At 71.5% G+C, this 114,969-nt stretch carries 95 protein-coding genes, 1 tRNA gene and 2 pseudogenes (2 of these 98 cut by a window edge); 36 read left to right on the top strand and 62 right to left on the bottom strand.

From position 1 onward, the window contains the following. Window positions 1-49: transfer RNA gene (locus NDW01_RS02930), tRNA-Leu, on the top strand (it extends 34 nt beyond the left edge of the window). Window positions 50-114: 65 nt separating this feature from the next. Then, window positions 115-876 (top strand): helix-turn-helix domain-containing protein, encoded by a 762-nt coding sequence (locus tag NDW01_RS02925; protein WP_252816297.1) that lies wholly within the window; start codon window positions 115-117, stop codon window positions 874-876. 95 nt (window positions 877-971) lie between these two features. Here NDW01_RS02925 and pyk read toward each other — a convergent pair whose 3' ends face one another. After that, window positions 972-2,408: a pyruvate kinase gene (gene pyk, locus NDW01_RS02920; RefSeq protein ID WP_252816295.1), complete on the bottom strand. Its 1,437-nt coding sequence runs from the start codon at window positions 2,406-2,408 to the stop codon at window positions 972-974. Window positions 2,409-2,726: 318 nt separating this feature from the next. Beyond that, a complete protein-coding gene (locus NDW01_RS02915; RefSeq protein WP_252816292.1) occupies window positions 2,727-3,281 on the bottom strand; it encodes a type 1 glutamine amidotransferase domain-containing protein in 555 nt (184 codons plus the stop codon). Window positions 3,282-3,645: 364 nt separating this feature from the next. On the opposite strand from NDW01_RS02915, the gene NDW01_RS02910 reads away from it, so the two are divergent. Then, window positions 3,646-5,076, top strand: a complete 1,431-nt coding sequence (locus NDW01_RS02910; protein WP_252816290.1) for an alkaline phosphatase family protein — start codon at window positions 3,646-3,648, stop codon at window positions 5,074-5,076. Next, window positions 4,973-5,920: pseudogene (locus NDW01_RS43680) on the top strand (hypothetical protein); the annotation flags it as partial. The gene NDW01_RS02910 and the pseudogene NDW01_RS43680, both read left to right, overlap by 104 nt. A 648-nt stretch (window positions 5,921-6,568) precedes the next feature. Here NDW01_RS43680 and NDW01_RS02905 read toward each other — a convergent pair. Next, window positions 6,569-8,722 carry a pyridoxamine 5'-phosphate oxidase family protein gene (locus NDW01_RS02905; protein WP_252816285.1) on the bottom strand — a complete coding sequence of 718 codons (2,154 nt, stop codon included), beginning with the start codon at window positions 8,720-8,722 and terminating at the stop codon, window positions 6,569-6,571. Between the two features lie 195 nt (window positions 8,723-8,917). On the opposite strand from NDW01_RS02905, the gene NDW01_RS02900 reads away from it, so the two are divergent. Then, window positions 8,918-9,535 carry a TetR/AcrR family transcriptional regulator gene (locus NDW01_RS02900; RefSeq protein ID WP_252816283.1) on the top strand — a complete coding sequence of 206 codons (618 nt, stop codon included), beginning with the start codon at window positions 8,918-8,920 and terminating at the stop codon, window positions 9,533-9,535. A gap of 55 nt (window positions 9,536-9,590) precedes the next feature. Further along, window positions 9,591-9,878 (top strand): YiaA/YiaB family inner membrane protein, encoded by a 288-nt coding sequence (locus NDW01_RS02895; RefSeq protein ID WP_252816280.1) that lies wholly within the window; start codon window positions 9,591-9,593, stop codon window positions 9,876-9,878. 18 nt (window positions 9,879-9,896) lie between these two features. Here the strand turns inward: NDW01_RS02895 and NDW01_RS02890 are convergent, their stop codons facing one another. Further along, the gene (locus tag NDW01_RS02890) at window positions 9,897-12,020 is read right to left on the bottom strand and encodes a prolyl oligopeptidase family serine peptidase (RefSeq protein WP_252817353.1); all 2,124 of its coding nucleotides are present in this window, start codon (window positions 12,018-12,020) and stop codon (window positions 9,897-9,899) included. Between the two features lie 389 nt (window positions 12,021-12,409). Here NDW01_RS02890 and NDW01_RS02885 point away from each other — a divergent pair, with 389 nt between their 5' ends. Further along, on the top strand, window positions 12,410-12,778 hold the full coding sequence (locus NDW01_RS02885) for a DUF427 domain-containing protein (protein WP_252816278.1): 369 nt from the start codon (window positions 12,410-12,412) through the stop codon (window positions 12,776-12,778). Window positions 12,779-12,893: 115 nt separating this feature from the next. Beyond that, window positions 12,894-13,718, top strand: a complete 825-nt coding sequence (locus NDW01_RS02880) for an alpha/beta fold hydrolase (RefSeq protein WP_252816276.1) — start codon at window positions 12,894-12,896, stop codon at window positions 13,716-13,718. Between the two features lie 148 nt (window positions 13,719-13,866). Here NDW01_RS02880 and NDW01_RS02875 read toward each other — a convergent pair whose 3' ends face one another. Both NDW01_RS02875 and NDW01_RS02870 read right to left on the bottom strand, forming a co-directional pair. Next, window positions 13,867-14,442, bottom strand: coding sequence for a YceI family protein (locus NDW01_RS02875; protein WP_252816274.1), 576 nt, complete (start codon window positions 14,440-14,442; stop codon window positions 13,867-13,869). A 74-nt stretch (window positions 14,443-14,516) separates the two neighbouring features. Beyond that, a complete protein-coding gene (locus tag NDW01_RS02870; protein WP_252816272.1) occupies window positions 14,517-15,965 on the bottom strand; it encodes an MFS transporter in 1,449 nt (482 codons plus the stop codon). A gap of 125 nt (window positions 15,966-16,090) precedes the next feature. Here NDW01_RS02870 and NDW01_RS02865 point away from each other — a divergent pair, with 125 nt between their 5' ends. Together NDW01_RS02865 and NDW01_RS02860 are read left to right on the top strand one after the other, a co-directional pair. Beyond that, window positions 16,091-17,002, top strand: coding sequence for a LysR family transcriptional regulator (locus tag NDW01_RS02865; protein ID WP_252816270.1), 912 nt, complete (start codon window positions 16,091-16,093; stop codon window positions 17,000-17,002). 61 nt (window positions 17,003-17,063) lie between these two features. Further along, entirely contained in the window at window positions 17,064-17,723 is a 660-nt protein-coding gene (locus NDW01_RS02860; protein ID WP_252816269.1) for a hypothetical protein, read from the top strand. Here the strand turns inward: NDW01_RS02860 and NDW01_RS02855 are convergent. Both NDW01_RS02855 and NDW01_RS02850 read right to left on the bottom strand, forming a co-directional pair. Then, window positions 17,694-17,888, bottom strand: a complete 195-nt coding sequence (locus NDW01_RS02855) for a DUF397 domain-containing protein (protein WP_252816267.1) — start codon at window positions 17,886-17,888, stop codon at window positions 17,694-17,696. The genes NDW01_RS02860 and NDW01_RS02855 overlap by 30 nt on opposite strands. Continuing rightward, on the bottom strand, window positions 17,888-18,724 hold the full coding sequence (locus NDW01_RS02850; RefSeq protein ID WP_252816263.1) for a helix-turn-helix domain-containing protein: 837 nt from the start codon (window positions 18,722-18,724) through the stop codon (window positions 17,888-17,890). The genes NDW01_RS02855 and NDW01_RS02850 overlap by 1 nt, the downstream gene beginning before the upstream one ends. Window positions 18,725-18,842: 118 nt before the next feature. On the opposite strand from NDW01_RS02850, the gene NDW01_RS02845 reads away from it, so the two are divergent. Continuing rightward, entirely contained in the window at window positions 18,843-19,127 is a 285-nt protein-coding gene (locus NDW01_RS02845; RefSeq protein ID WP_252816260.1) for a hypothetical protein, read from the top strand. A 23-nt stretch (window positions 19,128-19,150) separates the two neighbouring features. Here NDW01_RS02845 and NDW01_RS02840 read toward each other — a convergent pair whose 3' ends face one another. Both NDW01_RS02840 and NDW01_RS02835 read right to left on the bottom strand, forming a co-directional pair. Beyond that, on the bottom strand, window positions 19,151-19,849 hold the full coding sequence (locus NDW01_RS02840) for an SDR family NAD(P)-dependent oxidoreductase (protein WP_252816258.1): 699 nt from the start codon (window positions 19,847-19,849) through the stop codon (window positions 19,151-19,153). 58 nt (window positions 19,850-19,907) lie between these two features. Continuing rightward, a complete protein-coding gene (locus NDW01_RS02835; protein WP_252816249.1) occupies window positions 19,908-20,699 on the bottom strand; it encodes an SDR family NAD(P)-dependent oxidoreductase in 792 nt (263 codons plus the stop codon). 147 nt (window positions 20,700-20,846) lie between these two features. Between NDW01_RS02835 and NDW01_RS02830 the strand changes: the two genes are divergently transcribed. After that, a complete protein-coding gene (locus NDW01_RS02830) occupies window positions 20,847-21,758 on the top strand; it encodes a helix-turn-helix transcriptional regulator (protein WP_252816247.1) in 912 nt (303 codons plus the stop codon). A gap of 180 nt (window positions 21,759-21,938) precedes the next feature. Here NDW01_RS02830 and NDW01_RS02825 read toward each other — a convergent pair whose 3' ends face one another. Together NDW01_RS02825 and NDW01_RS02820 are read right to left on the bottom strand one after the other, a co-directional pair. After that, window positions 21,939-23,183, bottom strand: a complete 1,245-nt coding sequence (locus NDW01_RS02825) for an RNA polymerase sigma factor (protein WP_252816245.1) — start codon at window positions 23,181-23,183, stop codon at window positions 21,939-21,941. Then, entirely contained in the window at window positions 23,180-23,551 is a 372-nt protein-coding gene (locus NDW01_RS02820; RefSeq protein ID WP_252816243.1) for a YciI family protein, read from the bottom strand. Before NDW01_RS02820 ends, NDW01_RS02825 begins: the two co-directional genes overlap by 4 nt. 183 nt (window positions 23,552-23,734) lie before the next feature. On the opposite strand from NDW01_RS02820, the gene NDW01_RS02815 reads away from it, so the two are divergent. Then, window positions 23,735-25,273, top strand: a complete 1,539-nt coding sequence (locus tag NDW01_RS02815) for an MFS transporter (RefSeq protein WP_252816242.1) — start codon at window positions 23,735-23,737, stop codon at window positions 25,271-25,273. Between the two features lie 123 nt (window positions 25,274-25,396). Here NDW01_RS02815 and NDW01_RS02810 read toward each other — a convergent pair whose 3' ends face one another. Beyond that, the gene (locus tag NDW01_RS02810) at window positions 25,397-25,648 is read right to left on the bottom strand and encodes a hypothetical protein (RefSeq protein ID WP_252816240.1); all 252 of its coding nucleotides are present in this window, start codon (window positions 25,646-25,648) and stop codon (window positions 25,397-25,399) included. A 274-nt stretch (window positions 25,649-25,922) separates the two neighbouring features. Here NDW01_RS02810 and NDW01_RS02805 point away from each other — a divergent pair, with 274 nt between their 5' ends. Next, the gene (locus NDW01_RS02805; RefSeq protein WP_252816238.1) at window positions 25,923-30,071 is read left to right on the top strand and encodes a hypothetical protein; all 4,149 of its coding nucleotides are present in this window, start codon (window positions 25,923-25,925) and stop codon (window positions 30,069-30,071) included. 175 nt (window positions 30,072-30,246) lie between these two features. Here NDW01_RS02805 and NDW01_RS02800 read toward each other — a convergent pair whose 3' ends face one another. The 3 genes from NDW01_RS02800 to NDW01_RS02790 form a co-directional block, all read right to left on the bottom strand. Then, a complete protein-coding gene (locus tag NDW01_RS02800; RefSeq protein WP_252816236.1) occupies window positions 30,247-31,710 on the bottom strand; it encodes a glutamate synthase subunit beta in 1,464 nt (487 codons plus the stop codon). A gap of 10 nt (window positions 31,711-31,720) precedes the next feature. Beyond that, window positions 31,721-36,289 carry a glutamate synthase large subunit gene (gene gltB, locus NDW01_RS02795; RefSeq protein ID WP_252816234.1) on the bottom strand — a complete coding sequence of 1,523 codons (4,569 nt, stop codon included), beginning with the start codon at window positions 36,287-36,289 and terminating at the stop codon, window positions 31,721-31,723. 250 nt (window positions 36,290-36,539) lie between these two features. Further along, on the bottom strand, window positions 36,540-37,625 hold the full coding sequence (locus NDW01_RS02790) for a hypothetical protein (protein ID WP_252816232.1): 1,086 nt from the start codon (window positions 37,623-37,625) through the stop codon (window positions 36,540-36,542). Window positions 37,626-37,725: 100 nt separating this feature from the next. Here NDW01_RS02790 and NDW01_RS02785 point away from each other — a divergent pair, with 100 nt between their 5' ends. Continuing rightward, a complete protein-coding gene (locus NDW01_RS02785) occupies window positions 37,726-39,249 on the top strand; it encodes a bis-aminopropyl spermidine synthase family protein (RefSeq protein WP_252816231.1) in 1,524 nt (507 codons plus the stop codon). Between the two features lie 55 nt (window positions 39,250-39,304). On the opposite strand, the gene NDW01_RS02780 is transcribed toward NDW01_RS02785, so the two are convergent. The 13 genes from NDW01_RS02780 to NDW01_RS02720 form a co-directional block, all read right to left on the bottom strand. Continuing rightward, window positions 39,305-40,444 (bottom strand): hypothetical protein, encoded by a 1,140-nt coding sequence (locus NDW01_RS02780; protein WP_252816229.1) that lies wholly within the window; start codon window positions 40,442-40,444, stop codon window positions 39,305-39,307. Then, window positions 40,437-41,222 carry a hypothetical protein gene (locus tag NDW01_RS02775; protein WP_252816227.1) on the bottom strand — a complete coding sequence of 262 codons (786 nt, stop codon included), beginning with the start codon at window positions 41,220-41,222 and terminating at the stop codon, window positions 40,437-40,439. Before NDW01_RS02775 ends, NDW01_RS02780 begins: the two co-directional genes overlap by 8 nt. A gap of 150 nt (window positions 41,223-41,372) precedes the next feature. Then, window positions 41,373-42,674: a prolipoprotein diacylglyceryl transferase gene (gene lgt / locus NDW01_RS02770; protein ID WP_252816225.1), complete on the bottom strand. Its 1,302-nt coding sequence runs from the start codon at window positions 42,672-42,674 to the stop codon at window positions 41,373-41,375. Between the two features lie 271 nt (window positions 42,675-42,945). After that, entirely contained in the window at window positions 42,946-43,794 is an 849-nt protein-coding gene (locus tag NDW01_RS02765; protein ID WP_252816223.1) for a DsbA family protein, read from the bottom strand. Window positions 43,795-43,841: 47 nt separating this feature from the next. After that, window positions 43,842-44,525: a MauE/DoxX family redox-associated membrane protein gene (locus NDW01_RS02760; protein WP_252816219.1), complete on the bottom strand. Its 684-nt coding sequence runs from the start codon at window positions 44,523-44,525 to the stop codon at window positions 43,842-43,844. A gap of 116 nt (window positions 44,526-44,641) precedes the next feature. After that, complete coding sequence (trpA, locus tag NDW01_RS02755) at window positions 44,642-45,472, bottom strand: tryptophan synthase subunit alpha (RefSeq protein ID WP_252817351.1); 831 nt, start codon at window positions 45,470-45,472, stop codon at window positions 44,642-44,644. Between the two features lie 23 nt (window positions 45,473-45,495). After that, window positions 45,496-46,725: a tryptophan synthase subunit beta gene (trpB, locus tag NDW01_RS02750; RefSeq protein ID WP_252816217.1), complete on the bottom strand. Its 1,230-nt coding sequence runs from the start codon at window positions 46,723-46,725 to the stop codon at window positions 45,496-45,498. A gap of 111 nt (window positions 46,726-46,836) precedes the next feature. Then, window positions 46,837-47,643 (bottom strand): indole-3-glycerol phosphate synthase TrpC, encoded by an 807-nt coding sequence (gene trpC / locus NDW01_RS02745; protein ID WP_252816215.1) that lies wholly within the window; start codon window positions 47,641-47,643, stop codon window positions 46,837-46,839. Between the two features lie 223 nt (window positions 47,644-47,866). Then, entirely contained in the window at window positions 47,867-48,310 is a 444-nt protein-coding gene (locus NDW01_RS02740) for a DUF2752 domain-containing protein (RefSeq protein ID WP_252816213.1), read from the bottom strand. Between the two features lie 193 nt (window positions 48,311-48,503). After that, window positions 48,504-49,112 carry a response regulator transcription factor gene (locus tag NDW01_RS43675; protein WP_252816211.1) on the bottom strand — a complete coding sequence of 203 codons (609 nt, stop codon included), beginning with the start codon at window positions 49,110-49,112 and terminating at the stop codon, window positions 48,504-48,506. Between the two features lie 141 nt (window positions 49,113-49,253). Continuing rightward, window positions 49,254-49,841: a Trp biosynthesis-associated membrane protein gene (locus NDW01_RS02730; RefSeq protein ID WP_252816209.1), complete on the bottom strand. Its 588-nt coding sequence runs from the start codon at window positions 49,839-49,841 to the stop codon at window positions 49,254-49,256. Further along, window positions 49,838-50,206 (bottom strand): phosphoribosyl-AMP cyclohydrolase, encoded by a 369-nt coding sequence (gene hisI, locus NDW01_RS02725; protein ID WP_252816207.1) that lies wholly within the window; start codon window positions 50,204-50,206, stop codon window positions 49,838-49,840. The genes NDW01_RS02730 and hisI overlap by 4 nt, the downstream gene beginning before the upstream one ends. A gap of 9 nt (window positions 50,207-50,215) precedes the next feature. Further along, window positions 50,216-51,682, bottom strand: coding sequence for an MDR family MFS transporter (locus NDW01_RS02720; RefSeq protein ID WP_252816205.1), 1,467 nt, complete (start codon window positions 51,680-51,682; stop codon window positions 50,216-50,218). A gap of 120 nt (window positions 51,683-51,802) precedes the next feature. Between NDW01_RS02720 and NDW01_RS02715 the strand changes: the two genes are divergently transcribed. Next, window positions 51,803-52,354, top strand: a complete 552-nt coding sequence (locus NDW01_RS02715) for a PadR family transcriptional regulator (RefSeq protein ID WP_252816203.1) — start codon at window positions 51,803-51,805, stop codon at window positions 52,352-52,354. Between the two features lie 16 nt (window positions 52,355-52,370). Here NDW01_RS02715 and NDW01_RS02710 read toward each other — a convergent pair whose 3' ends face one another. The 3 genes from NDW01_RS02710 to NDW01_RS02700 all read right to left on the bottom strand — a co-directional run bounded on the left by NDW01_RS02710 (window position 52,371) and on the right by NDW01_RS02700 (window position 56,433). After that, window positions 52,371-52,574 (bottom strand): cold-shock protein, encoded by a 204-nt coding sequence (locus NDW01_RS02710; RefSeq protein WP_252786422.1) that lies wholly within the window; start codon window positions 52,572-52,574, stop codon window positions 52,371-52,373. Between the two features lie 287 nt (window positions 52,575-52,861). Next, a complete protein-coding gene (locus NDW01_RS02705) occupies window positions 52,862-54,637 on the bottom strand; it encodes an ABC transporter ATP-binding protein (RefSeq protein ID WP_252816201.1) in 1,776 nt (591 codons plus the stop codon). Next, window positions 54,634-56,433 (bottom strand): ABC transporter ATP-binding protein, encoded by a 1,800-nt coding sequence (locus NDW01_RS02700; protein ID WP_252816199.1) that lies wholly within the window; start codon window positions 56,431-56,433, stop codon window positions 54,634-54,636. The genes NDW01_RS02705 and NDW01_RS02700 overlap by 4 nt, the downstream gene beginning before the upstream one ends. Window positions 56,434-56,547: 114 nt before the next feature. Between NDW01_RS02700 and NDW01_RS02695 the strand changes: the two genes are divergently transcribed. Further along, window positions 56,548-57,186: a TIGR03085 family metal-binding protein gene (locus tag NDW01_RS02695; RefSeq protein WP_252816197.1), complete on the top strand. Its 639-nt coding sequence runs from the start codon at window positions 56,548-56,550 to the stop codon at window positions 57,184-57,186. Window positions 57,187-57,393: 207 nt separating this feature from the next. On the opposite strand, the gene NDW01_RS02690 is transcribed toward NDW01_RS02695, so the two are convergent. Next, window positions 57,394-58,866 carry an MFS transporter gene (locus tag NDW01_RS02690; protein ID WP_252816195.1) on the bottom strand — a complete coding sequence of 491 codons (1,473 nt, stop codon included), beginning with the start codon at window positions 58,864-58,866 and terminating at the stop codon, window positions 57,394-57,396. A 111-nt stretch (window positions 58,867-58,977) separates the two neighbouring features. Between NDW01_RS02690 and NDW01_RS02685 the strand changes: the two genes are divergently transcribed. Then, entirely contained in the window at window positions 58,978-59,949 is a 972-nt protein-coding gene (locus NDW01_RS02685; RefSeq protein WP_252816193.1) for an Lrp/AsnC family transcriptional regulator, read from the top strand. Between the two features lie 41 nt (window positions 59,950-59,990). Then, window positions 59,991-61,220, top strand: coding sequence for a hypothetical protein (locus NDW01_RS02680; protein ID WP_252816191.1), 1,230 nt, complete (start codon window positions 59,991-59,993; stop codon window positions 61,218-61,220). Between the two features lie 171 nt (window positions 61,221-61,391). On the opposite strand, the gene NDW01_RS02675 is transcribed toward NDW01_RS02680, so the two are convergent. Further along, on the bottom strand, window positions 61,392-62,528 hold the full coding sequence (locus tag NDW01_RS02675; RefSeq protein WP_252816189.1) for an FAD-dependent oxidoreductase: 1,137 nt from the start codon (window positions 62,526-62,528) through the stop codon (window positions 61,392-61,394). A 102-nt stretch (window positions 62,529-62,630) separates the two neighbouring features. Between NDW01_RS02675 and NDW01_RS02670 the strand changes: the two genes are divergently transcribed. Both NDW01_RS02670 and NDW01_RS02665 read left to right on the top strand, forming a co-directional pair. Then, window positions 62,631-63,191, top strand: coding sequence for a TetR/AcrR family transcriptional regulator (locus tag NDW01_RS02670; protein WP_252816187.1), 561 nt, complete (start codon window positions 62,631-62,633; stop codon window positions 63,189-63,191). 183 nt (window positions 63,192-63,374) lie between these two features. After that, window positions 63,375-64,748: a glutamine synthetase family protein gene (locus tag NDW01_RS02665; protein WP_252816185.1), complete on the top strand. Its 1,374-nt coding sequence runs from the start codon at window positions 63,375-63,377 to the stop codon at window positions 64,746-64,748. Window positions 64,749-64,821: 73 nt separating this feature from the next. Here NDW01_RS02665 and NDW01_RS02660 read toward each other — a convergent pair whose 3' ends face one another. From NDW01_RS02660 to NDW01_RS02600, 13 genes are all read right to left on the bottom strand, one after another. After that, window positions 64,822-65,802 carry an aldo/keto reductase gene (locus NDW01_RS02660; RefSeq protein ID WP_252816183.1) on the bottom strand — a complete coding sequence of 327 codons (981 nt, stop codon included), beginning with the start codon at window positions 65,800-65,802 and terminating at the stop codon, window positions 64,822-64,824. Between the two features lie 32 nt (window positions 65,803-65,834). Continuing rightward, entirely contained in the window at window positions 65,835-67,250 is a 1,416-nt protein-coding gene (locus tag NDW01_RS02655) for a sugar porter family MFS transporter (RefSeq protein WP_252816181.1), read from the bottom strand. Between the two features lie 6 nt (window positions 67,251-67,256). Beyond that, window positions 67,257-68,303, bottom strand: a complete 1,047-nt coding sequence (locus NDW01_RS02650) for a glucose 1-dehydrogenase (protein ID WP_252816179.1) — start codon at window positions 68,301-68,303, stop codon at window positions 67,257-67,259. 350 nt (window positions 68,304-68,653) lie between these two features. Then, complete coding sequence (gene hisF / locus NDW01_RS02645; RefSeq protein ID WP_252816177.1) at window positions 68,654-69,418, bottom strand: imidazole glycerol phosphate synthase subunit HisF; 765 nt, start codon at window positions 69,416-69,418, stop codon at window positions 68,654-68,656. Beyond that, window positions 69,415-69,819, bottom strand: a complete 405-nt coding sequence (locus tag NDW01_RS02640) for a RidA family protein (RefSeq protein ID WP_252816175.1) — start codon at window positions 69,817-69,819, stop codon at window positions 69,415-69,417. Before NDW01_RS02640 ends, hisF begins: the two co-directional genes overlap by 4 nt. Further along, a complete protein-coding gene (priA, locus tag NDW01_RS02635) occupies window positions 69,816-70,544 on the bottom strand; it encodes a bifunctional 1-(5-phosphoribosyl)-5-((5-phosphoribosylamino)methylideneamino)imidazole-4-carboxamide isomerase/phosphoribosylanthranilate isomerase PriA (protein ID WP_406567677.1) in 729 nt (242 codons plus the stop codon). The genes NDW01_RS02640 and priA overlap by 4 nt, the downstream gene beginning before the upstream one ends. 2 nt (window positions 70,545-70,546) lie before the next feature. Next, the gene (locus tag NDW01_RS02630) at window positions 70,547-70,879 is read right to left on the bottom strand and encodes a hypothetical protein (RefSeq protein ID WP_252816173.1); all 333 of its coding nucleotides are present in this window, start codon (window positions 70,877-70,879) and stop codon (window positions 70,547-70,549) included. After that, the gene (gene hisH / locus NDW01_RS02625) at window positions 70,879-71,505 is read right to left on the bottom strand and encodes an imidazole glycerol phosphate synthase subunit HisH (RefSeq protein ID WP_252816171.1); all 627 of its coding nucleotides are present in this window, start codon (window positions 71,503-71,505) and stop codon (window positions 70,879-70,881) included. Before hisH ends, NDW01_RS02630 begins: the two co-directional genes overlap by 1 nt. Then, complete coding sequence (hisB, locus tag NDW01_RS02620; protein ID WP_252817347.1) at window positions 71,502-72,092, bottom strand: imidazoleglycerol-phosphate dehydratase HisB; 591 nt, start codon at window positions 72,090-72,092, stop codon at window positions 71,502-71,504. Before hisB ends, hisH begins: the two co-directional genes overlap by 4 nt. 20 nt (window positions 72,093-72,112) lie before the next feature. Beyond that, on the bottom strand, window positions 72,113-73,186 hold the full coding sequence (locus NDW01_RS02615; protein WP_252816163.1) for a histidinol-phosphate transaminase: 1,074 nt from the start codon (window positions 73,184-73,186) through the stop codon (window positions 72,113-72,115). Further along, the gene (gene hisD, locus NDW01_RS02610; RefSeq protein ID WP_252816161.1) at window positions 73,183-74,490 is read right to left on the bottom strand and encodes a histidinol dehydrogenase; all 1,308 of its coding nucleotides are present in this window, start codon (window positions 74,488-74,490) and stop codon (window positions 73,183-73,185) included. Before hisD ends, NDW01_RS02615 begins: the two co-directional genes overlap by 4 nt. An 84-nt stretch (window positions 74,491-74,574) precedes the next feature. Further along, a complete protein-coding gene (locus tag NDW01_RS02605) occupies window positions 74,575-75,369 on the bottom strand; it encodes a PhzF family phenazine biosynthesis protein (protein WP_252816159.1) in 795 nt (264 codons plus the stop codon). Between the two features lie 22 nt (window positions 75,370-75,391). Continuing rightward, window positions 75,392-75,553 carry a hypothetical protein gene (locus NDW01_RS02600; protein WP_252786400.1) on the bottom strand — a complete coding sequence of 54 codons (162 nt, stop codon included), beginning with the start codon at window positions 75,551-75,553 and terminating at the stop codon, window positions 75,392-75,394. 269 nt (window positions 75,554-75,822) lie between these two features. Here NDW01_RS02600 and NDW01_RS02595 point away from each other — a divergent pair, with 269 nt between their 5' ends. Both NDW01_RS02595 and ybaK read left to right on the top strand, forming a co-directional pair. After that, window positions 75,823-76,485 carry an LON peptidase substrate-binding domain-containing protein gene (locus NDW01_RS02595; RefSeq protein ID WP_252816157.1) on the top strand — a complete coding sequence of 221 codons (663 nt, stop codon included), beginning with the start codon at window positions 75,823-75,825 and terminating at the stop codon, window positions 76,483-76,485. A gap of 20 nt (window positions 76,486-76,505) precedes the next feature. Then, window positions 76,506-77,003: a Cys-tRNA(Pro) deacylase gene (gene ybaK / locus NDW01_RS02590; RefSeq protein WP_252816154.1), complete on the top strand. Its 498-nt coding sequence runs from the start codon at window positions 76,506-76,508 to the stop codon at window positions 77,001-77,003. Here ybaK and NDW01_RS02585 read toward each other — a convergent pair. Continuing rightward, entirely contained in the window at window positions 76,887-77,498 is a 612-nt protein-coding gene (locus NDW01_RS02585) for a hypothetical protein (RefSeq protein ID WP_252816152.1), read from the bottom strand. The two genes, ybaK and NDW01_RS02585, sit on opposite strands and share 117 nt — an antisense overlap. 102 nt (window positions 77,499-77,600) lie before the next feature. Between NDW01_RS02585 and NDW01_RS02580 the strand changes: the two genes are divergently transcribed. Beyond that, window positions 77,601-78,287: a DUF6882 domain-containing protein gene (locus NDW01_RS02580; protein ID WP_252816149.1), complete on the top strand. Its 687-nt coding sequence runs from the start codon at window positions 77,601-77,603 to the stop codon at window positions 78,285-78,287. Between the two features lie 176 nt (window positions 78,288-78,463). Here NDW01_RS02580 and NDW01_RS02575 read toward each other — a convergent pair whose 3' ends face one another. The 3 genes from NDW01_RS02575 to NDW01_RS02565 all read right to left on the bottom strand — a co-directional run bounded on the left by NDW01_RS02575 (window position 78,464) and on the right by NDW01_RS02565 (window position 81,240). Beyond that, on the bottom strand, window positions 78,464-79,099 hold the full coding sequence (locus NDW01_RS02575; RefSeq protein ID WP_252816147.1) for a GOLPH3/VPS74 family protein: 636 nt from the start codon (window positions 79,097-79,099) through the stop codon (window positions 78,464-78,466). A gap of 66 nt (window positions 79,100-79,165) precedes the next feature. Next, window positions 79,166-79,855 carry a response regulator gene (locus NDW01_RS02570; RefSeq protein WP_252816145.1) on the bottom strand — a complete coding sequence of 230 codons (690 nt, stop codon included), beginning with the start codon at window positions 79,853-79,855 and terminating at the stop codon, window positions 79,166-79,168. Continuing rightward, a complete protein-coding gene (locus NDW01_RS02565; RefSeq protein ID WP_252816143.1) occupies window positions 79,852-81,240 on the bottom strand; it encodes a sensor histidine kinase in 1,389 nt (462 codons plus the stop codon). The genes NDW01_RS02570 and NDW01_RS02565 overlap by 4 nt, the downstream gene beginning before the upstream one ends. 220 nt (window positions 81,241-81,460) lie before the next feature. On the opposite strand from NDW01_RS02565, the gene NDW01_RS02560 reads away from it, so the two are divergent. Continuing rightward, complete coding sequence (locus tag NDW01_RS02560) at window positions 81,461-82,855, top strand: FAD-binding oxidoreductase (RefSeq protein ID WP_252816141.1); 1,395 nt, start codon at window positions 81,461-81,463, stop codon at window positions 82,853-82,855. A gap of 30 nt (window positions 82,856-82,885) precedes the next feature. Here the strand turns inward: NDW01_RS02560 and NDW01_RS02555 are convergent, their stop codons facing one another. Further along, a complete protein-coding gene (locus NDW01_RS02555) occupies window positions 82,886-83,821 on the bottom strand; it encodes an RNA polymerase sigma-70 factor (RefSeq protein WP_406567676.1) in 936 nt (311 codons plus the stop codon). 170 nt (window positions 83,822-83,991) lie between these two features. On the opposite strand from NDW01_RS02555, the gene NDW01_RS02550 reads away from it, so the two are divergent. After that, the gene (locus tag NDW01_RS02550; RefSeq protein WP_252816139.1) at window positions 83,992-84,468 is read left to right on the top strand and encodes a carboxymuconolactone decarboxylase family protein; all 477 of its coding nucleotides are present in this window, start codon (window positions 83,992-83,994) and stop codon (window positions 84,466-84,468) included. A 147-nt stretch (window positions 84,469-84,615) separates the two neighbouring features. On the opposite strand, the gene dnaE is transcribed toward NDW01_RS02550, so the two are convergent. Further along, the gene (dnaE, locus tag NDW01_RS02545; RefSeq protein ID WP_252816137.1) at window positions 84,616-88,140 is read right to left on the bottom strand and encodes a DNA polymerase III subunit alpha; all 3,525 of its coding nucleotides are present in this window, start codon (window positions 88,138-88,140) and stop codon (window positions 84,616-84,618) included. A 388-nt stretch (window positions 88,141-88,528) separates the two neighbouring features. Here dnaE and NDW01_RS02540 point away from each other — a divergent pair, with 388 nt between their 5' ends. Beyond that, a complete protein-coding gene (locus NDW01_RS02540; protein ID WP_252816135.1) occupies window positions 88,529-89,929 on the top strand; it encodes an amino acid permease in 1,401 nt (466 codons plus the stop codon). A gap of 190 nt (window positions 89,930-90,119) precedes the next feature. Here the strand turns inward: NDW01_RS02540 and NDW01_RS02535 are convergent, their stop codons facing one another. Next, a complete protein-coding gene (locus NDW01_RS02535) occupies window positions 90,120-90,449 on the bottom strand; it encodes a chorismate mutase (protein WP_252786377.1) in 330 nt (109 codons plus the stop codon). Between the two features lie 374 nt (window positions 90,450-90,823). Between NDW01_RS02535 and NDW01_RS02530 the strand changes: the two genes are divergently transcribed. From NDW01_RS02530 to NDW01_RS02510, 5 genes are all read left to right on the top strand, one after another. Beyond that, window positions 90,824-91,903, top strand: coding sequence for a sigma-70 family RNA polymerase sigma factor (locus tag NDW01_RS02530; RefSeq protein WP_406567675.1), 1,080 nt, complete (start codon window positions 90,824-90,826; stop codon window positions 91,901-91,903). Then, window positions 91,900-92,718: an AraC family transcriptional regulator gene (locus NDW01_RS02525; RefSeq protein WP_252816131.1), complete on the top strand. Its 819-nt coding sequence runs from the start codon at window positions 91,900-91,902 to the stop codon at window positions 92,716-92,718. Before NDW01_RS02530 ends, NDW01_RS02525 begins: the two co-directional genes overlap by 4 nt. 64 nt (window positions 92,719-92,782) lie before the next feature. After that, the gene (locus NDW01_RS02520) at window positions 92,783-93,487 is read left to right on the top strand and encodes an AzlC family ABC transporter permease (protein ID WP_252816129.1); all 705 of its coding nucleotides are present in this window, start codon (window positions 92,783-92,785) and stop codon (window positions 93,485-93,487) included. A 38-nt stretch (window positions 93,488-93,525) separates the two neighbouring features. Continuing rightward, the gene (locus tag NDW01_RS02515; RefSeq protein ID WP_252816127.1) at window positions 93,526-93,837 is read left to right on the top strand and encodes an AzlD domain-containing protein; all 312 of its coding nucleotides are present in this window, start codon (window positions 93,526-93,528) and stop codon (window positions 93,835-93,837) included. A gap of 289 nt (window positions 93,838-94,126) precedes the next feature. Then, window positions 94,127-97,627 carry a bifunctional glycosyltransferase/CDP-glycerol:glycerophosphate glycerophosphotransferase gene (locus NDW01_RS02510; protein ID WP_252816125.1) on the top strand — a complete coding sequence of 1,167 codons (3,501 nt, stop codon included), beginning with the start codon at window positions 94,127-94,129 and terminating at the stop codon, window positions 97,625-97,627. A gap of 234 nt (window positions 97,628-97,861) precedes the next feature. Here the strand turns inward: NDW01_RS02510 and NDW01_RS02505 are convergent, their stop codons facing one another. Genes NDW01_RS02505 through NDW01_RS02495 form a run of 3 tightly spaced genes read right to left on the bottom strand, consistent with a single transcriptional unit; the run spans window position 97,862 to window position 100,079 of the window. Further along, window positions 97,862-98,791 carry an RluA family pseudouridine synthase gene (locus tag NDW01_RS02505; RefSeq protein WP_252816123.1) on the bottom strand — a complete coding sequence of 310 codons (930 nt, stop codon included), beginning with the start codon at window positions 98,789-98,791 and terminating at the stop codon, window positions 97,862-97,864. Then, window positions 98,791-99,660: a signal peptidase II gene (gene lspA / locus NDW01_RS02500; protein WP_252816121.1), complete on the bottom strand. Its 870-nt coding sequence runs from the start codon at window positions 99,658-99,660 to the stop codon at window positions 98,791-98,793. Before lspA ends, NDW01_RS02505 begins: the two co-directional genes overlap by 1 nt. A gap of 8 nt (window positions 99,661-99,668) precedes the next feature. Then, complete coding sequence (locus tag NDW01_RS02495; protein ID WP_252817343.1) at window positions 99,669-100,079, bottom strand: TraR/DksA family transcriptional regulator; 411 nt, start codon at window positions 100,077-100,079, stop codon at window positions 99,669-99,671. A gap of 612 nt (window positions 100,080-100,691) precedes the next feature. On the opposite strand from NDW01_RS02495, the gene ileS reads away from it, so the two are divergent. Further along, window positions 100,692-103,907, top strand: coding sequence for an isoleucine--tRNA ligase (ileS, locus tag NDW01_RS02490; protein ID WP_252816119.1), 3,216 nt, complete (start codon window positions 100,692-100,694; stop codon window positions 103,905-103,907). A gap of 349 nt (window positions 103,908-104,256) precedes the next feature. Next, complete coding sequence (locus tag NDW01_RS02485) at window positions 104,257-105,012, top strand: DUF1707 SHOCT-like domain-containing protein (protein WP_308211620.1); 756 nt, start codon at window positions 104,257-104,259, stop codon at window positions 105,010-105,012. 919 nt (window positions 105,013-105,931) lie between these two features. On the opposite strand, the gene NDW01_RS02480 is transcribed toward NDW01_RS02485, so the two are convergent. After that, window positions 105,932-108,343: an ATP-binding protein gene (locus tag NDW01_RS02480; RefSeq protein WP_252816117.1), complete on the bottom strand. Its 2,412-nt coding sequence runs from the start codon at window positions 108,341-108,343 to the stop codon at window positions 105,932-105,934. A 681-nt stretch (window positions 108,344-109,024) separates the two neighbouring features. Here NDW01_RS02480 and NDW01_RS02475 point away from each other — a divergent pair. Both NDW01_RS02475 and NDW01_RS02470 read left to right on the top strand, forming a co-directional pair. Beyond that, window positions 109,025-109,288: pseudogene (locus tag NDW01_RS02475) on the top strand (nuclear transport factor 2 family protein); the annotation flags it as partial. 483 nt (window positions 109,289-109,771) lie between these two features. Continuing rightward, window positions 109,772-110,452: a hypothetical protein gene (locus tag NDW01_RS02470; RefSeq protein WP_252816115.1), complete on the top strand. Its 681-nt coding sequence runs from the start codon at window positions 109,772-109,774 to the stop codon at window positions 110,450-110,452. Between the two features lie 65 nt (window positions 110,453-110,517). Here NDW01_RS02470 and NDW01_RS02465 read toward each other — a convergent pair whose 3' ends face one another. The 4 genes from NDW01_RS02465 to NDW01_RS02450 all read right to left on the bottom strand — a co-directional run. Continuing rightward, window positions 110,518-111,495, bottom strand: a complete 978-nt coding sequence (locus tag NDW01_RS02465; RefSeq protein WP_308211646.1) for an IS3 family transposase — start codon at window positions 111,493-111,495, stop codon at window positions 110,518-110,520. A gap of 298 nt (window positions 111,496-111,793) precedes the next feature. Next, window positions 111,794-113,641 carry a midas domain-containing protein gene (locus tag NDW01_RS02460; protein ID WP_252816112.1) on the bottom strand — a complete coding sequence of 616 codons (1,848 nt, stop codon included), beginning with the start codon at window positions 113,639-113,641 and terminating at the stop codon, window positions 111,794-111,796. A 146-nt stretch (window positions 113,642-113,787) separates the two neighbouring features. Further along, window positions 113,788-114,726, bottom strand: coding sequence for a DivIVA domain-containing protein (locus NDW01_RS02455; protein ID WP_252816110.1), 939 nt, complete (start codon window positions 114,724-114,726; stop codon window positions 113,788-113,790). A gap of 50 nt (window positions 114,727-114,776) precedes the next feature. After that, on the bottom strand, window positions 114,777-114,969 hold the 3' portion of the coding sequence (locus NDW01_RS02450) for a YggT family protein (RefSeq protein WP_252783080.1). Its footprint extends 89 nt past the window's final position; 193 of the gene's 282 nt are visible here — the last part of the coding sequence; the start codon falls outside the window, past its right edge — the gene reads right to left on this strand; it ends in the stop codon at window positions 114,777-114,779.

Raw genomic sequence — 114,969 nt, 5'->3', positions numbered from 1 at the left:
AAAAGCGTCTGTCCGAAAGGACGTGCGGGTTCGAGTCCCGCTCCCGGTACCCATTCGTGACCGGCCACTTACTAACGGCAACATTCTGTCGTACCGCAGCGCAACACTATGCGTATGTACGACAGACGCATCCTGGAGCGGGCTTTAACCCTGTCCCGCCGGGGATTCACAGACCGTGAGGTCGCTCGGATGTGCGGCGTCTCCATCGGCGCTGTCCGGCACTGGAAGTACGGCACTCGGCGCAGCAAGCAGGCAGCTCCTCGAAAGTTCGACTGCCCTCGGTGCCACGAGCGGTCCCTCGATGAGCAGTCTTACGCCTACCTGCTCGGCCTCTATCTCGGAGACGGGCATATCGTGCATTGCCCCAAAGACGTCTTCCGCCTCGAGATCGCCTGCTGTGACGCCTGGCCCGGACTCATCCACGCAGCCGCGGAGGCGATTAAGGCCGTCATGCCATCTAATGCGGTCGGCTACCGCCAGAGGCAGGGCTGCACGATGGTCGGAGTCCTCTCGAAGCATCTCCCCTGCCTGTTCCCCCAGCACGGACCAGGGATGAAGCACACGAGGAAGATCGCGCTAGCCGTATGGCAGGAGGACATAGTCACGAAATTCGCCGAAGAGTTCGTCCGGGGGCTCATCCATTCGGATGGTTGCCGTTCCATGAACCGTGTACGGCGCCCGCTGAAGGGCGGCGATCGTTGGTACGAGTACCCGCGCTACACGTTCGTCAACGAGTCGGCGGACATCCGCCGACTGTTCACGGATGCACTGGATCGGCTCGGGATCGCATGGAAGCAGATGAACCGGAAGACGATCTCAATCGCGCGGAGGGAGGCGGTGGCGCGGCTGGATGAGTTCGTGGGGCCGAAGTACTGAGCGGCCGCCGTGCGGAGCCCACACGGCTCCGAGTGCGGGGTCAGCGCCCGGGGTGGTGGGCGGTGGCCCCGCACTGGGTCCGGAGCGTCCTGGGGTCAGGACGCCGGGTGGGTGGCGATGGCGTCACCGATGCGGTGGACGCGCAGCGCGTTGGTGGAGCCGGGGGTGCCGGGGGGCGAGCCGGCGACGATGACGACGCGGTCGCCCTTCTGGAGGCGGCCGATGTCGAGGAGCGCGGCCTCGACCTGGCGGACCATCTCGTCGGTGTGGAAGACCTCGGGGACGATGAAGGTCTCGACGCCCCAGACGAGGGCCAGCTGGCTGCGGGTCTCGGGGCGGGCGGTGAAGGCCAGGAGGGGGATCGGCGAGCGGTAGCGCGACATGCGGCGCGCGGTCTCACCGGTCATGGTGAAGGCGACGAGGGCCTTGGCGCCCACGGTCGCGCCGATCTCGGCGGCGGCGCGGGCGATGGCGCCGCCGACCGTCTCGGGGACGCGGTCGAGGGAGTGGGTGGCGCGGAGGGTGTGCTCCTCGGCGGCGCAGACGATGCGGCCCATGGTCTGGACGGACTCGATGGGGTAGTCGCCGACGCTGGTCTCGCCGGAGAGCATGACGGCGTCGGCGCCTTCGAAGACGGCGTTGGCGACGTCGGAGGTCTCGGCGCGGGTGGGGCGCGGCGCGCTGATCATGGACTCGAGCATCTGGGTCGCGACGATGACCGGGCGGGCCTTCTCGCGGGTGAGCTCGATGGCGCGTTTCTGGACGATGGGGACCTGCTCGAGCGGGAGCTCGACGCCGAGGTCGCCGCGGGCGACCATGATGCCGTCGAAGGCTTCGACGATCTCTTCGAGGCGCTCGACGGCCTGCGGCTTCTCGATCTTGGCGAGGAGGGGGACGGTGCGTCCTTCCTCCTCCATGATGCGGCGGGCGGTGGTGGCGTCGTCGGGGCTGCGCACGAAGGACAGGGCGACCATGTCGACGCCGAGGTGGAGGGCGAAGCGGAGGTCTTCTTCGTCCTTCTCGGTGAGGGCGGGGACGCTGACGGCGACGCCGGGGAGGTTGAGGCCCTTGTGGTCGGAGACCATGCCACCGACGAGGACGCGGGTGCGGACGCGGGGGCCGTCGACGGCGGTGACGCTGAGGACGACGCGGCCGTCGTCGATGAGGACGGTGTCACCGGCGTTGACGTCGCCGGGGAGCCCGCCGTAGGTGGTGGAGACCATGGCGCGGTCGCCGGGGACGTCCTCGGTGGTGACGGTGAACTCGTCGCCCAGGGTCAGGCGGACCGGGCCGTCGGCGAACCGGCCGAGCCTGATCTTCGGTCCCTGGAGGTCGGCGAGGATGCCGACGCCGCGGCCGGTGGCGTTGGAGGCGTCGCGGAGATATCGATAAACCTCCGCGTGCTGCTGCTGCGTGCCGTGGCTCATGTTGAGCCGGGCGACGTCGATCCCGGCCTCCACGAGGGCGTGGATGTTCTCCTGGCTGGAACAGGCGGGACCTATCGTGCTGACGATCTTTGCTCGGCGACTCACGCTACAACCCTAGGTAGTTACTGGGCGGTACGCGTATTCATGCAGGTCGGCGTCGCCCAGTGTTCACGTATTGGTCTAGACCGAAGGGGCCGACAAGGGTCCCTTGGCCTAGATGTGAGGGTATGCCCGGATGCGGGAAACGGCAGCCGGATCGGCGAGTCCGGCTCCTGCGGAGTGCGGAGCGGGCGGCCGGGTGCGCGAACCGTACGGGCGCCCGCGCGGAGTCCGGGCCGCGTCTCGTGCCGCAGGTCCCGGCTGTACGGAGGGCGGCGCGGGCGGCCGGGACGCCGTGCGTCCGGCCGGCCGCGCGCCGGTGGTTCAGGCCGCGAACGTCTCGACGATCTCCTGGCAGAAGGCCTTGAGGTCGTCGGGCTTGCGGCTGGTGATGAGGGTGTTGGGGCCGGCGGTGCAGCGCGCGACCTCCTGGTCGACCCAGGTGCCGCCGGCGTTGCGGATGTCGGTCTTCAGGCTGGGCCAGGACGTCAGGGTGCGGCCGCGTACGACGTCGGCCTCGACGAGGGTCCAGGGGGCGTGGCAGATCGCCGCGACCGGCTTGGCGCTGTCGAAGAATCCCTTGGCGAAGGCGACGGCCTTGGGCTCGGTGCGCAGGAAGTCGGGGTTGGCGACGCCGCCGGGCAGGACGAGCGCGTCGAAGTCGTCGGCCGAGACCTCGTCGACGGTGGTGTCCACGGGGAACGTGTCGGCCTTCTCGAGGTGGTCGCGGGCCTGCACCCGGCCGCTGCTGGTGGAGACGAGGCGCGGCGTGCCGCCGGCCTGTTCGATCGCCTTCCAGGGCTCGGTCAGTTCGACCTGCTCGATCCCGTCGGGGGCGACGAGGAAGGCGATCGTCCTGCCGTGGAGGTTGGTGCTCATGGGTCTACCTTCCCGAGTGGTGCTTTCGGCCGTGCTTCATGAGCCCTGCCCGGCATCGGGGCTGATATTCGCCCTCGGGTGTGACGTTCGGAACAGAGTGTTGCCGTCGATGCGGGGGGCGGCCGGTCGTGGCCGCGTCCGCCGGTGTTCCGCCGCCCGCTGGACGTGGCCGGTCTCCGCCCTCCGGGTCACCGACATCTGCCGTTAGATATCGCAATAAAGCGAATTCCGTTGATTGCCCGAATCAACGTTTCCGTCGCCCGATCATCGAACGTCGTTCATGCGTTCGCGTTGCACACGGCCGTTGAATGGGCCATTTTCTATCTGGTGTTGCGTGGTCCTCGGTCCGACGGGAGCGTGTCATATGCCGGAACTCACCCGCCGTCGCCTGTTCAGTGCGGCGGGGGCGATGGCCGCTGCGGCGTCCGCCGCGGAGTTCCTGCCTCCGAATCTGCGGCGGGCGATGGCCGCCGCTCCGTCGCCGGGAAGGCCCCGGCTCGGCGATATCAAGCACGTCGTCGTCCTGATGCAGGAGAATCGCTCATTCGATCATTATTTCGGGACTCTTCCCGGGGTGCGCGGTTTCTCCGACCCGGCGGCGATCACGCTGAGCACCGGCCGGTCGGTCTTCCACCAGCCGGATCCGCAGAATCCAGCGGGCTACCTCCTGCCGTTCCACCTGGACACGCGGACGACGAACGCGCAGTCGATCCCGTCGACCAACCACGCGTGGACGGTGCAGCACCAGGCGTGGAACAGCGGCAGGATGGACAACTGGGTGCCGGCGCACCGGGCGGCCGACGGGGAGAACGCGCCGTACGTCATGGGCCATTACACCCGGGCGGACATTCCGTTCCAATTCGCCCTGGCGGAGTCGTTCACGATCTGCGACAACTATTTCTGCTCGGTGCTGGGGCCCACGTGGCCGAACCGGCTCTACCTGATGAGCGGCACCATCGACCCGGGCGGCGATCAGGGCGGCCCCGTCATCGGCAACCGGGATCCCATTCCGTACAGCTGGAAGACCTATCCGGAGGCGCTGACCGCGGCCGGCGTGGACTGGCGGGTCTACCAGGAGGTCGACAATTACGGATGCAATGTGCTCGAACGGTTCGACGCGTTCCAGGACGCCTCGGCCGACTCGCCGTTGTACCGCAACGGGCTCCGCACGTACGCCGCGGGTCAGTTCGAGTTCGACGCGGCCCACGACCGGTTGCCGACGGTCTCGTGGATCATCCCGACGAGTTATCAGTCCGAACATCCGGATTACACCCCGGCCGCCGGCGCCGACTACGTGGCGAGCAAGATCGACGCGATCGCGTCCAACCCCGCCGTGTGGGCCAAGACGCTGTTCGTCCTCAACTACGACGAGAACGACGGGCTGTTCGACCACGTCCCTCCCCCGGTCCCTCCGGCGGGGACGCCGGACGAGTTCGTCGGGGGCCTGCCGATCGGCGGCGGCTTCCGCGTGCCGTGCATCCTCGTCTCCCCCTGGACGCAGGGCGGCTGGGTGGCGCGCGAGGCGTTCGACCACACCTCCACGCTGCGGCTGCTGGAGCGGGTGACGGGGGTTCGCGTGCCGAACCTCAGCGCCTGGCGGCGGCGGACGTTCGGGGACCTGACGTCCGCGCTGGGGATGGCGGTGCGCGGCCGGCCGCCGCAGTTGCCCCGGACGAAGCCGGAGCTGGCGCGTGCGGCCGACGCCGTCGACCGGCTGCCGGCCCCGGAGTTCCCCGGGGCGGCGCAGACCCCGCCCCATCAGGAGAAGGGACCACGGCCTCGGCCCAGGGGCTGAGCCGCCGCGGGCCGGAAGGGATCGACACGTGCCGAAGAGCATCTCACGGCGGCGGCTTCTCCTGGCCGGGGGCGGCGTCGCGGGACTGGTCGTCCTGGCCGTCCCCGCGGGTTCGGCGGCGCAGGGGCCCCGGCCGCGGCCCACCCCGCGCAACACGGTCCCCGGCGATCCGAGGTGGGACCCGCCGGGCGAGCACCCGCAGGCCAGGCGGGCGGCCGGCTCGTACGTCGCGTACGTCGCGCTGGCCGGCGGGTACTCCGTGGCCGCCATCGACGTCGCGACGCACCGGATCGTGGCGAACGACCTTCTCGCCGACGCCCCGCAGGGCGTCGCGGCGACCCCGGACGGCGCGAAGCTGTACGTCGCCGAGACCGGCCAGTTCGACGTGCTGGCGGTCGATCCGGCGACCGGGTCGACGCGCCCGCTGCGCGTCGGGCCGTTCCCCCGGAGCGTCGCGGTCTCCCCGGACGGGACGAAGGCGTACGCCGCGGTCACCGGCGGGGACACCGGGAAGGGCGGTTCGGACGTCGTCGCGGTCATCGACACCCGGTCCGACACGGTGGAGCGGTCCGTACGGGTCGGGACGGCGCCGCGGCAGGTGGTGTTCGCGGCGGACGGGGCGCGCGCGTACGTCACGTACGACTCCGGGGTCGCGGTGCTGGACGCCCGGAGGGACCGGGTGATCCGCAGGGTCCGCGACGCGTCCGGTCCGCAGGGCGTCGCGGTGGACGCGGCCGGCCGGACGCTGTACGTGACGGAGCCCCGGGCGGGCACGGTCGCGGTGATCGACACGGCGAGCGGCCGGGTGCGCGGCCGGATCGCGGTCGGTGACGAGCCGTGGGGCGTCGCGGTCACCCCGGACGGCGCGAAGGCCTACGTCAGCCGGATGAACGCCGATACGGTCGCGGTGCTCGACCCGGCGGCGCGGAGGATCCGGCGTACGGTCACGGTCGGCAGGCTCCCGGCCCCCGTGGTGATCACACCGGACGGCGCGGAGGTCTGGGTGGGCAACGCCATGTCCGGCACCGTCTCGGCGATCAGCACGGCGTCGGACGCCGTCATCGCGACGGTCTCCAGCGCCTCCGGGGTGAAGCAGCTGCGCACGGCCCCGCTCGGCATCGCCTTCGCCAGGAACCCCGGTGAACCGCCTCCGGCGGCCCCTCGCCCCGGCCACCCCGGCCCCGGTCAGACGGGCCCTGGGCAGTCCGGCCCCGGCCAGACCGACCCCAGGGCGGCCCGCCAGGGCCCACCGGCCGGGCCGGCGGGCGGCCCGCCCGGATCCGCTGGTCATGGCGGCGAGCCGCCGTCCGCGCCCGGCGACGGCGACCTGGCGGTGCCACCGATCCTCATCGATCCCGCGGACGACGCGTCCCCCGGGAACCCTCCCGGATACGACGGGAACACCGACCTCTTGCCGCCGGCGATCGGCGTTCCGCCGCCCGGTGGGGAGGGGGTCGAACCCGGATATGAGAGGCCGGCCAATGCCGGTGATCTACTCCTCGGTGATGTCGATGTGGACGTCGGAGGTGGGGTGGCTGACGCAGGGCAGGATGTGACCTTCGGCTTGTTGCTGCCGGGTGAGGCAGTTGGGCTCGCTCATCACGGTCTGTCCGGTCAGGAGTTCGGCCATGCATTCGCCGCAGTTGCCGATGGTGCAGGAGTAGGGCATCGGTAGGCCTGCGTCGAGGCCGCCGTTGAGCAGGGTCTGGCCCGGTTCGATGAGCACGGTGCCGATCAGGTGGCCGTCTCGGTGGACGCTCATCTGGTGGGGACCGGTCGCGGGGGCGGCCGAGTCGGTGGTGGCACTGTTGTAGCTCTCGGTATGGATCTGGTCGTCGGGTACGGCGAGGTCGCGGAGGGCGGCGCGGGCGATGTGGGTGACGGGGGCGGGGCCGCAGAGCAGGTAGCGGGCGTTGGCGTCGGGCGTGAGTTGATCGAGCCAGTGGCGGATCGCGTGGGCGTCGAGGCGTCCGCGGGCGCCGGTCCATTCCGGCGTCGGGCGGGTGAGCCGGTGGGTGACGGTGAGCCTGCCGGGGTGTTGTCGCTGGAGCCGGTCGAGTTCTTCGGCGAAGATGATCTCGTTCTGCGTGCGGTTGCCGTACAGCAGCGCCAGCCGGGCGGGGGCCTGGCCGGCCAGGGCGGTGCGGATGACGCTCATCATCGGGGTGATGCCGCTGCCTATGGCGATCATGATGAGTTCTTCGTCGGTTGCTTCGGTGTCGATGCCGAACGATCCCGAGGGGCCGAGGATCTCCAGGGTGTCTCCGGCCCGCAGGTTCTCGTGGACATGGCCGGAGAACAGGCCGTCGGTGACGCGCTTGATGGTGACCTGGAGGCGAGGTGAGCCGGGCGCTGAGGATGCCGAGTAGGCCCGGCGTACGGTCCGCCCTCCGATGTCGGTGATGAGGGTGAAGTACTGTCCGGGCCGGAATGAGATGGGGCTGCTGGGGTCCTCTGCGTCCTCCATGGTGATCGTGAGGGCGCTTGCTGTCTCGCGGTGCAGGGAGGTGATCCGCATCCGCCGCGTCGCCCGGTTCATGCCGCGTGCTGGGGCTTCGGCCGTGGTGCCGTGCCGCAGCAGAGGTGCGAGGAGCCGTCGCAGGCGGCGGAGCGGTCCGCTGTGCGAGGTCTGGTCGTCGTAGCCTTCCTTGCTCAGGGCGGTGCGGTAGCCCAGGTTCATCGCCCATCGGGTGAAGCGAGGGAAGACCGCCAGCGGTTTCATCAGCAGAGCGGGCGGGGTGCCGGCGACGTTGGTCGGGTTGGCTATGGCGTGCTGCGTGGCCAGGGCGATCAGGTCCGGCACCGCACCGTGGTCGACATCTGCTTCCGGGTCCCACAGCCGTGCCTGTTCGACCGCCTGGCTGCCGGTCACGGCGGCGTCGTGGACGTCGATGATCAGAGCCGCCTGCGGGGGCCTTCCCCGCAGCGCCATCGTTTCCAGCAACCGGGGGTCGGTGGTGATCTGGGCGGTTCCATGCAAGTGCAGCACTTCGTCGCGTCCGGGGACCAGGGCGGCGAGCGCGATCCGCTGATCCTGGAGCAGATTGTGGAAGGTGTCGGCTCGCTGGTTGCCCTTGCGGTCCGGGATGACGAGGGTGCGCCCGTCCAGGGCGCGGGCGAATCCGGGCCGGTCTCCGCGCGGGCTGGTGTCACCGGCCCCGGCGGCGTCGCCGGTCGACAGGACCAGGAACGGTGAAAGGCTCAAGAACCGGGCGACGTCCAGCTGGTGCAACGGCCCCTCGCCGCCCGGTGGCGCGGCCGGCGGCTGCGGCGACGACAAGGCAGGCTGCCAGAGCCGTGAGCGCAGGATGCTGCGCGCGCAGTGCACATAGGCCTCGTGTACCTGGACCGTCAGGCCGGTGTCCTCTCGCGCGGTGAGGGCGCCGTTGAGCCGGAGCGTCTCACCCACGCCTGGCAGTAGGAAGACCAAGGAGATCCCCCACCCGTCGGCCGGCTGCTCCTCGGGCGTGTCGGCACGGAAGGGGACCCACAGCCGGGCCGGCGACTCGACGCGGACGAAGCCCGCCGCGCCGCCGATGAAGGTCGCCTGGCGTCGGCCGGCGACATCCACGTATCCGAACCCGGCGATCGGGGAGTGAGCGATCACGGTGGAGCAGCCGTCGTCGAGCCGGTCGAGCTGCTTCATGAGGACCGTAGGCGCCGGCCGTCCGACGGCCGCTTCGATCTCCTCGACCGTCGTCATCCTGCCCGGACCCGCTGCGGAGGGCACGGAGCAGTACGACCCCGGCCCGGGATCTAGAAACCCACAGTTCATAGGCATATTGTGAGTGATTACTCGCGTTCTTGCCTACTCGCTTTTCGTGTCCTCGAAGGAGGCCCCATGTCTGCCGGCAACCGACGCATTGACCCGCGGCGTAAGCCCCGTCAGGTCCGGTCCGAGCTCACACGCGACCGCATCCTTGAGGCCGCTGCTCACGTTTTCGCGGAGTACGGATACGCCGCAGGAACGACCAACCGCATCGCCGAGCGGGCCCGGCTGTCCATCGGCTCGCTCTACCAGTACTTCCCCAACAAGGACTCCATCCTCGCCGAGCTGCTCCTGCGGCATATCGGGGGCAACTTCGCCGACGCTCCTGCGCGCGACGGCCTGACCGGAATGAGTCTTCAGGAGACATTGCGGCGGTTCGTCCGCACGACCATCGACAACCATCGTGCCGACCCTCGGCTCCTGCGCATCATGATCGAAGACGCCCCGGCCTCGCCCGATGTCCTGAAGAAGCTCGCGCGGTACGAAGAGGAACGCACGGCCCAGTTCCGCGAGCTCCTGGAGCAGCATTCAAAGGTTCACGTGGGCGACGTCGCGACGGCCGCGGCGCTGGTCGTGTCCACGGTCGAACTCGTCACGCACAAGCTGATGGCAGGCCCGGAACCGGTCGACTCCCAGCACCTCGAGGACGAACTCGTCACCATGCTGAGCCGCTATCTCACCCGGCCCTGACCAGTTGAGTACTCCTGCTCATGCGTTCGGGCTCGGGCGGGCCGACGATTCGGGTATGAACACAACGGTCAGATCGAGCACCACCAGCGCGTTCCTGGTTCAGGCGGCCATCTCGTTCGGGATCTCGCTGGCGGCCTGCGTCATCGGCATCGCCTACCTACCGGTCGGCGGGTGGATCAGGGCGTTCCTCGGGCTCGCGTTCCTGTACGCGGTGACCTCGACGTTCACGCTCGCCAAGTGCGTACGGGACCGGCAGGAGACCGCGACCCTCACCGGTCGCGTGGACCAGGCCCGGCTGGACAAGCTGCTGGCCGAACACGACCCGTTCAAGGTCGAGCCCTGATCCGCCGCGCCGGAGCCCTCAGCCCGCCTCCTCGTCGCTCTCGTACGGCCGCGTGGTCGGTCTCTTCGGTGACAGGCCGGTGTACTCCCCCGCGAACGCCAGCAGGTCCGCGGTGAGGGCGCGTTCCTTGCTCGCGGGTGAGGCGGCGTGGGCGGTGTCGGGTTCCCGGCGCATCAGGATCGGCCGGTCGCCGCCGGTGGCGTGCTGGAGGGCCGCGCACATCTTGGTGACGTGCGCCTCTCCGGTCTGCAGGTCGGTCACCGCCCCCGCGAGGAGGAACGCCGGGTAGGGCGTGCCGGGAGTGACGTTGTGATAGGGCGAGTAGCCGAGCAGCCAGCGCAGTTGCTCGGGCCGGGAGGCGGTGCCGAACTCCTCGGTCCACGTGTGCCCGAGGCCGAAGCGCTCGTACCGCACCATGTCGCACAGCGGCCCCGCGGCGATGACCGCGGCGTACAGGTCCGGTCGCTGGACGGCGGCGGCGGTGACCAGCAGCCCGCCGCCGGACTGGCCGTAGCTCACCAGCCGGCCGGGACTGGTGCGGCCGGTGTCGATGAGCCAGGCCGCGGCGTCGTTGAAGTCGCTGATCGCGCGCTGTTTGTACGGTCCGCGGCCGGCCTCGTGCCAGTGCTGTCCCGCTTCGCCGCCGCCGCGTACGCAGGCGACCGCGTACGCGCCGCCGGCGCCGACCCAGGCGGCCGCCAGGGGGAAGAACCAGGGGCGCATCGGCATCCCGAAACTGCCGTAGCCGTACAGCAGGGTGGGCCGGGGGCCGTCGTCCCGTCCGTCCGGCGTGAACAGGAAGAGCGTGATCTCGGTGCCGTCACGGGCGGGGTAGCGAACGCTGCGGCTGTGGATTCCCGGGGCGGGTCCGGCGGTCGTTGCCCCGGTCTCCCGTTCCGTCGTCCCGCGCACGGGGTCGTAGCGGTAGATCGTCGGGGGTGTGGTCGGGTCGCAGTACCCGAACCAGGCGTAGCGGCCGTGCGGGAGGTTCGCGCGCAGGGAGGACACGACGCCGGCGCCGGGAAGGGGCAGGCGGGTGAGCGGCCGGCCGGTCGCGAGGTCGTGCACGGTGACGGCGGAGATGCCCTCGCGGGCGCGTGCCAGCAGCAGGAGGGGACGCGGAAGCGCGGGGTCGTCCAGGACCAGGCACTCGTCGAGCGGGGCCGTGGGGTCCTCGGCCACCAGCGTCCGCCAGGAGGCGGGGTCGGTGTCCTGCCGGCGCGCGCGGCAGACGCGGCCGCACGGGGCCTCGTGGTCGGTCACCAGCAGCAGGTCGCCGTCCGTGAGGAAGCGCGGGAGCACGCGGGCGCGCACGGTGTGCCGGTCGACGATCCTGGTGAAGGACGGGGCCTCCGGATCGGTGAGCGCGGCGACGTGCACGTCATTGGGCGAGGCGGGCCCCGACATCGCGGTGACCGCCAGGTGACGGCCGTCGGCGCTGACGGTCAGCCCGTAATAGTCGTCCGGGGCGTCCTCGCCGCCGAACACCACGGGGTCGGCCCGCCACGGCGTACCGATCCGGTGGAGTCTCACCCGCCGCTGCAGCCGCGTGTCACCGGGTGCCAGGTCCTCGTCGGGGACCCGGCTGACGTAGTAGAACGCGTCGCCGCCCGGTAGCCAGGCGAGCGAGGTGTTGCGGGTCCGGGGCAGTGGTCCGTCGACCGTGTCGCCGGTGCGGGCGTCGAGCACCGTGATGTCGCTGCCGGGTCGTTCGGCGACCTCGAGCTGGACGGCCACGCGTTCCCCCTCGCGCGACGGCCACCAGGCGTACGGCCCGGTACGCCCGGACGGGTCGATCGCGGCCGGGTCGAGCAGCACGCGACGGTTCCCCTCCGCGTCGATCACGAGCAGGCGCCTCTGCTCGTCCTCCGGCCGTTGCTCGGCGAGGAACATGACCTGACCCCGCACCATCGGGGAGTCCGACACGCCGAAGGACGACGTCTCATCGACCGATGACGCCCACGTCTCCCGCTCGCTCCATCCGGCCCGGCACGCCTGAAAGAGCCGGTCCTGGGCCGCCGCCCAGTCCCGTACGTCCGGATCACGGCCGTCTTCCAGCCACCGATAGGGGTCGGCGACCGGGAATCCGAACAGATCCTCCACCACGTCGCCGCGCCGGGCGGCGGGGTAGCAGAACCGCATCACGAACGCCCCCTCCGCCGTGCCGGCCGCCTGACATGAGCGGAGGTACTGCGGTTCTCAACGACCGCAGTACCTCGCCTCACTCAGCTAGGACTCGCCTCGAAGGATGTCCTGCTGCCAGCCGCGGACGCCGCCGAACCGGGGCGCCGGACCGGTGGAGCTGTATGGCATGTAACGGCTCATGACAGCCTCCGGATCCCTATGAATTCGCCCATAACGGGCGTTCACGCTGAACCCATGTCCCCCTCCTACGATCGGTAAACCGGCATTCATCACTGTCAGACCGCTGATCTGTAAAGGTTCGCTCTGCGGACCCGAGGGCTGACGGCCGAGGGGGACGGCCGCTGGGGCGGCACTTGAACGCGCGCGGAAGATGTCAGGATTGAGGCATGGACGCCAAGGGACATGAGATCGAGGTCACGCCCGGCTCGGACCAGGTCGTGGTGCGGATCAAGGACACGGTGGTCGCGAGCTCCTCGCGGCCGGTGGTGCTCACCGAGACCGGCTGCCCCGTGCGGTACTACCTGCCGCGGGAGGACGTGAAGACGGACCTGCTCCGGCCGTCGGAGACGACGTCGCACTGCCCGTTCAAGGGCGACGCCTCCTACTGGTCGGTGCAGACGGACGACGGCACGGCGGAGGACGTCGTGTGGTCCTACCCGGAGCCGTTCGCGAGGGTCGAGCCGATCGCGGGCCTGCTCGCCTTCTGGACCGAGAAGCCGGGCGTCACCCTGGAGGTGAACGGGCAGCCGGTGTAGCCGCCGGCGGCTCCCCGGAAGAATTCTGAAGTTCGTCGCGGACGGGTGTCGATTCTGCGCCGGGTCGTTCGACGCGTCAGTGCAAGCGCGAAGACGGACCCCGAAGGAGCACGACATGACCGCCTCGACCGCCATCTCCACCACGGCCTCCACCGTCGTCTCGGCGGACGGCACGCGGATCGCCTTCACCCGAACCGGTGAGGGGCCCGCCGTGATCCTGGTGGACGGGGCCCTGTGCTCCCGCGAGTTCGGTCCCCTGGGGAAACTCGCCGCGGAGTTGAAGGGCCGCTTCACCGTCTACACCTACGACCGGCGCGGTCGTGGCGAGAGCGGTGACGCCCCCTCCTACGATCCCGCCCGCGAGATCGAGGACCTGGCGGCGCTGATCGGGGAGGCGGGCGGCTCCGCGCACGTGTGCGGCGTCTCCTCCGGCGCCGCCCTGGCTCTGGAGGCCGCCCGCCGCGGCCTGCCGATCGGCCGGCTCGCCCTGTACGAGGCCCCGTTCATCGTGGACGACAGCAGGACGCCCGTCCCGGACGACTACGTGGCCGCGCTCGAGCGGGCCGTCGCCGCCGGCAGGCCCGGGGACGCGGTCAGGTACTTCATGCGCTTCGTCGGGATGCCGGCGGTCATGGTGGCCATGATGCGCTTCATGCCGGGCTGGTCGAAGCTGAAGAAGGTCGCTCACACGCTGCCGTACGACGGCGCGTTCGTGAACGAGTTCCAGAAGGGCAGGCCGCTGCCCGCCGGCCGGTGGGCGTCGGTGACCGTGCCGACGGCTGTGATCGACGGCGGCAAGAGCCCGGCCTGGATGCGCAATGCCAACGCGGCTCTCGCCGCCGGCATCCCCGGCGCGGCCTACCGGACCCTGCCGGGCCAGACGCACATGGTCAAGGCGGGCGTCCTGGCCCCGGCGCTGACGCGGCACTTCACCGCGTGACGCCACCCGGCAGTGCCCGACGGTGCCGGGCCGGGACCTGAGACCTCGCCGCCGTCGTCGACCGGGCGGATCCGGCGATCCGGACACCCGACCGGCAACACCGGCGGCGACGAGTCAACAGCGGCGGCCTGGACCGCCGCCGGGGTTCTCAGTCGTCGGCCAGGACGGCCTGGATCTCCAGGCCGATGTCGATCTCGTCGCCGAGGACCAGCCGGTCGCCCTGGAGGGGGACGTTGAACTGGATGCCGAACTCCGAGCGCAGGATGCGCGTCGAGGCGGTGAACCCGGCGCGGAGCCCGCCCCACGGATCGACACCGGTGCCGTGGAACTCGGTGAGCAGCCGTACGGGGTTGGTGATGCCGCGGATCGTCAGCTCGCCCTCGACTCCGTAGCGCGGGTGCCGGGCGCGACGGCCGGTACGGGCCGGGGCCACGCCGGTCGCCGTGAAGGTCATGGTCGGATGATGCTCCACGTCCATGATCTCCGAGGAGCGCACGTGGGCGTCGCGTTCGGCGTTGCGCGTGTCGATGGACGCGATGGCGATCTCGGCGGTCGCGGTCGACCGGAAGGGGTCGTCCGCGATCTCGATGGTGCCGCCGAACTCGGTGAAGCTTCCGCGCACCGTCGTCATGAGGTGCCGGATGCTGAAGGTGATCTCCGAATGCGCCGGATCGATGGTCCAGGTGCCGGTGGTCAGGCCGGGCGGCGCGGCCGTCTCCGTCATGTCACTCCCCGATGGTTACCTTCCGCCCCCCAGCATCAATCTAGTCGAATCATCCACATAAGGCACATTGGGCGCTAAACCTCCCGCGACGCCGACCTGCGCAAACCGTCCGCGACGGCCACGAGCAGCGCCAGGCCGACCAGGGCGGCGGATCCGGACAGGGCCCGCCCGGCGGAGAGGGAGAAGTCGCCGCGCGACGCGGTGCGCGTGCCGAGGAACAGCGACCCGGCGACCGCCAGGCCGAACGCCGACCCGATCCGCTGCCCGGTCTGCAGGACCGCGGCGGCGGTGCCGCCCTCGGCCGGCGGGACGTCTCGCAGGGCGAGCGTCAGGTTCGGTCCGATCACCAGCCCGCTGCCCGCGCCGGCGACCAGGAGCGGGACGAGCGTCACCAGCCACATCCGGGTTCCGTGGTCATGGCGGATCAGGATCGCGATGCCCACCAGCGCGAGCACGACGGTGAAGGCGCCGGCGATCACCAGGAGACGGCCGAGACGGTGCACCGCGCGGCCGCTGAGCGCCGCGCCCATGGCCGACCCGATCGAGAAGGGCGTTCCCGCCGCTCCCGCCGCGAGGGCCGAGTAGCCCAGGCCCCGCTGGAAGTACAGCGGCAGCACGAACACGACCCCGGTGTAGCCGGCGAAGTACAGCACCCCGATGAGGGTGCCGGTCGCGTACGGCCGTCGGCGCAGCAGGCCGAGGTCGACCAACGGCCGGCCGCCTCTCCCCCGTACCCGCCGCTCCCAGGCGACGAAGCAGGCCAGCAGCGCGGCTCCGCCGCCGAGCAGGGCCCAGTGCGGCGATCCGTGCCGCCGCTCGGCCTCGATGAGCGGAAGCATGACCGCGATGATCCCGGCGCCGAGCAGCGCCACGCCCGGAAGGTCGAGCCGGACCGCCCGCTCCTTCCCACGGTCGGGAGGAAGCAACCGGCTCCCGAGGACGAACGCGCACACGCCGATCGGGACGTTCACGAAGAACACCCAGCGCCAGCCGACGGCCTGGATCAGCAGGCCGCCGACCGGCGGGCCTACCGCTGTGGCCGCCGCGACCATCGCGCCGTAGAAGCCGGAGGCCACGCCGCGTTCACGTCCCGTGAACAGCTGCTGCATCAACCCGACCACCTGCGGCGTCAGCGCTCCCCCTGCGGCGCCCTGCGCCAGCCGGGCGCACACCAGCCAGGCGCCGGAGACGGACAGCCCGCACAGCAGGCTCGCCCCGGTGAACAGGACCAGCCCGATCAGGAACACGCGCCTGCGTCCGAGGCCGTCACCGAGCCTGCCGGAGGGTACGAGGGCCAGTCCGAAGGCCAGCGTGTAGCCCGCGACGACCCACGACAGCTCCTGCGCCGAGATCCGCAACCCGGCCTGCATGGACGGCAGCGCGACGTTGACGATGCTGACGTCGAGCAGCGTCATGAACCCGGCCATCAGGCACACGACGAACGCCCGCCACCGCCCCGGGTCCGTTCCCGGCGCGACATGCCTTCCGGGCTCCGTGCCCGGCGTGAACTCCGTACGAGGCACGAGTCGTCCTCCGCTTCGGGATCGCCTCCGAGTGACGCTCCCAGTGCAGCGGTCCGACCGATCACCCATCAATGAGCGATCTCACCGTGGAACAATCACCGAAAGGAATCGGTCGGAGGGTCTCGGTGGAGGTTCGGCAGCTTCGCTACTTCGTCACCGTCGCCGAGATCGGCCACTTCGGCCGGGCGGCAGAGCGGCTGCACATCGTCCAGCCCGCCGTGAGCAAGCAGATCGCCGGGCTCGAACGCGAGCTCGGGCTGACGCTGTTCGACCGGTCTCGCCGTCAGATCAGGCTCACCGCCGACGGTGAGGCGTTCCTGCCCCACGCCCGCCGCGCGCTCCGCGCCATCGACCGCGCGGCGAAGGCCGCCGCCGACCTCGCCGCCGGCACCGCGGGCATCCTGCGCGTCGGCAGCAGCCCCGGGCTCGGCAGGCGCCTGGAGGACATCCTCACCGAGTTCCGCGGACGGCATCCGGACGTCACGGTCGAGCTGACCACCACCTCGTCGGTGCCGGACAAGCTCGCCGGGATCCTCACCGGCGACCTCGACGCCGCGTTCGTGCCCGCGCCGCCGCCCCGCCCCGGCATCGCCGTCCATCACCTCTGGGACGAACCGCTCCTCGTCGCCGTCCCCGCCCGGCGGGCGGCCACCGCAGCCGATCTCGCCACTCTCGCCGACCTGCCCCTCGCCCGCTCTCCACGCGAGAACAACCCCGGAGCCTTCGACCTGATCACCGAGGCCTGCGCCGCGGCGGGCTTCACGCCACGTCCGGGCCCGATCCTCACCAACGTCCAGGACCTGCTCGCCGGGCCGGTCGCGGCCGGGCACTGCTGGGCGCTGCTTCCGGCCGGCTCGATCCGCGCGGACTCGGCGGCGGTCGCCTTCGTCGCCCCGACCCGGACGGTCCACCTGCCGACCACCCTCGCCCTGCCCGACCCGCCCCGGCGTACGCTCGCCACCGACCTGCTCGCCGCCGCCCGCCGCGCCAACGGCGGCGACCCCACGCCTCGTCTGCTCCACCCAAGCCGCAGCTGATGACGTGGTCCTGGGCCGAAATCCGGTCGAGGAAGTCATTGCGAGCTGCGACCCTGGCCAGATGCTGCTCAAGCTGACCGGCTCCAGTTGTTCGGGCAAGTCCACGCTCGCCTTCTCCGTGGCCGACCGGTTCCAGCGGGTCGCCGTGCACGACTTCGATGAGATCGGTGTGCCGGAGCGTCCCGATCGCCACTGGCGCCACCGCATGACCGAACTGTGGATGCGTCGTGCACTGGAGTATCAAGACTGCGGGATCGACCTCCTGCTGACCGGGCAGTCCCCACTGGGTGAGGTCCTGGCCGCCCCCTCTGCGCCACTGCTGGACGGGATCGCGGTGTGTCTGGTCGACGTCGCCGACGAGGTCCGACGCCACAGACTCACCGCCCGTGACGCCGGCAGATGGGATGCCGCCGCCGTCGATGCATTCCTCGGCTGGGCCGCCTGGCACCGCGGGCATGCCCTCGACCCCCGCCATCGGCCGGACGTCATCATCAACGGCAGTTGGTCGGGAATGGTCTGGCAGCGCTGGGCGGGGTGGACCGCCGGGGATCCACGCTGGCGCCACCACGTGCTCGACACCACTGGCCGGTCAGTCGCGGCGTCCGTGGACCGAGTAGAGCAGTGGGTGACCGAACAGCGGGACTCGCACCGTGCGGGCCGGCTGGCCCTGAGCCGTGGCTGGGCGGATAAGTCAATCCTTCCCACTGACCACCACGCCTGATCCACCTTTGACGGCCGATCGCTCCACGCTCACCCGAGCGACCTCGACGCAGTCACCGCCCTGATCACTGCTGCGGCTGCTCTTACGCCACTCAGCGACCTCGACACACTGGCCGCCCTGGTCGCTGCTGCGACTGCTCTTACGCCACCGAACCTCGCCGCTCATCACTCTCCGATCAGGTCAGCGATCATCCGGACGGAGTCGTCCGGCGGGAGCGCGCAGGCACGCATCAGGTCGAGCCGTTGGCGGCAGTTCGCGACCTCCTCGGGGAGCCCGATGATCTGCCCGCCCCCGAAGGCCTCAGCGTAAACGAGCATCGTCTCGTCGGGGAGAGTGAACAAGGTCATCGGACCGCTCATCCCTCCGTGTGCGCCGACCGCGAAGGGCAGGACCTGGAGCATGACATGCGGGTTCTGTGAAGCTTGCACCAGCCGAGCGAATTGATCCCGCATCACCTGATCCCCGCCGACCGGGCGGCGGAGCACGGCCTCGTCGAGGATGGCCCACAGGAACGGCGGATTCTTCTGAGCGAGGATCTCCTGGCGGCTCATGCGGGCGGCGACGTGGCGTTCGATCTCCTCGTCGTTGTCGCGCATCCGGCCCGTTCTTATCTGAGCGCGGGCGTAGTCCTCGGTCTGGAGGAGGCCGGGGACGGCCTGGGGCTCGTACTTCAGCATCTCGATGGCCTCGGACTCGACCTCGACGAAGGGGCGGAACCACTCCAGGTAGGAGTGCTTGATGATGCGCTTCCAGAGGCGCGCGAGGGCGCCGTTGGTGCCCAGGACCTGGTCACAGGACTTGATGAACTCGATGCGGGGCGCGCGCCTGCCCGTCTCCACCATGGCGATCATGGACGGGGACATGTGGATCGCGCGGCCGAGTCCTTCCTGGGTGAGACCCGCCTGCTCCCGGTGGAACCGCAGCTCGTCGCCCCAGTAGGCGAGCGCGGTGAGGCCGGAGACGGTGGCCGTGGCCGGTTTGCCGGAGGTCTTCGATGTCATCACAGGGCTCCTCACCTCGTGCGACGGGATCCGAGGCCGAAGGTGCCGTTCTCACGGTCGCTTCACCCCGAACCCGACTGCCTACCGAGCGTAAGTATGCAACGACAGACTGTGCGTCATGACGAAGATTTCCACATTCACCGACCTTCAGCAGGAGGTCGCGGAGCTCGTCGCGGAAGAGGCGCCTCGGCGCTTCGCGATCTGCTGGATCGACGTCGAGGAGGACGACGGAGGCGTCCTGTGCTGGGGCCTGCAGTTCCGCGGCGGCGACGCCCTCGTCCACCGCGACGACGGAGGCTGGTTCGGGCGGTTCGAGAGCGCGGAAGTGGCCCGGCGCATGCTCTCCCGCACGGGAACCGTCACGCTGGTCTGGCTCGACGGCCCGGACCCGGCCGACCGATGACGAGAGTTACGGTGATGCGGGCCCTACCAGGCGAGTTCGTGGTCGTCCTCGTGGAAGGTGCCGGTGGGGCCGTCCTTGCCGATGGTCGCCATGCGCACGATGACCTCGGCACTCTCCTCAACCGGGCGCCCGCCCCCGACGGCGGCGGTGAAATCGGTGGCGGTGAAGCCGGGCGCGACCGCGTTGATCTTGATCTCGGGCAGCGCCTTGGCGTACTGGACCGTGAGCATCGAGACGGCCGCCTTGCTCGCCCCGTACACGACGAAGGCGTTGTGCGACTGAGTGCGCTCGGGGTCGGTGACCGCCCAGAACGAGCCGAGGGAGCTGGACACGTTCACCACGACCGGGTTGTCGGACTTGCGCAGCAGCGGCAGCGCGGCCTGGGTGACGCGGACGACGCCGACGACGTTGGTGTCGAAGATGGCGCTAGCGGACTCGCTCGTGATGCCGTCGGCGCCGACGATGCCGTCCCAGATGCCGGCGTTGTTGACAAGGACGTCCAGACGGCCCTCGCGCTCCTCGATCACGCGCACGGCGGCCCGCACCGACGCGTCGTCGGTGACGTCGAGCTGCACGAACCGCGCGCCGAGCTCCGCCGCGGCCGCCTGCCCTCGCTCGACACTGCGCGCCCCGATGTAGACGGTGTGCCCCTCCTTGATCAGCCGGCGGGCGGTCTCACGCCCGAGTCCTTTGTTCGCTCCGGTGACCAGCGTGACGGTCATGTCCGGTGTTTCCTCTCAAGGTCGTTTCCGCGCTGGATGATGTGGGTGTGGTCAGGGGCTAGAGCCGCATGCCGCCGGACGCTTCGATTCGCTCGCCGTTGATCCAGTGCATGTCGTCGGACAGCAGTGCGGCGACCACCGAGCCGATCTCCTGCGGCTCGGCCGGGCGGCCGAGCGCGGTGATCTCCCCGACACGCTTGCGGTAGTTCGGGTCGTCCCGGATGACGCCGCCGCTGAAGTCGGTCGCCGTCGCGCCGGGAGCCAGGGTGTTGACCCTGATGCCCCGCGGGGCGAGTTCGGCGGCGAGGTACCTGGTCAGCGGCTCGATCGCACCCTTGCTCATCGCGTACGCGGCCTTGCCCGGGAACACGAAGCGCACGAGCCCCGAGGACAGGTTCAGGATCCGTCCCCGATCCCGGAGCAGCGGGAGGAGCTTCTGCGTGACGAAGAAGACTCCCCGCACGTTGACGGCGTAGAGCCGGTCGAGATCCTCCGGTGTCGTGTCCGCGAACGAGGCGGTGTGCCAGATCCCGGCGTTGTTGACCAGGTAGTCGAATCGGTCCGTGCCCCACGCGGTGAGTTCGGCGCGCAGCTCGTCGACGAAGGAGCCGAACGTGTCGACCTCGCTCACGTCCAACTGCAGGGCACTGACCCGCTGTCCATGCTTGCGCGCCTCGGCGACCACCTCGTCCGCAGCGCCGACCTCGGAGTTGTAGGTGAAAACGACATCGACTCCGTGCCCGGCCAGGTCCAGCACCACCGATCGGCCGATGCCCCGGCTCCCACCCGTCACAACCGCCACCCGCCGGACGCCGCCATCTCGACCGGCCCCCGCCTCGCTATCCGCCATCGCACTTCTCCTCACTCACAAAGAAAGGATCGATGTGAAAGATCCGCGGAAAACGCTATTTGCCGGGCGACATGCGGAGAAGTTCCTGTCATTCCTGGGACCATCAGGACCAGCCAGGACATCGCCTCATCAGGTTATGGTGATGCGATGAGCGACAGCAATCTGCTCGGTGAGTTCCTGAGGGCGCGAAGGGGGCGGATTCCCCCCGCCGACGTGGGGTTGCCCTCTGACGAGAATCGACGCGTGCCGGGGCTTCGCCGCGAAGAGGTCGCGCTGTTGGCCGGAATCAGCGCCGACTACTACCTGCGGCTCGAGCAGGGACGCAACCGCAACCCCTCGGCGGCCGTGCTGGAATCCCTGGCCCGCGCGCTCGACCTCGACCACGCCGGCGTCGAACACCTCATGCGCCTGGCGGCTCCCCGTCCGCCCTCGGCGCGCCGTCGTCCCCGGCGGCCGACGGTGCCGGCGACCATCCGCCTCTTGGTCGAATCATTGAACCTGCCGGCGTTCGTGGAGGATTGCCACTTCGACGTGCTCGCCGCCAACCGGCTCGCCATGATGCTGTCGCCGAACTTTCAGATCGGCCACAACCGCCTGCTCTCGACGTTCCTGGACGTTGAGGAACGAACGCTGTTCCCGGATTGGGACGCCATGACCGCGGACATGGTCGCGGCGTTCCGCACGAGCGTCGCCGACGCCGCGGACGACGCTCGGACCATCGAACTGGTCGGCGAGTTGTCGCTGAGAAGTCAACGGTTCCGTGAGCTGTGGGGGCGCCACGACGTCCAGCCTCGGGTCGGCACCCGGCCCTCGCGCCTGATGCATCCCCAGCTAGGAGAACTGACGCTGATGCGCGAGAAGCTGGTGATCAGCGGACCCGCCTCTCAACTGCTGGTCATCTGGCACCCTCACCCCGGCAGCGACAGCGCCGAGAAACTCGCGCTGCTCCGATCGATGACCGTGTCCGTCGAACCGTCCACATCCCCGGACGCCGACCGGCCCGACGGCGACGATGACGCAACCGCCGTACGCGACACGCGCAGGCGCTCAACACCCTGATTGCACACACCGCCGGCCTTTGCTCTGCTTACGCCGAGTAGGCAGTGGACCGCTCCAGCCGCATACCCAGGGTGAGCAGAGCAAAGGCGGTGAAAGGCGGGCCGGTGTGGTGTGGGCGGGGCGGAGACGGCCCGGAACGCGATGGGGTCCGGCCGGCGATGGGAATTGGGGCGCGTGTCCCTACGGTGCGATGGTCGGGGCGTCGCTTCCGCGCAAGGAGCGCACGCGCGTGGCGCGGGACTCGAGGTAGCGCTGTTCGGCGAGGCCGGCGGTGGCCTTCGCGGCGCGCCGGTAATGCTCATACGCCCCGGCCGTGTCGCCGGTCCTCTCCAGCAGGTGCGCTCGTACGGACAGCAGCCGGTGGTGACCGGCGATCCGCTCGTCACCGTCCAACGTGGACAGCAGGGCCAGCCCGGCACGTGGGCCCTCGGTCTCGGCGAGCGCGATCACCCGATTGAGAGTGACCATCGGGTTCGGGGCGATCCGCTCCAGGATCAGGTAGAGGGCGTGCACCTGCCGCCAGTCGGTCTCCTCGGCCGTGGCCGCGTCGGCGTGCGTGGCGGCGATGGCGGCCTGGAGCTGGTACGGCCCCAGCGCCGGGCCGGCCAGCGACGCCTTGACCAGTTCGGTGCCCTCGTCGATCAGCTCGCGGTCCCACGTCGTACGGTCCTGTTCATCCAGTGGCACGAGGTCGCCGGCCGCGGTCGTCCGCGCGTCCCGGCGGGCGTGGGTCAGCAGCATCAGCGCGAGCAGGCCGGTCACCTCACCGTCCTCGGGCAACTGGGCGTGCACCATCCGGGTCAGCCGGATCGCCTCGCGCGCCAGGTCGGGGCGGTGCAACGCGCTGCCCGAGGAGGCGGTGTAGCCCTCGTTGAAGATCAGGTAGAGCACGTGCAGGACGACCCGGAGCCGCTCCTCGCGCTCGGCGCCCTCCGGCAGGCTGAACGAGCTGCCGGCGGCCTTGATGCGCTGCTTGGCCCGGCTGATCCTGGCCGCCATCGTGGCCTCCGGCACCAGGAACGCGCGGGCGATCTCGGCGGTGGTCAGGCCGCCGACCGCCCTCAGCGTCAGCGCGGTCTGGGAGGCCGCGGTCAGCGTCGGATGGCAGCACAGGAACAGCAGGACGAGCGTGTCGTCGGTGTCCGGTACGTCCTCGGGCACCACCTCGGTCGCCGTCGCCGACTCCCGCTCGCGGCGGGCGTGGTCGCTGCGCATCTGGTCGATGAGGCGCCGGGACGCGACGGTCGTCAGCCAGCCACGCGGGTTGTCCGGCACTCCCTCGGCCGGCCACTGCACGGTGGCGGCGAGGACGGCCTCCTGCACGGCGTCCTCACACCCTTCGAACTGCCCGTGCCTGCGTACCAGCGTGCCGAGGACCTGCGGCGTGAGCTCACGCAGCAGGTCCTCGAAGGGTAGGGCCGTCATGCCTCCAATTGTCCGTCGGCGAACATCACCTGCCGCACCTCGACGCCCCAACCCTTGATCGCGGCGTCCGGGATCCGCGCCGCCAGCTCGATCGCCCGCTCCTTGTTCTCGCAGTCGATGAGGTAGAAGCCGCCGAGGTACTCCTTGGCCTCCAGGAACGGCCCGTCGGTCACCACCGGCCGGCCGTCGCGCACGGAGACCACGGCGGCCTGGGACGGGTCGACCAGCGCCTGAGTCGTGATCATCTCACCGGACTCCTTCAGCGCCTCGATGAACCTGCCGTGGCCGTCGCCGATCGCCGCCTTCTCCTCGTCGGTCAGCGCATCCAGCACGGCCGGATTGATGTGCATGCCGATCAGGAACTTCATCGCGTACTCCTCGTGGTCCGCGAGCCCCGGTCCGGGCCCTTCGACCGGTTGGTCGAAGCCACGGCCGTCATCTTGACATCGCCCGCCGGATCTTTTCCCGCGAATCCTTCCCGCCCCGATGTCAAGAAGCTCCCGGCCGCTCCGACCAAGCGGCGAAACGTCGAGAGAACAGGGGATTTCGAGATGCGGGTCAACCGGGCATGGCTGGGGCTGGTCATCCTCATGCTGCCGACGCTGCTCGTCGCGATGGACATGACGGCGCTGCTCCTCGCGCTCCCACGGCTGAGCGCCGACCTGGGCGCCTCCAACGTCGAGCAGCTGTGGATCAGTGACGGCTACGGACTCATGGTGGCCGGGCTGGTCATCACCATGGGAACGCTCGGCGACCGGATCGGCCGCCGGCGGCTGCTGCTGCTGGGCGGTGCGGCGTTCGCGGCGCTGTCGGTCGTGGCCGCCTTCGCGGTGAGCCCGCTGATGCTGATCGTCGTGCGGGCGCTGCTGGGCGTCGCCGGCGCGACCCTGGCGCCGTCCACGCTCGCCTTGATCACGAACATGTTCCGCGACGACGGGCAGCGCGGGCGGGCCATCGCGATCTGGGCGACCTGCCAGTTCACCGGAGGCGCGATCGGGCCCGTGTTCGCCGGACTCCTGCTCCAGTACTTCTGGTGGGGGTCGGTGTTCCTGATCGCCGTGCCGGCGATGGCGGTGCTGGTCCTGGCCGGGCCGTTCCTGCTGCCGGAGTTCCGCGGCAGCCGGGCCGGCCGGCTGGACCCGGCGAGTGTCGGGCTGTCGCTCGTGGCGGTGCTGCTGGTGGTCTACGGCATCAAGCGGCTGGCCGTCGAGGGCGTGGGAGTCGTGCCGGCGGCGGCCCTCGTCGCCGGCGCGGCCGTCGGATCCCTGTTCGTACGCCGGCAACTGCGGCTGGAGACGCCGCTGCTGGACCTGCGGCTGTTCCGCAACCGTCCGTTCACGGCCGTGATCGTCGCCCTGGTCCTCGCCGGCGTCGCCATGGCCGGTACGGGCCTGCTGGTGACCCAGTACCTGCAGAGCGTGCTCGGTCACTCGCCGTTCGCGTCGGCGGTGCTGTTCGCGCCGATGGGCCTGGGTGTGGCGGTCGGCACCATGACCGCGCCGGCGCTGGCCCGGCGGATGAGGCACACGACCGCGATCGCCGGCGGGCTGGTGACGTCGGCGCTGGGCGGCCTGTCGCTGGCCGCCGTCGGCGGTACGGGCGCCCTGCCGCTCGTGATGGTCGGCATCGCCGTACTGGCCCTGGGCACCGGTCCGCTGTTCGCGCTGGGCACCGGGCTGGTCGTCGGATCCGTGTCACCGGAGCGCGCCGGGTCGGCGGCGTCGATGTCGGAGACCGGCAACTACCTCGGCGGTTCGCTCGGGTTCGGGCTGCTCGGTGTGCTGGCCGCGGTCGTCTATCGCGGCCGGGCGCACGGCACGTCGGACTCGCTGGCCGGCGCGGTCGCCGCCGGTCGGCGCCTGCCCGCCGGTCAGGGCGCGGACCTGCTGCACACGGCGCGGGAGGCGTTCGCCGCGAGCCTGCACGTCACCGGCGTCGTCGCCGCGGTCATCTTCGCCGGGTCGGCCGTGCTGATCCTGACCATGCGCCCGGCGACCCGGACCGCCTCCGCCGCGCTCCCGGGGGCCAGTTCGGACGGTTGGAAGACGTCAGAACGGTCCGGCACTGCATCACCCGTACGTGGACGGTAACTCGATCACCGTGGCCGCGCACGTCCGGAAGGATGGCGCAGCCGATACCGGAAGGGCCCGCCTGCGGACGTGCAGGCGGGCCCCAGAGGTGAGGCGGCGTCCGTCAGAAGGCTGGGCCGTCGCCTACTTGACCATGTACGTGGATCCCTGGTTCATCTTGAAGGAGCCGTCCGCGTAGAGCACGGGCGAGTGCTCGGTTCCCGGCCGGCTGTACTGCTCGATCTGACAGATCACGTAGCCCCGCGGGTTCGTGCAGTCGACGAGCACGATGGTCGCCCAGTGCCGGTTGGGGTGGTCCCGAAGAGGGCGCAGCCAGTGGACCAGAACCGCTTTCTTCGTGGCCGCCGGTAGCCCGCCTGTCTCCGGCGACCGCACGTGCCTCCAGGGTTGACCTCACCCGCGCGGCCGGCACCCCCGGAGCAATAAGAATCTTTCAGGACATGCGACCACTGTTCGCCAGCCCGTTTGGCGGGATTGGCACGCAAGCGAAAGAGCGACAGGAGATCGGAGTGTTCAGAGCAGGTCGGACCGAATTTCGCTGGGGCGGTTTACCGTGCTGTACCACGGCTGCCGGGTCCTGCCGGGTCGCTTGTAACGGTGGAGCTGTAGGCTTTTCGCGTGTTTCTGGGCGTTTCTTCGATCTGGTGAGGTGACCGTCGACATGCATGATTCTGCGAATGCGGCGGAGTTCCCGAACGCGGCAGAGGCTTTCGATTCGGTGGGGTGGCGTACCTCACGGCGCAGCATGGCCGAGTCTGGGGCGGCGTGTGTGCAGGTCGTCGGGGGGCGGCTGCATGACGATGGGTCGATCACGATGGAGGTGCCCGAGAGATCTTCTGGTGTGGCCGGGGAGCCGGTGATCTTGCGGCCCGCCACCGGTTCGGGCGGGGAACGGGCGCGTGGCGTCGTTGAGTCGGTGCCGGCGATGGGGATGCGCGGCTGGCGGGGTGATGCCGGCGGTGTGGGGCGGGCCCGTGCCGGGACGCACACCGGTGTTGCACCGTATGGGGTTGTTGTGGGTGGGGTGGATGGGCGGCGGTCGGGTCGGTCGGATGAGGTCGCTGGCCTGTCTTCCGGTGGTGGTGTGTTGTCGGCGGAGCAGGTCAAGGATGCCGCCACGGCGGTTGCGGTGCAGGCGCGGGCGGCTGATGAGGCCCGGCTTGAGGCGGCCGGTCCGGTGCCCGCCTGGGAGCTGGGGAGCCGGTACTGCTGGTTGGTGCTTGCCGGTTTGTCGGGCCGGTGGCCCGGGGTGGCCTTGGGGGAAATGAAGACGGCTTCGCAATGGCCGCGCATGACCGGATGGAGGAACCTGGTCGATGCGTTGGCAGCAGCGGAGCCGGGCGCGCACGCCTACGTCCGGTTCGGGCGCTTCGGCGGCGTTGGTCACGCCGTCGCCGTGTATCACACCGGTGATGAGGGTCTGGTATTGATCAACCCTGATCCGTCTGATGACGCCGGGTACACCATCACGATCGGTACCGAGCAGGTGCGTGACTGGCTTGCCGGTGATGTCGGCGGGCGGGAGGACCTGCGACAGGCCAACGCGCAGGTCTCGTTCCGGGATCCGACGGGCCGGGTGGTTCCGTTCGGCGATACCCGGCCGGAATCGGAATCGATCGTTCAAGCCTTGACCGATCCCCTCCACCCCCACACCGGCGCACCCAGGGCCAGAACCACAGCGGAGTGGGCCGCCACCCTCAGACAGCGCATGAACGAACGTCCGCTGACCGGGAACGACCTGCGCGACGTTAGTACAGCGGTGCGTGGGAGGGTCTTCGCGGCGATCGAGCACCAGGCTCCCGGCCAGTTTGTGACGTGGAGTCAACGAATAGCCACCTGGTACGGCCGGGTGGACCATGTACCGCCCGGGACACTGTACTGGCCGATCGTCGAGGGTGCCGACCCGGCCAATGCCGGAGTGCTCCGGCAAGCCGCCACCCTCATACAGCGCATGGATCAAGGCCCGCTGAGCGGGAACGACGTGCGCGACGTTGATCGGAGGGTGCGTGGGAGGGTCTTCGCGACGATCGAGGCGAAGCGTCCCTACACGTATGTGACGTGGCGTGCCGGACAAGCCACCATGTACGGCCGGGTGGACCACGTACCGCCCGGGACACCGTTCCGGTCGATCGCCGAAAGGGTGGAGGAGCTGGATGCAGCCGCCCAGAGTGCGATAAGGGCGGGGATCAGCCCTGAGCAATTCATCGATAATGTTGGTGCGCAGGGTTTCGATGAAGCCACGGCTCGGGCTGCCTATGCCCGTGCCCGTGCCGTCGTCGTGATCCAAGGATGGCCGGCTGGGACGTATGGGCCGGGCGGAGGCGCAGGCGATCAGACGGGTGGTTTTGAGGGACCAGGGCTGGGCGGGCCGTTCGTCTTCCACGCGGCTCTGGATCCCAGAACAGCGAACCAGCACGAAGAACTCGATCGAGCCAATCTCGATGAAGCGATCAGGAAACGTCAAGACACGATCCAAGATCTCGATGGTCAGATCCGTGACCTGACCGCTGATCCGGGCGCCGATCCGACGGCCCTAAAAGAGCTCCGCGGCTCTTTGCGAGATGCACAAGCCCTCTTGGACCGTCTGATCCACGCCCGGAACACACTGAACGCCCCAACCGCGGTCGATCCCGGCCATGACGGTGACGATACGGCCGTTCGGAACATCCAGCCCGCCGATGCCACCGGCAACACCGAACACGACGGAACAGGCCACAACCCGGCCCCCCAGCCAGATGAGGTGGTCGCTGGCCAGTCTTCCGATGGTGGTGTGTTGTCGGCGAAGCAGGTCAAGGATGCCGCCACGGCCGTTGCGCTCGAGGCGAAGGCGACTGATGAGGCCCGGCTTGAGGCGGCCGGTCCGGTGCCCGCCTGGGATGTGGGGAGCCGGTACTGCTGGTTGGTGCTTACCGGTTTGTCGGGCCGGTGGCCCGGGGCGCCATTGGGGGAAATGAAGACGGCTTCGCAATGGCCGCGCATGACCGGGTGGAGGAACCTGGTCGATGCGTTGGCAGCAGCGGAGCCGGGCGCACACGCCTACATCCGATTCGGACGCTTTAGCGGCGTTGGTCACGCCATCGCCGTGTACCACACCGGTGATGAGGGCCTGGTACTGATCAACCCTGATCAGTCCGAGGACGCCGGATACACCATCACGGCCGGTACCGAAAAGGTGCGTGACTGGCTTGCCGGTGACGTCGGCGGGCGCGAGGACCTGCGACAGGCCAACGCCCAGGTCTCGTTCCGGGATCCGACGGGCCGGGTGGTTCCGTTCGGCGATACCCGGCCGGAATCGGAATCGATCGTTCAAGCCTTGACCGATCCCCTCCACCCCCACATCGGCGCACCCAGGGTCAGAACCACAGCGGAGCGGGCCGCCACCCTCATACAGCGCATGAACGAACGCCCGCTGACCGGGAACGACCTGCGCCATCTTGATCCGGGGATGCGTGGGGCGGTCTTCGAGGCGATCGAGTCGCTGGCCCCCGGCAGATACGTGACGTGGAGTGAAGAAAGAGGAAGAGCAAGAGCCACCATGTACGGCCGGAAGCAGGCCGTACCGCCTGGGACACCGTTCCGGTCGATCGCCGTGCGCGCCGACCCGGCCCCCGATGCCGAAGCCGCGGCGCGTCGGCAGGCCGCCACCCTCATACGACTTATGGAGCAAGGCCCGCTGACCGGGGGCGAACTGCGCAACGTTGATCCGGGGATTCGTGGGGCGGTCTTCGCGGCGATCGAGGCGGATTTTCCCGGCATGTACGTGACGTGGCACGAACGAAGAAGAGGAAGACCCGCCACCATGCACGGCCGGAAGCAGGCCGTACCGCCTGGGACACCGTACCGGTCGATCGCCGACCTGGCCAGGGCCGAAGAGCCGGTGCATCGGCAGGCCGACCTCCTCATACAGCGTATGAATGCAGGCCCGCTGACCAGGGACGAACTGCGCAACGTTGATCCGGGGATTCGTGGGGCGGTCTTCGCGGCGATCGAGGCGGATTTTCCCGGCAGGTACGTGACGTGGAGCGCAGGAAGAAACACCATGTACAGCTGGGTGCAGCACGTTCCGCCTGGGACACCGTACCGGTCGATCGCCGAAGGGGTGGAGGAGCTAGATCCAGCCGCCTGGACTGCGGTAGGGGACGGGATCAGCCTTCAGCGATTCATCGATGATCTTGCTGCGCGGGGTTTCGATGCAGCCACGGCTCGGGCTGCCTACGCTCGTGCCGTCGCCGCAGGCCAAGAACAGCCGGCCGAGACATACCAGCCGGGCGGGGGTGCAGGTGATCAGACGGGTGGTTTCGAGGGGCCAGGACTGGGCGGGCCGTTCGTTTTCCACGCGGCCCTCGATCCCAGCACGGCGAAACTCGATCGAGCGCATCTCGACGACGCGATCAGGACACGCGAAGACACGATACAAAATCTCCAGGGTCAGATCCGTCAGCTGACCGCCAATCCGGACACCGATCCGGCCGTCATCGAAGAACTCCGCGGCTCTTTGCGAGATGAACAGGCACTCTTGAAGCCTCTGATCCGAGCCCGGGACACACTGAACGTCCCAAGCGCGGTCGATCCCGGCCATGACAGTGGCGACACGGCCGTACTGAACGCCCGGCCGGCCGATGCCACCGGCAACACGGAACACGACGGAGCAGGCCATAAGCCCGCCCCCCACATCACCTTCAATCCCTACGACCGCCACAACTGGTGGTCGAGCAGCCGCAGCGCCAGAGACTCCAACGGAGAGCTGATTCCTGACAATGAGCAGAAATGTGTCAGCGCCGCCGTCCTGATCCGCTGACCTGGGCGCCGGCGGTGGGACCCCGCCCGTAAACGGCTGTGCATGCCGCTGATCTTTTTCGTCAACGTCGCCCGGCACCGGTGCCCGCTCCACGTGTGATCGAGGAACAGCCGGCCTGAAACAACGAACGAGGGGCACCCCCGTATATCGGGCGTGCCCCTCAAGGTTCGGTCGGTCAGACGAGCGGGCGGGCGGTCGGCGGGATCGGGGCCGGGAGGGCCGAGTGGCCCGTCAGCCACTTGTCCACCGCCGCCGCCGCGGAGCGGCCCTCGGCGATGGCCCAGACGATCAGCGACTGGCCGCGGCCCATGTCGCCGGCGACGAACACGCCGTCGACCGAGGTGGCGTAGGCGGTGTCGCGGACGACGTTGCCGCGCTGGTCCAGCTCGACGCCGAGCTGCTCCAGCAGGCCCTCGCGCTGCGGGCCGAGGAAGCCCATCGCCAGGGTGACGAGCTCGGCCGGGATCTCCCGCTCGGTGCCCTCGATGGGCTCGAAGCCGGTCTCCGGGCCGCGTACGTCGACGACGCGCAGGGCCCTGACGCGGCCGTTCTCGTCGCCGACGAACTCCAGCGTGTTGACCGCGTACGCGCGCTCGCCGCCGAGGTCGTACAGCTCCTCGTGCGCCGACTCCATCTTGAACAGCATCGGGTACGTCGGCCACGGCTGGCTGCCGGGCCGGGTCTCCGGCGGGCGCGGCATGATCTCCAGCTGGGTGATCGACGCGGCGCCCTGGCGGACGGCGGTGCCGATGCAGTCCGCGCCGGTGTCGCCGCCGCCGATGACGACGACGTTCTTGCCCTTGGCGGAGATCGGCGTGTCGGTGATGTCGCCCTCCTGGACCTTGTTGGCCAGCGGGAGGTACTCCATCGCCTGGTGGATGCCGTCGAGCTCGCGGCCGGGCACCTTAAGGTCGCGCCAGACGGTGGCGCCGCCCGCGAGGACCACGGCGTCGTACGAGGCGCGCAGCTCCTCGGCGGTGACGTCGGCGCCGATGTTCACCGAGCAGCGGAAGTCGGTGCCCTCGGCGCGCATCTGGGCCAGGCGGCGGTCCAGGTGCGCCTTCTCCATCTTGAACTCGGGGATGCCGTAGCGCAGCAGCCCGCCGGGGCGGTCCGCCCGCTCGTACACGACGACGTCGTGGCCGGCGCGGGTGAGCTGCTGGGCGGCGGCCAGGCCGGCCGGGCCGGAGCCGACGACCGCGACCTTCTTGCCGGTCCGGACGGACGGCGGCTGCGGCGTGACCCAGCCCTCGGCGAAGGCCCGGTCGATGATCTCCACCTCGACCCGCTTGATGGCCACGGGGTCGGAGTTGATGCCCAGGACGCAGGCGGACTCGCACGGCGCCGGGCACAGCCGCCCGGTGAACTCCGGGAAGTTGTTCGTGGCGTGCAGCCGCTCGATGGCGTGACGCCACTCGTCCCGGTGGACGAGGTCGTTCCACTCGGGGATGAGGTTCCCGAGCGGGCAGCCGTTGTGGCAGAACGGGATCCCGCAGTCCATGCAGCGGGACGCCTGCTTCTCCAGGGAGCTCTTCGGGAAGTCCTCGTACACCTCGCGCCAGTCGCGGATCCGAACGTCGACGGGGCGACGCTTCGGAAGCTCCCGCTGATGGGTCAGGAAACCCTTCGGGTCAGCCATGTCTCCCCCTTCACCCGTTGCTGGCCATGACGGCCTGGTCGGCGTCGCGTCCCTCGGCCTCCGCGGCGGCGCGGGCGGTCAGGACCCTCTTGTAGTCGCGCGGCATGACCTTGCTGAACCGGCCGGCCGCGGTCTCCCAGTCGGCGAGCAGCGCGGCGGCCACCGTCGAACCGGTCTCGGTGTGGTGACGTTCGACGATGTCCCGCAGGTACGCGAGGTCGTCGGCGTCGAGCGGGTCGAGGTCGACCATCTCGGTGTTGAGACGCTCGGGCCGCAGGTCCAGGACGTAGGCGATGCCGCCGGACATGCCGGCCGCGAAGTTGCGGCCGGTCGGGCCGAGGACGATCGCCCGGCCGCCGGTCATGTACTCGCAGCCGTGGTCGCCGACGCCCTCGACGACGGCGGTGGCGCCGGAGTTGCGGACGCAGAACCGCTCGCCGACCACACCGCGGACGAACGCCTCACCGGACGTCGCGCCGTACAGCATGACGTTGCCGGCGATGATCTGCTCCTCCGCCTTGAACGGCGCGTCGGCGGGCGGGCGCACGGTGAGGCGGCCGCCGGACAGGCCCTTGCCGACGTAGTCGTTGGCGTCGCCGATGAGCCGCAGGGTGATCCCGCGCGGCACGAACGCGGCGAACGAGTTGCCCGCCGAGCCTGTGAAGGTGACGTCGATCGTGTTGTCGGGCAGGCCCTCCCCGCCCCACTTCTTGGTCACCTCGTGGCCGAGCATCGTGCCGACGGTGCGGTTGACGTTGCGGATCGGCATCTCGAGCGTCACCTGGTCGCCGTAGGCGATGGCGCCCTCGGCGAGCTGGATCAGCGTGTTGTCCAGGGCCTTCTCCAGGCCGTGGTCCTGCACGGTGACGCGGCGCAGCGCCGCGCCGTCGGGCAGGTCCGGGCGGTGCAGGATCGGGCGCAGGTCGAGCCCGGCGGCCTTCCAGTGGTCCACGGCCTCGGCGGTGTCGAGCAGGCCGACCTGCCCGATCGCCTCGTCCAGGGACCGGAAGCCGAGCGCGGCGAGGTACTCGCGGACCTCCTCGGCGATGAACTCGAAGAAGTTGACCACGAACTCCGGCTTGCCGCTGAACCGCTTGCGCAGCTCCGGGTTCTGGGTCGCGACGCCGACCGGGCAGGTGTCGAGGTGGCAGACGCGCATCATCACGCAGCCGGAGACGACCAGCGGCGCGGTGGCGAAGCCGTACTCCTCGGCGCCGAGCAGCGCGGCGATGACCACGTCACGGCCGGTCTTCATCTGCCCGTCGGTCTGCACGACGATGCGGTCGCGCAGGCCGTTGAGCAGCAGTGTCTGCTGGGTCTCGGCGAGGCCGAGCTCCCAGGGCGCGCCGGCGTGCTTGATCGAGGTGAGCGGCGAGGCGCCGGTGCCGCCGTCGTGCCCGGAGATCAGGACGACGTCGGCGTGCGCCTTGGACACGCCCGCCGCGACCGTGCCGACACCGACCTCGGCGACGAGCTTGACGTGCACGCGCGCCGCGGGGTTGGCGTTCTTCAGGTCGTGGATGAGCTGGGCGAGGTCCTCGATCGAGTAGATGTCGTGGTGCGGCGGCGGGGAGATGAGCCCGACGCCGGGGGTGGAGTGCCGGGTCTTGGCGATCCACGGGTACACCTTGTGGCCGGGCAGCTGGCCGCCCTCGCCGGGCTTGGCGCCCTGCGCCATCTTGATCTGCAGGTCGTCGGCGTTGGTGAGGTACTCCGAGGTCACACCGAACCGGCCGGAGGCCACCTGCTTGATCGCCGAGCGACGCAGGTCGCCGTTGGCGTCGGGCGTGAACCGCTCGGGGTCCTCGCCGCCCTCGCCGGTGTTGGACTTGGCGCCGAGACGGTTCATCGCGATCGCGAGGGTCTCGTGGGCCTCGGCGGAGATCGAGCCGTACGACATCGCGCCGGTGGAGAACCGCTTGACGATCTCGGAGACGGACTCGACCTCCTCGATCGGCACCGGCGGGCGTACGCCCTCGCGCAGCTTGAACAGGCCGCGCAGGGTCATCAGCCGCGCCGACTGGTCGTCGACGAGCCTGGTGTACTCCTTGAAGATCTCGTAGCGGCGGCTGCGGGTGGCGTGCTGCAGCTTGAAGACCGTCTCGGGGTTGAACAGGTGCGGCTCGCCCTCACGGCGCCACTGGTACTCCCCGCCGACCTCGAGGGTGCGGTGGGCCAGTTCGTTGCCGCCCGGCGGGAACGCCCGGCGGTGGCGCTGCGCGACCTCCTCGGCGAGGACGTCGAAGCCGACGCCGCCGAGGCGGGAGGTCGTGCCGGCGAAGCACTCGGCGAGGACCTCCTCGCCGAGGCCGACGGCCTCGAAGATCTGCGCGCCGGTGTACGAGGCGACCGTGGACACGCCCATCTTGGACATGACCTTCAGGACGCCCTTGCCGTACGCCTTGACGAGGTTGCGGACGGCCTTGGCCGGCTCGATCTCCAGGACGCCGGTGGCGACCAGGTCCTCGACGGTCTCGATCGCGAGGTACGGGTTGACGGCGGAGGCGCCGTACCCGATGAGCAGCGCCATGTGGTGGCACTCGCGGGCGTCGGCGGCCTCGACGACCAGCCCGACCCGCGTGCGGCTCTTCTCCCGGATCAGGTGGTGGTGCACCGCGCCGGTGAGCAGCAGCGACGGGATCGGTGCCTGGTCGGCGGTCGCGCCGCGGTCGGACAGGACGAGGAGGCGGGCGCCGTCGCGGATCGCGGCCGACACCTCGGCGCAGATCTCCTCCAGGCGGTGCCGGAGCGCCTCGCCGCCGCCGGTCACGTCGTACAGGCCGGACACGACGTACGGCTGGAAGTCCGCCCGGTCGCCGTCGTCGTTGATGTGGATGATCTTGGCCAGTTCCTCGTTGTCGAGGATCGGCGTGGGCAGCACGAGCCGCCGGCAGGACTCCGGGCCGGGCTCGAGCAGGTTGCCCTCCGGGCCGAGCGTCGACTGCAGGCTCGTGACGAGCTCTTCGCGGATGGCGTCCAGCGGCGGGTTCGTGACCTGGGCGAACAGCTGCTTGAAGTAGTCGAACAACTGCCGCGGGCGGTCCGACAGCGCGGCCAGCGGCGTGTCGGTGCCCATGGACCCGATCGGCTCGGCGCCGCTCTTCGCCATCGGCGCCAGGATGATCTTCAGCTCCTCATTGGTGTAGCCGAAGACCTGCTGGCGCTTGACGAGCGTCTCGTGCGAGGGCACGTCGCCCTCGTGCAGCTCCTCGACGACGCGCAGCTCGCGCTCGGGCAGCTCCCCGAAGCGGACGAGGCCGTCGCGGAGCCACTCGGCGTACGGGTGCTCGCGGGCGAGCTCGGCCTTGATCTCGTCGTCCTCGACGATGCGGCCCTGCGCCGTGTCGACGAGAAAGATCTTGCCGGGCTGCAGGCGGCCCTTGCGGACGACCTTCGACTGCTCGATGTCGAGCACGCCGGCCTCACTGGCCAGCACGACGAAGCCGTCCTCGGTGACCCAGAAGCGTCCCGGGCGCAGGCCGTTGCGGTCCAGGACCGCGCCGACGACGGTGCCGTCGGTGAAGGTGACGCTCGCCGGGCCGTCCCAGGCCTCCATCAGCGTCGAGTGGAACTCGTAGAAGGCCCGCCGCTCCGGGTCCATCTCGGTGTGGTTCTCCCACGCCTCGGGGATCATCATCAGCACCGAGTGCGGCAGCGACCGGCCGCCGAGGTGGAGCAGCTCCAGGCACTCGTCGAAGGAGGCCGTGTCGCTGGCCTCCATGTCGATCACCGGGAAGATCCGGGACAGGTCGCCGGGCAGCAGGTCCGACTTGAGCAGCGCCTCGCGGGCCCGCATCCAGTTCCGGTTGCCCTTGACCGTGTTGATCTCACCGTTGTGCGCGACGAACCGGTACGGGTGGGCCAGCTCCCACGCCGGGAACGTGTTGGTGGAGAAGCGCGAGTGCACCAGCGCGATCGCGCTGCTGTAGCGCCGGTCGGACAGGTCCGGGAAGAACGGCTCCAGCTGCGGGGTCGTCAGCATCCCCTTGTAGACGATCGTGCGGCTGGACAGGCTCGGGAAGTACACCCCGGTGTCCTGCTCCATGCGCTCGCGGGCGCAGAACACGATCCGGTCCAGCTCCAGCTCCCGTGCGCCGCTGCGGGCGCTGAGGAACAGCTGGGCGAAGTGCGGCATGACCGCGCGCGCCGTCGGCCCGGTGAACTCCGGGTCGTACGGGAGCTCGCGCCAGCCGAGGACGGTCAGGCCCTCCTCGTCCGCGATCCGCTCGACGGTCGCGACGGCCTCGGCCCGCGTCGCCTCGTCGGCGGGCAGGAACGCGATGCCGGCGGCGTACGCGCCCGCCTCGGGCAGCGCGAACCCGGCGACCTCCCGGAACAGTGCGTCGGGGAGCTGGGTGAGGATTCCGGCACCGTCGCCGTCGTCCGGCTCGGCGCCCTTGGCACCGCGGTGATCCAGGTTACGCAGGACGGTCAAGGCCTTGACGATGATGTCGTGGCTCTTACGACCATTGAGGTCGGCGACCATGCCGACGCCACAGGCGTCATGCTCACCTGCGGGGTCGTACAGACCTTGACGCTCAGGGCGTCCCCGGCCCGGAATCATGGCAGCAGGCACCATCAACCCTCCCGTCGTCTCGTTACGCTCCTCATCAGTGCAGTCCGGGACGACGTTGGCCCACTGCGGTGACTAGAGATTACAACACTGCCTGATTCATCCCCGACGCGGCATGATCGCGAAACTTGCACAATCTCCCGCATCTTGGTTCAACCGAGCACTTCGCCCGGTTGTTCCGGTCGGCGGTCGACCGTGCGAAACGTGGGTTGAGCTGCCGTGATGCCGGCGGCGGCAGCGCCGCCGGCAGGCTCGATCAGTTGGAGCCGACGTTCCGGCTGAACAGGAACGTCTTGCCCGCCCGCTCGGTGAGCGACGCCGGGGCGATGGTGTCGGGCTCGGACGCGTTGCCGTCCGCGGCGCCCGCCCAGCCGATCACGACGAAGTGGCCGTACGCGCCGCCGGACGCGCCCGTGGCCCCCTTGCCGAACCGGTCCACCGGCGAGGCGCCCGACACGGGCAGGAAGAAGCCCTTGTTCCCCGCCTGCGGGTCCAGGTCCTGGATCAGCGTGTTCGCGGCGTTGACGTCTCGCAGGTTGAAGATCACCAGCTGACCGACCCACTTCTGGTCCGACGAGACGTACGCGGCGCGGATCGCCTGGGTGCAGCCGTCGCCCTGCAGTGCCGCCTTCAGCGCCGGGCCCCACACCGTGCTCGCGCAGTCCGCGTCCAGCCGCCCGTTGCCCTGCAACTGCATCGTGATGTGCTCGATGTTGTTGGTCTGGGCCTTGGCCTCGGCGTCGCCGAACACCTCGTCCGTGGTCATCGGCTTGGAATCCTGGGACGCGGTGTTCAGGTTGTTCCACAGCGACCAGGACTTGGTGGCGTTGTAGTACGACGGCTTGGACTGGCCGCCCGCCGAGCCCGGCTGCCCGGCCGCCGGCCCGCCGGCTCCCGGCGTCGCCACCGCGGCCGGCGTCGTCCCCGACTTATTGTCGTCGTTCCCGCCGCTGGAGGCCGCGTAGTAGACGCCGCCGAGCACGCCGCCGACCACGACGACCGCCGCCGCGATCACCCCGAAGACCATGCCGCCGTTGCCCTTCTTCGGCGGCGGTCCCATCGGAGGCTGCCCCATCGGACCCATCGGGCCCATGGGCGGCTGCCCCATCGGGCCCATCGGAGGCTGCGCCTGCGGCGGCAGCATCTGCGGCTGCCCCATCGGCATCCCGGCCGCCATCGTCTCCTGGTGCTGCCAGCCGGCCCCGGACGGGCCGTATCCGCCCTGCGGAGGCGGCGCGCCCCACCCGCCGGACTGCCCGCCAGGAGGCTGCTCGCCCCACCCGCCGGGCTGGCCGCCAGGGGGCTGCTCGCCGGGGCCGTTGGGCGGGTACGGGTAACTCATATCGCGATCTCCTCTGACGACATCGCCTCTTCGATGGGAGAAGCCTAAGGTCTGGTTCCCTGCAGTTTGGGCGAATCGCGACACCTCTAGGCTTGGCGGCATGTCTGAGGTGCCCGAGGAGGCCGCGCGGATCGTCGAGGGCGTCGGTGCCCGCCGCCTGCGCCATGCCCTCGCTCTGCTGACCGGTGATCGTTCATGGGACGCCGACGCGCTCGTCCGGGCGACCGCCGCGCCCCGCCGGGCGATCGACGCGCTGCTGACCGCGCTCGGAGACGACCTGGAGGACGGGCGGATCCGCCGCGACCGGGCGGACGCCTACCGACCGCTGGCCGCCCCGGCGGTCATCGCCGACCCCGTCGCCCACCTCCTCCCCGACCACGCCGAGATCGTCGCCGAGATGGCGGCGCTGATCGCGGCCGCGCCCCGCGCCCGTACCGCGCTCGACCACGTCGCGGCGACCGCCGACACGGCCGTACGGCGGGCGCTGCTGCTCGGCGCCCGGTTCTGGCTCGGTTCCGCGCGGCTGCTGTGCGTCGGCGACCACGACCTCACGTCCCTCGCGGTCGCGCTGACGCACCCCGGGGTCGAGATCACCGTGGTGGACATCGACGACCGCATCCTGGAGTTCATCGGCGAGGAGGCCGCCCGGCGCGGCCTGCCGATCCGCTGCCGGTTCGCCGACCTGCGGCTGGGCCTGCCGCCCGGCGCGCGGGAGTGGGCCGACCTGGTCTTCACCGATCCGCCGTACACCCCCGACGGCGTCGCGCTGTTCACCCGGCGCGGCCTGGAGGGACTGCGCGACCGCGACTCCGGACGGGTACTGGTCGCGTACGGGGCCAGCGAGGGGACCCCGGCGCTGGCACTGAAGGTCCAGGAGGCCCTCGGGCCGCTGCACCTGGCGTACGAGGCGATCTGGCCGGACTTCAACCGCTATGACGGAGCACCGGCGATCGGCTCCGCCAGTGACCTGTACGTCCTGCGCCCCACGAGCCGCACCTGGAAGGCGCTGGGACCCGCCGCCGCGGGCACCCGGATCTACACGCAGGGCCCGCAGGCGGTGGAGGCCCCGGAGCGGCCCCTGGAGGCCGCCGTCACCGAGCCCGCCGACCTGCTGGTCGGCGACTGGCCGAAGGGATTCGCGCCCGGAACGCCGCGCGTGCACCTGGCGACCTGGCTCGCCAAGCCGTACGCCGGCCGCACCGGGGACGTCGTCATCGCGCTCCCGGCCGGGTACGACGCGCTGCTGCCGCGGGTGCTGCTCGCCTCGCGCGCCGAGCGGGTGCGCGTGCTCACCCCCGCGGTGCTCCCCCGCTCCCTCAAGGGCGTGCTCTCGGCCGTGTACCACCTGAAGACGGCGCCCGGCGAGATCGTCGCCTCCCGGATCGAGGCGCCCGGCGGCACCGGAGCCGTCCTCCGCCACATCCTGGACCGGCCGCACAACCGGATCGCGGGCTCCTGGCGCGAGGGTCTCATCCGGCACGCCTCCGGCGACCTGACCAAGAACCAGGCGCGCGCCCGCATCCAGGAGGCCGCCCCCTGGCTCGGCGACGCGACCGTCCTCGACCTGCCCGCCCACCGGCTCGCCGGTCTTCCCGACGCCGTACGGCAGGCACTCGACGCCTGACCCGGCCCGCACGGCCGCAAGCGAGCGGGGCCGGCGACCAGGCCCCGGGCCCTTGTCAGCCCTGTCCGCCCTTGTCGGCGACACGCTGGACGATGGCGGGCGGAGGGCCGATCGTGACCAGCAGCGACACCAGCTTCGGGTCGGTCTCGCCGCCCGAACCGTCCGCGCGCCGGACCCAGGTGATCACCGCGTAGTGGCCCATCGCCACCCCGCGCGCCGTGCTGAAGCCCTGACCGTACGCCGCGTCGCCGTCGCCCAGTGGGCGCACGAACCCGTCGCCGGACCGCGGGTCGGCCGCCGCGACGAGCTTGTCGGCGGCCGTCGAGTCCGCCAGGTTGAAGATCGCGACCAGAGCCGAGAAGCCCTTGTCCTCGTACGCGCCGCGCGTCACCTGCGTGCAGCCCGACTGCTGCAGGAGCTGGGCGAGCGGCCGACCCCACACGGCGTCGGCGCACCGGGCGTCCAGCTTGGACGCCGTCAGCTTCAAGGACGCCTTCGCATCCCGGTCCGAGATCGTCTTCTCGTCGAAGACCTCGTTCGCGGTCAGGGGGCGGGGGTCGGCGGTGCGCTTGGCGATCGGCGCGAACACCGAGGTCGTGGAGGCCGCGGAGTAGGTCGAGGGCAGCGTGCCGCCGGCGGGCGCCGCGGCCGGCTGCTGCTCGGACGGCTTCCGATCGCCGTGGGTCAGCACCACCAGGCCCGCGACGGCGATGAGCGCGACGACGAGGACGACCCCGGCCGCGGCGAAGTACGCGACCGGCGGCAGCGCGCCGGGGCCCTTCTCACCACGGGCGGGCCGGGCCGGCAGCTTGATCGCGGGGAGCCGGAGCGACCGGCGTGACGGTCGCGGCGTCTCCTCCTCCGGATCGCGCTCCCCCTCGCGGCCGGGCGGCCGCCCGCCGTTCCACGCGGCAGGCTCCTGCCCCTCCCAGGTGGGGGGCTGCCCGCCGTTCCAGGCCGGCTGCTGCCCCTCCCCGGCCGGGGGCCGTCCGTGGCCCCACGCGGGCGGCTGCTGCGCCTCCGGCGGCGGAGCGTGCCCGCCGTTCCAGGCCGGAGGCGACCCCGCGCCCCACGGCCCGGGCGGCGCGCCGTACCCCGCGGGGGGCTGCGAGGCCTCTCCCTCGGGGAGCGGCGGGGGGTCCTGGTCCGCGGGGCCGGCGGGCGACGCCGACCGGCGGCGCGGCCGCCTATTCACCGGCGAGGACGAGTCGTTCCCAGACGAAGTCGTCGGCCCGCTCGATGGCGATACTGGCGTCCAGGAGTTCGTTCATCGTCTGCGGCTGGGCACCGCCGGCCTTCTCCACCCAGCTGATGACCACGTAGTGGCCGTACGCCTGGCTGTAGGCGGCGCTGAAGCCGCCGGTGAAGTTCGTCGATCCCTTCACCGTGAACGGTGAGACGAAGCCCGCGCCGCTGTCGGGGTCCAGGTCGCGGACGATCTGCTCGGCGCCCTGCAGGCTCGCGAGGTTGATCGCGATGAACTGGCCGACGTACTGCTTGTCGTTGCTGACGTACGCGCCGCGGGCGATCTGGGTGCAGCCGTACTTCGCCAGGTCGCCCTGGAACTCCTGGCCCCAGGTGCCGGTCTTGCAGTCTCCGGCGAGATCCGACCCGGCGAGCGTGAAGGTGTACTTGCCGTGGGTGACCGTCTTGTCGTCGTCGCCGAACACCTCGTTCTTGTTCAGCGGGCGCTTGTCCTTGGTGCGGTCGGCCAGCTTCTTCACCTGCGGGTTCGCCGGGGTGTTGACGTACACCTTGGGCAGCACCCGCACCGCGGCGGCGGCCTGCGGCTTCTTGTCGCCGCCACCGCCCATCGCCACGACCGCGACGACGGCGACGATGACGAGCACGGCCACCGCGGCGCCACCGATGATCAGAAGGTTCCGCTTTGAACCCCCCTCGGGGGTCTGTGCGGCGCGGCGTCCCCGGGACGGCCGACCTTGCTCGCGGTCCTCGTAACCCATCTCGCTCACGAGGCGTGAGCTTAGCGAACCTCCATCGCCGAGATGTCCATATCGCCGTTCTGCCCTAGTTTGCGGCGCTTTTTGTGGCGCAGCCCACGGGCCGATCCGGAGCACACTCCACGGGCCGACGAGCGTCCGCCGGCCCTGCGGAGCGGTCGATCAGGTCCGGCGGGCCGCCGACGGCCGGCCGGCCGTGTCGGCCTGCGCGGCCGCGGTCTCCTGAGAGACCTCCTCGGCGTCGGCGGCGTCGGACGCTCCGGCGTCCGACGTCTCGTCCTCGTCCCCTGCGGCCGATTCGCCGGTCGCGGTGGCGGGCGCGGCCTCCGTACGGTCGCCGTCCGCGGGCTCACCGTCCTCGGCCTCGGCCTCGGGGGCGTCTGCCGCCTCGGCGTCCTTCGCCTCAGGTGACGTCGCCCCGGCTTCGGCGGCCGTCGTGTCCTCCGGATCGGTGGCCTCCGCGTCGGCCACGGCGGGCGCGACGGCCGCCGGCTCCGGCTCGGATCCCGTCTCCACGACCGGCTCGGAGTCCGCCGGGTCCGCGATGGCGGTGGTCGTGGTGGCCGTCGCCGTGTCGCCGTCCACGGTGGCGGGTTCGGCCGGGCCCGCGGCGGCTTCGCCGGCGTCGTTCGCCGAGCCCAGGGCGCCCGGCGGGTTCTCGGTCCGGTGCCGCTGGAGGTACATGTAGCCCACCGCGCCGAGGAACACGATCAGGCAGGTCCAGTCGTTGAGCCGCAGGCCCAGGATGTGGTGCGCCTCGTCGATGCGCAGCCATTCGATCCAGGCACGGCCGACGGTGTAGGCGGCGACGTACAGCGCGAACGTGCGGCCGTACGCCAGCCGGAACCGCTTCTCCGCCCAGATGACCAGGACGGCCACCCCGATGCACCAGAGGCACTCGTAGAGGAAGGTCGGCTGGTAGGTGGCGATGTCGGCGTACTTCGCGTCCGGCGGGCGGTGCGCGGGGTCGATCTTCACCGCCCACGGGAGCTTGCTCGGACGGCCGTACAGCTCCTGGTTGAACCAGTTGCCCCAGCGTCCCATCGCCTGGGCGAGGGCGATGCCCGGCGCGGCGGCGTCGGCGAACACGCGCAGCGAGATGCCGCGGCGGCGGCAGCCGAGGTAGGCGCCGAGGGCGCCCAGGGCGATGGCCCCCCAGATGCCCAGCCCGCCGTTCCAGACCTTGAGGGCATCGACGGGATGACGCCCGTGCCCGAAGTACAGCTGGTGATCGGTGATCACGTGGTAGAGACGGCCGCCGACCAGGCCGAACGGCACCGCCCAGACGGCGATGTCCAGGACCGTGCCCGCCGTGCCGCCGCGCGCCGCCCAGCGCCGGTCCCCGAGCCAGACGGCGATGATCACCCCGATGATGATCATCAGGGCGTATCCGCGCAGGGGGAGAGGGCCCAGGTGGATGCTCCCCTGCGACGGGCTGGGGATGAAGGCGAGCGGCTGCTGCATGGGAAGTGAGATTACCGTCTGACGGGCGCGCGGAGGCGCGGCGACGGTGAAGATCGGGCGTCGAATGCGCGGCGTACCGCATGCTCGGCGACCGCGAGCCACGATGGAGCCGGAGTCCGCATCTCGGCGACCCCGAGGACACGGTGGACGATCCGGCGGTGGCCGGGAACACGAGAAGGGGGCCGCGACCGGTGGTCGCGGCCCCTCGTCCGTCCGGCCGTTCGCGACGGCCGTCGGCGGGCGGCGCGATGGTGGGCGCCGCCCGCGACCGTCACTTGGCGGGCTTGCTCGGCGTGGCCGACGCCGACGGGCTCACCGAACCGCTCGGCGTGGCCGACGCCGCCGGGCTCGGCGTGGCGTCGACGGGCTTGGCGGCCAGGACGGCCTTCTCCAGCGCGGACGGCTTGAGCAGGACGTTGGTCAGGTCCAGCGACTGACCGTCGAGGAACACCGTCGGGGTGCCGCTGACCTGGCGGGTCTGCTCGGCGTAGGTCGTCATCGCGTCGACCTGGCTCTGCTTCTGCAGGCCCTTGACGCACTGCTCGAAGGCCGGCGTGTCGAAGCCCAGCTTGTTGGCCCAGCCGATGAGGTCCTTGTTGGAGAAGCCGTTCGAGCCCTCGGCCGGCTGGTTCTTGTAGATCATGTCGTGGTACTGGACCCACTTGTCCGCCGGAGCGCACAGCGCCGCGTTGGCCGCCCGCTGGGAGTTGCCGCGGATCGGCTCCGACTGCTGCTTGAACAGCCAGAACGGGTAGTAGATGACGTTGACCTTGCCCTCGGCCGCGAGCTTCTTGACCGTGTTGCCGCTGGTGCTCTCCATCTCGTGGCAGATGGGGCACTGGAAGTCCTCGAACATCTCCAGCTTGGGCGCCTTGACGCCGGGCTTGCCCATCAGGATCCCGCCGTCGGCCAGGCGGGTCGCCGGCGCGATCGCACCGCTGTAGGTGTTCCTGTTGTTCCTGTTCACCAGGTACACGGTGAGGATCACGGCCAGCGCCACGATGGCGAGGGCGCTGATGGCGATGGTCAGGGCGCGCATCCGCTGCTGCTTCTGCGCTTGGCGCTTGCGCTCCTCTGCCAGCCGCTCGCGGGCCGACCGCTGTCGAGCGGCCTTACTCATCTGGTCTCCTAGTCGAATATCCGGTCAGCGCTCGAACCGTCCGGCGCTCAGGCGTACATCCCGAGCACCCGGTCGAGCGCGAATTTGCCGCGCGGGTACAACATCAGCCAGGCGGCGAGAACGAGGAAGCCGAGGTCTCTGAAGACCTCTCTAAGGTAATGGGTCTGGCCCTTGGCCACCGTGCCGCCGCCCCCGAAACAGCCACAGTCGATGGAAAGCCCACGGGCGGCCACCGAGATGATCCCGGCGATGAAGACGACGAACAGCAGACCCACGCAGATCGCCATGACCCGCGTGGCGAAGCCGAGCAGGATCATCACGGCGAGGACCATCTCCAGCACCGGCAGGCCGAGGGCGACCGGGGTCACCGCGCCCTGCGGCAGGATCCGGTACGCGGAGACCGCCGTCTTCTGCAGCGCGGCGGGCTCGGTGAACTTCGCGTACCCGGCGGTGCCGAGGATGCCCGCGAGCAGGACCCGCACGACGAGCGTGATCCAGTGCTGGTAGCGCTCGGGCAGGGCGGGGACGCGGATCCGTCCGGCCAGGCCGGTCCGGCCCTCGTCGACGTCGGCCTTACCGCGCCCGGGGCCGGTCCTGGTGTCGGTGGCGCGCGTCTTCCCGCCACCCGATCCGCCCTTGCCGCGTCCGGGCGGGGTCTTTCCGCCCGCGGGCCCGGACGCCCGTTTGGTGGCCCTGGTCCTACGCCCTGCGGAGTCAGCCTTGGTCGCCACTGTCGTTCCTCACCCTGGTCATGATCCCGGCGCGCGCCAGCATAGGCGACGGGAATGTAAGGACGCCGTCAAAGCACGAGGTAGATCCTGTCACCTCCGGGCCGGGCACGGGCCTTTTATCGCCGCACGCCCGCGGCGAGTTCGGCCGTGAGGCGGCGCACGGCGTCGAGACCTGCGTCGAGCGACGGCGCGTCGAGCAGCCGGCGGATGAACGCCGAGCCGACGATCACGCCGTCGGCGAAGCCCGCGACCTCCGCGGCCTGCTCGCCGTTGCTGACACCGAGGCCGAGCCCGACGGGCAGCGAGGACGGCTGCGTCATCGCCTTGCGAGTGCGCTCGACCAGGTGCGCGGCGCCGGTGTCGACGGCGGAGCGCGCCCCGGTCACGCCCATGAGGGAGGCGGCGTACACGAAGCCGCGGCACAGAGCGGTGATCTTGGCCAGGCGCTCGTCGGTGGAGCTGAGCGCGACGAGGAACACCCGGTCCAGGTCGTACGCGTCGGAGGCGGCCAGCCACGGCTCGGCCTCCTCCGGCGTGAGGTCCGGCGTGATCAGGCCGCAGCCGCCCGCCGAGGACAGGTCGCGGGCGAAGGCGTCCACGCCGTACCGGTCGACGGGGTTCCAGTAGGTCATGACGAGGGTGCGCACCCCGGTGGCGGCGACCGCCTCGACCGTGCGGAACACGTCGGCGACCCGGATGCCGCCGGTCAGCGCCTGGTGGACGGCGTCCTGGATGGTGGGGCCGTCCATCAGCGGGTCGGTGTACGGCAGGCCGATCTCGATGACGTCGCAGCCCGCCTCGACCATCGTCTTCGCGGCGGTGACGGCCCCCTCGAACGAGGGGAAGCCCGCCGGGAGGTACCCGACCAGCGCGGCGCGTCCCTCCGCCTTGGCCTGCTCGAACGCCGTCGCGACGGTGCGCGCCGGTGCGCCCTCGGTCCGCTCCATGCTCTCGCTCCCGCTCCGCTCGCTCATGCGCCCGCCGGCCCTTCGCCCTCGACCAGCCCGAACCATTCGGCGGCCGTGTGCATGTCCTTGTCGCCCCGGCCGGACAGGCAGACCACGATCGTGGCGTCCGGGCCGAGCTCGCGGCCGACGCGCAGCGCGCCGGCCAGCGCGTGCGCGGACTCGATGGCGGGGATGATGCCCTCGGTGCGGCACAGGAGCGCGAAGGCGTCCATGGCCTCGGCGTCGGTGACGGCCTCGTAGGTGGCGCGGCCGCTGTCGTGCAGCCAGGAGTGCTCGGGGCCGACTCCGGGATAGTCGAGCCCGGCCGACACCGAGTGGGTCTCCAGGGTCTGGCCGTCCTCGTCCTGCAGCAGGTAGGTGCGCATGCCGTGGATGACCCCGAGGGAGCCGCCGACGAGGGTGGCGGCGTGCTTGCCGCTCTCGACGCCGGAGCCGCCGGCCTCGAAGCCGTACAGCCGGACGCCCTCGTCGGGGACGAACGCGTGGAAGGCGCCGATGGCGTTCGACCCGCCGCCGACGCAGGCGACGACCGCGTCGGGCGGCCGCCCGGTCAGCTCGAGGACCTGCTCGCGGGCCTCGACGCCGATGATCCGCTGGAAGTCGCGGACCATCATCGGGAACGGGTGCGGGCCCATGACGGAGCCGATGCAGTAGTGCGTGTCGTCGACGGTCGCCACCCAGTCGCGGAACGCCTCGTTGCAGGCGTCCTTGAGGGTGCGGCTGCCGGTCGTGACCGGGACCACCTCGGCGCCGAGCATCCGCATCCGGGCGACGTTGAGCGCCTGGCGTACGGTGTCGACCTCGCCCATGTAGACGACGCACTCGAGGCCGAGCAGGGCCGCGGCGGTCGCGGTGGCGACGCCGTGCTGGCCGGCTCCGGTCTCGGCGATGATCCGGGTCTTGCCCATGCGCCGGGTGAGCAGCGCCTGCCCCAGCACGTTATTGATCTTGTGCGAGCCGGTGTGGTTGAGGTCCTCGCGCTTGAGGAGGATCCGGGCGCCGCCCGCCTCCGCGCCGAAGCGCTTCGCCTCGGTGAGCAGGCTGGGCCGCCCGGCGTAGGTCGCCAGCAGGTGGTCCAGCTCGGCCCGGAAGGCCGGGTCCGCCATGGCCGTCTCGTACGAGGTGGTGAGCTCGTCGAGCGCGGCCATGAGCGCCTCGGGCGCGAACCGCCCGCCGAAGGGGCCGAAGTGCCCGGTCAGGTCGGGAAGAGAGCGTGCCGCATCGATGGTCATCGCGATGGTCCTGTCGCAGTCGGTTAGGGCCGGATCCGGTCAACTGAGGTGCGGATTCAGGCCCGCCATCGCTCGCGAAGGATCATGCGCATAGCTTACTTGCTCCGCCGCCTACTTGCCCTGGCGAAGCGCCGGGTGCGCCCCGGCCGCGACCAGGTCGGACACCGCCGAGCGCGGGTCCTTGCCGATGACCAGGCTCTCCCCGACCAGGACCGCGTCGGCGCCGGACGAGGCGTACGCGAGCAGGTCGTGCGGCCCGCGCACGCCGGACTCGGCGATCCGCACGATGCCGTCGGGGATCTGCGGCGCGATCCGGGCGAAGACGCCGCGGTCGACGCGCAGCGTGCTCAGGTCGCGGGCGTTGACCCCGATGACCTTCGCGCCCGCGTCCAGCGCGCGGCCCAGCTCCTCCTCGGTGTGCACCTCGACGAGCGGGGTGAGCCCGATCGACTCGGCCCGCTCGATCAGGGAGACCAGGGCCTGCTGCTCGAGCGCGGCCACGATCAGCAGCACCAGGTCGGCACCGTACGCCCGCGCCTCCCACAGCTGGTAGGAGGAGACGACGAAGTCCTTGCGCAGGACCGGGATGTCGACGCGGTTGCGCACCGCGGCCAGGTCGTCGATGCTGCCGCCGAAACGGCGGCGCTCGGTCAGCACGCTGATCACGGCGGCGCCGCCGGCCTCGTAGTCGGCGGCGAGCGCGGCCGGGTCGGCGATCGCCGCCAGCGCGCCCTTCGAGGGGCTGCACCGCTTGACCTCGGCGATCACCGCGACGCCCTGGCCGCGCAGCGCGCCGATCGCGTTGCGCGGTGACGGGGCGTGGGTCGCCATCTGCTTGAGCGCGTCGAGCGACACGGCCGCCTGCCGCTCCGCAAGATCCGCCCGGACGCCGTCCAGGATCTCGTCGAGCACGCTCACGAGCCCACCTTCCCCGCACTCATCGGAGGCCTTCGCAGCGCCGCCTCGCCGAACCGGTCGCCCACATGCCCTCCCCGCTGATCGCTCGCCGGATGTCCGCACCGTTCCCGCACCGAGCCCTGCATCGCGAACTCGCCCACGAAAACGGTCCCCCCTTGCCGGACGGTCGTGTGTGTCTCGATCGTAGCCCCGCCGGTCCGATGCGCCTTGCGGGGGTGGGAAATCACGGGGCCAGAGCACGCCCGATCGGGAGATTCCGGACAACCCAGAAAAGCAGGATGACCACCGTGAATCCGACGATCACGGCTGGCTGGAGGATCCTGGACCGCACCGGCCGCCCCTCCCGCGCCGCCCACACCCATCTGACCCAGAGGTAAGCCAGGAATGGCAGTGTGGCGAAGGCCAGCGGGTTACGGCCGAACGCCTCGGCGAGATGACCGTGGCCGATGGCGTGGATCATGCGCAACGACCCGCAGCCGGGGCAGTAGTACCCCGTCAGGGCGAGGAACGGGCAGGTCGGGTAGTGCCCGGGGTGGTTCGGGTCGACCGCCGAGACGTAGCAGGCCGCGCCGAGCACGGCGGCGAGCACGGCGTACGGCGTCCAGCGCGCCCTCCGGCGCCCCACACTCCGCGGCATCGGCCGGGTTCCGGTATGTCCCGCTGTCACGCTCCCAGCGTACGGCGCACCGGTCCGGCGACTCGGGACTCCGCCCCACCCGACCGAGGTGACGGCCGGCGACCCGTGACTCCGGCGCACCCGGCCGCAGGGGCGGCGGCCGGCGGCGGCACGACGCGCGACTCCGGCGCACCCAGGCGCAGGGGCGGCGGCCGGCGGCGCATCCGCCGACAGGGGCGGCGGATCAGCGGTCGGCGACGTAGCCGACGCCGCGTACGGTGCGCAGCGGGCTGCCCGCGCCCAGCTTGGCGCGCAGCTGCGCGATGTGGACGTCGACGGTGCGGACGCCCGCGGCCTCGGTGTCCCCCCACACGGCCACGAGCAACTGGTCACGGGCGAACACCCGCCCCGGGTGGCTCATCAGGAACGCCAGCAGGTCGAACTCCATGGCGGTCAGCGCCTTCGGCACCCCCGCGACGGTGACGGAACGGGTCCGCGCGTCGAGCACGATGGCGCCGGCTCGCAGCACGTCCTGGCGCGGCGCGGCGACCTGGTGACCCCGCAGGGCACGGCCGAGCGTGGCGAGGAGCACCCGCGGGCTGAACGGGCGCGGCACGGTGGGCCCGGCGGGCGCCGTCATGCCGGGCGGCACCACGGACACGACGACCGCGGGGCCGGCGGCCTCCGCGACCTCCCGGTGCACGCCCGCGGTCAGGTCGAGGACGATCGCGTCGGGGCGCAGGGTGCGGGCGAGCCCGGCGGCCGTCTTCGGGTCGGTGACGAGCCGGACGCGGTACCCCTCACGGGTGAGGTAGAGCCGGATGAGGTCGGCGACACCCGGGTCGTGCTCCACGACGAGCACGGTGGCCCGGCCCGGCGCGTCCGCCCGGGACCGCGGTGAGCGGGCATCCGGCGCGCCCGGCCGGGATCGTGGTGAGCGGGCGCCCGGCGCGTCGTCCTCCCCTGCCGGTCGGGACGGCGCGCGCCCGCTCACTCAGTGCTCCTGGAGTTCGTCGCTGGTGGGGTCGTCGCCGCGATCGAGCGACTTCCACAGCGAGGCGGGATCGTCGCCGACGCGGGACGCGGCGCCCGGACGGTCGTAGCGGGCGGACATGCCGGGCCAGCGCCGGCCGCGTACGACGGTGAGCAGCCCGGCGGCGGCCAGCAGGATCCCGCCGGCCATCGAGACGATCCACCAGCCGCCCACGTGCACGGACAGGTCACCGGTCAGCCGGGTGAGGTTGGTCCGGTCGGCGGCGGCCGACACGACCCGCGCGTGGCGGACGGCCAGCGGTGACAGCACGGCCACGAGCACGCCGAAGACGGTCAGCAGCACGCCGACGGCCGTCCGCGCCCAGCCGCGCGTGGCGAGCAGCGCGGCGATCCCGGCCAGCCCCGCCAGGCCGAGCGCGGCGATGCCGCCGCTCAGCGACCTCCCGGTGAGGTGCTGGAGCGACGGCATGAGCTGCGGGCCACCGCGCACGGTGACGGTCGCCCAGGTCCGGCCGGTGAACCCGGCGGCGAGCGCCGCGCCCGCCACGCCGAGCAGCGCGGCGGCGGCGAGTTCGCGGCGGTGCGTCACCGGGGACGCTCTCCCACGACCGCGTCGAGGCGGTCGGCGTCCCAGCAGGTGCGGTCACCGGTGTGGCAGGCGGCTCCGACCTGGTCGACCTTGACCAGGATGGCGTCACCGTCGCAGTCGAGGGCGACCTCCTTGACCCACTGCTGGTGGCCGGAGGACTCCCCCTTCACCCAGTACTCCTTGCGGCTGCGCGACCAGTAGGTGGCGCGGCCGGTGGTCAGCGTGCGGTGCAGGGCCTCGTCGTCCATCCAGGCCAGCATGAGCACCTCGCCCGTGTCGTACTGCTGGGCGATGGCCGGGACGAGCCCGTCTTCGGTTCGTTTGAGACGGTCGGCGATCTTGGGGTCCAAGGACATGACATCCATTGTGCCGTCTCACTCGGCCACAGGCGCGGACGGGGCGAGGCGCCGCAGCGGGGACTCGGGCATCAGGGCGAAGACCACCAGCGCGATGGCGGCGCCGGCGGTGCCGAGCCACGGGATGACGGTCGCGGTCGCGGACGCCGACGCGGCGGTCAGGCCGTGCGCGGGGGCGGCGGCGCGTACGTGGGAGGCGTACGCGGTGCCGGCGATCGCCAGGGCGACCGACCCGCCGACCTGACGGAAGAAGGTGATCTTGCTGGTGGCGGTGCCGATGTGCTCGGGTTCGACGGCGTTCTGGACGGCGATCGTGAGGCCGGACAGCATCGGGCCGATGCCGAGCCCGATCAGCGCCATCCAGCCCGCCAGGGCCCAGACGCCGGTGTGGACGCCGATGCCCGCGCACAGCAGCGATCCGGCGGCCAGCAGCGCGGGCGCCGCGACCAGCCACGGCTTGTAGCGCCGGGTCCGGCTGATCAGCGCGCCGGTGAGGAAGCTGCCGACCAGCATGCCGAGCATCAGCGGGTACACCTTCAGCCCGGAGGTGGAGGCGCTGTCGCCGTGGACCTCCTGGAAGTAGCGCGGCAGGAAGATGATGGCCGCGTACATCCCGAAGGCTGTGAAGAACGATCCGACGTTGGCCGCCGTGTAGGTGTGGTTGCGGAACAGCCCGAGCGGCACGATCGGCTCGGCGGCCCGCCGCTCGACGAGGACGAACCCGGCGAGCAGCGCCAGCGCGGCCGCGATCGGGGCGGCGACGGTCCCGCTCGTCCACGCGTGGGTCGCTCCGCCGGCCGTCGTGCGGCCCTTCTCGGTCAGGCCGAACAGGAGCAGCCCGATGGCGGCCGCGAACACCGCGATGCCGAGGTAGTCCGGCCGGGCCGGGACCCGCTCGCGCCGCACGTGGGGCAGGCGGAGGGCGATCACCGCGAGCACGACCACGCCGACCGGCAGGTTGACCAGGAAGACCCAGCGCCAGTTCGCCTGCTCGGTGAGCAGGCCGCCGAGGTAGGGGCCGGCGACGTAGCTGAGCGCCATGACGCCGCCGACCGCGCCCTGGATGCGCCCGGAGTTCTGCGGCGGGAACAGGTCGGCGACCAGCGCGAGGGACAGCGGGATGAGCGCACCGGCGCCGAGACCCTGGAGGGCGCGGAAGGCGATGAGCTCGGGCATGTTCTGCGCGGCGGCGCACAGCGCGGAGCCGATGAGGAAGACCGTCACCCCGATGAGCAGCAGCGGCTTGCGGCCGTGCACGTCCGACAGCCGTCCGTACAGCGGCACGGTGATGGTCGAGGTCAGCAGGTAGGCCGTCACGACCCAGGTGTAGAGGTCCTCGCCGCGCAGGTCCTGGACGATCCGCGGCAGCGAGGTGCCGACGATCGTCTGGTCGAGCATCGCGAGGAACATGCCGCCGAGGACGGCGACGATCAGCAGGCCCGTCCCGGGCCGGCGCGCCGCCTCGGGCGGCGCGGTGCTCGTCATGGCCGACATCCCGATCCCTTTCTCAGGTTCGATCAACACGTCGATCGCAACATGTAAGAGCCGACATGTCAACTTTGACATTGCTGCGCCGACATGTCACGGCATAGTTATGCTGGTGGGATGTCACTGCGCGCAGCACTGCTGGCACTGATCGAGGTGGCGGGACCGTCGAGCGGCTACGACCTGACCAAGCGGTTCGAGGGGTCGCTCGCCCACGTCTGGCAGGCGAGCCACAGCCAGATCTATCCCGAGCTGAACCGCATGGCGGCGGACGGTCTGCTCGAGGTGGAGGCGGAGGGCCCGCGCGGCCGTAAGACCTACTCCATCACCGCGGCCGGCCGGACCGGGTTGCACGAATGGCTGACCGAGACCAAGCCCGAACAGCGGGTGCGCAGCGAGGAGGCGCTCCGGGCCTTCCTGATCCCCCTGCTGCCCCGGGAGGAGGCCCTGGACCTTCTCAAGGAGGAACTGCGCCACGTCGAGGCCCGGCGGGCCGAACTCGAAACGCTATGCGAGCACGCCAGCGAGTCCGATTTTGGGCGTTATGCCCTCGAACGCGGACTTCGGCAGTTGGCGGCGTCCCGCGACTGGGCACTCTGGGCGATCGACCGGCTCCAGAAAAGCGAAGAGGCCCGTACCGAAACGGCACGGACCCCGACGGGTGAACTTTGACCGAACGTTATCCGAACTACAGCGGACGGACCTGGTCCGCCTGCGGGCCGCGGTCGCCCTGGACGACCTCGAACTCCACGCGCTGATTGTCCTCAAGCGTCCGGTATCCGGAGGTGGCGATCGCCGAGTAGTGAACGAAGACGTCCGGACCACCGCCGTCAATGGCGATGAAGCCGAACCCCTTGTCGGCGTTGAACCACTTCACGGTGCCCTGGGCCATGCCTAACTCCTTGCGGGACAAACAAAACCCACACGTCGTGGGTCACTTTGTGGTTGCCGCGGGTGTGCGCAGGCCCTTGAAGAAGCAAGAACACGCCCGCCAGTCATCGGTCCGCGGGCGTCTGGCAAACGAACGTGGAACTACGACAACAACCGGTTTGAGTTTACCAAGTTCGGTGCTCTGTCACACGCCCCGGTGCGAAAGACTGTTTTCTGCCGTCGATATTCCCCGCCGTTCTCGCGGCAACCCACCTCTCACCGGCGAGAACGGCGCGGGAGTCGGGAAAATCAAATCTTCAACTGTGCTGCCCAGGATGCGTACAACTCGGCATATCGTCCCGGTTCGGCGACCAGCGCGGCGTGTGGACCGCGTTGGACGAGATGTCCCTGATCGAACACGAGGACCTCGTCGGCCGCCTCCGCGGTGGACAGCCGGTGGGCGATCGAGACGGCCGTACGGCCGCGCGTGACGCTTTCGATGGCCCGCTGCAGGCGCACCTCGGTGGCCGGGTCGACGGCGGAGGTCGCCTCGTCCAGGACGAGCAGGTCCGGGTCGGCGAGGTACGCACGGGCCAGCGCCACCAGCTGCCGCTCCCCCGCCGACAGCGACTCGCCGCGCTGCCCGACCGGGGTCGCCGGCCCCTCCGGGAGGCCGTCCAGCCAGTCGCCCAGCCCGAGCTCGGTCAGCACCCGGTGGATGTCCTCGTCCGAGGCCTCCGGCCGCCCGAACCGGATGTTGTCCGCCAGGGACGCGTCGAACAGGAAGCCGTCCTGCGGGACCATGACGATCCGCTCGCGCAGCGAGGAGAACCGCACCTCGGTCAGGGGCACCCCGTCGATCAGCACGCGCCCCGACGCCGGGTCCATCATCCGGGTCAGCAGCTTGGCGAAGGTCGTCTTGCCCGAGCCCGTCTCCCCCACGACCGCGATCCGGGAGCGCGGCGCGATCCGCGCGGACACGTCGTGCAGCACGGTGGGCCCGCCGGGATAGGCGAACGACACGTCCTCGAACCGCACGTCGATCGCGCCACGGGGCAGCTCCACCCCGGCGGGGCCCGGGTCGGCCACGTCCGGCGTCATGTCCAGCACGCCGAGCACACGCTGCCAGCCGGCGATGGCGTTCTGGGCGTCGTTGAGGACCTCGGTGGCCACCTGCAGGGGGCTGACGAACAACGTCACGAGGAACAGGAACGCCACGAGCTTCCCGGCCGTGAGGTGCCCCCCGACGCCCAGCGCCGTGCCGGCCATGACGACCCCGGCGGTCGCGATCGCCGCGGCCAGCTCGGTCGAGGGGAAGGTCAGGGCGACGAGGCTCTGTGCCCGTACCTGCGCGTCGCGGTACGCGCCCACGGACTCGTCGATCCGGCGGGCGGTCCGCTCCTCGGCGCCGTACGCGCGGATCACCGGCGCGCCCACGACCGACTCGCCGACCGCCGACAGCATGTCGCCGACGCGCTCGCGCACCGCGCCGTACGCCTTCGACAGCCAGCGCTGGAAGATCCGCAGCGCGAACGCCAGCGGCGCGAAGACGGCCCAGACCAGCAGCGCGAGCGGCCAGGAGTAGACGGCCATGAGCACGGTGGCCACGATGAGCTGGCCGCCCGCAATGATGATCATCAGGCCGCCGTACTGCATGAACTGGCTCATCTGGTCGACGTCGCTGGTGACGCGGGAGACGAGCGACCCGCGCCGCTCGCCGCTCTGGGTCAGCATCGACAGGTCGTGCACGTGCCGGAACGCGCGGACGCGCAGCGCCGCCAGGCCGTTCTCGCTGGTGCGGTACAGCCGGATGTTCATCAGGTACGCGGCGACGGCCGTCATGAGGACGGCGACGGCGCACAGGATGACGGCGGTGCGGATGAAGCCGATGTCCGGCCCGCCGTGGGCGCGCAGCCCCCGGTCCATGGTCTGCTGCACGGCCACCGGGACGACGACGCGCCCGGCGGTGGCGACCAGCGCGAGCAGCAGCGTGCCGGTGATGCCGCGCCGGAACTCCGGGGTCAGGGCCAGGCCGCGCCGGAGCGTGGCGAGCCCGGACCGCGGCTGGGTCTGCACGGCCGTCATGCCACGGCCTCCTCGTTCTCCTCGTTCTCCTCGTCCTCATCCGGTACGGGCTCCTCGGCGGCGCGCTCGTAGGCGGTGACGAGGGCCCGGTATCCGGCGGATCGTTCCAGCAGTTCCTTGTGCGGGCCTTGGGCGACGACCCGGCCGCGCTCGATGTAGACGACGTCGTCGGCCAGCTCGATCGTCGCCTTCCGGTAGGCCACGACCACCACGGTGGCGGCCGAGTCCCGCAGGCCGTCGAGGATGCGGGCCTCGACCTGGGGGTCGACGCTGGAGGTCGCGTCGTCGAGCACCAGGAGCCGCGGGCGGCGGATGAGGGCGCGGGCCAGCGCGAGCCGCTGCCGCTGCCCGCCGGACAGCGTGGCGCCCCGTTCCCCCACGTGGGTGTCGAGGCCGTCCGCCAGCGCCGAGACGAACCCGTCGGCCTGGGCCAGCCGCAGCGCCTCCCACACGTCCTCGTCGGGGACGTCCAGGCCGAGCGCCACGTTGCCGCGCACGGTGTCGTCGAACAGGAACGCCTGCTGGGGCACCAGCGCCGTCGTCGCCGACAGGCCGTGCCGTTTCACGTCGCGCGCGTCGACGCCGTCGAGCAGGACCTGCCCGCCCGCCGGGTCGACGAGCCGGACGAGGAGGTTCGTGAGCGTCGACTTGCCCGAGCCGGTGGGGCCGACGACCGCGATCGTACGGCCCGGCTCGGCGGTGAAGGCGACGTCGTGCAGGACGTCGTCGTCGGTGTAGCCGAACCGCACCGCGCGCACCTCCAGCCGCGCCGGTCCCGCACCCTCGACGGACCGGTCGCCGTACGGCAGCGAGCCGGTGGCCTCCAGGACGTTCTGCACCCGTTCCCAGCCGACGACGCTGCGCGGCACCTCGGCCAGGACCCAGCCGAGCGCCCTGATCGGGAAGGACAGCAGGGTGAACAGGTACGCGACGTGCACCAGGTCCCCCGGTGACATCGCGCCGGACCGCAGCCGGATCGACCCGACGAGCAGGACCGCGAGCACGCCGAGGTTCGGCAGGGCCTCCAGGACGGGGTCGAACAGCCCGCGCAGGCGGCCGACCGCGACGTTCGCCTCGCGCAGTTCGGCCGCGACGGCGGCGAAGCGCTCGGTCTCGTCGGCCTCGCGGCCCAGCGTCTTGACGACCAGCGCGCCCTCGAAGCTCTCGTGCGCGACCTCGCTGACCCCCGCCCGCAGGCGCTGCGCGTGCGCGGCGACCGGGGCGAGCCGCCGCTGGTAGATCACGTTCAGGCCGGCGATCGCGGGGAAGACGAGGAAGCCGACGATCGCCACGACGAGGTCGGTGGCGAGGATGGCGATCGCGGCGATGACGAGCATCAGCACGACCCCGAGCGCCATCGGCAGCGGGGCGAGCGGCGCCCAGGCGGCCTCGACGTCGGCGTTGGCGTTGGACAGGAGCCGGCCGGTGGGATGCCGCTGGTGCCAGGCCAGGGGCAGCCGGAGGTACTGACGGGTGACCGCGCGCCGGTAGGCGGCCTGCATGTTGTACTGGACCATCCCGGCGTAGAGTCGCCGTCCCGCGACGCCGAGCGCCTTGAGGAGTGCCACGCCGACGATCGCCAGGCCGCCGAGGACCAGCGTGCCCATGGTCGTACGGCCGTCGCGGAAGGCGGGCAGCACGACGTCTTGAGTCACCCGGCCGAGGACCGAGGCGCTGCCCACGGTCGTCGCCGCGTACAGCCCGCTGCTGAGCACGGCGGCGATGAGGAGACGCGGCTCGGCCCGGGCGGCGACCCACAGGACGCTCGCGCCCTTTTTTAGGATGTCCGATGTCACCTTTTGTGACAACAAAGTCCCCTCTCGTGGCAGATAGTGGGGCCGATAATCCCTATCACGCGACAACGACGGGTTATTCCGCCCTCCGGGGAAGAGCGGGCCTACCATCGCCAGATGGGGAACCAGAACTGGGCGCGCGCCGAGCGCCACGCCCTCAGCGACGCCCTGATCCAGGCCGGTCCCGACGCGCCCACCCTCTGCCAGGGGTGGACCACCGGCGACCTGGCCGCCCACCTCGTCGTCCGGGAGCACCGGCCCGACTCCGCCCCGGGTGTCATGATCCCGCTCCTGGCGGGCTACACCGAGAAGGTTCGCCTCGGGGTCCGCGACGCCACGCCGTACGCCGACCTCGTCGCGCGCTTCCGGGCCGGGCCGCCGGCCTGGTCGCCGTTCACGCTCGCGGCCGTCGACGCCGCGGCCAACACCATCGAGTACTTCGTGCACCACGAGGACGTGCGCCGCGCCGGTGAGGGCTGGGAGCCGCGCGAGCTGCCCGAGGCGTTCGAGGAGCAGCTGTGGCGGCGGCTGGGGATGGCCAGGCTCGTCCTGCGACGGCTGCCCGTCGAGATCACCCTGGTCGACCCGGCCGGCCGCAGCCGGCGCGTCACCAAGGGCGGCAGGCTGGTCCGGGTGCACGGCAGGCCGAGCGAGCTGACGCTGTGGGCCCTCGGCCGCAAGGACGCCGCTCGGGTGGAGCTGACGGGGGAGGCCGAGGCGGTCAACGTCCTGAGCCAGGGCCGCTGGCGCCTGTGACGCCGCCCGCCGGCCCCGGCCGGCCCGCGGCGGCCGAGTCCCCGCCCAGGCCACGGCCCGCCGGAGCAGCGGTCAGGCCGGGCCGGCCGACGCTCCGCCCAGGCTACGGCTCCGGCCGGGCGCCGACCAGGCCGAGGCCCGCCGGGGCAGCGGTCAGGCCGCGGCCCGCCGGCGCTCCGCCGAGGCCGCGGCTCGCCCGGGCTGCGGTCAGGCCGCGGCCCTCTCCCGCCGCGGCTCCGGCCGTACGGCCCGCCGCGGCGGCCGTACGAGCGCCAGGACGACGATCCCGGCCGCGATGCCCAGGCCGGCCGAGACGGCGTAGACCTCGTTCAGCCCCGAGGCGACGGCCGCGCGGACGATCGGCAGCCGGGGCGCCTGTCCGCCGCTCGCCGCACCGGCCATCGCGTGCGGATCCGCGACGTGCCCGGTCAGCACGTGCTCGATCCGGCCGCGGAAGACGATGCCGAGCACGGCGACGCCGAGGGCGTACCCGAGCTGCCGGAACGTGTTGAGGGCGCCACCGGCCATCCCGCCGCGCTCCGGCGGGACCGCGCCCATCGCCGCCGCCGACAGGACGGGGATGGCGGCCCCGACGCCGACACCACCGACGATCAGCCCCGGGATGATCGCGGTCGAGGTGGACCCGGCGTCCAGGACGGCCTGCAGGCCCGAGCCGGCACCGATCAGCAGCAGCCCGATCCCGATGCTCAGCCGGGGCGGGACGCCGTGCAGCAGCCGTGCCCCGGCGGCGGACACCAGGAAGGACGCCAGGGCGAGCGGGATGAGGGCGGCCCCGGCCCGTACCGGCCCGAGGCCCAGAGCGCCCTGCAGCCACAGGGAGGTGAACGCCAGGCACGCGAACGCCGAGGCCATCAGGAGGGCGCCGGCGATCAGCACGGCGACGAACGACCGGTTGCGGAACAGGCCGAGATCGAGCAGCGGGTGCGGAGCCCGCCTCTCGACGACGACGAAGACGGCCAGGGTGACGGCGGCCAGGGCGAACATCGTGAGCGGCGTCGCGGCGGTGAAACCGTCGTCGCCCGCCCGGATGAGCCCGTAGGTCAGGGTGCCCGCGCAGGCGGTGAAGGACGTCATCCCCGGCAGGTCGATCCGCGCCCGGCCGGTCCGCCGCGACTCTCCGACGACGGCGAGCGTGAGCACGATCGCGATGACGGTGACCGGCAGGTTGACCAGGAAGATGGACCGCCAGTTCACGTGCTGGGTGAGCAGGCCGCCGAGGATCGGGCCGCCCGCCGCGGCCAGACCGTTGACCGCGCCCCAGACGCCGAACGCGACGCCCCGGTCCCGGCCCTGGTAGGTGCTGTTCAGGAGCGCCAGGGTCGTGGTGAACATGGCCGCGCCGCCCACCCCCTGCGCGCCGCGCGCGGCGATGAGGGTCGCGGCGTTCGGCGCCAGTCCGCAGGCGAGGGAGGCGGCGGCGAACAGCGCGAGCCCCGCGACGTACACCCTGCGCGCCCCGAACAGGTCCGCCACCGATCCGGCGCCCAGCAGGAGCGCGGCCAGGGCGAGCGCGTAGATGTCCAGCACCCACTGCAGGGCCGAGAACGACGCGTGGAGGCTCCGGGCCATTCCGGGCAGCGCGACGGTCACGATCGTGACGTCGACGAGCAGCATGAAGGCCCCGAGGCAGACCGCCACGAGGGGCCACCATTTGCGCATGTGAGGATTCCTTCCGGTCGATGGGGAGGTCCTCACCTTCGCCACTGCGGACGGGATTCTCCAGCCGGAAGCCGCCATCTGGCGTTTACCGACACGGGATACGGTTGCGTGGTGAGATTCCCCACGCTCGACGAGCTGGACCGTCACCTCGTCCACGCGTTGCAGATCGACGGCCGGGCCCCCTTCAGCAGGATCGGCGAGGTGCTCGGGGTCTCCGACCAGACGATCGCCCGCCGCTACCGGCGGCTCCGCACGGCCGGGGCGCTGCGCGTCGTCGGGGCCGTCGACCCGCTCCGGGTCGGCCTGGTCTCCTGGGCCATCCGGCTCCGGGCCACACCCGACGCGGCCGGCGCGATCGCCGCCGCGCTCGCCCGGCGCCCCGACACCTACTGGGTCCACCTGCTCTCCGGCGGCACGGAGATCGCCTGCGGGACGATGAGCCGCACGCCGGAGGAGCGCGCCGACCTGCTGCTGCAGAAGCTGCCGCGCACGGGCCGCGTGTCGTCGGTCACCGCGCACGCGCTCCTGCACCAGTTCGTGGGCGGGCCGATCGGCTGGGCGGGCGCGCGGTCGCTGCCGCCGGAGCAGGCCGAGCGCCTCCGGCCGGACCCGCCCGTGCCGGGCGACGAACCGGTCGCGCTCAGCGAGACCGACTACGCGCTGCTGGCGGCGCTGTCCGTCGACGGGCGCGCCGGCCACGCCGAGCTGGCCTCCGCCACCGGATGGTCACAGTCCACGGTCCGGCGGCGCATGGATCAGCTCCGCCGGGCCGGTGTGCTGTTCTACGACCTGGACCTGCCGGCGGAGCTGTTCGGCTACCCGGTCGAGGCGCGGCTGTGGCTGTCGGTCGAGCCGTCCCGGCTCGCGGCCGCCGGCGAGGCCCTGGCCGGGCACACCGAAGTGGCCTTCGCGGCGGCCACCACGGGGCCGACCAACCTGCTGGTCGCCGTGACGTGCCGGGACCCACACCATCTCTACCGGTACCTGACCGAGCGGGTCGGCGCGCTGGAGGGCGTCCGTCACGTGGAGACCGCGCCGGTGATCCGTACGGTCAAAGGAGCGGGCGCGACGTTGTTCCCGTAATTGGCTTGCCCGATTTGTGGTCGAGTGCGCATCCTGCAGCAGTGGAACCCATCGTCATTCACCCGGCGGAGTCACTGCACGGCCGCCTGCAGCGCGGCCGGGGCTGCGCCGCACGCCGTGCCGCCGGCACGCCCGGCGCGCGCGACCTCGTCTTCGACTGCGTGAGCCGCGATCCTCGATGGGACACCCTTGAGGAGCGTGGACTCTACTACGCGCGACTGATCCTCGACCTGGAGCTGGAGATCGGCCCCATCGTCGAACACATATTCGATCCCATCGATCGCTTGGACACCGAGCCGGACCGCACCACCCTGGCCCTGGACGTTTTGTCCCATCTCGTCCGCCTCGGCCGGCGGGAGGCCGCCGTGCCGCTGCGCCGGTACGCCGCCGAGGGGCAGAACTGGTACACCGCCCTGCAGTCCCTCGTGGAGCTCGACGACCCCGCCCTGGCGGAGGGACTGGACGAGGTCGCGGCGGCCCGCTGTGACGACCGCGCCCTCGCCTGGCTGTGCGGGGTGGACGGGGCGGTCACCCGGATGTGGGCCCGCCGCCAGCCGAGGATCGCCGCCGCCCGCAGACCGGAACAACGCCCGCACGAGCCGAGACCCTCACTCACCGGCCGCTCCGACGCCGACCTGGCCGCGCTCGTCCGCGCGGACGGCGAGGGCGCCACCGCCGCCATCCTCGAACTCGGCCGCCGCCGCAGCCCCCTGGTCCTCGACCTGGCCGAGGAGCTCCTGCCGGGTGGCGCCTACGACGGCCCCCTGTGCCGCGCCGTACGCGACCTGGGTCCCGTCGCCCTGGGCCGCGCCCGCGCGTGGGCCGCGGAACAGCGGTCCTACCAGGACGTCGGCATGGACGTGCTGGCCGCGCACGGAACGGAGTCCGACGCCCCGCCGCTCCTGGAGGCCCTCGAGACGGCCCTCGACGAGGAGGACTGGGACCTGGCCGCGGTGCCCGCCGACGGGCTCGGCCGGCTGCGATCCCGGCCCGCGATCCCGCTGCTGCTGTACGGCTGGGAGGAGAGCGCCTCGTCGGGGCTGCGCGCCAACCTGCTGGGCGCGCTGTCCAGGATCGACGCGCACGTCGCGGAGCCGTACCTGGTGGAGGCCCTGTGGGACTGCGAGAGCGGCGCGCGCCGCGTCGCCGCCGGGGCGGTGCCCCTCGACGGCGCGACCCAGGCCCGGCTGCGCCGGCTCCGCCATGAGGACGCCGAGGAACCCGCCGTACGCGCCGCGGCCGCCGAGCGCCTGCCCGGCCCTCTGAACTGAACGACGCCGCGGCCGCCCCCGGGCTCGCCGCCGTCCGCAGGGTGCCCCGGCTCCGCGGCGCCTCGCAGAGCGCCCCCGGCTCCACGGCCGCCCTCGGGGCACCCCGGCTTCGCGCCCATCCGCAGGACGCCCCGGCCGCACAGCCGTCCGCGGGGGCGCGCGCCCGTGCTCTCAGCGGCCCACCGCGAGCTCGGAGAGCCGCATCGCCAGCCTCCGCCGTATCGCCGCGTTGTGGCCGGCCACCGTCAGCAGGGTGTTGCGCACGGCGCGCGCTGCGGGTCCGCCGGCGGTGGCGGCGCGGGTCATCCGGTCGGTCATCGCCACGACGTCGAGGGCCGCCGGGCGCCGCGCGTCCTCGTAGCCGTCCTCGGTGCCGTCGGCGAGACGGCGGGCCAGGTCCACCGCGTCCTGGATCCCGGTGTTCATCCCCTGGCCGCCGGCCGGGCTGTGCACGTGGGCGGCGTCTCCGGCGAGGAAGATCCGCCCGGCCCGGTAGCGGTCCGCCATCCGGTGGTGCACCCGGAACCGCGAGCTCCACACGACGTCGTGGACGCGCGCCGGGGCGGACCGCGGGCCGCAGGCGGCGAGCAGGCCGCGCACGTCGGCGACGTCCGGGTGCTCGGGGGCGTCGTCGACGGTGGCGACGACCCGGTGCCGGCCCTCCGGCTGCGGAGCCACGACGACCAGCCCGTCCGGGGAGAAGAACAGCTGGACCTCGTCGCCCGGCAGGTCCCACTCCAGGTGGACGTCGGCGAGCACGAACGAGTTCGGGTAGGCGTCGCCGGTGAAGCCGATGCCGGCCTGCTCACGGACGACGCTGTGCATCCCGTCGGCGCCGACGACGTACCGCGCCCGTACGGTGGCCCCGTCGGCCAGCCGCACGGTGGCGCCCTCCGCGTCGCCCGTGACCGCGGTCACCTCACGACCCCGGTGGACGTCGCCGCCGAGCGCCCGCAGGCGCCGGAGCAGGACCTCCTCGGTGGTGCTCTGCGGCACCATCAGCGTGTACGGGTGCGCGCTCGGCAGGTCGCCGAAGTCGATCCGCATGAGCGTCCGGTCCCGGTCCCGGACCGTGAACGTCGGGACGATCACCCCGCGCTCGACGAGTTCGCCGCTGACCTGCAGCGGCTCCAGGACCTCCAGGGTCCGGGCGTGGACCACGGCGGCGCGGGAGGTGTTCGCCCCCTCCGCGGCCTTGTCCAGCAGCACGACGTCCTTCCCCCGGTCGGTCAGGGACGCGGCCAGGGTGAGGCCGGTGGGGCCGGCGCCCACGATGGCGACCTCGGTGGTGTCGGGAAGCTTCGGCATGGTGACCTCCCAGGGTCAACAAGTGATGGCCAACGCCCGTTGGCATCACAGTAACCCGTCACGGCGGATTCTGCCAACAGTTGTTGGCCTACACTTGGTGGCATGGCTTTCACCGCTCGCTCCCAGGAGACCCGCGCGACGATCCTCGCCGCGGCCCGCCGCCGCTTCGCCGCCGACGGCTACGAGCGGGCGACCGTCCGCGCCATCGCCGCCGACGCGGGCATCGACCCGTCGATGGTCATCCGCTACTACGGGTCGAAGGAGGGGCTGTTCGCCGCGGCGGTCGACGTCGACCTGCGGCTTCCGGACCCGGCCGGGCTCCCCGCCGACCGGGTCGGCGAGGTCTTCGCCCGTCACTTCCTCGGGCTGTGGGAGGACGGGGAGTCCGGTGAGGTGCTGCGGGTGCTCCTCCGGACCGCCGTCACGAACGAAGGCGCGGCCGAGCGCATGCGCACGATCTTCGCCACCCAGGTCGCGAGGGCTCTCGGCCCGTCGGTCGAGGACGGTCCCACCCGCGCCGCCCTCGTCGCGAGCCAGATGCTCGGCGTCGCCCTGTGCCGTTACGTCCTGGCGCTGCCGCCGCTCGTCGCCCTGGACGTCGAGACGCTCGTCGCCGACCTGGCCCCCACGGTCCAGCGGTACATCGGCGCGCCCCTGGCCTGACGGACCCGCCGGCGTCACCGACCTTGATGAGTCCGCCGGCGCACCGGCCTGACGGACCCGCCGGCGTCACCGGCCTGATGAGTCCGCCGGCGCTACCGACCTGACGGACCCGCCGGCGTCACCGGCCTGATGAGTCCGCCCGTGTTACTGGCCTAGCGGGCCCACCCGTGTTACGCCATAGCTATGGGCGCCAGCAGAAGGCGGGACGACCGGGTGGCGGCACACGTCGCGGAACGGGTCGAAACCGGCCGCATCGACCTCATCCGTTTCCTCTACGCCGACCACGGCGGCGTCATCCGCGGCAAGGCCGCCGCCGGGCCGCGGATCGCCGAGAGGCTCCACACCGGCATCGGCCACACGGTCGCCATGATGGCCATGACGATGCTCGACACGCTCCAGCCGGTCGAGGGCATGGGCCCCGTCGGGGAGGTCCGCATCCTGCCCGATCCGTCGACCTTCACGCCGCTCCCCTATGCTCCCGGTTCGGCCGTGATGCTGTCGGACCTCGCCCAGCCCGACGGCGGGCCGTGGGCGGCGTGCCCGCGCACGTTCCTCAAACAGGCCGTCGCCGAGCTGGCGGACGCCGGCTACTCCCTCCTCGCGGCGTTCGAACCGGAGTTCACGCTGGGCCGCCGGACGCCGACCGACCAGGGCCCGGACCGGCTCGTCCCCATCGACGACAGCCTGTGCTACTCGGCCACCGGTTTCCACGCCGCGCACGACTTCGCCGTCGAACTGCTCCACGCCCTGGAGGCCCAGGGCATGCGCGTGGAGCACTACCACCCCGAACTCGGGCACGGGCAGCAGGAGATGTCCATCCGGCCCGCGTCGGCCCTGCGCGCCGCCGACAACCACGTGCTCTACCGCGAGACCGTACGGGCCGTGGCGATGCGGCAGGGGCTGTGGGCCTCGCTCGCGCCCAAGCCGATCCCCGATCAGCCGGGCAACGGCTGCCACCTGCACCTGTCGCTGTGGTCCGGCGACCGCAACGTCTTCCACGACCCGGCGGGGGCGTACGGGCTGTCGAACGAGGGCCGCTGGTTCCTCGGCGGCCTTCTCGCGCACCTGCCCGCCCTGACGGCCCTCACCTCCGGCACCGTCAACGGCTTCCGCCGGCTCACGCCGCGGTCGTGGGCGAGCGCGTACGCCTGTTACGGGGTGGACAACCGCGAGGCCGCCGTGCGGATCTGCTCGCCGATGCGCGACGCGGCCGAGGAGAGCACCAACCTGGAGCTGAAGCCGTCGGACTCCTCCGCCAACCCGTACCTCTCGCTCGGGGCGGTCATCCACGCCGGGCTGGACGGCATCCGGTCCAAGACGGAGCCCGGCGCGGCCGTCGACGTCGATCCCGACACCCTCCCCGAGGACGACCGGCCGCCTCGCCTGCCCTCATCCCTCGGCGAGGCGCTGGACGCCCTGGAGGCCGACGACCTGCTCATGACGGCCCTCGGCCCGCTGCGCGGCGCCGCCTACCTGGCCGTCAAGCGCGCGGACGTCAAGGCCTTCGCCGAGAGAGACGCGGACTACGAGTGCCATCACCACTTCACGAAATTCTGACTCCTGGTCACCGGCGCCGGCTGCCGTGATACCGGCAGCGGACGCCGGTGATCAGCCTTGCCCGGAGGATCCATCAGGGGCGGATCGGGCCGCGGCCGGCGCAGGTGCGCTCCAGGGCCGCGGTGATCTCGTCCAGGTCCTCCCGGGTCAGCTCCAGCGTCGCGGCGGGGAGCCAGCTGTCGACCTGGTCCGCGTTGCGGGCGCCGACGATCGCGCCGGTCACGCCCGGCCAGGTCAACGTCCACGCGACCGCGACGGCGGCCTGCGACACGCCGTGCCGCTCGGCGACGGGGCGCAGCGCGTCGGCCAGCGCCAGGTTCGCCTCAAGGTCGCTCGTGAAGTCGGGGGAACGCCGCCGCCAGTCGTCCTCGGGCAGCGCCGCGACGCGTTCCCGCGAGAACGCCCCGGTGAGCAGGCCGGACTGCATCGGCGAGTAGACGATCACTCCGGCGTCGTGCCGGACGCACCAGTCGATCTCCGGCGCGGCGGTCCGGTCGATCAGGGAGAACGCCGGCTGGAGGGTGTCGACGTGCGCGATCTGCTCGGCCTGCCCCAGCCGCAGGGCGCTGTGGTTGGACAGGCCGATCGCCCGGACCTTCCCCTCCCGCCGCAGCTCCGCCATGGTCTCCCAGTACATGGCGATCGGCGTGCCGTCGTCGGGCGGGTGGTGGACCTGGTACAGGTCGATCCGCTCGACCCGGAGCCGCCGCAGCGACTCCTCGACCTCACGGCGGATCGTCTCGGGACGGGCGACGCGGCTCACGTTCCCGTCCTCGTCCCAGAGCATCCCGCACTTGGTGAAGACGTACGGGCGGTCGGCGACGCTCCGCAGCGCCGCGGCGACGATCTCCTCGGAGTGCCCGAGCCCGTAGACCGCCGCCGTGTCGATCCAGTTGACGCCCTGGTCGACGGCGCGCCGGATCGCGGCGATCGACTCCTCGTCGCTCTGCGGCCCCCAGCCGTACGCCCACGACCCCCCGGCCGCCCAGGCGCCGAAGCCGACGCGTGTGATTCGCATGTCGGTCGTTCCCAGGCGGGCCGTGGGCAGGGTCATGCTCCGCTCCTCACCGGTCGGGCCTCCGGGCGTCAGCCCATCTCCTCCAGTTTCTTGCCCTTGGTCTCGCGCACGTACCGGACCACGAAGAACACCGACAGCAGGGCGAAGACCGAGTACCCGATGTACGCCCCCGACAGGCTCCACTCGGACAGGCTGGGGAAGGTCACCGTGACCAGCCAGTTGGCGATCCACTGGGCCGCGACGGCCACCGCCATCGCCGCCGCCCGTACGCGGTTCGGGAAGATCTCGCCGAGCATCACCCAGACGACCACACCCCACGACAGCGCGAAGAACAGCACGTACGTGTGCGTGGCCACGAGCGCGACCATGCCGTGCGAGTGCGGGATGTGGACGTCGGTGCCGCCCGTCTTGTGCGCGGCGCTGAACGCCCAGGCCATGATCGCCAGGGAGATCGTCATGCCGACGGAGCCGATCAGGGCGAGCGGCTTACGGCCGATCCGGTCGACGAACATGATCGCGATCAGCGTGCCGAGGATGTTGATGATCGAGGTGGAGAGGCTGATCAGCAGGGAGTTGGTCTGGGAGATGCCGACCGAGTGCCACAGCGACGCCGAGTAGTAGAAGATCACGTTGATGCCGACGAACTGCTGCAGCACGGACAGCGCGATGCCGATCCACACGATCGGCAGCAGGCCGAGGGCGGGTCCGCGCAGGTCGCGTATCGACGGCTTGTGCTCGGAGCGCAGGACCCCCTGGATCTCCTCGATCCGCGCGTCCAGGTCGGTGTGCTCGCCCTCGACCTCCGCGAGGACCTGCCGGGCCCTCTTGAGCCGGTTGTTCGCCACCAGGTAGCGCGGCGACTCGGGGATGACCAGCGTGACGACGAGGAAGATCAGGGCGGGCAGGGCCGCGACGCCCAGCATCCACTGCCACGCCTCGATGCCCAGCAGGTGGCCCCGGACCTCACCGCCGGCGAACGAGGCGATGCCGAAGTTGACGAGCTGGGAGATCGCGATGCCGAGGACGATCGCGAGCTGCTGGAAGGACGCCAGCCGCCCGCGGTAGGCGGGCGGCGCGATCTCGGCGATGTAGGTCGGGGAGACCACCGAGGCCATCCCGATGGCGATGCCGCCGATGATCCGCCAGCCGGCCAGCTCCCAGTCGGCGAACGGGAACATCGAGCCGACCGCGCTGATCACGAACAGCAGCGCGGACAGCCGCATCACGATGATGCGGCCGCGCAGGTCGGCGATCTTGCCGGCCACCGCAGCCCCGACGGCGGAGCCCAGCAGGGCGGACGACACGATCAGGCCGGTGACGCCGGCCCCGACGTGGAAGTGGCCCTTGATACCGTCCACGGCTCCGTTGATGACGGCGCTGTCATACCCGAACAGGAACCCGCCGAGGGCGGCGGCCGCGCTGATGAAGACCACGTGCGCGAGCGTGTGTTCCTGCCGGGCGGGAGCTTGAATGGTCATTTTCATCCCGATCTACAGGTCGATGACGACTTTCACGTCGTCGTCGCTGCCGGCCCGGAGCGCTTCGGGCGCCCGGTCGAGGGGCAGCCGGTTGGTGATGAGTTGGGCGAGCCACGACCGGTCCGCGCGGCCGAGGGCCTCGGCGGCCAGCCGGTAGTGGCGGTGATTGGCGTTGACCGAGCCGAAGACGGCGGCGTTGCGCAGGACGACCTGCCGGTTCAGCTCGCCGGCGTCGACCTCCGTCGGGTGGCCCGCGCGCGAGACGCCGGTCAGGCACACGACGCTCGCCGCCGCCTCCGCGATCGCGTCCATGACGAGCGGGGCGGCGCCCGTGGCCTCGATGACGATGTCCGGCCGCGTCTTCGCGGCGACATCGGTGAGGGAGCCGGTGTGGTACGTGCCGCCGAGGTTCGCGACGATCTTCGGCTTCACGCCGCCGGTGACCCGGTCGAGCACGTGGACGTCGAGCCCGCGCTGGGCGCCCAGCAGGGCGGCCAGCAGCCCGATCGGGCCCGCTCCGGTGACCAGGACCCGGCGGGGTTCGAACCACGCCCGTTCGCCGATGCGCTCGACGTGGTCCCAGGCCTTCGCCACGACGGTCGTCGGCTCCAGCAGCACGCCGAGGTCTCCCAGCGCCGGATCGACGCGGATCGCGTAGTCGGCCTCGACCGTCCATCTTTCGGAGCCGAAGCCGTGCAGCTGCTTGATCCCGCGCTCGGTGTACCGGCCGTTGCGGCACATGTCGAACTCGCCGTGCGCGCAGGCGCCGCACGGCACCGGGTCCGGCCGCCGGACGATGCCGACGACGAGGTCGCCCGGAGTGAAGCCGCTGCCCTCCGGGGCCTCCCGTACCCGGCCCAGCGACTCGTGCCCGATGATCAGACGCTCGTCGCCGGGAGGCGCGTCGCCGAAGTCGCCGGAGACGATCTCCCGATCGGTGCCGCAGACGCCGAGGGCGACACCCTCGACGAGGAGTTCGCCCTCGCCCCGCGTGGGCTCGGGGACCTCGCTCACCTCGAGCGACCCTGCCGTCAGCGGCACCATCGTAAGAGCGCGCATGATCATCTCCTACTCCGAGCCGTCGCCCGTTCCCCTCAGGACGACCGCGGCCCGAATGTCCGGAATGTGGATTCGCGGCAACCGTACACACATCATGCGTGATCGAATCGCCACGGACCGCACAGGGCACCGGACGTCCTGAAGCACCCGGTGACCGGGTCGATCGCCGGACACCGGGTGCTCAGGCCGCTCCTGGGGGACACGTCCCACCTTTGCCCCGATCAAAGGTGAACATGCTTCACGGAAGGGCATTCGAGACGTACGTCACCGCCGCCCGTCCCGGTGAGCTCGGGGAACACGTCATGGACGGGTGCGGTGAACGGCCGGAGGGTGCGGAGAAGGGCCGGCGGTCAGCGGACCGGGTGGCCGGCCCGGCGCAGGGACTCCTTGACGTCGCCGATCCTGAGGTCGCCGAAGTGGAACACACTGGCGGCGAGCACCGCGTCGGCGCCCGCGTCGATCGCGGGGGCGAAGTGCTCGATCGCGCCCGCTCCCCCGCTCGCGATGACCGGGACGCTCACCACCGCGCGCACCGCGCGCAGCATCTCCAGGTCGAAGCCGCTCTTCGTGCCGTCGGCGTCCATGGAGTTGAGCAGGATCTCCCCGACGCCCAGCTCCTCGCCGCGCCGCGCCCACTCGATCGCGTCGAGGCCGGTGCCGCGCCTCCCCCCGTGCGTGGTGACCTCGAAGCCGGACTCCGTGCCCGACTCCGTGCGGCGGGCGTCCACCGACAGCACGACGCACTGCGAGCCGAACCGGTGCGCCGCCTCCCGCAGGAACTCCGGCCGGGCGATCGCCGCGGTGTTGATCGACACCTTGTCCGCTCCGGCCCGCAGCAGCCGGTCGACGTCCTCCACGGTACGGACGCCGCCGCCGACCGTCAGCGGGATGAACACCTGCTCGGCCGTACGGCGGACGACCTCGTACGTCGTGTCACGCCCCGCGCTGGAGGCGGTGATGTCGAGGAAGGTGAGCTCGTCGGCGCCCTCGGCGTCGTAGCGCCGGGCCAGTTCGACCGGGTCGCCGGCGTCCCGGAGGTTCTCGAAGTTGACCCCCTTGACCACCCGTCCGGCGTCGACGTCCAGGCAGGGGATCACCCGAACCGCCACGGTCATGCGCTCTCTCCGTCCTGGAGCGCCTCGCAGTAGGCGTCCACCTCGATCTCCACCAGCATCCGGTGATCGATGAACCGGGAGACCTCGATCATCGTCGTCGCCGGACGGACCTCGCCGAAGAGCTCACGGTGCGCCCGCCCCACGGCGTCGGCGTCGCCGATGTCCCGGACGTACATGCGCGTCCGTACGACGTCCTCCACCGAAGCACCGGCCTTCTCCACCGCCTCCAGGGCGATGCCGAACGCGGTCTTCGTCTGGCCGTACGCGTCGTTCTCGTACCGCACCTCGCCGTCCACGGTGGAGGTGCAGCCCGCGACGAGCACCCAGGGACCGGCGACGACCGCCCGGCAGTATCCGACGACGTCCTCCCAGGGGCCGCCGGAGGGGATCCGCTTGATCACGCGCCCGCTCCCACCGTGGCCAGGGCCTCCTCCAGGGTGAACGCCCCGGCGTACAGGGCCTTGCCGACGATGGCGCCCTCGACGCCGACCGGCACCAGCTCGGCGAGGGCGCGCAGGTCGTCCAGGGACGAGACGCCGCCCGAGGCGACGACCGGACGGTCGGTACGCGCGCAGACCTCGCGGAGCAGGTCGGTGTTGGGACCCCGCAGGGTGCCGTCCTTGGTCACGTCGGTGACGACGTAGCGCGGGCAGCCGTCGGCCTCCAGGCGGTCCAGCACCTCCCACAGGTCACCGCCCTCGCGGGTCCAGCCCCGCGCGGCGAGGGTCGTGCCGCGCACGTCCAGCCCCACCGCGATCCTGTCGCCGTACTCGGCGATGATCTTCCGGCACCAGCCGGGGTTCTCCAGCGCGGCGGTGCCGATGTTGACGCGCGCGCAGCCGGTCGCCAGCGCGGCCGCGAGCGACTCGTCGTCGCGGATCCCGCCGGACAGCTCGACCTTGACGTCCAGCTTGCCGGTCACCGCGGCGAGCAGGTCACGGTTGGAGCCCCGGCCGAAGGCGGCGTCCAGGTCCACCAGGTGGATCCACTCCGCGCCCGCGCTCTGCCAGGCCAGGGCCGCCTCGACGGGCTCCCCGTAGGACGTCTCGGTGCCGGCCTCGCCCTGCACCAGGCGGACCGCCTGGCCGTCCGCGACGTCGACGGCGGGCAACAGGACTAGGGACATGGTCAGGACCTCCGGTCGAAGGCGAGCGTGACGAACACGGGGACCAGGAACACCGACAGGGCCAGCACCCCGAGCCGTCCGGTCCACGAGGACAGAGAGATCCAGGCGATCACCTGGACGAGGACGAAGACCACCGCGACGATGGCGTTCTGCTCGCGGCGGCGGCGGGCGAGAATCCCGCCGGGCCGCCCCGATCGGCGCGGCAGGAGCCGCGTGATCCGGGCGATCCGGGCCCGGCGGCGCGCCGCGCGGGCGTTCCGTCGGGCGGCCTCGGCGGCGGCGCGCTCACGCGCGGCCTCGCGCTCCGCCCGCCGCCGCTGCCGTTCCTTGCTCATCAGAGCGTCGACAGCCAGTTCTTCAGGACGGCGGCGCCGGCGTCGCCGGACTTCTCCGGGTGGAACTGCGTGGCGCTCAGCGGGCCGTTCTCCACCGCCGCGACGAAGGGCTCGCCGTGCTCGCTCCAGGTCACCAGCGGCGGGGTGAACCGGCCGGGCGGCATGTCCCAGCGGCGCACGCCGTACGAGTGCACGAAGTAGAACCGCGTGCCGGCGTCCAGGCCCGCGAACAGCACCGTCCCCTCGGGCGCCTGGACGGTGTTCCAGCCCATGTGCGGCAGGATCGGCGCGTCGAGCCGCTCCACCGTGCCCGGCCACTCGGCGCAGCCGTCGGTGGTGATGCCGTGCTCGACGCCCTTCTCGAACAGGATCTGCATGCCGACGCAGATGCCGAGCACCGGGCGGCCGCCGGCGAGCCGGCGGCCGATGATCTGCTCACCGCGGACGCCGCGCAGGCCGTTCATGCAGGCCGCGAAGGCGCCGACGCCCGGCACCACCAGGCCGTCGGCGTTCAGCGCCGCGTCGAAGTCCGCGGTGACCGTGACGTCCGCCCCGGCCCGGGCGACGGCCCGCTCCGCGGAGCGGAGGTTGCCCGATCCGTAGTCGAGGACGACGACGTTCTTCACAACGCGCCCTTCGTCGAGGGGATGCCGTGCGCGCGCGGGTCGTGGGCGACGGCGTCGCGCAGCGCCCGCGCCAGCGCCTTGAACTGCGCCTCGACGATGTGGTGGGCGTTGCGCCCGTACGGGACGTGGACGTGCAGGCAGATCGCGGCGTTGAACACGAACGCCTCGAAGATGTGCCGGGTCATCGTCGTGTCGTAGTCCGGGCCGATCATCGGGGCGATGCCCTCCGGCTCGGTGTGCACGAGGTACGGCCGGCCGGACAGGTCGACCGTCACCTGGGCGAGCGTCTCGTCGAGCGGCACACTCGCATCGGCGAACCGCCGGATGCCGGACTTGTCGCCCAGAGCCTCGCGGAACGCCCGGCCGAGCGCGATCGCGGTGTCCTCGATCGTGTGGTGGCTGTCGATGTGCAGGTCGCCGGAGGTCTTCACGGTCAGGTCGAACGACCCGTGCTTGCCCAGCTGCGTCAGCATGTGGTCGAAGAAGCCGACGCCGGTGGCGACGTCCACGCGCCCGGTGCCGTCCAGGTCGATCTCGACGACGACCTGGGTCTCCTTGGTGCCCCGCTCGACGCGTCCGGTGCGCATCCGCTGCTCTCCTCCGGTAGTCACACGCTCTCCTTCAGGGCGGCGCGGAAGGCCGCCATCTCCTCGGGCGTGCCGACGCTGACCCGCAGCCACTCCGGCGGGCCGACCTCGCGGATCAGCACGCCGCGGTCCAGGACGCCCTGCCAGACGGCGCGCCGGTCGGGGAACCGCCCGAACAGCACGAAGTTCGCGTCCGAGTCGGCGACCTCGAAGCCCTCCCCGCGCAGCCAGCCGACCAGGGCGTCGCGCTCCGCGCGCAACGCCTCCACGGCGCCCAGCAGCTCGTCCTGATGGGCGATGGCCGTGCGCGCCACCGCCTGCGTCACCGCCGACAGGTGGTACGGCAGGCGCACGAGCAGCAGCGCGTCGATCACGGCGGGGTCCGCGGCGAGGTAGCCGACCCGGGTGCCCGCCATCGCGAACGCCTTGCTCATCGTCCGGGTGACGATCAGCCGGGGGTTGCCTGGCAGCAGCGACAGCGCGCTCGGCGTGCCCTCCCGGCGGAACTCGGCGTACGCCTCGTCGACCACGACCATGCCCGGCGCCACGGCCAGGACCGCCTCGATCGCCTCCAGCGGCAGGGAGGTGCCGGTCGGGTTGTTCGGCGAGGTCAGGAACACGATGTCGGGACGGTGCTCCTCGATCGCCGCGACCGCGCGCTCGGCCTCCAGCCCGAAGTCCTCGTCACGGAACGCGTCGATCCACTTCGTGCCGCTGACCCGCGTGATGATCGGATGCATGGAGTACGACGGCTCGAAGCCCAGCGCGCTGCGGCCCGGGCCGCCGAACGCCTGCAGGATCTGCTGGATGATCTCGTTCGAGCCGTTGGCCGCCCACACCTGCCGGGCCGTGACGCCGTGGCCGAGGTAGTCGGCGAGGTCCTTGCGCAGCTCGACGGCGTCGCGGTCGGGGTAGCGGTTCAGACCGCCGGCGACGTCGGCGACCGCGCGGCCGAGCGCCTCGACCAGCCGCGGCGACGGCGGGTAGGGGTTCTCGTTGGTGTTGAGCCGCACCGGCACGTCCAGCTGCGGCGCGCCGTACGGCTCCCGCCCCCGCAGGTCGTCGCGGATCGGGAGATCGCTCAAGGAGGTCACTCGGGGATACCCCAATCGAACCGCGCCTTCATGGCGGCGCCGTGGGCGGGCAGGTCCTCGGCCTCGGCGAGCGTCACGACCCGGCCGGTCACGTCCGCAAGGGCCTGCTCGTAGTAGTCGACGACGTGGATGCCGCGCAGGAAGGTCTGCACCGACAGGCCGCTGGAGTGACAGGCGCACCCGCCCGTGGGCAGGACGTGGTTCGAGCCGGCCATGTAGTCGCCGAGCGACACCGGGGCGTGCGGCCCGACGAAGACCGCGCCGGCGTTGCGCACCCGGCTCGCGACCGTACGGGCGTCGGCGGTCTGGATCTCCAGGTGCTCGGCGGCGTACGCGTCGACGACCTTCAGCCCGGCGTCGACGTCGTCGACGAGCACGATCCCGGACTGGCGGCCGGCCAGGGCCGCGGTGATCCGCTCGGTGTGCTTCGTGCGCGTGACCTGCTCCGCCAGCTCGCGCTCGACCGCGGCGGCGAGCTCCTCGGAGTCGGTGACCAGGACGGCGGCGGCGAGCGTGTCGTGCTCGGCCTGGCTGATCAGGTCGGCGGCGACGTGCACCGGGTCGGCGGTGGCGTCGGCCAGCACCGCGACCTCGGTCGGGCCGGCCTCGGAGTCGATGCCGATGACGCCCTTGAGCAGCCGCTTGGCCGCCGCGACCCAGATGTTGCCGGGCCCGGTGACCATGTCGACGCGCCGGCACTCCTCGGTGCCGTAGGCGAACATCGCGATCGCCTGCGCGCCACCCGCGGCGTACACCTCGTCGACGCCGAGCAGGGCGCACGTGGCGAGGATCGTCGGGTGCGGCAGGCCGCCGAACTCCTGCTGCGCCGGCGAGGTCACGGCGAGGGACTCGACCCCCGCCTCCTGCGCGGGCACGACGTTCATGACGACGCTGGAGGGATAGACGGCCTGACCGCCGGGGACGTAGAGCCCCACCCGCTCCACCGGGACCCAGCGCTCGGTGACGGTGCCGCCCGGCACCACCTGCGTGGTCACGTCGGTGCGCCGCTGCGCGCGGTGGACGACGCGGGTGCGGCGGATGCACTCCTCCAGCGCGTCGCGGACGGCGGGGTCGAGCTCCTCCAGGGCACGGCCGATGGCCTCCTGGGGCACCCGCAGCGACTCGATCGTCACTCCGTCGAAGCGCGCGGTGTAGTCCCGTACGGCCTCGGCTCCGCGATGGCGTACGTCATCGCAGATGGGCCGCACCTTCTCCAGGGCGGCCTCGACGTCGAGTTCGGCTCTCGGCAGCACGGAGCGCAGGTCGTCGGGAAGGGACCCGCGCAGGTCGATACGGGATATCACCTGATCAGTCTACGAAGACGCGTCACCCGCCCGGACGCCCGTCTCACGGAACGAGACACCAGAGACCGGAGCGACGGCCGGTGGTCAGGCGCGGAGATCGCCTTCGATCACGGTGACGGCGGCGCCGCGGAGGATGACGCGGTCGTCGCGGACCGACACGCGGACGTCTCCCCCGCGCGCCGACGCCTGGTGGGCCAGCAGGTCCGCGCGGCCCAGGCGCTGGGCCCAGTACGGCCCCAGCATGCAGTGCGCCGACCCCGTCACCGGGTCCTCGGGGACCCCGACCCTCGGCGCGAAGAAGCGGGACACGAAGTCGTGGTCCTCGCCGGGCGCGGTGACGCAGATCCCGCGCGCGTCGATCCGGCCGAGCGCGTGCCGGTCGGGCCGCAGTGAGCGCACGGTCGCGGCGTCCGGCAGGAGGACCAGAAGATCGCTCTGGGCGTTGCGCCCGGTCCAGAGGGGCTCGGCGGCGAGGGCCTCGGCCAGGCCCGCGGGCGGGTCGATCCTCTCCGGTGGGACGGCGGGGAAGTCCATGGCGAGCAGGTCGCCCTCCCGCTGCACGGTCAGCACGCCGCTGTGCAGGGTCCGGAAGCGGATCGGCCGGTCGCCGGGGACGGCCCCGGTCTCGTACAGCACGTGCGCGGCGCCGAGCGTGGCGTGCCCGCAGAGCGCGACCTCGACGGCGGGCGTGAACCACCGCAGCTCGTAGTCCGCCTCCGGGTCCTCGATCGGGCGCGGGAACGCCGTCTCGGACAGGTTGAGCTCCGCCGCGACGCGCTGCATCCAGCCGGCGTCCGCCGGGCCGGTCAGCGGGCAGACCCCCGCCGGGTTTCCCGCGAACGGCCGGTCGGTGAAGGCGTCGACGACGTACACGCGCATGCGGACACCTTAGATTCCGGTGTCACGCACCCGGCCGCGTGCCCCCGGTGAACTGCTCGGAGTTCTCCTGCCCCTCGGCGGCGGCCGGGCCGCCGGTGGGAAAGCCGCCCCAGCGGCGGGGGCGGGCGACGATCCAGCCGAGGATGAATCCGACGCACAGGCTGGCGATGGTCAGGAAAAGCATGTTCAGCCACATACGGGCCTCCGGGCGACCAAGCCGGCGGGAGGTACCGCCGTACCGCGGCGGCGGGGCCGCGCGGTCGTCCGACCGTAACTCCGCAGCTCGTGGTGGTGTGTGCCGGTTGACGCGATCTAGCCCAAGGTGACTACGGTCACACCGTCCGGTCGGTGACCTCCGCACTGGTCCCTGATCGTCCGCGCCGACCGCCTTTACGGTGTAGATCACGAAAACGCAGGCGACGGCGACCGCCCCGAGGTCGTACGCTGAACGCCGTGACCGAACGGCTACCGATCTTTCCGCTGGGAGCCGTGCTGTTCCCGGGGCTGGTGCTGCCCCTCCAGATCTTCGAGGAGCGGTACCGCGACCTCATGCGCGATCTCCTGGAAGGCGAAGAGCCGTTCCGGTTCGGCGTCGTCTCCATCGAGCTGGGGCACGAGGTCGGCCCCGGCGCCGCCCGCCGGCTCGCCGCGGTCGGCTGCACCGCGGAGCTCCGCGGGATCCAACGGCACGACGACGGCCGCTACGACGTGGTCACGAGCGGCGGCGCCCGGTTCCGGATCGAGGACATCGACGACTCCCTGAGCTACCTCCGCGCCGACGTGACGATGCTGCCCGAGGAGGACGGCCCGGACGCCGGCAAGATCGCCGAGCCGGTGACCCGGCTCTTCCACCGCTACTGCGACCGGCTGTCCGAGCACGGCGCCGAGGTGACCGAGATGGAGGAGCTCCCGGCGGAGCCGATCCAACTGTCCTATGTGGTCGCCGCCTCGATGGTCCTGGACCGCCACGACAAGCAGCGGCTCCTGCAGGCCGAGGACGCCGCGACCCGGCTGCACCTGGAGTACGACCTGCTGCGCCGGGAGAACGTCCTGCTGGAGGCGCTCCCCACCGTGCCGGCGTCGGAGTTCCTCGGCGGCACCGTCAGCCCCAACTGATCCCTGGAAGAGAGACACCTGTGGCATCAAACCGGCGATCGGGCGGCAAGGGCACGCCCGCCACCGTGTCGGCGACCCGGGCCGGAATCCCGTTCACACTGCACCCGTACGAGGTCGATCCGGACGCGGACTCCTACGGCGAGGCCGCCGCCGACGCCCTCGGCGTGCCTCACGACCGGCTGTTCAAGACCCTGGTGGCCGAGGTGGACGGCGACCTCACCGTCGCGGTCGTGCCCGTGTCGTCCTCGCTCGACCTCAAGGCCCTGGCCGCCGCGGCCGGCGGCAAGCGCGCCGCCATGGCCGACCCGGCGCACGCCGAGCGCGTCACCGGGTACGTCCGTGGCGGCATCAGCCCGCTCGGGCAGCGCAAGACACTGCCGACGGTCGTCGACGCCTCCGCGTCAGGGTTCCCGACGATCTACGTCTCGGCCGGTCGGCGCGGCCTCCAGATCGAGCTCTCCCCCGCCGACCTCGTCCGCCTGACCCGGGCGTCCACCGCCGGCATCGCCCGCCGCTAGCTTCCCCCGCGACTCACGGTTCGCCACGTCCAGGGCCTCCAGCAGGCCGAACACCACCACCGCCGTCAGCGGCCAGGCGAGGACCACGCCGTAGGCGTGCAGGCCGAGCGGCGCGTGGACCAGCGTCCCGTCGCCCGCCGTGCGCAGCGCGTGCCGGTAGCCGCTTCCGCCGATGAGGTGGCCCAGCCGCCAGGCGACGACCGCGGCGGCGACACCGCCCGCCGCGATCCCCACGAGCAGGCCCTGCTCTCCCAGCCGCCCCGCGAGCACGTAGGCGGCGAGGCCGCAGAGCAGACCGGCGGCGACGGTCAGCACGGCGAACCAGCCGTCCGCCGCGATCAGCGTCTGGGTCTCCGGATCGGCCAGGAGACCCTTGCCGCCCGAGACCTGGTAGGCCGTCCGGGGCGCGATCGCGACCCACAACAGCCCGATGGGCACTCCCAGCACCGTGATCGCAAGCGCCGCCAGCAGTCCGATGCGTATCCGGCTTGCCACTCGCCCTCCCCCGGCGTCGGTGAACAAGGCAGCGTAGCGCCTTAACCTGGACGCCTCCTGGCCTGCTCCGCTACGTCGATCTTCTGAGATAGTGTGCCCGGCATGTCTGGATTCAGCCCGGCGTTCGATCGGCTTGGAGCCGCGTACGCGGCGGTCGCCGCCCAGCAGCAGGAGGTTCTGACGGAAGTCCTGCCGGCCGGCGCCGACTGGACCACCGATCTGACGGCCGGCACGTACACCCAGGGCGACGTCACGTTGCACGTCGCCCTGATCGGGAGCTTCGCCGAGAGCGACCGCAGCTGGCTGTGGGGCTGGGCCAACCCGCAGTTCGGCCCCGAGCATCCCGCCGTGCTGAATCCCCGTCCCATGGGCTCCCGGCTCGGCGTGCCCGAGATGACGACGCCCGAGCTGGACCTGGCCTGGTACGACGGACCGGCCCGTAACGGCGGCGAACTGGTCGCCCTGGTCACGAACGGCCTCCTCGGCCTCAGCGGAACGATCCCCGGCCGTTACGACGGCGGTATCGCCTACTTCGCCGTCCGCGACCCGGCCGTGCCGAACGGCGGGTGGGACTCCGTCACGGCGCCCCGCTTGATCACCGGCGGTCTCTCCCTCTTCCCGGCCGACCACCGGCTGACCGTGATGCGGTTCTTCAGCCACCACCGGCTGCCGTACCGGCAGACCGAGACGTCGATCGTCGCGAACCTGCCGGACGGCGGCTCCTGCGTCGCGCGGTTCGACGACCGGGACCGGCTGGCCGACCTGTCGATGACCGTTTCCGGCCGCTGACCACCGGTGGCCGCTCCCGGCCGCCGTTCCCCGGGGCACGCCGTTTCCAGCCGCACGCCGCCTGGGCACGCCGTCCCGGACCGCCGGCCCCCGGGCGGCCACTTCCGGCCGCCGGCTCCAGGCGGTCGCCGGCCGCAGCGCCGCGAACCTCCGGCCCGCCGGTCCCCGGCCGGTGCTCAGACCGGGACGCTCCCGAGCTCCACGGCGAGGGCCCGGCGTACGGCGTCGGCGACCCAGTCGTCCTCGGTCATCGTGCGCATCCGGTCGCGGAGCGCACGCCAGTTCCCCGACGTGGCGAACACCGCCTTGCTCAGCCCGGCGGCCGCGACGAGCGCGCCGAGGGCGAGGGTACGGGCGTCGGCGGGCGCGTCCGTCGTGACGGCCGCGACGACGCGCTGCTGTGCCTCCCACAGTCCCACGATGTCGCGGACGGGATGCCGGGTCTCGACGAAGACGCCGAGCGTCCGGTGGAGGCGGTGACGGTCGACGGCCACCTGACCGTGGTCGGCCAGGCGCGCCAGCAGCCGCTGCTGGTGGTCGGTCGCACGCAGCCGGGTCACCCATTCCTGGGGTGTCCGGCCGCGAGGCGAGGCCGCGATGTCGGCGAGGAGTCCGTCGAGGACCGGATCGCCGACGGGCTCGGTGTCGGCGACGGCCAGCACCGTGCCGTCGAGGCCGAGCCGGCCGGCGAGCCTCAGCTCCGACAGCATCGCGCCGCCGACCCCGCAGTCGAGCTCGACCGGGCCGATACGGGACTTACCGCGCAGGTCATAGGCGAGGAGCAGCAGCTCCTCGGCCAGCGTCTCAGGCACGTTTCGCACTGTAAGCGGCTCGTACGAAGTCTCGGTTAACACTGGGCAAAGCATTTTAACCGGCCATTACCCGCGGTCGGAGTCCCACGGCGCGGCGGAGGCGTCGCCGGCCCGGACGAGCCCCGACTCGTAGGCCAGGACGACCAACTGGGCGCGGTCGCGGGTGCGCAGCTTGGTCATCGCCCGGCTGACGTGGGTCTTGGCCGTCGTCGGGCTGATCACCATGTGCGCGGCGATCTCCTCGTTCGACATCCCGCGGGCGACCAGTGCGGTCACCTCGCGCTCCCGGTTGGTGAGGACGTCGAGCGCGTCCGGGGAGGCGCGCGGGCGGCGGGAGACGAACTCCCTGATCAGCCGCCGGGTGATCGCCGGGGCGAGCAGCGCGTCGCCCCGGGCGGCGACGCGGACGCCGTGCAGCAGGTCGGCGGGTTCGGTGTCCTTCACGAGGAAGCCGCTCGCCCCCGCGCGGAGCGCCTCGAAGACGTACTCGTCGAGCCCGTAGTTGGTCAGCATGACGACGTGGACGCCGGACATCCGCTCGTCGGCGGTGATCCGGCGGGTCGCGTCGATGCCATTGAGGACGGGCATCTGCACGTCGACGAGGGCGACGTCGGGCAGGTGCGCGGCGGCGAGCGCGACGGCCTCCCGCCCGTCGGCGGCCTCGGCGACCACCTCGAGGTCGTCCTCCGCCTGCAGCAGCGCGCGGAACCCGGCGCGGATCAGCGCCTGGTCGTCGGCGAGCAGGACGCGGATCACAGCGCCGCCTCCTCGTCGCGGACGGCGTCGCCCCGCCCCGGCGCGACGCCGTCGAGGGCGGCGTCGTCGAGGGCGGCGTCGTCGAGGGCGGCGTCGTCGCCGGCACGACTCGGCGCGATCTCGTCGAAGGCGGCGTCGCGGGCGGGATCGCGGTCGGCGGCGAGGTGGGCGGCGCGGGGCCGGCCGGGCGTGACGGGGCCGCCGCCCCCGCCGTCCAGGGCGGGGAGCGGATGGCCGTCCGCCCGCGGCTCACCGGCGGTCGGGAGGTCGGCGTGGACGGTGAAACCTCCCCCGGCGCGGGGTTCGGCGCGCAGCCGGCCGCCGAGCGCCGTGACGCGCTCGCGCATCCCGGTCAGGCCCACGCCGGGCTCGTGCGGGGTTCCCGGCGTGGCGCAGCCGTCGTCGTCGACCCGTACGGTGAGCGTGTCGTCGCCGTACCGGATGTGGACGGAGGCGGCGGCCGGGCCCGCGTGCCGGGCGACGTTGGTCAGCGCCTCCTGGACGATCCGGTACGCCGCGCGGTCGACCGCCACCGGCAGGTCGCGAGGCCGGCCGGTGACCGTGACATCGGCCGGCAGCCCCGCGGACCGGGCCCGGCGCACCAGGTCCGGCAGCCGGTCGAGGCCGTTGCCGGTGGGCTCGCCGTCCCGCAGCACCTCGAGCGTGGCGCGCAGCTCCCGCATCGCCTCGGCGCTGGCCTCCTGGATGGCCAGCAGCGCCTCGGGCACCGGCTCGCCGCGCTTGCGGGCGAGGTGGATCGCCACGCCCGCCTGGACCTTGACGATGGAGATGCTGTGGGTCAGCGAGTCGTGCAGCTCGCGGGCGATCCGCAGGCGTTCCTCGCCGGCGCGGCGCAGCGCCATCTCCTCACGGGTGCGCTCGGCCTCGGCCGCCCGCTCCCGTGCCTCGTGGACGTAGGCGTCCCACTGCCGGAACGCGCCGCCCATCATGGCGCTGGCCACCAGCCACCCGGCCAGCAGGAATCGGTCCTGCAGCACCTGACGGACCGGCTCCCCGTGATGCAGGGTCAGATCCGTGATCACCACGACGACGAGGGCGGCCTTGGGCACGAGCACGACGACCCGGCGCCCGGCGCGCATCGCGGTGAACAGCGCGACCATCACCGGCTCGGCGGCGGCCACGCCGGGGTAGCCGCGTACGAGGTAGGCGATGACGCAGGCCGTCGTGACCAGAAGGACGGGGACCGGGGCGCGGCGGCGTACGAGGAGCGCGGCGGAGCCGGCCAGCAGCAGCAGGTAGCCGAAGGCGTCCAGTCCGGTCCGCCCGGGCGGCGCGATGGCCGCGCCGATCAACGCCACGGCGGCGACGGCCACCGAGATGATCAGGTCGGACACGGGTGGGCGAAGCCGGTGCTGGATCCCCATTCGGGCAGCGTAAACCGCCGCCCGCCCCCTTCGGCTCCTCCCGGAAAAGGAGCCGCGTACTACTCCCACCGGAGTACACCGGCCTCCGCTGCGCCGAACGCGGCAGCGCGACTGCCGCCCCCCGGCCGATGACGCCGGAGGGGCCGGACGGCGAGCATCGGGACGTCCGGAAGGAGCCGTCACACCGGTGACGGCCGGCACTCACGGGGAGCGGAACCCGATGACCCAAGTGACGACCGTCGGCCCGGAGGGCGTCGCGCGCACGCTGCGCGACACCTTCGCCGGGCCGGTGCACCTGCCCGGCGACGCCGCGTACGACACGATCCGGTCGGGCTGGAACCTCCTGATCGACCACCGTCCGCTGGTCGTCGCCGAGGCGACCGGGCCCGGTGACGTACGGGCCGCGGTCCTCGCCGCGCGCGACGGCGGGCTGCCGCTCACCGTCCAGGCGACGGGGCACGGCACGTACGTGCCCGCCGGCGGCCTGCTGCTCACGACGGGCCGGATGGCGGGCGTGCGGGTCGACCCCTACCGGCGCGTCGCCCGGGTCGGGCCCGGCGCGCGCTGGTCCGACGTGATCGCCGCGGCCGCGCCGTACGGCCTGGCGCCGCTGTCGGGCACGCCGTTCGTCGGCGTGACCGGCTACACCCTGGGCGGCGGCACCGGATGGCTGTCCCGCAAGTACGGGTACGCCGCCGACTCCCTGTTGAGGGCGGACCTGGTGACCGCCGACGGCGAGCACGTGACCGCGGACGCCGGCCACCACGCCGACCTGTTCTGGGCGCTGCGCGGCGGAGGCGGCAACTTCGGCGTGGTGACCGCCCTGGAGGTGCGGCTGCACACCGTCGGCCGGGTCTACGCGGGCGTGTCCCTGTACGACGCCGGCCGTGCGGCCGGGACGCTCGCCCGGTACCGGGAGTGGGCGGCCGGGGAGCCGGACGAGCTGAACACGGCCGTCATGCTGATGCGGATGCCGGACGTTCCGGGCGTTCCCGAGCCGGTGCGCGGCCGGCCGGTCCTCGGCGTCCGGGTCTTCCACCTGGGCGGGTACGAGGAGGCCGAGCGCCGGCTGGAGCCGCTGCTGGAGGCCGCGGGCACGCCGCTGGTGGACGGGTTCCGCGCGATGACCTTCGCGGAGGCGGGCACGGCGATCGCCGGGCCGTCGGGGCCTCCGATGGCGGTCCGCCAGCGCATCGACCTGTTCCGGGACCTGCCGGACGCGGTGCTCGGGGCGCTGCCGGACGCGGCGTTCGGCGGCCCGCCGGGACCGGCGGTCGAGGTCCGGCACTGGGGCGGGGCGATGGCGCGGCCCGCCCCGGACGCCGGGCCGGTGGGCCACCGCGACGTGCCGTTCTCGGTGATCGCGACCGCGCCCTACGGGTCCGGGCACCGCGACCCGGGCGTGCGGGCCCGCGTGGACGCGGGCGTCGACGCGCTCGCCCGCCGTCTTCGGCCGCACGCGACCGGCGGGTCGTTCCTGAACTTCCTGACCGATCCGGCCCGGACCGCGACGGCGTACACGCCGGAGGACCACGCGCGCCTGGCCCGGGTCAAGAAGACCTGGGACGCCGACGACGTGTTCCGCCCGGGCCACCACATCCCGCCGCTGTCGTAGGTTCCGAAGCGGCGGGAGGAGAGGGCCGGCTCAGCGGCGCAGGGTGGTCTCTCGCTCGACCCGTGACAGCTTCTCGGGGTTGCGCACGGCGTAGAGGCCGGTGATGAGGCCGCCGTCGATGCGCACCGCGATGACGGTGTCGATCTCGCCGTCGAGCCGGAGGATCAGCGCGGGATGGCCATTGACGTGGGCCGGCCGCAGCGATGCCGAGGCACCGAACCTGCGCAGGCCGGTGACCAGGGGGGCCACCCGGTCGGCCCCCGTGATCGGCGCCGGGGCGGCCTCCTTGATGCCGCCGCCGTCGCCCAGGAAGACGACGTCCGGCGCGAGGACGTCGAGCAGGCTCTGCAGATCGCCCGTTGCGACCGCCCGCTGGAACGCCTCGAGCGCGCCGCGGGTCTCGGTCGCCGAAACGACCCCGCGTGGCCGGCGCGCGGCGACATGGGACCGTGCCCGGTGGGCGATCTGGCGAACCGCGGCGGGGCTCTTGTCGACGGCTTGGGCGATCTCGTCGTAGGCCAGGTCGAACACCTCCCGCAGGACGAACACCGCACGCTCGGTCGGCGTGAGCGTCTCCATCACCAGCAGCATGGCCATCGAGACGCTGTCGGCCAGCCCGACGTCGTCGGCCACATCGGGCGTGGTCAACAGCGGCTCGGGCAGCCACGGGCCGACGTAGGACTCCTTGCGGCGGCCGAGCGTACGCAGCCGGCTCAGTGCCTGCCGGGTGGTGATCCGGACGAGGTACGCACGCGGCTCTCGCACCGTGCCCGGATCGACGCCGGTCCACCGCAGCCAGGTCTCCTGCAGGACGTCTTCGGCGTCGGCGGCCGAACCGAGCATCTCGTAGGCGACGGTGAACAGCAGGTTGCGGTGGGCCACGAACGCCTCGGTGGCGGGATCCATCCTGCCGCCATCAGCGTGTGGTCCGGCCCTGTCCACGGTCGGCTCTCCGCGTTCGCTCATCGCCGGCTCCTCCGCCTGTTCGCCCTCGGTCGTGACACGCGCACAAGACGCCGCTCCCCGCCGCCGTGTGACACCCGCGCGCGGTGGCGTAGGTCACACGGCCGTGCTGTCACAGGGCCAGGGATGCCGGCATCTCTTGTTCGACCGGCTACAACGACAAGGAGCACACGATGACCGCTCGTTTGGACCTGTTCGGCAATCCGACCACGGCCAAGGCCGCGGGGCACTTCGGCACGGCGAGCAAGACGATCCTTCAGGACTCGACGCTGCCCGCCGCGATCCAGAAGCTGGTCCTGCTGCGCGCGAGCCAGATCAACGGCGACGGTTACGCCACCGACGTGTGGAGCAAGAACGCCACAGACGCCGGAGAGGACGCGACCCGCGTCAACCTCGTCGCGACCTGGCGTGCGTCCACGGTGTTCACCGACGCCGAACGCGCCGCCCTGGAACTCGCCGAGCAGGGCACCCGCATCGCCGACGCGGCCGGTGGCGTCACCGACGAGGCATGGGCCGACGCCACCGAGCACTACGACGAGAGCCAGCTGGCCGACCTGGTGATGCTCATCGCACTCATCAACGCCACCAACCGTATGGGCGTCATCATCGGCCGGCGCGGCGGCGACTACCGGCCCGGCCCCCTCGGATAACCCCGGGCGGCCGGCGTCACCCGTTCGTAAGACACCGCGGGCCGATCCGGTCCGGCGCGGCCGTTGCGGCTCGCCGGGCCGGATCGGGCGGCGCCCGGCCGAGCCGGATCGGCTCGACCGCGCCGGGCGCCGGCGGAGCCGGTGGGGTCAGACCAGGCAGGCGGGGCCGAGGAGCTGTTTGAGATCGCCCATCAGCGCCGGGGAGGCGGTGACCCGGAGCTTGTCGTCGAGGCGGACGACCGTGGTCCGCGGGCCGTTCTGCAGCTGCAGGTGGACCTCGGTCTGGCCCGGGTGGGCGCCCAGCACCTCCTTCAGGCCCTGGACGACCGGCGGGGTCACGCGGGTCACCGGCATCGAGACGGTGAGCGGCCGGCCCGAGTCGCTGACCGTCAGGTCCGGCTGGGTGACCTCCATGGCGATCAGCTTCGCGGTGTCCTCACGCTTGTCGAGGCGTGCCTTCACGATGAGGATGGCGTCCTCGGCGAGCAGCGTGGAGCACAGCTGGTACGCCGACGGGAAGATCATCAGCTCGATGGCGCCCTCGAGGTCCTCCAGGGTGGTCAGCGCCCAGGAGTCGCCCTTCTTGGTGACCTTCCGCTGCAGCCCCGACACCAGGCCGCCGACGGTGACGATCTGACCGTCCGGCCGCTCGTCGGCGGTGAGGGCGGCGATCGAGCAGTCGACGTTGGCGGACAGGATGTGCTCGATGCCCAGCAGCGGGTGGTCGGAGACGTACAGGCCGAGCATCTCGCGTTCGAAGGCGAGCAGGGTGGTCTTGTCCCACTCCCCCTCCGGGATGGCGATGTCGAACGTGGTGTCCGCCACGTCGTCGCCCCCGCCGAACAGGGAGTCCTGCCCGATCGCCTCGTTGCGCTTGATGTCGATGATCGCGTCGATGGCCTGCTCGTGCACCATGACGAGGCTCTTGCGCTCGTGGTTCAGGCTGTCGAAGGCACCCGCCTTGATCAGCGACTCGACGACCCGCTTGTTGCAGACCTGCGGCGGCACCTTGCGCAGGAAGTCCTGGAAGTCGGTGAACCGGCCCTTCTCCTTGCGGGCCTTGACGATCGCGTCGACGACGTTCTCGCCGACGTTGCGGATCGCCGACAGACCGAACAGGATCTCGGTGTCGCCCTTCGGGGTGAAGTCCGAGTCGGACTCGTTGACGTCGGGCGTGAGCACCTTGATGCCCATGCGGCGGCACTCGTTGAGGTAGAGGGCGCTCTTGTCCTTGTCGTCCTTGACGGAGGTGAGGAGCGCCGCCATGTACTCGGCGGCGTAGTTGGCCTTGAGGTAGGCGGTCCAGTACGAGACCAGGCCGTATCCGGCGGTGTGCGCCTTGTTGAACGCGTAGTCGGAGAAGGGCAGCAGGATGTCCCACAGCGCCTTGATCGCCGCGGCGGAGAAGCCGCGCTCCTTCATGCCGGACTCGAAGGTGGCGTACTGCTTGTCCAGCTCCGCCTTCTTCTTCTTGCCCATCGCGCGGCGGAGCAGGTCCGCTTGTCCGAGGCTGTACCCCGCGACCTTCTGCGCGATGGCCATGACCTGCTCCTGATAGACGATCAGGCCGTAGGTCGTGTCGAGGATGTCCTTGAGCGGCTCTTCCAGCTCCGGGTGGATCGGGGTGATCGGCTGCTGGCCGTTCTTGCGCAGCGCGTAGTTGGTGTGGGAGTTGGCGCCCATGGGGCCGGGGCGGTACAGCGCGAGGGCCGCGGAGATGTCCTCGAAGTTGTCGGGGCGCATCAGCCGCAGCAGCGAGCGCATGCCGCCGCCGTCCAGCTGGAAGATGCCGAGCGTGTCGCCGCGGGCCAGCAGCTCGTAGGCCTTCTTGTCGTCCAGCGGGAGCTTCAGCAGGTCGAGGTCGACGCCCTTGTTGGCCTTGATGGCCTTCACCGCGTCCTGCATGATCGTCAGGTTCCGCAGGCCCAGGAAGTCCATCTTCAGCAGGCCGAGCGTCTCGCAGGTCGGGTAGTCGAACTGCGTGATGATGACGCCGTCGGAGTCGCGGCGCATGATCGGGATGTGGTCGGTCAGCGGCTCCGCCGACATGATCACACCGGCGGCGTGCACGCCGGTCTGGCGGATCAGGCCCTCCAGGCCCTGCGCCAGATCCATGATCTGCTTGACGTCGGCTTCTTCCTCGTACAGCTTGCGCAGCTCGCCTGCCTCGCCGTACCGGGGGTGCTTCTCGTCGAAGATGCCCGACAGCGGGATGTCCTTGCCCATGACGGCGGGCGGGAACGCCTTGGAGATGCGGTCGCCGAGGGCGTACGGGTAGCCGAGGACGCGGCCCGCGTCCTTGATCGCGGCCTTCGCCTTGATGGTGCCGAAGGTGGCGATCATGGAGACCTTGTCGGCGCCCCACTTCTCGGTGACGTAGCGGATCGCGTCGGCGCGCCCACGCTCGTCGAAGTCGACGTCGATATCGGGCATGGACACGCGGTCGGGGTTGAGGAACCGCTCGAAGATCAGGCCGTGCGGGAGCGGGTCGAGGTCGGTGATGCCCATCGCGTACGCGACGAGCGAGCCGGCGGCCGAGCCACGGCCCGGGCCGACCGCGATCCCGTTGTTCTTCGACCACATGATGAAGTCGGCGACGACGAGGAAGTACGAGGGGAACCCCATCTGGCAGATGACGTCCATCTCGTACTCGGCCTGCTTGCGGTGCTCCTCGTCGATCCCCTCGGGGAAGCGCCGCTCCATCCCCTTCCAGACCTCTTTGCGGAACCACGACTCCTCGGTCTCGCCCTCCGGCACCGGGAACCGCGGCATGAGGTTGCGGTACTCGAACATGCCGGTGGAGTCGACGCGCTCGGCGACGAGGAGGGTGTTGCGGCAGCCCTCGGCCCAGATGTCGGAGGTGTCGAGCGCCCGCATCTCGTCGGCGGTCTTGAGGTAGTAGCCGGACCCGTCGAACTTGAAGCGTCCCGGGTCGGACAGCTGCTTGCCGGTCTGGATGCACAGGAGCGCGTCGTGCGCGGACGCCTCGGACTCCCGCGTGTAGTGCGAGTCGTTGGTGACGACCGGCGGGATGCCCAGCCTCTTACTGATCTCGATCAGCCCGTCGCGGACCCGGCGCTCGATGTCGAGGCCGTGGTCCATCAGCTCCAGGAAGTAGTTCTCTTTGCCGAAGAGCTCCTGGTACCTGGCGGCGGCCTCCAGGGCCTTGTCGAAGTGGCCGAGGCGCAGCCGGGTCTGGACCTCGCCGGAGGGGCAGCCGGTGGTGGCCATGAGGCCGGCCGAGTGCTCCGCCAGGAGCTCGAAGTCCATCCGGGCCCACTTGCGGACGAACCCCTCGGTGTAGGCCCGGCTCGTCAGCTTGAACAGGTTGTGCAGGCCCTCGGCGTTGCGCGCCCAGATCGTCTTGTGGGTGTAGTGGCCGCCACCGGAGACGTCGTCGCCCTTCTGGCTCGGCTCACCCCAGCGGACCGGCTCCTTGTGGAAGCGGGACGCCGGCGCGACGTACGCCTCGATGCCGACGATGGGGGTCACCCCGGCCGCGGTGGCCTGCTTGTAGAAGTCGTAGGCGCCATGGGTGTTGCCGTGGTCGGTCATCGCGATGGCCGGCATCTTCTGCCGCTCGACCTCGGCGAACATCTCCTTGAGACGGGCCGCCCCGTCGAGCATGGAGTACTCGGTGTGCACATGCAGATGCACGAACGAGTCACTCATGCGCGATGCGCCTCCTTCAGGCATGCGACGCCTCGCGTGCCCGGAGCACGCGCCGCGTCGAAGATCGTCGTCTGGGGGTGAGAGACCGGCCGGGGACCGGGTCCCCTGAGCCTAACGGTGCCAGAGTGATCGCCGGGGCCCGACACTCCGGATGCCCGGTTTAAACCCGTTGCCGGTCGGCCATACCTCTCCTCCAGGCGAGGCGCCTCCGGTCGCGGCCGGTGGTCCGGGCGGCGGCGCTCACCTCACCTACCAGGGTGTACCGCATTCCGGTCCTCCGGGCGACCGCACCCGCGTCGCGGCGCGAACACGCTGCGCGACCTTGTATGGTCAGTGACCGTAAAGCGGTTTTCGGGGGGAGCGAAACCCGCTGGAAATCGGAGGCCGCGTGTCGACAGCAGTGGACCACCAGGGCACCGCGCCCGGCAGCGAGGACGCCGGCTACGCCCAGTCCCTCGGGAACCGCCAGGTACGGATGATCGCCATCGGCGGCGCGATCGGCGTCGGGCTGTTCCTCGGAGCGGGCGGCAGGATGGCCGCGGCCGGACCCGGACTCGTCCTCTCGTACGCCGTCTGCGGCATCGCGGCCTTCTTCGTCATGCGGGCGCTCGGCGAGCTCGTCCTGCACCGGCCGAGCGCGGGCAGCTTCGTCACGTACGCCCGTGAGTTCATCGGCCCGTGGGCCGGCTTCGCCAGCGGCTGGATGTACTGGCTGAACTGGGCGATGACCGGGGTGGCCGAGACGACCGCGGCCGGCATCTACGTCCACAAGTGGCTGCCGCAGATCCCGCAGTGGGTCACGGCCCTGGTCGCCCTCGCCGTGCTCCTGACGGTGAACCTGCTGTCGGTGCGGCTCTTCGGCGAGCTGGAGTTCTGGTTCGCCGTGATCAAAGTCCTCGCCATCGTCGTCTTCCTGTTCGTGGGCGTGGCGCTGGTCCTCACCGGCGCCGGCGTCGGCCACGACGGCCACGCGGGCGTCTCCAACCTCACCGCGCACGGCGGCTTCCTCCCGCACGGCGTGCCCATCGTCTTGATGAGCCTGCAGGCGGTCGTGTTCGCCTACTCGGGAATCGAGATGGTCGGCATCGCCGCCGGCGAGACCGAGAACCCGCGCAAGGTGCTGCCCGGCGCGATCGGCAGCGTCATCTGGCGGATCGGCGTCTTCTACGTCGGCTCGGTCCTGCTGCTGGCGATGATCCTGCCGTGGACGGTCTACAGCGCGAACGAGAGCCCGTTCGTCACGGTCTTCTCCCGGCTCGGCGTCCCCGGCGCCGGCGACATCATGAACGCGGTCGTGCTCACCGCCGCCCTGTCGTCCTGCAACTCCGGCCTGTACTCCACCGGCCGCGTCATGCGTGCCCTGGCCGTCAAGGGCGAGGCGCCGTCGTTCGTGGGCCGGATGAGCGGGCGGCACGTGCCGTACGGCGGGATCCTGTTCACCTCGATCGTGCTGCTCCTCGGCGTGGTCCTCAACTACGTCGTGCCGAAGATGGCCTTCGACATCGCCACCTCCATCGCCTCCCTCGGCGTCGTCGCCGTGTGGGTGACCCTGATCGGCTGCCAGCTCCGGCTCCGGTCCCGGGCGAACCGCGGCGAGATCGAGCGCCCGCCCTTCCGGATGCCGTGGGCGCCGGTGTCGAACTGGGCCACGCTCGGCTTCCTCGCCCTGGTCGTCGTCCTGATGGCCTTCGCGGACACGGCCAACAAGATCGCCTTCTGGTGCCTGCCCGCGGTGGCCGTCGTGCTGTTCGCCGGCTGGCGCGTCGTCCGGAACCGCCGGACGCCCTGACCCGGCCTCCGGCGGCCGGACCCCGGTGAGGGCGGCCGGGCCGGGGTGACCGATCCGCAGCGGCCGGCCCGCGGTCGCCGGTCGCCGGTCCACGATGGTCGGTCCACGATGGTCGGTCCACGATGGTCGGTCCGCGATGGCCGGGTCTCTGTGGATGGTCCGCGGTGGCCGGGCTATGCGGCCCGGGGCGTCAGGCCGAGGACAGGTCGCGGTCCTCGGCGGCCTCCAGGCCGGCCTCGATGACGGCCGTCATGATGCGGGCGAGCCGGTCGGCGCCCAGCCGGGGCGCGAGCGAGGCCATCGCCTCGACGATCTCGCGTTCGCGGCGGGGATCCCGGCCGGCGAAGCCGCCGACCGGTTTGAGCCGCTGCACGGTGGCCGCGAGCTCCGCCCGGCGCTCCAGCAGCGTCGCCAGTGCCGCGTCGATCCGGTCGATCGCCGCGCGCGCGTCGGGGATCGTCTCCGGCACGTCGTCGTGCGTCAGGGCCGCCAGAAGCGCCGCCTTGGCCTGCGGGTCCATCGGGATCTCCTTCCGGGGCGGGCCCGGGGCCGAGCCGCCCACTCACGGTGGATAAGCGAAAGGCAGAGCCCATGGGGCTCTGCCTCGGCCGGCTCGGGGGTCGTCGCTCAGGTCGCGTCGACCGGCTCACCCGGAGCCGGCTGCATAAACCCGAAATAACGACGATCCACGGGCCCAGGGTAACCGGGGCGGCCGGAGGACCGCCACCCTGCGGAATCCTCGTCTCGGTCAATGGGACGGATAGCCCCGCCGCGGCGAGGTCACCTCCGGGGGACGGAGCGCCCCCCGCCGGGGCGAGCTCCTCCGGGTACACCGACGGCCTCCTCGCCGCGCGTCCCGGTTCTGTCGGAGGGCGGGCGTATACAGAGGGCGGTGTGGTCCCGCGGTGCCCGCCACGGCGGGTCACCGGTCACCCGGAGCGACGTACTCGAAGGGGCACCATGAGCACGGACAAGGCGGTCAAGGACGACTTCCTGCGGCAGGCGGCTCCGTACCGGCGCGAGCTGCTGGCGCACTGCTATCGCATGCTCGGCTCGGTGCACGACGCGGAGGACCAGGTCCAGGAGACCTACCTGCGCGCGTGGCGCTCCTACGCGGACTTCGAGGGCCGCTCCTCCTTGCGGACGTGGCTGCACCGGATCGCCACCCGCACGTGTCTCACCGCCCTGGAGAGCCGTGGCCGCCGACCCCTGCCGACCGGTCTCGGCGACCCGAGCGCCGACCCGTACGACGCGCTGGTCGAGCGGTCCGAGGTCCCCTGGCTGGAGCCGGTCCCCGACGCGATGGCCGGCGCCGAGCACGCCGACCCTGCCGCGATCGTGACCTCGCGGGAGAGCATCCGGCTCGCGCTGATCGCCGCCCTGCAGCACCTGCCGCCCCGGCATCGCGCGGTGCTCATCCTGCGCGACGTGCTGCGGTGGCGGGCGGCCGAGGTCGCCGAGGTGCTGGGCACGACCACCACCGCGGTGAACAGCGTCCTGCAGCGCGCCCGCGCCCGGCTCGACGAGGTGACGCCGTCGCAGGCGGAGCTGGCCGAGCCGACGTCGGCGGAGGAGCGCGACCTGCTCGCCCGGTACGTCCGGGCGTTCGAGGAGTACGACGTCTCCGCCATCGTGGAGCTGCTCACCGCCGACGCCGTCTGGGAGATGCCGCCCTACACCGGCTGGTACCAGGGCCCAGAGGACATCGGCCGGCTGATCGGCGCGCAGTGCCCCGCCGACGGCCCGGACGCGATGCGGCTGGTGCCGGTCCGGGCGAACGGTCAGCCGGCCTTCGCCGTCTACATGCGCGCCGCGGACGGCGCGCACCACGCCTTCGCGCTGCAGGTGCTCACGCCCACGCCCACCCGCGTCGCGCACGTCGTCATGTTCTTCGACCTGCGCCTTTTCCCGAAGTTCGGGCTGCCCGCCGTGCTGCCGGCCGCGCCTGCGCGGCCGATAGCATCGGTGCCATGAGCCCGGAGGTCGCGCACTATCGGCGGCACCCGGCCGAGCCGGGCGTCGACCTGCTGAGCGCCCGTTACGTCACCCACCGCTACACCAGGCACGCGCACGCCACCTACACCGTCGGGCTGATCGAGTTCGGGGTGGAGGAGTTCGAGCACGCCGGGTCGATGCTGCGGGCGGCCGCCGGTCAGGTCGCACTCCTCAATCCGGAGGTCGTCCACACCGGGCACGCCGGCGTTCCCGAGGGCTGGCGCTACCGCGTGCTCTACCCCTCCGTGGACGTCCTGGCGCAGATCGCCGCCGAGCTGGGCGCCCCGCGTGGCACGCCCTACTTCCCTCAGACGATCGTGGACGACCCGGAGGCCGCCCGGCTGCTCCGGGCCGTGCACCACAGCGCCGACGGCGGCGACGCCCTGGCGGCGTCCTCCACGCTGCACCGGGCGCTCGCCGGTCTCCTGCGCCGCCACGCCGCCCGGCCGCCCGGGTCGGTCCCGCGCGGCGCGCCGCCACGGGCGGTCCGCGCGGCCCGCGAGATCCTTCACGAGCGGCTGTCCGACCCGCCGTCCCTGGACGACCTCGCCGCCATGGTCGGCACCGGCCGGTTCGCCCTGCTGCGCGCGTTCCGGGCCGCGTACGGGCTGCCGCCGCACGCCTACCTGACCAACCTGCGGGTCCAGCGTGCCCGTGCCCTCCTGGACGCCGGTGTCCGCCCGGCCGCGATCGCCGCCGACCTCGGGTTCACCGACCAGGCGCACCTCACGCGGCATTTCAAGCGGATCGTCGGCGTGCCGCCCGGCGCGTACCTGCTCGGCCGTCCCGCCTGACCGTCCCCGCGGCACTGCAATTTCGTGCAAGACCGGCCGATGTCCGGCTACCTACCCTTCGGGCATGGATTCGCAGAGACGCGCCGCCGTCCGCGACGGGCTGGGCGTCGGTCTGGCCGTCGGCCTGTCCGGGCTCGCCTTCGGGGCGGCCGCGGTCGCGGCCGGGCTCGGCGTGGCGCAGGCCTGCGCGCTGAGCGTCGTGGCGTTCACGGGAGCGTCGCAGTTCGCACTGGTCGGGGTGGTCGCCGGCGGCGGCAACCTGCTCGCGGGGGCCCTCGGCGCGATGCTGCTGGGCGGTCGCAACGCCCTGTACGGCCTGCGCCTCGCGCCGACGCTCGGCGCGCGCGGGTGGCGGCGGCTGCTGACCGCCCACCTGGTCATCGACGAGACGACGGCGGTGGCCACCGCCCAGCCCGAACCCCGGTCGGCGCGGGCGGGCTTCTGGGCCACGGCGGTCAGCCTCTACCTGACCTGGAACCTCGCCACGCTGTTCGGCGCCCTCGGCGCGGCCCGGCTGGGCAACCCGGAGACGTACGGCCTCGACGTGGTCGGCCCGGCGGCGTTCCTGGCCCTGCTGTGGCCCCGCCTCGTCTCCGGCGGCACCGAGCGGGTCGTCGCCCTCCTCGCGATGGCCGTCGCGGTCGCGACGACGCCGCTGCTGCCCCCCGGCGTGCCGGTCATGCTGGCGGCGGTCGCCGCTCTGGCCGGGGTCGTACGGCGGCGCCGCACCCCTCCGGCCCGCCGGGCCGGAGAGCTCTCGAAGGCCTAGCGCGAAGATTCAGAGAAGATTCAGAGGAAGGGAGAGTCATGGCCGTCTGGATCGCGGTCCTCGCGACCGGAATCGGCTGTTACGCCCTCAAGCTCGCCGGGCTGGTGGCCCCGCAGCGGGTGCTGTCCGACGAGCGCGTACGGCGGTTCACCGCGCTGGTGCCGGTCGCGTTGCTGACCGCGCTGGTCGCGGTGCAGACCCTCGCGCACGGGCGCGTCCTGGAGCTCGACGCCGCGCGGCTGAGCGGGCTGGCCGCAGCGGTCGTCGCCCTCCTGCTGCGCGCGCCGTTCCTCGTGGTGCTGGTGGCCGCGGCCGTGGTCACCGCCGGGCTCCGCGCGTTCGGCGTCTGACCGCAATCTCAACAATGTGATCTCGGGAACACGATCTTTGTGCGTGGCGGGTCGTCGGCGGCGATCATTCCAAACGGGCAGATCCACCCGAAAGCCGGATACACTCGGCGATTCGTCCTAATCGCCAGGTAGTAGTCGATCTCCGGCTATTCGCCCTGCGTCGCGCGCACGGTGACCACGCGGTTAAGATCGATCCGCTTAGGTCAACTCAGCGTGAATAATGAGATGCGCCGCCGTCCCCCGGCCACGGCACCCGCATCGCCGGCCACGGAGTCAAGAGGTTCTGCTGGTGTCACCCAAACTCAGCGTCGTCGTCCCCTTTTTCAACGTCGAGCCGTACATCGAGGCGTGCCTGGAATCCCTTGCCCGCCAGACGATGCGCGACCTCGAAGTGATCATGGTCGACGATGGTTCTCTGGATGACAGCACCGTGATCGCCAAGGCGTTCACGGTGCGGGATCCGCGGTTCAAACTCGTCCAGCAGGAGAACCAGGGACTCGGGCCCGCGCGCAACACCGGCACCGCCCACGCGTCCGGTGAGTACATCACCTTCGTCGACAGCGACGACATCGTCGCCCGCTCGGCGTACGAGCTGCTCGTCGGGTCGCTCGACGAGACCGGCTCGGACCTCGCGGCCGGCAACGTCATGCGGTTCAACTCCGGGCGCGTCTGGCAGGGCTGGGCGCACGCCGAGCCGTTCCGCAAGACCAAGCAGAAGACCCACGTCACCGCCCAGACCAACCTCATGCAGGACCGCATGGTCTGGAACAAGGTGTTCCGGCGGTCCTTCTGGGACGCCAAGGACCTGCGCTTCCCCGGGATGCTCTACGAGGACTCCCCCGTGATGGTCCGCGCGCACGTCCTCGCGTCCTCGGTCGACGTGCTGCACCCGCACGTCTACTACTGGCGGCAGCGCGACTCCGGCGAGCTGTCGATCACCCAGCGCAAGGCCGAGCTGGCGAACCTCGAGGACCGCATGCTCTCGGTGCAGCAGGTCCACGACTTCCTCCGTGAGCACGCGCCGCAGCTGAAGGCCATCTACGACGGCTACGCCCTCGAGGTGGACCTGCGCGTCCTCGTCGAGTCGCTGCTGACCGCCCCGGACGCCGACCAGAAGCGCATCCTCGAACTCGGCCAGGAGTTCCTCCGGGACGTGGACCCGTCGATCCTGGAGAACCTCAAGGTCTCGCACCGGCTGGGCTACCACCTGCTGGGCCGGGGGATGCTGCCGCAGCTCATCGAGGTCCTGAAGTTCGACCGGAGCGAGAAGTGGCGCATGGAGGTCGTCCGCCGCGGCCGCCTGCGCCCCCGCTACTACGCGAAGTACCCCTTCTTCGAGGACGCCTCCCTCAACCTGCCCACGAGCCTCTACGACATCGGCGAGGAGCTCGAGCTGCAGGCCGGCGTCGACGACGTCACGTGCCAGGACGGCCGGCTGCGCATCGACGGGCACGCCTACGTCAAGTACCTGCCGATGACGTCCGAGAGCCGGCTCGACGTCTGGCTGGAGCACACCAAGTCCAGGCGGAAGATCGAGCTTCCGGTCACGCGCGTACGGCGGCCCGACGTGACCGCCGACTCCGGACAGGGCGCCGTCAGCTACGCCGACTCCGGGTTCCGCGTGGACATCCCCCTCACCCAGCTGCGGATCGACTCCGCCTGGAAGGCCGCCGACTGGCGGATCCACGTCGCCGTGAAGACCGGCGGCCTCCGCCGCACCGGGACGATCGGCAAGCAGGCGCCGGGACGCGCCACCTGGACCCCCATCGCCGAGGTCGGCGACGGCGCACGGGTCCAGGTGACCCGCTCGAACTCCGACGCGATCGTCGTCCGCGTCAAGCGGCCGACCGTGATCGTCACCGGCCAGCGGCTCGACGGCGACACCGCCGAGATCACCGGGTGGATCGACGGAACTCCCGGGACCTGCGCGCTCCAGCTGACGCGCCGCCAGGGCGTCCGGGCCATCGAGTTCCCCGTCCGCACCGAGCCGGCCGCCCCCGCCGGCGGCACCTCCTTCACCGCGCGCATCCCGCTGGACCAGCTCGCCGAGGACCTCGACCTCGTCGACCGCGTCGTCAACGTCGCCCAGGTCGGCGAGGGCGTCCAGTGGGACGTCTCGCTGACGGTGGACGGCAAGGCACGGAAGCTCGCGATGAACGACGACGTCGCCGCGGTCCGGCACGCCTTCGGCAGCCGCGAGGTCACCGTCACCCGGACCCGCTACGGCAACCTGACGGCCGTCGAGCGCTCCAGCCGCCCCGTCGTCGACCGGACCGAATGGCTCCCCGACGGCCGGCTACGGCTGTCCGGAACCGCCGCCGAGCGTCCGCCCGTGGTCATCCTCCGGCATCGGCGCGTCAGTCACGAGCACCGCTTCCCGCTGTCGTGGGACGGCGACCGCTTCACCGTCGAGTTCACGCCGGGGAGGATCGCCAAGCTGGCCGGTGAGCTCCCGCTCGCCAGCGGCAACTGGGCGTTCGTGGTCAACAGCCCGGCCGGCGAGGTCCCCGTGGTCATCGACCGCCTCCGCCTCGCCGACCTCACCACCCCGCACGTCCTCGGGGACCACCAGTTCCGGCTGGCGTCGTACCAGACCGACGCCCTGCAGCTGAAGGTCGCCGCGGCCCTCACCGACGACGAACGCGGGCGCTACGCGCAGCGGATCATCCAGGAGAACGACTATCCGGCGTTCCGGAACGAGCCGCTCCGCGACCTCGTCGTGTTCGACTGCTACGAGGGCGCGCAGTACTCCTGCAGCCCCCGGGCGGTCTACGAAGAGCTCGAACGCCGCGGCGCGCCCTTCGAGTACGTCTGGGTGACCAAGGACGGGCAATTCGAGGTGCCGGGCAGCGCCCGTGCGGTGCTGGTCGGCAGCCGCGAGCACTACCGCGCTCTCGCGCAGGCACGCTTCGTCTTCGGCAACTACGGCCAGTTCCCCTGGTTCGACAAGCGGGAGGGCCAGGTGTACGTGCAGACCTGGCACGGAACGCCGCTGAAGAAGCTGGCCTACGACCTCAAGGAGATGCCCTACCAGCGCACCGAGACGCTGGACTGGATGGAGCGCGAGGTCCCCCGGTGGGACGTGCTGCTGTCCCCCAACCCCTTCACGACTCCGATCATGCGGCGTGCCTTCGGGTACCAGGGGGAGATCCTCGAGTCCGGCTACCCGCGCAACGACCTCCTCAAGAGCCCCCGCCGCGACGAGGTCGCCGAGTCGGTCCGCCGACGCCTGAACATCCCCGCCGGGAAGACCGTCGTGCTGTACGCCCCGACCTGGCGCGACGACTACCACATCGCGGCCGGCAAGCGCGGCTTCTCCCTGCAGCTCGACATCGAGCGGGCCCGCGCGGCCCTGTCGGAGGACCACGTCCTGCTCGTCCGGACGCACTACCTGATCAGCGACCGGACCTGGTCCCAGATGGACGACTTCGTGATCGACGTGTCGTCCTACCCGGACATCACGGACCTGTACCTGGTGGCGGACGTCCTCATCACCGACTACTCCTCGGCGATGTTCGACTTCGCGGGCACCGGTAAGCCCATCCTGTACTTCACCTACGACCTGGAGCGTTACCGCGACCACGTCCGCGGGTTCTACTTCGACCTCGCCGCCGAGGCCCCCGGACCGCTCCTGCAGACCTCCGACGAGGTGATCGAGGCCCTGTTCAACCTCGAGACCGTGCACCGGCGGTACGCCGACGCCTACGACGCCTGGGTCCAGAAGTTCTGCCCGTGGGACGACGGCCACGCCGCCGCCCGCGTCATCGAGCACGTCATCGAGCGCTCCTGAACGTCCCCGGCATGGCGCCCGCTCACCGAGAGCGGGCGCCATGCCGGATCGCGCTCGCTTCGTCCACGCGGCGGGCGGGTGTCGTGCCGGAGCGCCTCGTCACGCCCGTGTGGGTGGGCGAGCGCCGCGCCGGATCGCGTTCTCTCCACCCGCGCGGCGGGCAGGTGCTGCGCCAGGCCACGCCGCTTCGCCCGTGTCGTGGGCGGTCCGCCGCACCAGGGCGCGGCGGGCCGCTCAGGATTCGGCTCTGACCGCGTCGAGGGCGTGGGCGAGGTCGGCGGGGTAGGGACTCTCGAACTCCACCCAGTGGCCCTGGGTGGGGTGTTCGAAGCCGAGGCGAACCGCGTGCAGCCACTGGCGGGTGAGGCCGAGCCGGGTGGCGAGCGTCGGGTCGGCGCCGTACAGCATGTCACCGACGCAGGGGTGGCGTACGGCGGCCATGTGCACGCGGATCTGGTGGGTGCGCCCGGTCTCCAGCTTGATGTCCAGCAGGCTCGCGGCCCGGAACGCCTCGATCGTGTCGTAGTGGGTGACCGAGGGCCGGCCGCCCGCGACCACGGCCCACCGGCCGTCGCCGGAGGGATGCCGGTCGATCGGCGCGTCGATGGTGCCGCGCAGCGGGTCGGGATGCCCCTGGACGAGCGCGTGGTACCGCTTGTCGACGGTCCGTTCCTTGAACGCGCGTTTCAGGCGGGAGTAGGCGATCTCGCTCTTGGCGACGACCATCGCCCCGGTGGTGTTGGCGTCGAGCCGGTGGACGATGCCCTGGCGTTCGGCGGCGCCGCTCGTGGCGACCGTGTGCCCGGCGCCGAGCAGGCCGCCCAGCACCGTGGGCCCCGTCCAGCCGGTCGTGGGGTGGGCGGCGACGCCTATCGGCTTGCTGACGACGACGATGTCGGCGTCCTCGTACAGGATGGACATGCCGGGCACCGGCTCGGGCTCGGGCATCGGCGCGGACGGCGGAGCGGGCAGGGTCACCTCGAGCCAGGTGCCGGCCTGCATGCGGTCGGACTTGGCGGCGGCCCGGCCGTCGACCAGGACGTCACCGGCCGCGATGACCTCGGCCGCGCGGCTGCGCGACAGCCCGAACAGCCGGGCCAGGGCGGCGTCGAGCCGTTCCCCCTCCAGGCCGTCGGGCACGGGAAGGCTGCGGTGCTCGCCCATCAGTGCTTCGCATCCGGGACGGAGGAGCCCTTGCCGGCCGGGCCGTCGCCCTCGGGCGTGCCGCCTTCGGCGGCCGCGGCCTCGTCGCGGGACGCGGCGGGAGCGGGCGGCGCGGCCTCATCGCGGGACACGCCAGACGCGGCCGGAGCGGCCTCGTCCCCTGGCGCGGCCGGAGCCGGCGGCGTGACCGCAGCGGCGTCGTCGCCCGGCCTGGCAGGAGCGGCCGGCGTGGCCGGAGCGGTGGGCTCCTGTGCCGACGGGGCGTCGCCCTCGGGTGCGGCCCCCGCGCCGGAGCCACCGGTCCTCGCGGGGGCCTCCCCGGAGGCGGCGGTCCGCGCGGCGTCGTCCTTGTCCTCCCCGTCGCGGTAGACGGTGCCGTCGACCTGCAGTCCGCGGGAGGCCAGGATCACGGCCAGCGCCCCGCCGCACACGATCGCCGAGTCGGCCAGGTTGAACACGGGCCAGTGCGGCAGCTCGATCCAGTCCACGACGTGACCGCGCAGCGGCCCCGGCGACCGCAGCATCCGGTCGGCGAGGTTGCCCAGCGCCCCGCCGAGCAGGAGGCCGAGGGTGATGGCCCACGGCAGGCTGCGCAGCCGCCGGGCGTACCGCAGGATCGCCACGACCACGCCGGTGGCGATCACGGTGAAGACGTAGGTCATGCCGTTGCCGATGTTGAAGGCCGCCCCGCTGTTCCGGATCACCCGCAGGGTCAGCAGCCCGCCGAGCAGCTTGATCGGCGCGTGGTCCTGCAGGAGCGCCACGACGATGACCTTGCTGATCATGTCGATGGCGAGGGCGGCCGCCGCGACGGCGACGAGCACGCTGACGCGCCGCGGCGGGGCCGCGGCTCCTTCTTCTGGGTTCATGGCGTCGCTCAGCGACGCTCCTCGCGCTGTTTGCATCTCACACATAGGGTCGCACGCGGAAAAGCCTGCAAGCGCGCCTTGCCGATCGCCTGCCCGCAGGACTCGCACACCCCATAGGTTCCCTGGTCGATCCTGACGATGGCGCGTTCGTTCTGGGCGAGCAGGTCACGGGCATTGTAGGTGAGCGCCATCGCCTGCTCGCGCTCGAAGGTCTTCGCCCCCGCGTCGGCCTGGTCATCGCCGGCGCCCTCGGCGGCGTCGTTCATGCGCTCGGCGATCTGCGACTCCGCCGTCGCGATCTCAGCGGTCAACTCCCCCATCTCCGTCTGCAACCGGTCGCGGACCTCGGACAGCTCGGTGCTGGTCCACAGGTCCTCCCCCTCGCGGACCGGAAGCCGCTGCGCGGTGGCCGTCGAGATCTGCTGTGTCTTGGCAGACCGGCGTCGTGTCCCGGTGCGCGATGTACGGGGTGCCTCGGCCGTGCGATTCTTATCTTCCGCACCAGTGGTACCGTCCATGTGGGCCCCCTCGCGCTGATCTTGTTTTCCGGCAGTGCGGGCAGCATAGGTCGCGGTTCGCCAGACGGCAAATGACCAGCGGTTGTCACACTCCGCATATCACCCATTACGCCATCGGAGCGTCACTTCACCCTGGCGTGTCATGACCAGCGCTTGACCCCCCGGGGCCGTCCGAAACCTCCTCGTGCCCACCTCCGCTCCGTATTCGGGAAGAAGGCACCCGCCCCGGTGCGTTATCGTCGCTATCGGCAAGGCGTTGATGGGGACACCTGCCGCCGTACGCAGCCATGAGCGACCCGGAGACGGTGCGAGTCCGGGGGTGGGCGCGGCGGTCTGATCACCCCTGAGCCGCCGGCAGAACGGCCCACGTGGCCAAGTAGATCCGGCAGCCGACCGCAATGAGCGGGCCGCTCCCTGGTTCCCTGGAGCGGCCAAGGAGGGTGGTACCGCGGGGCTCGCCGCCTCGTCCCTCCGGTCCACGTGATGGTTCGTGAACGCCGGAGGTGCACCCGAATGCCCGACGAGCCGCAGGCCACGCCCGAGAGCGGGCGCGGCAGGCTGCGTACCCTTCCCGCGCAGGTCGACCTTCCCGCGCTGGAGCGCGAGGTCCTTGGCCGGTGGCGGCAGGGCAAGGTCTTCCAGCGATCCCTGGAGCAGACCGAGGCCGGCCCCCAGTGGGTCTTCTACGAGGGGCCGCCGACCGCGAACGGCATGCCCGGCGTGCACCACGTCGAGGCGCGCGTGTTCAAGGACCTGTTCCCGCGCTTCAAGACGATGAAGGGCTACAGCGTCCGCCGCAAGGCCGGCTGGGACTGCCACGGCCTGCCCGTCGAGGTGGCCGTCGAGAAAGAGCTCGGCATCTCCGGCAAGCGCGACATCGAGTCGTACGGCGTGGCGGAATTCAACGCCCGCTGCCGTGAGTCCGTGCTGCGCCACGTCGACGCCTTCGAGGCGATGACCGAGCGCATGGGCTACTGGGTCGACCTCGCCCAGGCCTACCGCACGATGGACCCCGACTACGTCGAGGCCGTCTGGTGGTCCCTCAAGGTCGTCTTCGACAAGGGCCTGCTCGTCCGCGACCACCGCATCAGCCCGTACTGCCCGCGCTGCGGCACCCCGCTGTCCGACCACGAGCTCGGCCAGCCCGGCGGGTACGAGACGGTCACCGACCCATCGGTGACGGTACGATTCCCGATCATCGAGGGACCGCTCGAGGGCGCCGACCTGCTCATCTGGACGACGACCCCCTGGACGCTGGTGTCCAACACCGCCGTCGCCGTGCACCCCGACGTGACGTACGTCGTCGCCGCCCGGTCCGGCGAGCCGCGTTTCTCCCAACCAACCGACCCCGACCGTGTCGTGGTCGCCGAGCCGCTGTTCGCCCGGGTCCTCGGCGAGGGCTGGCACATCCTGTCCCGCGTCCAGGGCTCCGAGCTCGTCGGCACGCCGTACCGCCGCCCCTTCGACCTCGTCGAGATCCCCAACGCCCACCGGGTGCTGGGCGCCGAGTTCGTCACCACGGAGGACGGCACCGGCCTGGTGCACATGGCCCCCGCCTTCGGCGCCGACGACTTCGCCGCCTGCCGGGCGGCCGGCATGCCCATCGTCAACCCCGTCAACCCGGACGGCCGGTTCGACCTGTCGGTGCCGCTCGTGGGCGGAGTCTTCTTCAAGGACGCCGACGCGCGCCTCGTCGAGAACCTGCGCGAGCGCGGCATCCTCTTCCGCGTCGAACGCTACGAGCACAGCTATCCGCACTGCTGGCGGTGCCACACGCCGCTGCTGTACTACGCGCTGCCCGCCTGGTACATCAAGACGACCGCCGTCAAGGACCGGCTCCTCGCGGAGAACGAGCGCACCAACTGGTTCCCGGCCACGATCAAGGAGGGCCGGTACGGCGAGTGGCTGCGGAACAACGTCGACTGGTCGCTGTCGCGCAGCCGCTACTGGGGCACCCCGCTGCCGATCTGGCTGTGCGAGGACGACCACGCCACCTGCGTCGGATCCCTCAAGGAGCTCGGTGAGCTCGCCGGACAGGACCTCAGCGCGCTCGACCCGCACCGCCCGTACGTCGACGACGTCGCCTTCGCCTGCCCGGAGTGCGGCAAGGAGGCCCGCCGCGTCCCGGACGTCATCGACGCCTGGTACGACTCCGGGTCCATGCCGTTCGCCCAGTGGGGTGCGCCGCACCGGCGGAACGAGGTCTTCGAGGCCTCCTACCCGGCGCAGTACATCTGCGAGGCCATCGACCAGACCCGCGGCTGGTTCTACTCGCTGATGGCCGTCGGCACCCTCGTCTTCGACCGCTCGTCGTACGAGAACGTCGTCTGCCTCGGCCACATCCTGGCCGAGGACGGCCGGAAGATGAGCAAGCACCTCGGCAACGTCCTCGAGCCGATCCCGCTCATGGACAAGCACGGCGCCGACGCGCTGCGCTGGTACATGGCCGCGGCCGGCCAGCCGTGGGCGGCCCGCCGGGTCGGCGACGCGGCGCTCGAGGAGATCGTCCGCAAGATCCTCCTCACCTACTGGAACACCGCGTCGTTCTTCGCGCTGTACGCCAACGCCGCGGGCTGGACGCCGGGCGCGCCCGCCCCGGCGTACGCCGACCGGCCGCTGCTGGACCGGTGGGTGCTGGCCGAGCTGCACCGTACGGTCCGCGAGGTGGACGACGCCCTGGAGGGCTTCGACACCGCCGCCGCGGGACGCCGCCTCGCGGAGTTCATCGACGACCTGTCGAACTGGTACGTCCGCCGCTCCCGGCGCCGGTTCTGGGAGGGCCCGGAGCAGGACGCCCCCGGAGAGAACGCCGCGGCCTTCGCCACCCTCTACGAGTGCCTGGAGACGCTGACGCGGCTCATGGCGCCGATCGCGCCGTTCGTCACCGACTACGTGTGGGACGTCCTGCGACGCGACGGCGACGCGGACTCGGTCCACCTGGCCTCCTGGCCGGAGGTCGACGAGACGCTCCTCGACCCGGAGCTGTCCGCCCGGATGGCGCTCGTCCGGCGTCTCGTCGAGCTCGGCCGGTCGGCACGCGCCGCGTCGGGCGTCCGCACCCGCCAGCCGCTCGGCCGCGCGCTGGTCGGCGCCGCGGGCTGGGCGTCGCTCCCCGACGAGCTGCGCGCGCAGATCGCCGACGAGCTCAACGTCCAGGGCTTCGACACGCTCGCCTCGATCGGCGGCGAGCTCGTCGAGTACCAGGTCAAGCCGAACTTCCGCGAGCTCGGCAAGCGTTTCGCCAAGCAGACCCCGAAGGTCGCCGCGGCCGTCACCTCGGCCGACCCGGCCGGGCTCGTCCACGCCCTACGCGACTCCGGAACGGCGACCGTCGACGCGGCCGAGGTCGGCAAGGTCGACCTGACGCCCGACGACGTGATCGTCACCGAGCGGCCGCGCAGCGGCTGGGCGGTGGAGAGCGCCGCCGGGGAGACCGTCGCGCTGGACCTGACCGTAACGCCGGAGCTCCGCCGCGCCGGCCTCGCCCGCGAGGTCATCCGGCTCATCCAGGACGCCCGTAAGAACAGCGGCCTGGACATCTCCGACCGGATCGACCTGTGGTGGCGGACCAGCGACGCCGAGCTCGCCGACGCGCTGCGCGGGTACGGTGACGAAGTGGCCGGCGAGGTGCTCGCGGACAGCTGGCAGGACGGCGAGCCGGACTCGGACCTGCCGGCCTTCCAGGACGAGGAACTGCGCCTGACCTTCTGGCTGCGCCGGTCCGCCTGACCGGCGCCCCGGTCGTCGTCACCTCCCGGGACCGCCGTCCGTCTCCCGCCACCCCGGCGGACCGGACGGCGGTCCCGCGCCGTCCCGCACCACGGACCCGACCCCCCGGAAGCCGAGCGGACCCGAGCAGGACCGAGCAGGACCGGGCGAAACTGCGCCGGGCCGGGTCGAACCAGACTCGGGCGGAACCGAGCCGGGCCGGGGCATCGGCCAAGACGGAGAACCGTAGGCGGCGGACAGCGACCCGAGGCCAGGGCCGCGGTGAGGCGGCCGAGAATCCGGACTCCAGGGCCGGCCCGGCGGCAAAGGCCGGCTGGCCCCGGTCCGGTCGGTGCGGAATGATGCTTGCGTGGACGTTCCCGACAAGCCCGTGGAGGTCGATCCGAGGCTGATGCGCGCTTCGGACGCCGACCGTGACCGGATCGCCGACCAGCTGCGAGAGGCCCTCGCGGAAGGTCGCCTCACGGCGGAGGAACACGCCGAGCGTCTCGACATCGTCTACCAGGCCAAGACGTACGCCGAGCTGGCACCGGTCGTCGCGGATCTCCCCGGCGCGGGCGCTCCCGCGCCCGCGGCACCGCAGCCGGTGCGCCACGACCTGCCGGCTCCGCAAGCGGGCTCACCGAACCTGGTGGCGATCCTGAGCGGCGCCGAGCGCAAGGGCCGTTGGCTCGTCGAGCCGCACACCAACGTCGTCACCGTGCTCGGCGGCGTCGAGCTCGACCTCCGCCAGGCCGTACTGGCCCAGCGCGAGGTCACCATCAACATCACGGCCGTTCTCGGCGGCGTCTCGATCACCGTTCCGCCGGGCGTGCGCGTGCTGAACTCCGTGACCTCCGTGATGGGCGGCTGCTCCCTGCCGTCCGACGACACCGTGGGCCCGGACGCGCCGGTGATCCGGCTGACGGGCATGGCCTTGCTCGGCGGGATCGACGTCAAGCGGCTGAACGCGGACGCGACCACGGACTCGGCGGCGATCGTCGGTCGGGACTTCCACGCGCGGCAGCGGAGCCTGCACCGGGAGTTCCGCGAGAAACAGCGCGCGGTGCACCGGGAGTTCCGGGAGCAACAGCGAGAGCTGCGCCGGCAACGGCGAACCCGCTAAGCCGCCTCCGCAGAGGGCCTTCGGCGGCTTCGCAGGAGATTTTCCGCGGACCTTCGGAGGCTTCGCGGAGAAGTTCTTACAGGGGACCCGCAAATGAGACCTTCGCGCGCGGAGGGTAGCCCGCGCAGGGATCCTGCACATGACGGCTTCACGGGGAGCCTTCGCCGTGCGCAGTCGCCCGGCCCGGTCGACCTCACGACGTGATCATTGGCGTTCACTGAGTTCTAGACGGCAGCATCCGCCAATGATCAAGGACACGAGAGCTCCGGTACCCCCACGGCGTTCCCAGGCCGATGACTGTCCCCTCGCAAAAGCACAAGGCTCGGGCAAGAGCCGCGAGAACGGCGGTTCGTTCCGATCAACGACCCGCTCCCGGCCGCTCTACCGGGCGTTGTCAACGACGCTCGAATTCGGGCTCTGGCGCAATTTTTGTGATGCGCGGAGCCGGACGGAGTGGTGCCCTGCTCACCAGCCCAAGCGACCCGTCCCCTTCTCCGCCGCTCTTTGCTCTGCTTACGCGGAGTATGCACTGGACCGTTCCAGATGTATACCCCGCGTAAGCAGAGCAAAGGGCCGGCGGGAACACGCGGCCTAAGCCGAGCCTGCCGAGCCCGGACGAGCATCACGGACGGACGGGCGCAGCCGCGAGCATCACGGAATCTGAGCCAGAACCCGGATGTGGGCTCTGGCGCGGATTGGGACTGTACGGTCAACGGCTCTGTCGCACTTGCGGCTCTGTCGCACTTTCGGTGGTAACGGAGGGTGAGGCTATTGCAGGGAGGACGCGGTTCGGCGGCATCCCCCACGGGATTCCATGCGCCTACCTTTGCTCGGCGGCCACGCCGCCGGGTGCGGGCGCCCACGGAATGTGCGGCCACAACCGCCCGCTCTGCCCTGCACCGGTCGGAGGCCGGTTCGGTCACGGTGCGGAGGGGCTCTGCTCGGCCGCCCAGACGGCGAGCTGTGCGCGGGAGGTGAAGCCGAGCTTGGCCAGGATGCGTTCAACGTGGTTCTCGGCCGTGCGCTGAGCGATCACCAGCCTGGCGGCGACCTCCTTGTTACTCAGCCCGGCGGCGACGAGCGCGGAGACCTCCCGTTCGCGGCGGGTCAGCCCGCCCATGGCGGTATCGGGGCGGTCGGCGGAGGGTTCCTGCAGTACATAGTCCAGAGCGTCGTGAACGGGTAGCCTCGCGCCGCGCTGGAAGGCGCGTTCGAAGGCCTTCGGGGCGAGCGCCGAGCGGATCTTCCGCTCACACTGCCCGTGGAGGTCGGCCATGAACGGCGCGGCGAAGAAGGTGCCGCCGACCGACTGCCAGAGCGAGTGCAAGATGCCGAAAAGCTGGGCGGCACGGTCGGGGTCGTCCTCGGCGGCTCGCCAGGCGAGGATCTCCGCGCACATTGCGATGTCCCACCAGTCCTGGAAGGGGCGTATCAGCCGGATGGCGTCCCGGGCCAGCCGGTCCGCGATGCCGGTGTCCCCCCGCCACCAGCTCGACAGGCTGCGGGCGAAGGCCGTGAGCCCCCTGATCCAGGACTCGTCGTGGGCGGCGGTGACCTCCTCCGCCTCGCAGCAGAGGGCGGCGGCACGTTCGTGATCACCCCCGGCCGCGAGCGACAGGGCGAGTTTGAACGTGCACTCGGCCGCGGCACCGGTGTCGCTGAGCGCCCGGAAGGCGGTGAGCGCCTGCTCGAACAGCGTGGCGGCTCCCGCGAAGTCATCGTGGAACACCGCGATCATCGCCGCATGGTGACGGGTCCAGGCGAGCGCCGCCACGTCGCGGCTCGACTCGGCGTCCGCTCGCGCCTGTTCGAGTAGCGGACGCGCCTCGACGGTTCGGCCCTGGAGTACTCCGAGATAGGCGTACGTGCCGAGCGCGCTCGCCAGCACCCCTCCTGTTTCCGGCGCACGTTCCACCGGGGCCTTAGCCGTGTCCGCGGCCGATAGCAGCCGGGAGAGCCAGTATCTGCCCTCGCTGAGTGAGCCGAAGCTGATCCAGTAATGGCGGGGCGCGACGGCCAGCGCCAGACCGGCGGCCGCCTCACCGGGCTCGTCCAGGCAGAACCGGAGCGCCGCCTGAAGGTTGGCGTGTTCCAGGCGCAGCCGTACGAACCAGGCCACCTGGTGCGGGCCGAACCACTGATCCTGCGCCCGTGAGGTCAGGTCGAGGAAGTGGTCGCGGTGACGGCGGCGAAGAACGGTGAGCTTGCCGGACTCGACCAGCCGAGCGTGACCGTACTCGCGGATCGTCTCCAGCATCCGGTAGCGAGCGCGGCCGTCGTGCTCCTCCCGGGTCAGTACCGACTTGCCCACCAGCCCGTCGACCACCTCGACGACCGCACGCACAGGGATGCCATCTCCCGAACAGACCGCCTCGGCCGCCTCGAGGTCGAAGCCGGATGCGAAGACCGAGGCCCGCGCCCAGAGTGCGCGTTCCTGGTCGGTGCACAGGGCGTGGCTCCAGTCGACCAGTTCGCGCAGCGTGTGCTGTCGTGGCGCGGAGGTGGTCGAGCGCGAGGTGAGCAGCGCGAAGCGGTCGGTCAGTTTGGCCAGAATCTCCTGGACCGACAGGGTACGCATCCACGCGCTGGCAAGCTCGATCGCCAGCGGAAGCCCGTCCAGGTGACAGACGAGTCTGATCACCGCCTCGGCGTTGTCTCGGGTGACCGCGAAACCGGGCAGGACGGCGGCGGCCCGCTGCTCGAACAGGGCGACCGAGGGATTGCGCAGGAGTTCACCGACGCTCTTCCGCTCGCCGGGCGTCGGGGTCGGCAACGGCCCGACCTGGAAGACCTGCTCGCCTGGCACCCTCAGAACCTGGCGGCTGGTGGTCAGGACACGCACGCCGGGCGCGGCGCGGAGCAGGGTCTCGACGGCGGGCGCGCAGGCGCCGACCAGATGCTCACAGTTGTCCAGGACCAGTAGCAGGCGCCGGGGCTGGACATGGTCGACCACAGCCTCCAGAGGATCGCGTCCCGTGCGGTCGGCCAGCCCCAGAGCGGCGGCGACGCACTGCGGGAGCAGCTGGGGATCGCGCAGCCTGGCCAGCTCGACGACGTGCGCTCCGTCGGGGAGGTGGCGACCGAGCGCGGCCGCGGCCCGCAGCGCCACCCTGGTCTTCCCGACCCCGCCAGGGCCGGTCAGCGTGACCAGCCGCGAGGCCGTCAGCAGCCGCCGGACCGCCGTCACCTCCGCCCGGCGGCCGAACAGGGGGGTGAGATCGTCCGGGACGCCCGAATGCCTGCGCGCCGACCGTCCCGGCGCCTCGGCGATCACCTGAGTGGCAGGCGGATCGCAGGTGTCTGGCTGACCATCCGCGTCATGATCCGTCATAACTGGCAACTGTTGTCATGGAGGACGGCGATGCTTAGGCGGCGTAATAGTGACGCCAAGCGATCGAAGGACAAGGGGCAGATTACACAATTCCCGACTCGGAGCTAATACTCCAGCCGGTGTGCTAGACGTCACGGAGGTGGTTGTCCAGCGACCATGATCTGATCGGAAGCTCCTTGGCCGCGCTCGGAGCCTACGGCAGCCTGCGGCGGCTTTGAATCGTCCACCACTGGAAGGATTTCAACCTGAATTAGCAGGTCGCGGGGGTGGTCTGGCGGCGGCTTTGTGTGAGTGGGCTGGTTGATCGGGGTGCTGGCGGGTCGAGATCGTTCGCCGGTGGGGTGCTTGCCGTTGCGAGCATCGGAGGCGGGCCGGGTTGACGGAACGCCCGGACCCGACCTGCCGGTGGGGTGTGCCGGTGGCCGGCTGAGGCATGGTGAGCTGGGCGGGCGCAATGCCGTGACGGCGTGCCATGACGCCGGCTGTCACCTCGTCCACGAGCTTCGAAAGGCCGTAGGGATCTTCGATCTGCAGGGGCGCATGCTCGTTGATGGGCAGGTAGGCCGGATGCAGTGTGTGGCGTGACCAAGGCAGGCCGACGATCGAGTAGCTGCTGGTGCAGGTACTGCTCGACGTCCCAGCCGTCCGGGTACGGGGAGCGGGTGTACGTGCCCGGAGTTCTTCTGGGGGCCGTTGGCTCGCAGCGAAGGGATCGGGGCGGTCGAGCGGTTCGTGCTGGACATCCGGCGCCACCCGGCGGGGACCGGCACGATGATGCGCTGCTCAGCGGTGGACATGCCTGACGAGTGGGCCCGGTACCGGTGGGTCTTCACCACGCCGGATGGAGGTCCCCGCCTGGCAGGAAGGGACGTCGTCCATCTGCGGCGGAGCCTCATCGACCAGGTCATCGTCTTTGCGGGGGAGTTCGAGCCGTTCGCCTCCTGAGTCGTCCTTCTGTCGCTGTCCCTCTTAGGCGACCGTGCCGGCGGTCCGTAGATCCGGCCGGGTCCTTCCCGCGCCCCCGACTCCGGTGAGTGTGACCAGCCACGGCGCCGAGAGCAATCCTCTGACGGACGGCGGCTTCGGCGCGCCGGCCGACCCGGGCGGTGACCTCGGCGGGAATGCCCGTGGCCCCTTGACGCCCCCGCTGCCGTGCACAACTCACCGGGGCGCATTTGAGTAGTTCTCCCGTATCCACAAACGGTGTCATGGTTCAGACTCATCGCGGCTGACCCGATGAGGAGGTAGCTCAATGAGGGCGTCGCACGCGACACGAGTCGCGACGCGTCTTGCCACCCTCTACGCGACGGACGAGGAGATCCTCGCCATCGCGCTCCCCTACCCGGCCGGAAGCGCACGCCGGATGTGATCGCGTCCGCCCGAGATATTTCCGGCAGGCTCGAGCACGCCTTTTCGTGCGAGGATGCGATGACGATTTCCCAGCTCGTCTGGGAAACCACCGGTGTTGCGGTGCGCCAGCGCCTCCCGAGAGGATCAGAGATGGCGCTAGCGCAGGTTAGGCCTCCCGATAAAAAGGAGATGGAGTTCGTGAAAATCCCCCGCAAGGCTGCCGTAATGACTATCGCCGCGTTCGTTGGTCTGACGGTTCCAGCTGTGCCGGCAGGCGCGGCGACGTCTGCGAGCGCGACCACCGGAATCGTCAACGTTCAGGGCACCAAGCACGTGGTGTCAGCGAGCCTCGCACACCACATCAATTCGGGTGACTGGCGTGGGCTGAGCACCGCCGACCTGGCCAGGGCGGGCATCCACCCGAACATGCCGTTTCCGGACGGTACGAAGATCCAGGCGAGGACCGGCGGAGTTCACACCGACGCCGGCTCGAACTGCATCGGAAGCGTGTGCACCTACGTTTTCGGCAGCGGACTGTATGTCTCGAACTGGGACACCGGCGCCACGAACGCCAGCGGTGCGTGCACCTACGCCGTATACTGGGTAACCGGTTCTGTGGTGTCCACCAGCAATATGGTCTGCAGCGCAGGACAATTGTATGTTTACGCGAATCCGAATCACGAATTCCCCAACTGGGCCACGCTATGCAACACTTGGGCGAACCTGCCGGGCGAGCCATGCGAGACCCTTCATCCATGAACCGGTCCTAGCGTCCGGAGGCGTCATGTCTGGCTCGACGCCTCGGGCTCGAAGGTCCTCGGCCGTCATGCCTCCCCTGCCGCCCGGATCATCGACTGACCGGCCAGATCCGGGTACCCGTTCATCGGAATGGCTTCCTCACAGCGCCTGTGGCATGGACGCCATACGGGTATGGACAACGCGCGGCGCCTCCTGCGGTTAACCATGCTCGACCACCCCTTACGTCGGCTCGGTCGTATCCGTCGCGAGCGTACGGTCCTCCGCAAGCTCGGCGGCCACCCTCTGCGAGACGGGGCCGCCGAGCTTGCACCCAGCGTGGGCGATCGCTTGGCAGTGAAAACGCGGCGGGCCGCGCCAACATCGGACTGCTGCTGTGGCATCACCAGGCAGAACAACCGATGTCCACACTTCGGGGAAACCCCGAGCCCGTCGTTGGCGCTGTGCCGCCTGTTGTAGAAGTCGGCGATCGAGGTCGAGATCTTGATGCGGGCCTCGGCACGGGTGGTGAAGTGGTGGCGGTGGGCGAACCCGACCTTGAGCGTGCTGTTGAACGCCTCGGCGGCGGCGTTGTCCAGGGCGCAGCCGACCCGGCCCATCGACTGGGTGATGCCGTGCCGGCGGCACGCGTCCGCGGTCTTGGCCGCGGTGTACTCCGATCCGCGGTCGGTACGGAAGATCACCCCGTCGACGTCCCCGCCACGCGTGGTGACGGCCACCCGCAGCGACGCCACCACCAGGGCCGCGTCGTGGTGGGCCGACATGGCCTGGCCGAGCATCCGGCGAGAGAACAGGTCCTCGACCGTGGCCAGATAGAGCGGCCCCTCGTCGGTGTCGATCTGCGTCAGGTCCCCGCACCACAGCACGTCCGGCGCCACGGCCGTGAACTTACGGCGCACCAGATCCGGCGCGGCCAGGCGCCTTGCCTGACGCGTCAGCGACCTGCGCCGTTTGGGTGCCCGCCCGGCCAGGCCAAGCTCGACCATCCGAGCGGCGACGGTCTCGGTCGACACCGTCCACCCCTCATCCCGCAGGTCACGGGCGATCCGCGGGGGGACGTGACCCTACTGGTCCGGTTTTCCGGCGTCGTCGTCAGCTCCGGCCGCCGCTCGCCGCCTCTTCCACCGGCCAGGCCCTGTCACCCTGGTTGAGTATCCCGCCACCCAGAGCTTGGGATCATGAGGCCTCATCGGGGATTCACTCACGTTCGCCCGTCCGGCCTTCCCCTTGCCCGTCGCCTCCGGACGAAGCGGAGGAACTCGGCTGGCCGCCTCCGGGTCGGGCCCGCGCAACGGGAGGGGCCCGGCCGGTGGCCGGGCCCGGGACGTCCGAACAAGGCGAGCGTCAGTCGTCGGGCTGGCAGACCAGGCAGGGGGTGCAGCCGCGCTCTCGCGCCTCGTCGCGCGACAGGCTCTCCAGGTCGTCGGCGTCGTCGGCGATGTCCTCGATCAGCGCGCAGTCGGACCGGTGGTACCGCTTGGTACCGCTCAGGATGCGCACCGTCGGGCCGCCGGCGTCCTCGGCGTCCTCGGAGCCGTCCGCGGACTCGGCCTCCGCCGTGTCCTCGGCGTCGGTGGCCTCCGCGCTCTCCCCGGACTTGCCGGTCTCCCCTGCCTTGCCGACCTCTTCGGCCTCGGCGGTCTCGTCGGTGTCCTCCGTGCCCGCGTCGGGGGCGGACTCGGTCGACTGCTCGGCGGACTCGTCGTGCTCGGTGGCGGTCTCCGCCCGATCGGCGGCCTCTGCCGGAGTGGCATCCGCCGTGGCCGCCTCATCGGCGGCCGCCCGGCCGGCAGGCTCCTCGTCGGCGGGCTCCTCGGGCTCGACGGCGGCCTCGGAGTCATCCGCCTCGACTCCGGGCCCGGCCGTCGCGGTGTCGTCCTTCTCCGCGTCCGTGATTCTCGTGTCCGTGGTCTCGGCGTCCGCGGTCTTCGCGTCAATGGTCTCGGCGTCCGCCTGGTCCGCGTTCGCCGTCTCCGCGTCTCGCGCGCCGGCGTCCGTACGGTCGGCGTCTTCGGCGTCCGTGGCCTCGGGGACGGCGGTCTCGCGGTCCGCGGCCGCGGGCTCCGTGGTCTCGCGCTCCGTGGTCTCGCGCTCGGTGGCTCCGGGCCGGGGCACCTCACGGGTCACCGCCGCGACGTCCGCGGCCTCGTCGGTGCCGTCGTGGGCGTCGTCCTGCGGCTCCGCCGTCTCGGGCTCGTCCGTGGCGCCGGCGAGGGTGGGCTCGGCGTCGCGGTGCGCGGCGTCCGGCGAGCCGGTGCCGTCGGTCCCGGGGGCCGTCACCGGCTCGGCGGCGGCCTCTTCGGTCGGGTCCGCCGCGGCCGTGTCCGCGGTGGTCTCCGTGCGGTCCAGGGGCTCGAACAGGGACCGGCCGCGCCGCCTCGAGCGCTCGGCGAGGGACTCCTCGGGCGCGTTGGCGGTCGTGCGCTCCGCGTCGGCCGGCGGGGTGGTCGTGGACTCCGTGTCGCGGGCGTCCGTCTCCGGGGACCGGGTCGCCTCGGTCTCGTCGGTGGTGGCCCGGCCGGCCGTGAGGCCGTCGCGCTCCTCGGCGGGCGGCTGCTCGGAGGCCGGCAGTGCTCGGGTGACCGGGATGTCGGTCCGGGTGACGTCCACGGGCTCCAGGGCCGGGCTCTGCGGCCGGGTGTCGGCCACCGTTCCGACGGTGTCCGCGGCCCGCTCCTCGACGCTGTCGGTGAGGGCGGCACGCGCGGCGAGCGCCGTGTCGGGCAGGCAGGCGGTGCAGGGCGTGAAGCCCTCCTCACGCGCCTCGACGAAGGTCAGCTCCTCTTTCTCGCGTCCCGCGAGCTGACGGCAGGTCTCGAGGTGGTAGCGCTTGCGGCCCGGGACCACGTAGACGGTGGTCTCGTCGGGAACGTCGGTCGCGGAGGCGGACGTCACCGGGACGATCGCCGCGTCCTCTCCCGCTCCGACCCGCGCCTTGGCCTTCACCGGCCGGGCGGTGGTCCGGCCGGACGCCTTGGTGCTGGCCGGTGCCGTGGCGCCGAAGAGCTCCTTGCGCCGGAGGAACACCCCGACGGCCAGGAAGAGGGCGGAGACGATGCTGACCCCGATCGAGACGTAGATCAGCTTCAGCCCGTCAAGACCGAGAATCTCATGCCCGGTGTTGCCCGTGACGATGCCCGTCACAAGAAGAGCGATCGCCAGGACGACGAGCACGCCACTCAGGATGATCACACAGGTCTCCCTCTACCAACCGTCGTACCGGAGATGCGCAGCAACGCTAGCGCAACTTCGGACGGTTCGGCCGCCTCCAACCCGCTACCACTTGGTTCCTGACATGACCGTCGTTGCGACGGTCGTCCGGAACCGTCCGGCCGTGCTCAGCGCCGGTCGTGCGGGTTGTCGGCGGTGTGGAAGCTTCCGGTGGCGCCGTGCTGAGCGTGCTGCGGCTCGGCCTGCGGCGGCTGCGGGAAGGGGTTCGCACCGGTGTTGCCCGGACCGACGCTCGGCTGGCCGTTGCGCTGCATCTCGGGGTGCGGCGGCGGAGGGACGATGGCGGGCTGGGCGGCCGGCTGCGGGCCCGTGTTGCCCGGTCCACCGAACGGCCCGGCGTGGCTGCCGGCCTCGAGCTCGCGCAGCTGACCCTCGAGGTAGGCCTTGAGGCGGCTGCGGTACTCGCGCTCGAAGAGGTTCAGGTCCTCGACCATGCGCTCGAGCTCCTCGCGCTGCTGGACGAGGGAGCCCATGGCCTGGCGGTGCCGCTCCTGCGCGTCCCGCTCGAGCGACTCGGCGCGGGCGCGGGCCTCGCTGACGATCTGCTCGGACTGCCGGCGGGCCTTGCCGAGGATCTCCTCGGCCTCACGCCGGGCACGCCCCAGCGTCTCGTCGGCCTCGCGGCGGGCGTCGGCGATGGCCTGGTCGGCGGTCTGCTGCGCCAGGGCGAGCACCCGGGCGGCCGTGTCCATGTTGTCCTCGCCGGGCGTGGCCATCGGCGGAGGAGGCGGCGGCGCCTGCGGGACGGGGGGCATACCGAGCCCCATCATCGGCTCGGGCTCGGGCTTGGGCTCCGGCGGCTTGGGCGGCTCGGGCAGATGCGCGATCTCCGGCTTGGGCTCGACGATCGGAGCGGCCATCGCGGGCACCTTGCCACGAAGGCATTCGGCCAGCTTGGCGCGCAGCTCCTCGTTCTCCTGGATGAGCCGGTCGAGCTCGGCCTCGACCTCGTCGAGGAACGCGTCGACCTCCTCTTCGTCGTATCCCGGCCGGAGCCGGGTTGTACTGAACTGCTTGTTCCGCACATCCGCGGGTGTCAGCGGCATCTGGTCTCCTTGGCGCGCTTGGAGTCTGTCCCCGAACGGACGGTACCCGATCAGAGCGGCTGGACAATGATGATCAAGAACCAGACCACGAAGAAGAGAACCGTGAAGCTCAGGTCGAGTGCAACGTTACCCAGCCGAACCGACGGGATGAAACGGCGTAGGAGCTTGAGAGGTGGATCGGTGACGGTGTATGTGGCCTCCGCCAGCACCAGCACCACCCCTCTGGGCCGCCACGACCGGGCG

This window comes from Actinoallomurus soli (assembly GCF_024055715.1).
Lineage (GTDB): Bacteria > Actinomycetota > Actinomycetes > Streptosporangiales > Streptosporangiaceae > Actinoallomurus > Actinoallomurus soli.
The sequence above is the reverse complement of the archived record's forward strand: the minus strand, read 5'-3'. Positions and strand labels throughout refer to the sequence as shown.

What these genes read in the sequence shown, in the direction of transcription:
- NDW01_RS02925 (WP_252816297.1), top strand. Translation starts at nt 115, where the DNA reads ATGTACGACAGACGCATCCTGGAGCGGGCTTTAACCCTGTCCCGCCGG.
- NDW01_RS02915 (WP_252816292.1), bottom strand. Translation starts at nt 3,281, where the DNA reads ATGAGCACCAACCTCCACGGCAGGACGATCGCCTTCCTCGTCGCCCCC.
- NDW01_RS02910 (WP_252816290.1), top strand. Translation starts at nt 3,646, where the DNA reads ATGCCGGAACTCACCCGCCGTCGCCTGTTCAGTGCGGCGGGGGCGATG.
- NDW01_RS02905 (WP_252816285.1), bottom strand. Translation starts at nt 8,722, where the DNA reads ATGAAGCAGCTCGACCGGCTCGACGACGGCTGCTCCACCGTGATCGCT.
- NDW01_RS02900 (WP_252816283.1), top strand. Translation starts at nt 8,918, where the DNA reads ATGTCTGCCGGCAACCGACGCATTGACCCGCGGCGTAAGCCCCGTCAG.
- NDW01_RS02895 (WP_252816280.1), top strand. Translation starts at nt 9,591, where the DNA reads ATGAACACAACGGTCAGATCGAGCACCACCAGCGCGTTCCTGGTTCAG.
- NDW01_RS02890 (WP_252817353.1), bottom strand. Translation starts at nt 12,020, where the DNA reads ATGCGGTTCTGCTACCCCGCCGCCCGGCGCGGCGACGTGGTGGAGGAT.
- NDW01_RS02885 (WP_252816278.1), top strand. Translation starts at nt 12,410, where the DNA reads ATGGACGCCAAGGGACATGAGATCGAGGTCACGCCCGGCTCGGACCAG.
- NDW01_RS02880 (WP_252816276.1), top strand. Translation starts at nt 12,894, where the DNA reads ATGACCGCCTCGACCGCCATCTCCACCACGGCCTCCACCGTCGTCTCG.
- NDW01_RS02875 (WP_252816274.1), bottom strand. Translation starts at nt 14,442, where the DNA reads ATGACGGAGACGGCCGCGCCGCCCGGCCTGACCACCGGCACCTGGACC.
- NDW01_RS02860 (WP_252816269.1), top strand. Translation starts at nt 17,064, where the DNA reads ATGCTGCTCAAGCTGACCGGCTCCAGTTGTTCGGGCAAGTCCACGCTC.
- NDW01_RS02855 (WP_252816267.1), bottom strand. Translation starts at nt 17,888, where the DNA reads ATGAGCGGCGAGGTTCGGTGGCGTAAGAGCAGTCGCAGCAGCGACCAG.
- NDW01_RS02850 (WP_252816263.1), bottom strand. Translation starts at nt 18,724, where the DNA reads ATGACATCGAAGACCTCCGGCAAACCGGCCACGGCCACCGTCTCCGGC.
- NDW01_RS02845 (WP_252816260.1), top strand. Translation starts at nt 18,843, where the DNA reads ATGACGAAGATTTCCACATTCACCGACCTTCAGCAGGAGGTCGCGGAG.
- NDW01_RS02840 (WP_252816258.1), bottom strand. Translation starts at nt 19,849, where the DNA reads ATGACCGTCACGCTGGTCACCGGAGCGAACAAAGGACTCGGGCGTGAG.
- NDW01_RS02835 (WP_252816249.1), bottom strand. Translation starts at nt 20,699, where the DNA reads ATGGCGGATAGCGAGGCGGGGGCCGGTCGAGATGGCGGCGTCCGGCGG.
- NDW01_RS02830 (WP_252816247.1), top strand. Translation starts at nt 20,847, where the DNA reads ATGAGCGACAGCAATCTGCTCGGTGAGTTCCTGAGGGCGCGAAGGGGG.
- NDW01_RS02825 (WP_252816245.1), bottom strand. Translation starts at nt 23,183, where the DNA reads ATGACGGCCCTACCCTTCGAGGACCTGCTGCGTGAGCTCACGCCGCAG.
- NDW01_RS02820 (WP_252816243.1), bottom strand. Translation starts at nt 23,551, where the DNA reads ATGAAGTTCCTGATCGGCATGCACATCAATCCGGCCGTGCTGGATGCG.
- NDW01_RS02815 (WP_252816242.1), top strand. Translation starts at nt 23,735, where the DNA reads ATGCGGGTCAACCGGGCATGGCTGGGGCTGGTCATCCTCATGCTGCCG.
- NDW01_RS02800 (WP_252816236.1), bottom strand. Translation starts at nt 31,710, where the DNA reads ATGGCTGACCCGAAGGGTTTCCTGACCCATCAGCGGGAGCTTCCGAAG.
- gltB (WP_252816234.1), bottom strand. Translation starts at nt 36,289, where the DNA reads ATGGTGCCTGCTGCCATGATTCCGGGCCGGGGACGCCCTGAGCGTCAA.
- NDW01_RS02790 (WP_252816232.1), bottom strand. Translation starts at nt 37,625, where the DNA reads ATGAGTTACCCGTACCCGCCCAACGGCCCCGGCGAGCAGCCCCCTGGC.
- NDW01_RS02785 (WP_252816231.1), top strand. Translation starts at nt 37,726, where the DNA reads ATGTCTGAGGTGCCCGAGGAGGCCGCGCGGATCGTCGAGGGCGTCGGT.
- lgt (WP_252816225.1), bottom strand. Translation starts at nt 42,674, where the DNA reads ATGCAGCAGCCGCTCGCCTTCATCCCCAGCCCGTCGCAGGGGAGCATC.
- NDW01_RS02765 (WP_252816223.1), bottom strand. Translation starts at nt 43,794, where the DNA reads ATGAGTAAGGCCGCTCGACAGCGGTCGGCCCGCGAGCGGCTGGCAGAG.
- trpA (WP_252817351.1), bottom strand. Translation starts at nt 45,472, where the DNA reads ATGGAGCGGACCGAGGGCGCACCGGCGCGCACCGTCGCGACGGCGTTC.
- trpB (WP_252816217.1), bottom strand. Translation starts at nt 46,725, where the DNA reads ATGACCATCGATGCGGCACGCTCTCTTCCCGACCTGACCGGGCACTTC.
- hisI (WP_252816207.1), bottom strand. Translation starts at nt 50,206, where the DNA reads ATGGATGTCATGTCCTTGGACCCCAAGATCGCCGACCGTCTCAAACGA.
- NDW01_RS02720 (WP_252816205.1), bottom strand. Translation starts at nt 51,682, where the DNA reads ATGACGAGCACCGCGCCGCCCGAGGCGGCGCGCCGGCCCGGGACGGGC.
- NDW01_RS02715 (WP_252816203.1), top strand. Translation starts at nt 51,803, where the DNA reads ATGTCACTGCGCGCAGCACTGCTGGCACTGATCGAGGTGGCGGGACCG.
- NDW01_RS02710 (WP_252786422.1), bottom strand. Translation starts at nt 52,574, where the DNA reads ATGGCCCAGGGCACCGTGAAGTGGTTCAACGCCGACAAGGGGTTCGGC.
- NDW01_RS02705 (WP_252816201.1), bottom strand. Translation starts at nt 54,637, where the DNA reads ATGACGGCCGTGCAGACCCAGCCGCGGTCCGGGCTCGCCACGCTCCGG.
- NDW01_RS02695 (WP_252816197.1), top strand. Translation starts at nt 56,548, where the DNA reads ATGGGGAACCAGAACTGGGCGCGCGCCGAGCGCCACGCCCTCAGCGAC.
- NDW01_RS02690 (WP_252816195.1), bottom strand. Translation starts at nt 58,866, where the DNA reads ATGCGCAAATGGTGGCCCCTCGTGGCGGTCTGCCTCGGGGCCTTCATG.
- NDW01_RS02675 (WP_252816189.1), bottom strand. Translation starts at nt 62,528, where the DNA reads ATGCCGAAGCTTCCCGACACCACCGAGGTCGCCATCGTGGGCGCCGGC.
- NDW01_RS02670 (WP_252816187.1), top strand. Translation starts at nt 62,631, where the DNA reads ATGGCTTTCACCGCTCGCTCCCAGGAGACCCGCGCGACGATCCTCGCC.
- NDW01_RS02665 (WP_252816185.1), top strand. Translation starts at nt 63,375, where the DNA reads ATGGGCGCCAGCAGAAGGCGGGACGACCGGGTGGCGGCACACGTCGCG.
- NDW01_RS02660 (WP_252816183.1), bottom strand. Translation starts at nt 65,802, where the DNA reads ATGACCCTGCCCACGGCCCGCCTGGGAACGACCGACATGCGAATCACA.
- NDW01_RS02655 (WP_252816181.1), bottom strand. Translation starts at nt 67,250, where the DNA reads ATGAAAATGACCATTCAAGCTCCCGCCCGGCAGGAACACACGCTCGCG.
- NDW01_RS02650 (WP_252816179.1), bottom strand. Translation starts at nt 68,303, where the DNA reads ATGCGCGCTCTTACGATGGTGCCGCTGACGGCAGGGTCGCTCGAGGTG.
- hisF (WP_252816177.1), bottom strand. Translation starts at nt 69,418, where the DNA reads ATGACCGTGGCGGTTCGGGTGATCCCCTGCCTGGACGTCGACGCCGGA.
- priA (WP_406567677.1), bottom strand. Translation starts at nt 70,544, where the DNA reads ATGTCCCTAGTCCTGTTGCCCGCCGTCGACGTCGCGGACGGCCAGGCG.
- NDW01_RS02630 (WP_252816173.1), bottom strand. Translation starts at nt 70,879, where the DNA reads ATGAGCAAGGAACGGCAGCGGCGGCGGGCGGAGCGCGAGGCCGCGCGT.
- hisB (WP_252817347.1), bottom strand. Translation starts at nt 72,092, where the DNA reads ATGCGCACCGGACGCGTCGAGCGGGGCACCAAGGAGACCCAGGTCGTC.
- NDW01_RS02605 (WP_252816159.1), bottom strand. Translation starts at nt 75,369, where the DNA reads ATGCGCGTGTACGTCGTCGACGCCTTCACCGACCGGCCGTTCGCGGGA.
- NDW01_RS02600 (WP_252786400.1), bottom strand. Translation starts at nt 75,553, where the DNA reads ATGCTTTTCCTGACCATCGCCAGCCTGTGCGTCGGATTCATCCTCGGC.
- NDW01_RS02580 (WP_252816149.1), top strand. Translation starts at nt 77,601, where the DNA reads ATGTCTGGATTCAGCCCGGCGTTCGATCGGCTTGGAGCCGCGTACGCG.
- NDW01_RS02565 (WP_252816143.1), bottom strand. Translation starts at nt 81,240, where the DNA reads ATGGGGATCCAGCACCGGCTTCGCCCACCCGTGTCCGACCTGATCATC.
- NDW01_RS02560 (WP_252816141.1), top strand. Translation starts at nt 81,461, where the DNA reads ATGACCCAAGTGACGACCGTCGGCCCGGAGGGCGTCGCGCGCACGCTG.
- NDW01_RS02555 (WP_406567676.1), bottom strand. Translation starts at nt 83,821, where the DNA reads ATGAGCGAACGCGGAGAGCCGACCGTGGACAGGGCCGGACCACACGCT.
- NDW01_RS02550 (WP_252816139.1), top strand. Translation starts at nt 83,992, where the DNA reads ATGACCGCTCGTTTGGACCTGTTCGGCAATCCGACCACGGCCAAGGCC.
- dnaE (WP_252816137.1), bottom strand. Translation starts at nt 88,140, where the DNA reads ATGAGTGACTCGTTCGTGCATCTGCATGTGCACACCGAGTACTCCATG.
- NDW01_RS02535 (WP_252786377.1), bottom strand. Translation starts at nt 90,449, where the DNA reads ATGGACCCGCAGGCCAAGGCGGCGCTTCTGGCGGCCCTGACGCACGAC.
- NDW01_RS02525 (WP_252816131.1), top strand. Translation starts at nt 91,900, where the DNA reads ATGAGCCCGGAGGTCGCGCACTATCGGCGGCACCCGGCCGAGCCGGGC.
- NDW01_RS02520 (WP_252816129.1), top strand. Translation starts at nt 92,783, where the DNA reads ATGGATTCGCAGAGACGCGCCGCCGTCCGCGACGGGCTGGGCGTCGGT.
- NDW01_RS02515 (WP_252816127.1), top strand. Translation starts at nt 93,526, where the DNA reads ATGGCCGTCTGGATCGCGGTCCTCGCGACCGGAATCGGCTGTTACGCC.
- NDW01_RS02505 (WP_252816123.1), bottom strand. Translation starts at nt 98,791, where the DNA reads ATGGGCGAGCACCGCAGCCTTCCCGTGCCCGACGGCCTGGAGGGGGAA.
- lspA (WP_252816121.1), bottom strand. Translation starts at nt 99,660, where the DNA reads ATGAACCCAGAAGAAGGAGCCGCGGCCCCGCCGCGGCGCGTCAGCGTG.
- ileS (WP_252816119.1), top strand. Translation starts at nt 100,692, where the DNA reads ATGCCCGACGAGCCGCAGGCCACGCCCGAGAGCGGGCGCGGCAGGCTG.
- NDW01_RS02480 (WP_252816117.1), bottom strand. Translation starts at nt 108,343, where the DNA reads ATGACGGATCATGACGCGGATGGTCAGCCAGACACCTGCGATCCGCCT.
- NDW01_RS02470 (WP_252816115.1), top strand. Translation starts at nt 109,772, where the DNA reads ATGACGATTTCCCAGCTCGTCTGGGAAACCACCGGTGTTGCGGTGCGC.
- NDW01_RS02455 (WP_252816110.1), bottom strand. Translation starts at nt 114,726, where the DNA reads ATGCCGCTGACACCCGCGGATGTGCGGAACAAGCAGTTCAGTACAACC.